This window comes from Marinomonas spartinae, from assembly GCF_900089775.1.
GTDB lineage: Bacteria > Pseudomonadota > Gammaproteobacteria > Pseudomonadales > Marinomonadaceae > Marinomonas > Marinomonas spartinae.
In genome coordinates this window covers 57672-173014 of sequence record NZ_FLOB01000003.1, presented here as the reverse complement: position 1 = coordinate 173014, position 115343 = coordinate 57672, and the positions used below count along the sequence as shown (strand labels likewise).

The window sequence follows — 115343 nt, the reverse complement described above, 5'->3', positions numbered from 1 at the left end:
CTGCCCATGAGAAAAGTCGTTAACTGTGTTTTTCTATTCTTTTAGGGAATCCAATGAATGAGTTTTATTCCTTTTACAAATATATGGTCAGGCTTCATGCTTGGACTTTCATTTTGCTTCTTAAGGAAAGAATTCCAGTATGTGGGTCTTCATCACACTTTTTGCCGCGGCTTGCCAATCTGTTCGTACCGCTTATCAAAACACCTTGGCTCGTGAGTCGGGTTTTTTGCATGCCACTATGTCTCGTTCACTTTACGGCCTACCTTTGGTGTCGGTTTATGTGTTGGTGTGTGGTTTATGGCTTGGCTGGGTGACACTACCAGCGGGGTCGATGTTTTGGGCTGCCGCGACACTATGTGCACTGGCACAAATTATGGCAACTTATCTTATGTTACGGGTGTTTCAGTCTGGTAGTTTTGCACTGGGAACCTTGCTAGCGAAAACAGAGGCGGTGTTGGCAGCGCTGATTGGGATACCAATACTGCACAATTCGTTGAGTGTATTGGCTTGGCTTGGTGTTGTGATTGGGGTGCTAGGAGCGTTGGTGATGAGCGTTAAATGGAAAAATATTAAATTGGTTCATAAAGATACTTCGCTGGTATTTGGTTTGGGAAGTGGGCTTTGTTTTGCGATTACTTCTGTGTCAGCCTCGATGGCAAGCCATGCATTGAATGGCTCCATTATTACTTGTGCAGGGGTGACCTTATGGTATGTTCTGTTGCTGCAGTCGATTATTTTATGTGGCATTCAAATAACCAAGAGACGAGACATATTCGCGCCTTTTCGTTCTAACTTTTCATTAAGTTTAAAGGTCGGGGCGTTGAGTTCTCTAGGGTCAATTGGCTGGTTTACTGGATTTGCGCTGGTAAATCCAGCGTTGGTGAAAACATTAGGCCAATTAGAAGTTATTGGTACCTTATATTATTCAAAGCGGCGCTTTGAGGAGCAAATTAGCAAGCAGCAATGGGTAGGAGGTGCCATGATTATGATCAGTGTGATATTGGTTGTGACCGCTAAATAGGCTCAAGGTGCCACTTTATTGGGTTATAGGAGCATTTATGCAAACGAATAAAATTAATTATGTTGAATTGCCTGCTCGTGATTTGGCATTGAATAAAGCCTTTTTTCGTCAAGTATTCGGTTGGGGGTTTAAGGACTACGGCCCTGACTATACGGCTTTTGAGAACGCAGGGTTAGACGGTGGATTCTTTCGGGCCGATTTTTGTTCTCGACCCCAAAATGGGGCTGCATTAGTTATACTCTTTAGTGATGCTTTAGAAGCGGCGCGAGATAAGGTCGCGTTTGCTGGTGGTATTATAGAGCAGGAGATTTTTGAGTTTCCAGGTGGTCGACGTTTTCACTTTTTAGATCCGTGCGGTAATGAATGGGCTGTGTGGGGACGTTAACTGGTAAAGATGACACGAGAAAAATAGACAGAAGGCCACTGTTCTTTTGTGGCCTACGTTTTGTCTATATGTATCAGGATTGCGATATGCTGAATTCCCCACAAAGGTTGTTGTGCCATTTTTCAATAATGGAGTAGTAATCTTCGCCCTTGGCAAGTAAAAAATGAAGTTTGCAAAAGGCGGCTTCTAAGGTCATATCGTAACTACTTAAAACTTTCATAGAAGACAGCATTGAGCCTGCAGCATAGGTGCCTTGTGATACGCCACCGTGAAGACATTGAGTCAAATTAACAATATTTTTCTTGCGTAGCATGGCCTCGGTTAAGAAATTCATAAATTGCTCGTTTCTATCGGGTACATTTCCGGCCCCGTAAGTCATCATTACGATGGCTTGACAGTTCTCATCATCTAATAAGCTTTGATACATCGAAATAGGCTGGCTTGGGTGCAGGGTTAATACGGCGACTGCACCTTCTCGAAAGCGGATGATGGCATTTTCTATTGGCTCAACCGTATTCTGTTTAACTGGCTTTATCATGCGTTTTGCATAGATTTGCATCTCAATGGCCAGTTCACCCAATAAATCATCGTTTGGTGTTTGAAAAGCTTCAAAGCGGCCACTACTGACTTTTTTTACTCTATTGCCACGCATTAATTTTCCGTCGAACACTAAGCAAACATCGGGGATCTTGTGATTGGCGGCTAGCGAGAGCGCCGCTTGAAGATTGGCCGTGGCATCGCTGCGGCTCATGCCGATGGGAATTTGCGAGCCAGTCAGCAGGACATTTTTTGTGCAAGCGCCTAGCATGAAAGACAAAGCGGATGTCGTATAGGCCATGGTATCCGTGCCGTGCAAAATAACAAAGCCTTGGTAATCTTGCCAATGGGTTGCCAATACGCGAACCAATTTGGTCCAGTTGGTTGGGGCAATATTAGCGCTGTCTATTAATGGGTTGAGTTCCAGTACTTCAAAGCTCGGTAGAGATTCAAGACTGGCTCCCATTGCTAATTCAATGCGCTCTTGCAAGCCAGAGGCAGGGGCTAAGCCCTGCTCTGATTGAACCATGCCAATGGTGCCGCCTGTATAAAGGATAAGAATATCTGAACTCATAACTTGTCCTTTTTGGCCGTCACTTTTTTATCAGAAGCGGCTTTCTTTTTTGCAGGGGCTTGAGTATCGGAAGAGGCTTTTTCTGCTGAAGAGAGTGTTATTTTGCTGGGAGAAAGCATGGATTCTGGGCTGAGCAACAAGTTAACTTGTTCTTCTGTAAGTAAGTTTTCTTCAATGACCAATGCTTTAACGGTGTTGCCAGTATGTAGGGCGGTATTGGCAATACGTGAGGCATTGGAGTAGCCAATGTGAGGAACAAGTGCGGTGATAATGCCGATACTGTTTTCAACATGATCAGCACATTTTGATTCATTGGCAGTAATGCCATTGATGCAGCGCTTTTCAAGCATCTGACAGGCTTCTTTAAGCATTTTGAGTGAGTTGAGTAGGTTGTAAATGATCATGGGTTCCATGGCATTAAGCTGTAGCTGACCCGCTTCGGCAGCCAAGGTAACCGCCAGATCCGATGCAATCACCTGATAGGCGGTTTGGTTCATGGCTTCTGGTATAACAGGGTTGACTTTGCCTGGCATGATGGAAGAGCCAGGTTGCATTGGTGGTAGGTTGATTTCACCAAGACCAGTGCGAGGACCACTAGAAAGTAGGCGCAAATCGTTGCTCATTTTGCTGAGTTTGATGGCAAGGCGCTTCAGAATGCCAGAGAAAAAGACAAATGCCCCCATATCGGAAGTGGCTTCTACGAGATTAGAAGCAGGCACTAAGGGTTTAGTCGAAATGGTCGCTAATTTTTCCACGACTGATTTGGCGTAGCCTTCTGACGTGTTGATGCCAGTACCAATGGCAGTCCCCCCTAGGTTGACTTCACATAATAAGGCGCAGGCTTCGCTAATACGGTCGATATCCTCACCTAATGTGACAGCAAACGCTTCGAATTCTTGGCCCAGTGTCATGGGAACCGCATCTTGTAGTTGAGTGCGGCCCATTTTGACAATGTGCGCAAATTCTTTGCCTTTCATTTCCAGTGATTTCTTAAGGGAAGCGAGGCTTGGTACGAAATTGTCCGCAGCAAATTGGATGCCGAGACAGGCAGCCGTTGGGTAGGCATCATTAGTCGATTGAGAGCGGTTTACATCGTCGTTTGGGTGTAAATATTTGTATTCACCTTTTTCATGCCCAAGTTTTTCCAGGGCGATGTTGGCGATTACTTCATTCGCGTTCATATTCGTAGAGGTGCCTGCCCCACCTTGAATGACGTCGACAATGAATTGATCATGATACTTGCCAAGGATCAAATCCTGACAAGCCAGAACAATGGCGTCTGCTTTCTCTTTACTAAGTAGATTCATGTCCTGATTCGTGCGAGCTGCGGCCGCTTTCACCATGGCCAAGGCCTTGATGAGCTCAGGAAAATGAGAAATGGGGACGCCAGTGATGGAAAAATTTTGCGCTGCGCGAAGGGTTTGAATGCCATAAAAAGCTTCAGAAGGAACGTCCATATTACCAAGCAAATCGTATTCAGAACGCGTATTCATGTTTGTTTATCCTGTCAATTAAAGAGAGCACGTTTTACCATTTGGCTTCCCAATTGAAGCGTTATAGGGAGTAAAACGTGCTTGGGGTTACTGGTTAATGATTTCTGCGGTTAAGTCAGCAGTGCTTGCCTGCTGATCTTGCTTTATTGGGGTTGGCCATGCTGCTTTATCCAAATCCAAATCTGGGAACTGAGTAACGTTAAAAACCGGTTGTGCTACGCCTGCTTGTATTTGATCGTCATAATCTTTGATGACCCGTCGGCTTATTTTGAACAAAAGGGCAAGGGCGAATAGATTTACCAGTGCTAGCAGTCCCATGGTTAAATCTGCAAACGCAAACACAGTGCCTAAATCCAACACGGCACCCAAGCAGCAAAGACAAACGATCGCGACACGAAAGCCGTTCATTAAGAATTCATTGTTACGACTTTTCGTTAGGTAGCTTAAGCTGTTTTCACCTAAATAATAGTTATACAAAATGGTACTAAAACCGAATAATAGTAAGGCTATGCTGACAAATATACGGCCAGATTCACCAATATGAGTGGCCAGAGAAGCCTGTGTTAATGCTACCCCATCGGCTACGCTGGCACTGTTTGGATCGTAAGCTGTTCCCAATAGAATGATTAAGGCAGTACAAGTGCATAACACTATCGTATCGATAAAGACTGAAAAAGCCTGTACCACACCTTGGTTTGCTGGGTGAGGAACGAATGCGACGGCGGCCACGTTGGGGGCGCTGCCTAAGCCTGCTTCATTTGAGAACAAGCCACGTTTTACGCCCATTAATATTGCGGCGCCAATTCCGCCTCCGATAGCAGGTCCAAGGCCGAAGGCACTTTTAACGATTAGCATCAAGGTGTCTGGTATGGCGCTAATGTGTAGGGCTAATACGACGATGGCAATGAGTAGGTATCCACCTGCCATAATAGGGACTAATACTTCTGCGACTTTGGCGATGCGTCGCACGCCACCAAATATGATCAAACCAACGATTAAAGCGAGAGCGATGCCACTGTAGGACAAGGGAATACCAAACGCGTCTTGTAGAGAGTTGGCAACGGCGTAGGACTGTAATGCCGTAAAGGCAATACCAAAGGTCGCTAATAATAACAGGGAGTAGAGCACAGAAAGCCATTTCCATTTTGAGCCAAGGCCTTTGGCTATATAGTAGGCAGGGCCGCCACGGTAAGTGCCATCTGGCTCTGCCGTTTTATACACTTGTGCGAGTGTGCATTCGATGAAGCTGGTTGCCATGCCCATCAAGCCAACCACCCACATCCAAAAAATCGCACCAGGGCCGCCAAGTGCAATGGCAACGGCGACACCAGCAATGTTGCCACCACCGACTCGTCCGGCAACTGATAGGATTAATGCTTGGAATGAGCTTAAATGGCCATCGCTTTCATGATGACGGGCGGTGAGAATGCCAAACATTTTGCCAAAATAACGAAATTGTACAAATCGCGATGACACAGTAAACCAGACACCCAGTCCAATTAAGACGGCAATCAGCACTTTACTCCAGAGTAGGTCGCTAAGAATAGATAACATTTAACAGAACTCCTTTTCGGTATTAACCGATTTTATATTTTTTGTAGGAAGGTAGAGTGGGTATTGAACAAGAGGAGGGGTAGGGCTTAGAAGTTTGTAACTTTGTCTTTTTTGATGTGAGTTGATGCTATAACAGCATCAACTCGCATCAATTTTAATTGTGGTTTTGTACATGAGTGATTTACCATAAGCAAAACAACAGTATTTGAGTGAGTGGTGTGTTGTTGTGTCATCGCTTTACTTATATCTTGAGAGTGATATCACTGTGCCTGATAATTTTAAAGAAAATTTACGGTTACTTTGTAGCTATTACAAATCCACCTCCGAGGTGTGTCGTCGCCTTGGTATTAATCGGCCTCAGTTTAACCGCTACTTAAATGGTACCAATCGACCATCAGCTAACACAATGCGACGTTTTTGTGAGTTCTTTGGGGTTGAGGAAGGTGAAATAACGTTACCGCATGCCCAGTTTCAGTGCTTGGTGCAAGTGCGTCCCGCTCATAAAGTCAATTCATCAACTGTCTCTTTAGAGCAGCGGCACTGTGATAATTTGCAGCACATCAGTTTGACTGGTCAGGATAAATATCTTGGCTATTATTTCGAATACTATATATCCATGGCATGTCCTGGAAAAATTTTAAGGACTTTGGTGTGTATTGAGTTACGCGACGGAAAAATGTACTTTCAGAGAACGGAGCGGTTGCGAGAAGAGGGGCGAGCTAAACCTTTTCATGGGATTTATAAAGGGATAGCGTATTTTTTAGCGGATCGAATCTTTCTGATGGACTACGAAACCCTAACGGGTCATGAGGTGACGCAAACGATTTTATTTCCGTCATTTAAGAATCGTATTGATCGATTGACTGGTTTGAAATTAGGGGTGTCGGGCAGTGGTGAGCGTATGCCCTGTTGTGCAAGAGTGGTTTACGAGCATTTGGGTAAGCAAGTTAATAAACGTGAAGCGCTTGCCCTGTGTGGCTTGTATGATGTGGATAGTGAGCAAATTGATATGAGCATTCGTCAGGCGATTACTAATGCAATGGAGTCGAGTGAGTGGCACTTTAGGGCACGCTTTTAAGTGCTAATTTTGTTGTCGATCTGTCGTTTGGGGGGCGCTTGCTTCGTCAATGGAAGGTGCTTGATTTGTGGTTGCTTCAGCTTCGAGGTGTGCTCGTTCTGCTTTGGATAGATATTTAGGTTTCGTTTTTGGTGGATTGGCTTTGCGATTTGCCTGTTTGCTGCGCTTGGTTAGAATGGCTTTGATTTTTTTACGACGGTTCATGCTGTGTCCGAGATAAGGCGGTAAAAAGTTTGGTTGGTAGTCTGCGATCTTAGATGTTTCTATTGATAAGGCCTTTTAAAAAGCAAAAAAAAGCCCTAATCAACGATTAGGGCTTTCTTACGTTGGTACCAGTAGGCGGACTCGAACCGCCACACCCGAAGGCAACGGATTTTGAATCCGTCGTGTCTACCAATTCCACCACACTGGCCTTGAAAAAGGTGTTGCGTATTCTATGGGTTTTGATTGCGTTGTCAATGCTCACGCTAAATTTTTTAACTTTTCTTTTCTGGTGTGGTGCTTTTCTCTTATCCGATACACATGGAGCGTACCTTTTTGGAGAAAAATTCGCTAAAATACTGGGTCATTTTTCTAGGTCGTTTTCTTCGTATGCGTGTTTCTGATTATCACTTTGATTTGCCCGACTCTCTTATTGCTACTTATCCTGCTCCAGATCGAACCTCAAGTCGTTTGTTAAAGCTTGATGGGCCCACTGGTGAGCTGACGCATTTGCAGTTTTCTAATGTATTGGACTTAGTTCAGCCTGGTGATCTGATGGTGTTTAACAATACGCGAGTAATTCCTGCTCGTGTGTTTGGTGAAAAAGAGTCTGGTGGTAAAATCGAAATTTTGATTGAGCGCATCACAAGTGAGACTGAGGCGTTGGCTCATATTCGTGCGAGTAAGTCGCCTAAGCCTGGTAGCAAACTTTTTCTAGGTCAGGATAAGAGCGAGTCGATTGAAGTGACGATGGTGGAGCGCTCAGGTGCTTTGTTCTGCTTAGCTTTTGGTGAGCCCGTTTTGCAAGTGCTCTCACGAGTGGGTCATATGCCATTGCCACCGTACATAGAGCGACCTGATGAAGACAGCGACCAAGAGCGTTATCAAACGGTCTATAATCAAAAACCAGGGGCGGTGGCAGCACCGACTGCAGGTTTGCATTTTGATGAAGGCTTGCTTGATAAGATCCAAGCGAAAGGGGTAGATCTTGCCTTTGTTACCCTCCATGTGGGAGCGGGAACGTTTCAGCCAGTTAAAGTAGATCATGTAAAAGATCACATCATGCATGCCGAGTATGTGGAAGTCGAAGAAACGGTGGTTGAGCAAGTAAAAGCAACGAAAGCCCGAGGAGGTCGAGTCATTGCTGTAGGTACAACCAGTGTACGTAGCCTAGAATCGGCCAGTCAAAGCGGCGAAATCGCGCCAATGAAAGACGATACCAGCATTTTTATTTATCCAGGCTATAAATTTAAAACCGTTGATTGTTTGGTGACAAATTTTCATTTGCCCGAATCGACACTGATTATGCTGATTAGTGCGTTTGCTGGGTATGATCAGGTGATGAGTGCCTATAAATCTGCAGTGGAAAATGACTATCGATTTTTTAGTTATGGCGATGCCATGTTTATAACACGTAATGCGCAGGCTAAAGGCCCGCAGAGTAAGGAATAAGACGTATGTCAGATAAGCGTCCAGAATGTTTTATGGACTTCGAGTTACACAACACGTCAGGTAAGGCGCGTCGTGCCACATTAACGTTTCCTCGTGGTAAAGTTGAAACGCCTGCTTTTATGCCTGTAGGTACTTATGGCTCTGTTAAGGGGATGCTAACCAAAGATATCGAAGAAATCGGTGCGGATATTATTCTTGGTAATACCTTCCATCTTTGGTTGCGACCTGGTACAGAAGTCATTAAAGCCCATGGTGATTTGCATGACTTCACGCAATGGAAGAAGCCAATTTTGACGGATTCTGGTGGTTTTCAAGTGTTTTCACTCGGTGAAATGCGTAAAATCACAGAAGAGGGGGTGAGTTTTCGTTCACCCATCAATGGTTCTAAAGTGTTTTTGAGTCCTGAGATCTCGATGCAGGTACAAAAAGATTTGGGCTCAGATATTGTGATGATTTTTGATGAATGTACACCATATCCGGCTACGCCAGAGCGCGCGGCGGCTTCCATGCGCATGAGTCTGCGTTGGGCGAAACGTTCAAAAGATGAGCATGGCGATAGTCCGTCAGCGCTATTTGGTATTATTCAGGGTAGCATGTATGAGCATCTTCGGGATGAGTCCCTTGAAGGCTTAACGGACATTGGCTTCGACGGCTATGCTATTGGTGGCTTGTCTGTCGGTGAGCCCAAAGAAGAAATGATGAAGGTGTTAGATTATGTGACACCCAAAATGCCTGAAAACAAGCCACGTTATCTAATGGGGGTGGGTAAGCCGGAAGATTTGGTGGAAGGGGTGCGTCGTGGTGTGGATATGTTCGATTGCGTGATGCCCACGCGTAATGCTCGTAACGGACATTTATTTACCTCTGACGGTGTCGTGCGTATTCGCAACGCAACGAACCGCCATGATACGTCCCCACTGGACAAAGAATGTGATTGCTACACTTGTAAAAACTTTTCTCGGTCTTATTTACATCACTTGGATAAGTGTCAAGAAATGGTAGGAGCGCAATTAAACACCATTCATAACTTAAGATACTATCAAACCTTGATGGCGGGATTGCGTCTAGCGCTCGATGAAGGTAGATTTGACGCCTTTGTTGATGAGTTTTACGCGAAACGTGGGTTAGAAACGCCCCCTTTGAGCGATTAGTAATCAATTAGCAAGATTTATGTCAGTTTTTAATTAAGTTGATAACAGTTTTTTAAACCATTGGAGAGTTAATAACATGATCTCATTGATCTCATCCGCATACGCAGCTGATGCTGCACCAGCTAGTGCAGGTATCTTTAACCTAGTACTGCTTGCTGGTTTTGTCGTTATCTTTTACTTCCTTATGTGGCGTCCACAGGCGAAGCGTACTAAAGAGCATAAAAATTTGCTTGCTTCTCTGGCGAAGGGCACTGAAGTGGTAACGGGTGGTGGCTTGTTGGGGAAAGTGACAAAAGTCGAAGACAATTACGTAACACTTGAAGTTTCTGAAAACATTGAGATGAAATTCCAAAAGTCTTCTGTAGCGGCTGTGCTACCGAAAGGAACACTGAAATCCATCTAACCTTTTTAGAAAAGCGCCTTGTTTAGGCGCTTTTCTTCTTTCATTCGTATTATTATTTTAGGTGTAAAGGATTTTTCATGCTCAACAAGTATCCCTTGTGGAAGTATCTCGCAATACTTTTCGTTTTGGCGGTGGGGATAGTCTATGCCTTGCCGAACTTGTATCCAGATGATCCCGCTTTGCAAATTTCCACTCAAAAAGCAACGACCGTCGTAAACGAAACTACATTGCAAAAAGTAGAGGCAGCCCTAGCTAAGGCGCATATTACTTTGAAAAAGGCAGAATTGACCTCTACTGGTGCTACCTTGCGTTTTAATAATGGCGAGGATCAATTAGCTGCCAAACCCATTGTAGCTGAAACCTTAGGGGACGGTTATGTCACGGCGTTAAACCTTGTGCCGACAACACCCACTTGGTTGAGAGATATTGGTGCCGGCCCGGCGAAACTGGGACTAGATTTACGTGGTGGTGTACATTTTTTATTGCAGGTTGACATGCCTGCTGCCTTGAAGCAGAAAATGGAAGTGGCTTCGAGCGAAATGAAAACAGATATGCGTCAAGAGCGTATTCGTTATCGCAGTGTGTCCATTAACAATAATGGTGTCTTGTCTATTCGATTCCTTAAGAAAGAAGACCGTACATTAGCTGAGTCTCTGCTGAAAGATAAGTTTAATCAGTATGTTTATACTGAGCGTGATAGTGGTAAAGATTTTTACCTAGATGCGAAATACACAGAAGCAGCGCGAAAAGAAATTGAGTCTTATGCGATTCAACAAAACTTAACGACTTTACGTAATCGTGTGAATGAGTTAGGTGTAGCGGAGCCATTGGTTCAGCGTCAAGGTAGTGATCGCATAGTGGTTGAATTACCAGGTGTACAAGACACGGCGGCAGCCAAGCGTATTATCGGCGCCACGGCGAACCTTGAGTTTCATTTGGAAGCAGGGTTAGATCAAGATGGTGCTGATGTTGAAACCTTGCCATTTAGAAATAACAGTAGCCGAACTGCTCGATTAGATCGCGATATTATTGTCACTGGCGACAATGTCTCTGATGCGTCTTCGTCTTTTGATCAAAATGGCCGTCCACAGGTTAATATTAGTTTGGACTCCATTGGTGGTAAGAAAATGGCGCGTGTGACACGTTCTGCCATTGGTCGTAATATGGCGGTGGTCTTCATTGAGCATAAAACACGTAATTTATACGTGAAGAAAGACGGTAAGTTGACTGAAGTACGTAAGTCGTATGATGAAAAGAGCATTATTTCTCTTGCGACGATTCAGACAACGTTGGGCAACTCGTTCCGTATTACGGGATTGGATAGTCCGCGTGAGGCGTCTGAGTTAGCGCTATTGCTTCGTGCAGGTGCGTTAGCGGCTCCTATTTATTTTGTGGGTGAGCGTACTATTGGGCCAAGCTTAGGGGCGCAAAATATCCATTTGGGCATGCAGTCAGCAAAAATTGGCTTGCTTGTTGTTATGCTATTTATGTTGGCTTATTACCGTTTGTTTGGTTTGTTTGCGAATATTTCGTTGGTTTTGAACGTGATATTGCTATTAGCTTGCATGTCTGTATTGGGTGCTACGTTAACTTTGCCAGGTATAGCCGGTATTGTATTGACGATGGGGATGGCGGTGGATGCCAATGTGCTTATTTTCTCGAGGATAAGGGAGGAATTTGCTAATGGTATGCCAAGCCATCAAGCCATTTATTCTGGCTTTAATCGTGCGTTTACCACCATTCTCGACTCGAACTTAACCACTTTGTTAGTGGCAGTTATCTTGTTTGCTGTCGGAACTGGCTCTGTAAAAGGTTTCGCGGTCACATTATCTCTCGGTATTCTTACCTCTATGTTTACAGCGATCGTTGTAACGCGTGCCCAAATTAATCTGGTGTACGGTGGTAGTAAGAACAAGAAATTGTATATTTAGGGGAATGCCATGAAAGTGACAAAAATTCCATTTATGGAGATGCGCAAGATCGTGGCTTGTTTTTCGCTTGCGTTGATCTTGATCTCCATTGTTTCTCTTGCAACAAAGGGAATTAAGTTCGGCTTGGATTTCACTGGGGGAACCTTGATTGAGGTGACCTATAAAGAGGCTCCTAAGTTAGATCAAGTTCGTCGGCTGCTGGATACGGGCGGCTATAAAGATGTTGTTGTGCAAAACTTTGGCTCACCAACGGATCTTGTTGTTCGTATGGCGAATAAGTATACCCCTGAATTGGGTGGCCAAGTGTTGAAGGCATTGCAGGATGATGGAAAGGTTTCCGTCTCTTTGGTTCGTTCGGAGTATGTAGGGGCTCAAGTAGGTCAGCAGCTGCGGGAGCAGGGTGGCTTAGGGATGCTACTGGCTTTGCTTGTCGTCATGGTCTACGTGGCGATTCGTTTCCAGTTTAAGTTCTCTGTAGCGTCTGTTGTGGCCTTGGTTCATGATGTGATTATTACCTTGGGTTTTTTCTCCGTTTTCGGCTACGAGTTTGATTTAACAGTATTGGCGGCTGTGTTGGCGCTGATTGGTTATTCCTTGAATGATACGATAGTAGTCTGTGACCGTATTCGTGAAAACTTTCGTATCATGCGGGATATAACGCCCCATGATTTGATTAACGTGTCCATTAACCAGACGTTGAGTCGTACTATCGTAACCTCTTTGACAACAGTGTTTACGGTTATTGTGTTGTTTATCTGGGGTGGCGAGTCGATTCATAACTTCTCTTTGGCTCTGATCGTAGGTATTACCATTGGTACTTACTCTTCTATTTTTGTGGCGGCAAACTTATTGTTGACCATGAAAGTCTCTCGTGAGGATTTGGTGCCAGCACCAAAACCTGAGTTTGAGGATGAGCTGCCATAAGGTGGTGCATTGTTAGAAAATGTTTAGCTTGTTTGCCAAGGCGATGAGTTGGTTTAACAAACTTGCTTAATGTTAATTAGAAAGGCCTGTAACGATCGTTACAGGCCTTTTTTATAGCTTGATGATGGTCTCTTCTGTAAAAGAGGGGCGGATGAAAGGAGGTATTAGATTATTTGTTAACAGTGCCGAACTTCATGCCCATTTTAGTTTTGCTGTCAGCCTGAATGCTTTCTTCCCATTTAACGGCGTCTTTACCGAATAAGACAATAGCTGTTGATCCTAGTTTAAAGCGGCCCATTTCCTCTCCTTTTTGGATTTCAATGTTGCTAAGCTCTTGGTAATCCCAAGTTGCCACGTTTTTGTTAAATGGCGTAACTTGGCCTGCCCAGATGGTTTCAATGCTTGCTACAATCATTGCACCAACCAGTATCACAGCCATTGGGCCTGCTTCAGTATCAAATAGACAAACGGTGCGCTCGTTGCGTGCGAATACGCTTGGAATTTGCTCGGCTGTTACTTTATTAACGGAGAAGAGTTTGCCAGGAATGTGAATCATCTTAGTGAGTTTGCCTGTTAATGGCATATGCACTCTGTGGTAATCCCGAGGTGATAGATAGACGGTGGCAAAAGAGCCGCCTAAGAACCTGTCTGATAATGAGGCATCTCCACCCAGTAGGCTGGTAAGGCTATAAGTGTGACCTTTTGCTTGATAAAGTGTACCGTATTCGATGTTTCCAATTTGGCTGACAGCGCCGTCTGCAGGGCAAGCAATGCTATTGTCGTCGTCGCAGATTGGGCGTAATTCTGGACGAATAGCGCGAGTGAAAAAGTCATTAAAATTGCGATAGGATAAAGCGTCGCTGTTGATGGCCTCAGACATGTCGACTTGATATTTTTTAATGAACTGGCTGATGAACGTATTTTTTACCCAGCTTGTTTCGCATTCAGCGATTTTCCCGATCAGTCTGGATAGGGTTTTTTGTGGGGTGATGTGCTGCGCAAAGGCAAACATTTGATCTTTTGTCACGGTGTATATGTCCTAGTATTGGTGTTTATTTTGCGAGGTGGCTTATTAATTGTACTACCTGCTTTAAGTGGTTGTAGTCGTTTTCAGTGAACGGTGAGATAGATGCCAGCCATAGAATGTGAACTTCGCCTTCTGTGACGGTAGTAGAGGCAAGCATTAAATGTTCATTCTTGCTTAAAAGCTTGTTGGCATTGATGGGGAATTCGCTAACAAAGCGTGCCAGTTTGTCGCCATTAAGTTGAATGGCGGATCGTTTTTGCGATAGCTTGCTAAATACACTAGAAGGGCTGTTCCATGTTACTGCTTTTATTTTATCTGTCTCATAGCCTTGTTGAAAAAGTGGGCTTATTTTTCCTTTGCTGTATTTTAGTATGATGGTGCGCTGATCTTTTTTAATGACTTCGTTTAACGCTTTTAGGGCGGCTATAGCCTTGTGCTTGGCCTGTATGTCATTATTCTGACAAAGTACCTTCAGGGCGTTTAGGGCGGATGGTTTCTTTTTGCCTGTTTTTAGTTGGGTGCCGAATGTTTCATCTTTGGTGTACAGAGTAGGTGATAGTAATTGACATGCTAGGGGGATTTTTCCTCTGTTAGGATGAAGGTTGGCGGCCTCTACACTGGCATAATGAGTGAGTTGAATAGTGCGCCCTAGGTGGCAATGAATAACCGTCGAGATAACTCGATAGTAAAAAGGTAATGTTTTTGCCTGCCAGCCGTAAGTGGCCGCTTCATGGGCGACTTTGCTCGCACAATAGGAAAAAATAAGCGGATTGTTGGCAAGTAGTGTTAAGCGTTTGTCTTCCGTATACTTGGGAAGCTCTTCAGGGTTGTGAGTGAGCTGAGCAAGTTCTTGAAGTTCTTTGGTTGTGGGGATGAATTTGGTAATAAAAGAATGGATAATGTTGATTGGTGTGCCCCAATATTTGCTAATATGTACCGTGATTTCATCCATTCGACATCCTAAAACATCACTCTCGGCTTGGTTAGCTTTTTCGCCTTCAAGAATTCTTTTTTGCAATGTGCGCATGGTCGGGTAGCAGTAGAACCACATTAGCCAGCGTGGCGTATCGCGAAAAAAAGTTGTCCAAAAAATATCTTCTTCATGACTCGCACGTTTTTCAATTGCCCAGTGTTTTGCTATGGTTGCAGCCTCGTAGCTGGATTGAACCTCTCTTACCATAGCGGCATGGGCTGGATCCTTTGCTAAATGCTCATAAGGTATCAAATTCTTTAGCACGGCGGTGATGCCATTCATGCCAATCATTGCGGCGGCGTGATGAGGTGTTTTTATATCGCTTCGCTTGTTTGGTACTACTTTATTGGCTTCATTTAAAAGAGCGAAAGCAATAAATGGCTCAGATGCTATATTTGTTTGTAGGCGATCAAGAGCCTCATCCGGTGTCTTGGTCTGGTTTTTTAGGCGCGCTAAATTGCCTTTCCTAACAGGGAATTTTTGTTTTTTGAGAAAGTCTAGCCATTCATTGAGGCCAAAAGGGGGCTTTTTATCCATAGTTGTTTATTTTAAAGACTCTTAAATGCTTTATATTATTAATCATACTGTATATTTAGAAATGAGCATACTTTGACTGTACTAAGGAAAAAAATATGTTTGCGCTAGCGGGCATTCTAATTGTCATTATTAGTGTTGTGACAGGTTATCTTGCATCCCATGGTAATCTTTTAGTTTTATGGCAGCCCTATGAGGTGCTGATTATTTGTGGTGCTGCGCTTGGGGCTTTCATGATGGCGAACCCGTTTTCGCTGCAAAAGAAAGTTCTCTTTATGTTGCCTCAAATTATAAAAGGTAGTCGCCATAATAAAGTGTTTTATTTGCAGCTACTAGGCTTGGTTTATTCTCTGTTACAAAAAAGTCGTCAGAATGGTTTTTTATCCATAGAGGAGGATATTGAATCGCCCTTTACGAGTGAGCTGTTTAACCGATTTCCTGATGTAATGATGGATCATGAGGTGGTGAATTTTTTAACGGATAATTATCGGGTATATACATTAACCGGTTTGCCAGCGTATGAGCTTGAAGCCATTATGGACTCAGAAATTGAACAGATTGCAGAAGAGTTGTTGGCACCAAGTCATGCGCTAAATCGTGTGGCAGAAGCTTTGCCTGGGTTTGGTATTGTGGCGGCAGTGTTGGGGATTGTGATAACAATGGGCTCCATCGGTGGTCCGATGGAAACCATTGGTACTCATGTAGCTGCGGCGTTGGTTGGAACTTTTTTAGGTATTTTCTTTGCTTACGGTTTTATTGGGCCTGCCTCGGCTCATCTGGAGAGTTTGGGGGCTCATGAGCTTAAAGCTTACTTATGTATTAAATCATGTTTGATTTCCGTTGTGTCGGGTTATGCGCCTCCTGTTGCCGCAGAAACGGGGCGTAAGTTATTGCCTCCTAATATGCGTCCCAGCTTCATTGAGCTGTCTGACGAGTTGAAACAGTACAGATGATAGACGTATGGTTGGGTTGATGAGGAGCGTATATGGAGCGTGATGGTCTTGTCATTCGTCGTGTCAAGAAGGTAAAAAAAGGGGGGCATCATGGCGGCGCTTGGAAGATTGCCTTAGCTGATTTTGCCTTGGCAATGATGGCCTTTTTCTTGGTGCTTTGGGTGATTAATGTGTCTTCTCCGCAACAATTAGCGGCCATCCAAGGTTATTTTAATGATCCAATGGGGCCTTCAACGGCAGGGTACAGTGCAAGCCCTATTGACCTTGGTGGAAGTCCTGCTAAGAGCAATCAGAAAAAGCTTGATCTTCAGTTGCCTGAGCCTGGAAGTACCGCCAAGCCTACTAAAGAGTTAAAGCGAGATATTGGCGGTGGTGTGAAGAGTGAGGATCAAAGTGAGCAACAGAAAGAGGAGCTTGCTAAGAAACTGGAGAGCATGGATATTATCCAGGCGAATAAGGACAATATTAAGATTGATATCACCCCAATGGGGGTGCGTATAACCCTATTGGATGACCCTAGAGACCCCATGTTTGAACGGGGTAGCGCACGTATGATGCCGGATATGGTAAATACGCTGCTGTCTATGTCGCGCTTTTTCAATAAGGTGAGTAATCCGCTTGTTATTACAGGGCATACGGACGCAACACGTTATAATGATAAGAGTAGGCTGGATAATTGGGATTTATCCTCCATGCGAGCCAATGCGGCGCGCCGGATATTGGAGGAAGGAGGTGTGAAAGATGGTCGCATTGCCCAAGTGATTGGTTTATCGGATACGGTACCTTACAATCGTTTTAACCCAGACAGTCCGCAAAATCGGCGCATCAGTATAACCTTGTTAACAGATAAGGCTTATAAGGCTTTATTAGAGCGTAATCGTCTCAATTATGGCCCTTCTGCTAAGCAATCCGAATACGATTTAAAACCACAAAATGTTTTTTAAGCAAATTCGCTATATTTAGGGAAGTGCAAAAAAACCATTAAGACGTGTTCTTAATGGTTTTTGCTTTTAAAGGGCAGAGATATCTAAAAAGTAGCGTTGTTATCTCGAATGGATTGTTTGATGCGGATATAGCTTTCGAAGCGCTGCGTGGAGATTTTGCCTGCTTCTAATGCTGCCAAAATTGCACAGCCTGGCTCTTTTTCGTGGGCGCAATCGCGAAAGCGGCAGTAGCCAATGTGCGGTCGAAACTCGATAAAGCCATTCAATAGCTCTTCTTCTGATATATGCCACAGTCCGAACTCTCGAATACCTGGTGAGTCGATCAAATCTCCGCCTTTAGGCATATGAAATAAGCGAGCGGTTGTGGTGGTATGTGTACCTTTTTTGCGTTTCTGAGACAGTTCGCCCACGCTGATATCGATATCAGGCAATAAAGTGCCAATGAGTGAAGATTTGCCTACGCCAGACTGTCCGACAAAAACGCTGGTCTTATCACTTAGAAAATCATAGAGAGATTCCATACCAGCTTGATGGGCAATGGATGTGCGAATGATGGGATAGCCGAGAGATTCATAGGTGCTCATCAGTGCATCTAGTTCTGCTTTGTTGGACTCATTAATCAGATCGCTTTTATTGAGCAAAATGACAGGAGGAATGCCGACTGTTTCTGCTGCCACTAAGTAGCGGTCAATCAAGTTGGCATGTGCGACGGGTTCTACGGCAATAACGATAACGATATGGTCGATATTGGCGGCAACGGGTTTGAGTCGTCCGTGCATATCGGGGCGCGATAGGGATGTTGTGCGTGGGGTAGTGGCGACCACAACACCGCCTTCATTCTGTTTTGGTCGCCATACGACTCTATCACCAGTGACGAGTTGTCCTAAGTTTGCGCGCATATTGCAACGTGTTGCGACGCCTAGAAAAGGCGCTTGAGTGCCTTCAACTTCGACTTGAGTGCCAAAGTGGGACAGGATTACTCCCTCCGTTTCGGGGCCAAGGTCGGAGGATTGTAGTGTTTCTTGGGCTCGCTCATCGCGTTTTTTAGTACGTTCAACACGTTCTTTTTGGATGCGTTCGATGCGCCAAGTTTGCTGTTTTGTAAGTTTTCTCTTCGACATTCTATTCAGCTGGTCATAAAGTAAGGCGCATAGAGTATAATGCTTAGCATTGATAATAAAGGATTTGGCAGCAGATGAGCTTTAGTAATGAAAATTTAGTGTGGATTGATCTGGAAATGACTGGATTGGATCCTGAAAAAGAGACAATTATTGAGATTGCTACCGTCGTAACCGATAAGCATTTAAATATCTTGGCGAAGGGGCCTAACTTGGCCATTCATCAAGAAAGGGCAGTGATGGATGCAATGGATGAGTGGTGCACCAAGCATCATGGTGACTCAGGATTGACGGCGCGAGTGCTGTCATCCGACATCAGTATGCAACAGGCCGAAGCGGAAACAATTGCGTTTTTAGAACAATATCTGCCAGCTGGCGCGTCGCCCATTTGTGGTAATAGTGTAGGGCAGGATCGTCGCTTTTTGTATCGCTATATGCCTAAGTTAGAAGCCTTTTTTCATTATCGTTATATTGATGTGAGTACCATTAAAGAATTGGCGAAGCGTTGGAAGCCCGAGGCATTAGAAGGCTTTAGCAAACAGGGGGCTCATTTGGCCTTAGATGATATTTTAGAGTCGATTGGCGAGTTGGCTCATTACCGAAAAACAGTATTTGGTTTGGGGGAATAGGGGGCATATCCCGTTGATACTTTAACGATGTGTTTGTCTGCTTCGTTGATTGTTTAGAGTTACTTTTTGAGTGATGATTTTCCGTCGAATGTTAAAAGGAGAAGGGTATGGGTGAGAGTGTTGGAGGCTATCCTGTTCGTGCTTTATTCGATGTGAAGACCATACGAACGATTGAGCAGCAGCTTTTTGGGATATTTGACAGTTTTGAGGTGATGGCACAGGCCGCGAATGCTTTGTATAAGCGGATTTTTCAGCGTTGGCCGCAAGTGCAGCGTTTTATCGTTGTGGTCGGTGGTGGTAATAATGGTGGTGATGGTCTGTTGTTTGCTGGCTTATTGCAAGAAGCTGGATACAGCGTTCGTGTATTGGATTGTGCCTTAAAAGCTAGACAAGGCGATGCCCAAAAAGCGTATGAGTTGGCTTTAAGTAAAGGGGTTGTATGTCAGCGCTTTGCCGATGGCGTGGTTCAGTATGCTGATAACGAGTTTGATAACATCGTTGTCGTTGATGCGTTATTAGGGATTGGGGCGAGGTTGCCGCTGAGTGAAGAGGTAGTTAAATCGGTTCAATGGATGAACGATGCACATGCGTGCGGCGCTCATCTGGTTGCGGTTGATATAGCGACAGGTGTTGATTCTGATACGGGGTATGCTGAACAGAATGTAGTGATGGCGGACCTTACTGTTTCTATGCTTCAACTTAAGTTGGGGAATGTACTGGGTAAAGGAGGGATTGCCTCTGGAGAATTAGTGCTTGAATCCCTTGGTTCATCGTCTATGCTTCCTGAGCCAACCGCTTACTGGCTTGAGGTTGAGCGTTTAGATTATAGGTCGCCTTGCCCTCGGCAAAAAGACAGCCACAAAGGGATGTTTGGTCATGTGACGGTGATTGGCGGGGATTATGGTTTTGGTGGTGCGGCTATTATGGCTAGTGAGGCGGCTGCTAAGGCGGGAGCTGGGACGGTTGGACTGCTAACGCGAGGTGAGCATTTATCGGCTTCCCTTTCAAGAAACCCGAATGTGATGGCGCTGGCCTCAGGGACGGAATCTTGTGAGCAGCGCCTGTTACGTAATCACTCCACTTTGGTTATTGGTCCTGGATTAGGTCGAGCGTCATGGGGTAAGGCATTGTTCGAGAATTGGTTGGCTCTCGCTGTGACAAATGAGTGTCCGGTTGTTCTCGATGCCGATGGTTTGTTTTGGCTAGCTCAAACGGAAGAGGTTGTGCTGCCGAGTGGCTCTGTCCTAACACCGCATCTTGGTGAAGCTGGGCGCTTATTAGGGTGCCCCGTTGATGATATTCTAAAAGATCCCGTTGTTGCCAGTTTGACGCTGGCGAAACGATACAGCTGCACCGTCGTGCTGAAAGGAACGACGACCATTGTGTCAGATGAGTTTGGTTCTGTATATGTGGCGGGTAGGCCTGAGCCTATGTTAGCAAAAGGCGGCTCTGGAGATGTGTTGAGTGGTATGTTGGGAGCTTGTTTAGCCTATTATTCAAGCTCGCTAACGGCTTCCGTTTTAGCTGTCGCTTGGCATAATCATGCAGCTGGATTATCGGCAAGGGCGCTAGGTGAACATAGAGCGCAGCCGTGCGATTTGTTGGATTATATTGACAGATAAGATTTGTGTCTATTTGGTTAGTGAATTTTAGATTTATGATGTAATAAAAAATACTGGAGAAGGTGGCTGTATAATGCAGGTTGAGCGAGAGGTATTTGGTGAAGAGGCAATGGTGGCTCTTGGTCAGAGTTTGGCTGCGTCCTTCAAAAAAGGTGCTGTTGTTTACTTGGAAGGGGATTTAGGGATGGGTAAGACCACTTTGGTGAGGGGGCTGTTGCAAGGTCTTGGGTATGTTGGTCCTGTGAAAAGTCCCACCTATACCCTTGTTGAGCCCTATGAAGTAGCGGGATTAGAAGTCTTTCACTTTGATTTATATCGATTGGGTGATCCTGAAGAGTTGGAATATATGGGGATTCGCGACTATTTTGCTACCGATAGCTTGAGCTTAATTGAGTGGGCCGAATTAGGGGTTGGTGTGTTGCCTAAGGCCGACATAGTTGTTCGCTTGGGGTTGATAAGGCAAGGTCGCTCTGTGGAAATTAAAGCCAATTCGGCTCATGGGGAAGCTTTGTTGGTTGGTTTGCAGGAGTGAGTCGCTTGATGGGGATGAGAAAATATTTTCTTATTGCTATCAATTGTTTTAGGAAATAGCGGGGGAAGTAAGTTATTTATACATTATCTGGCGAAGTCTTTGTTCTTGCTGAGATTGAGATCCCGCCTATCACCAGTTATAGTGTAACAATATACTGGCTAGCTGTCTGATATGCATAATAAATTTCGTAATCTTCTATTTGTTGTTAGTTGTTTTGTTTTATTGTTTGTTTCAATGCGAGCTTCAGCTGGCGAAATACGAGATATTCGTGTCGCTCAGCAAAAAGGCGTCACTCGTATTGTGTTTGAGTTGTCCAAACCCGCTGAGCATCGTTTGTTTCCTCTTTCTAACCCAGATCGCGTTGTGCTCGATATGAGTAACGTAACGTTGAGCCAAGATGTGGTGAATAGCTTGTCAGCGTTGTCTTCAGATGTTCTGATGCGTGTTCGCTATGCTCGACGTCAGGATGGTGTGCGCTTTGTGCTGGACCTCTCTAAAAAAGTGAGGGCAAAAAGTACCGTGCTCCCTGCTTCTGGGAAGTATGGTCCAAGAATTTTAGTGGAATTAGAGTCTGGCTCTACTAAAACCATTTCCTCTGTCAAAAATTTAGCCAAGTTGTCTGGTGGTAAGCGCGATATTGTGATTGCTATCGATCCTGGTCATGGTGGTAAAGATCCTGGGGCGTTGGGTAAGTACCGCGTCAGGGAAAAAGACGTGGTGCTATCGATCGGCAAGGAGTTGGCACGCCGAATTAATCGAGTAGAGGGATATAAGGCGGTATTAACCCGCTCTACTGATAAGTTTATTAAGTTGCGGGAGCGTTCACGCATTGCGCGTGAGGCCAACGCCGATTTATTGATCTCCATTCACGCAGACTCGTTTACTAAATCCAGCGCCCGTGGTGCATCGGTTTGGGCGCTGTCACTAAGTGGCAAAAGCTCTGAAATGGGGCGTTGGTTGGCTCAGCAGGAAAATGCAGCGGATTTGGTTGGCGGTATTTCTTTGGATGATAAAGATCAAGTCTTGGCAGAAGTATTGCTTGATATGTCTATGAACTCGACGATTCAGATGAGTCTGAATGTTGGGGAGAGCGTGCTGGATGATTTAGATAACGTGGCTAAATTACATAAAAGCTCGGTTCAGCAAGCGGGTTTTGTTGTGTTAAAATCGCCAGATATTCCCTCTATTTTGGTGGAGACAGGGTTTGTATCTAACAGTACTGAAGCCAAAAATCTTGCTAGCAAGACTTATCGCTACCAATTGGCAAGAGCGATCGCTTCTGGTGTTATTTCTTATTTTACACAGAATGCGCCTAAGGGGACGTTGATCGCGTGGCAGCAAACCCATCGTAATGGTGAAACCTATACGGTCACTAAAGGCGATACCTTATCGGATATTGCACGCCGTAATCGAGTGTCGGTGAAGTCTCTTAGAGAGGCGAATACGTTGAAAAATGATGTGATTTGGGTTGGGCAAAAGTTGCTTATTCCCGCAAGTTGATTTCTAAAAAAAGCGCATCTTTTTATGGGTGCTTCTTTCTGACTAAAGGCAATTCATGCAAAGAATTAATCTTTTATCCCCTCGCTTAGCAAACCAGATCGCTGCGGGTGAAGTGGTTGAGCGTCCTGCTTCTGTTGTTAAAGAGTTGCTTGAGAATAGTTTGGATGCAGGGGCAACACAACTGGATATAGAGGTTGAGCAGGGTGGGGTTCGTCGTATTAAAATTCGTGACAATGGAACTGGGATTGTTAAAGAGGATTTATCATTAGCGTTAAGTCGTCATGCAACCAGTAAAATTGTCACCTTGGATGACCTTGAAGCTGTTCGAACCTTAGGCTTTCGTGGTGAGGCTCTGGCCAGTATTAGCTCTGTCTCGCGGATGCATTTAACATCGTTGGCGCAAGATGAGGCGGAGGCTTGGCGAGTCGAGGCAGAAGGTAAAGAAATGAATACGGCGATTCGGCCGGCTTCTCATCCGCAAGGTACTACCATTGATGTGCGAGATTTGTTTTTTAATACCCCTGCTCGCCGTAAATTCTTGCGCACAGAAAAAACAGAGTTTAGTCACCTTGAGGAGGTGGTTAAGCGCTTGGCGTTAAGCCGTTATGATGTGGGTTTTCGTTTAAGTCATAATAGTAAGCAGGTATATGACTTGCGTCCTGTGACGGATCAGCTCCATGCTGAGCATCGTTTGGCAAGCCTCTTAGGTAAAAAGTTCATTGAAAACTCCCTGACGATTGATGTTGAAGCTGCAGGTCTTCGTTTGTGGGGCTGGATCGGTTTACCAACGTTTTCCCGTTCTCAGGCGGATCTGCAGTACTTTTTTGTTAATGGCAGAGTGGTAAAGGATAAGTTGGTCGGCCATGCTGTACGACAAGCCTATCGAGATGTTTTGTACAATGGGCGTCATCCTACTTTTGTGTTGTATCTTGAGCTTGATCCAGCCACAGTGGATGTGAACGTGCATCCTACGAAGCATGAAGTACGCTTCCGAGATGGGAGGTTGGTGCATGACTTTCTATTTAGTCGTATTCATAAGGCTATTGCCGATGTTCGTCCTGAAGCAGAAGGCGAGCGTTCTAATGCAAGTGCATGGCTTCCCTCTGATGCAGAGTCTCAAGAGCCTGTTATTGCTGAACAAGAGGCGTTGCCTTTGATGAGTCAACGGCCGTCTGCAGGCTCTGATTGGATGAAACCCTCGCGAGCGGTTGATTCCGCACAAATTACCAGTCAACTCAATGGTATGCGCCAGTTATCGGATTATGCGCAACATTATACTGAGAATCAGTATGAAGAAGTCGATCCAGAAACGGGTGAAGTACGTATTGTAGAAGGTGATGTGTCATTTGAGAATGACGCCTCTTTTGGTGTGAAGACTCGTTCGGATACATCGTTTGAAGTGAGAGAAGGGGGTTATCAAGCTATTCCGCCGTTGGGATTTGCTGTCGCTCAGTTACACGGTGTTTATATTTTGTCGGAAAGTGAAAGTGGCATGATATTGGTTGATATGCATGCAGCCCATGAGCGCATAGTCTATGAGCGCATGAAGCAGTCCTTCTACGATAAGACGATAGCCTCTCAACCTTTATTGGTGCCGATTAATGTGTCTGTGTCCCAAAGTGAGGCCGATTTAGTTGAAGAAAATGGCGATGTGTTTTTGGCATTTGGTTTTAAGGTTGAGCGTACTGGATTAGAAAGTGTGATGGTGCGAGAAGTGCCGATTATCTTGATTAAAGCCGATGTGGAAAATCTTGTGCGCGATGTGGTGAGTGACCTTGCAGCCAACGGTGTATCGGATTTGATTGAGGCTCGCGCCAATGAGTTAATGGCTACTATGTCGTGTCATGGTGCTGTTCGAGCAAACCGAAAGCTGACTATTGCAGAAATGAATAGTCTTTTGAGAGACATGGAAATTACTGAGAGAAGCGGACAATGTAATCATGGGCGACCAACTTGGACGCAGATGACAATGTCGGACTTGGATAAGCTCTTTTTGAGGGGACGTTAAGATGCTCAAACCTAGTGTGGTGTGTTTAATGGGGCCAACCGCTTCTGGTAAGACGGGGCTAGCTGTTGAACTGGCTCAGAATCATGGTTACGAGATTATTAGTGTGGATTCTGCGCTTGTCTACAAAGGCATGGATATCGGTACAGCGAAACCGGATGCAGCCATGTTAAAAAAAGCGCCGCACCGCTTGATAGATATTATTGATCCCTTGGAGTCTTATTCTGCTGCAGACTTTGTTGAAGATGCCGTTGAGCATGCAAAAGATATTTCTTCCAAAGGTAAAATCCCTCTTATGGTAGGAGGGACGATGATGTATTTTAACGCATTGCAAAAAGGTTTAGCGCCTTTGCCGCAAGCAGATGAGGCGGTGCGTAAAGAAATTGAGCATGAAGCAAGTGTTAAGGGTTGGGCGGCCTTGCATGAAGAATTGTCTCGTGTTGATCCTGAATCTGCTCAACGTATTCATCCAAATGACCCTCAGCGTTTGCAGAGAGCCTTGGAGGTTTTTCGAGTGACGGGTGTCTCCATGACGCAGTGGTGGGCGGAACAAGAACCAGTATCTTTGCCATTTGAGATGGTGAATTTGGCTGTAATGCCTAAAGAACGTAGTGTCTTGCATCAGCGTATAGAGCAACGCTTTTATGAAATGATGGATCAGGGTTTTTTGGCCGAAGTTGAGGGGTTGTACCAGCGCGGTGACTTATCTATTGAGCTACCATCTATCCGTTGCGTGGGCTATCGTCAATTATGGAGTTATTTAAATGGTGACGATTTGCTCGAAGATGCTATCTTTAAAGGGGTGGTTGCCACTCGTCAGCTGGCGAAGCGGCAGTTAACTTGGCTGCGAGGTTGGGAAGATCTGATGATTTTCGATAGTTTGTCAAAAGAACTTGTGCCAGAGGCCTTGAAATACATAGAAAGCAGGATTATATAGGGGAAATACAAAAAGATTTGGTGTATTATCTAGCGTATTGTTTTAACAAGATTAATTTTTATTTTTACCCTAATTAAGGAGATTCCAATGTCAAAAGGGCAATCATTACAAGACCCTTACTTAAACGTCCTTCGCAAAGAAAGGATTCCTGTTTCTATCTTTCTTGTGAATGGCATCAAGCTACAAGGCCAAATCGAGTCATTTGATCAGTTTGTGATTCTTTTGAAAAATACAGTCAGCCAAATGGTGTACAAACACGCTATTTCAACTGTTGTGCCTTCTCGAACTATACGCATCCCGACGACTGATCAGTCGGAAGATGTCGCTGAATAGTTTGCCGTTATAGGGCAAACTGAGGAATATTAATTTGTTTTTTGAACGCCCCGATAGTGGTGAAATTGCGGTATTGGTTCATATTGATTTTCATGATCAAGGTGAATCTTATGGACCTGAAGAGTTTGTTGAGCTGGCGATTTCCGCTGGTGCGGATCCTGTTGCTGTGGTAACAGGGTCACGTCAGCGACCTGATTCCAAATATTTTGTCGGTTCCGGCAAACTTGATGAAATAAAAAATATTGTTGATCAAGAGGGCGCTCAAGTCGTTCTTTTTGATCATGCATTATCTCCTTCCCAAGAGCGTAACCTTGAAGCGGTTCTAATGTGTCGTGTGCTTGATCGCACGGGGCTTATTTTGGATATCTTTGCTCAGCGTGCACGTACCCATGAGGGTAAGTTGCAAGTTGAATTAGCTCAGCTCCAACATATGTCAACACGGTTGATTCGCGGCTGGACTCACTTAGAGCGCCAAAAGGGCGGAATCGGTATGCGTGGGCCAGGTGAAACCCAGCTCGAGACTGACCGACGTTTGCTGCGTGAACGTATTAAGTCCATTCAGAAGCGATTGGCTAAAGTGGATTCCCAGCGAGATCAAAGTCGTCGTTCAAGGGCTCGGTCATCAGTGCCGACGGTTTCTTTGGTAGGGTATACGAACGCGGGTAAGTCGACTTTATTTAATCGTGCGACAGGGGCTGAGGTATATGCAGCTGACCAGTTATTTGCCACTTTGGATCCAACGTTAAGGCGTTTGGATTTGGAGCAAATCGGCACGATTGTTCTTGCTGACACAGTAGGGTTTATTCGCCAGCTTCCTCACCGCTTAGTAAAAGCCTTTCAGGCGACGCTTAAAGAGTCTTCTGAAGCGGATTTGCTTTTACATGTGGTGGACGCTGCTGATCATTCTCGAGAAGAGAATATGGTAGAAGTAGATAGTGTGTTAGAAGAAATTGGTGCTAATGAAGTTCCTACATTAAAAGTGTTTAATAAAATAGATGCTTTGCCGGCGGCCGAGCCACGAATTGATCGCGATGAGAATGGAATGCCTGTTAGAGTCTGGCTTTCAGCGCGTGATGGTGTTGGTATTGATTTGTTGCAACAAGCGATTGCAGAAATCTTGGCGGTAGATGTCTTGGATGAGACACTTATTTTACCAAGTGAATTAGGTCGATTAAGGGCTATGCTATTTGAGCAGGGGGCGGTTCGCTCTGAGTGCTATGATGATTTTGGGCGATCGGTGTTGGAAGTACGGTTGCCTAGAAAGGATTACTTACAGATTTTATCGCGCGCAGGTATGTCTGAAGATCAGATTGAAGTCGAAGCGGCATAAGACACGACAGAATTATCATTAGAAAAGTGGAGATGTAGTATGGCCTGGAATGAACCGGGTAATAACGACAAGGACCCGTGGAATCCTGATAAGAGCCGTAACAGTGGTGATCGCCCTGACGGTAAAGATAAGGAGACCGGAAACAGTGACCCATGGGGTCGTCCAACGGGTGGGAAAGAGCAAGGGCCTCCAGATTTGGATGAAGCGTTTCGCAAACTTATGGATATGCTTGGCGTGAAAAAATCGCGTAAGGGTGGATCCGGTGGCGGTAATGGTTCGGGATTTTCTGGCAAATTTAATCGTAGTCTGATTGCTATCTTGGTGGTTGGCTTGTTTGTGCTCTGGGCGTCGACAGGTATTTATCAAATTGACCAGCAAGAACGTGGTGTCGTTCTTCGCTTGGGTAAATACTATGAGACGGTTAAGCCTGGTTTGCATTGGAATCCACCATTGATCGACAATGTTACTAAGGTGAACGTGACAAAAGTACGTTCCCTTGACCATAAAGCGTTAATGCTTACGGTAGATGATAACATTGTTGAGGTGAGTGTATCTGTGCAATATTCGATACAAAACCCTAAAGATTTCCTACTAAATGTGAAAAATCCAGAAGAGTCTCTTGCTCAGGCAACCGAGAGTGCTTTGCGCCATGTTGTTGGTAGTTCTGAAATGGATCAGATTTTGACGGAGGGTCGTGAGTTACTTGCGACAGAGGTGAAAGCGCGTTTGCAAGATTATATGAATTCTTACGGAACGGGTTTGTTGATTTCTAAAGTTAACGTTGAAAATACTCAGGCACCTAATCAAGTGCAGGCTGCCTTTGATGATGTTATCAAGGCGAAAGAAGATGAATTGCGTGTACGTAATGAGGCGGAGTCTTACGCTAACGGTATTATTCCTCAGGCTCGAGGTAATGCTCAGCGTATTCGTGAAGAGGCAGAAGCGTATCGCTCTGAAATTGTTGCTCGTGCCAGTGGTCAAGCGGATCGTTTCGAACGTCTGTATCGTGAATACGTGAAAGCGCCAGAAGTGACTCGTCGCCGTCTCTATCTTGAAACAATGGAAAATCTGTATAAAAACACTAATAAAGTGGTTATTGATACGGAAGGTGGTAACAACATGATGTATTTGCCGCTTGATCAGCTGATGAAAAATCAAGCATCATCGAAAAAGCTTGATGTGAATAAGCTTGATCCTGATGGTGTGAGTTCGCTAACAGATCAGGTGATTAATGAGATCCGTAAGCGTCAGGGAGCATCGGCAACTAGGCAGGGGAGAAACTAATGAAAGGAACTTCTTTTGCAATTTTATTTGCTGCTTTGGTTGCGATTCTAATTGCGTCTCAGTCGATGTATGTGGTTAACGAAACGCAGCGTGCTGTCGTCTTACGATTTGGTGAGATTGTTGATGCTGATGTTAAGCCGGGTCTTCACTTTAAAATTCCGATTGTGAATGAAGTGAAGAAGTTTGATGCGCGTATTCAGACAATGGACTCACGTCCTCAGCGCTACTTAACGTTAGAGAAAAAAGCGGTAATCGTGGACTCTTATGTTAAATGGCGGATTGAGTCTGTTGCTAAGTTCTATCAAGCAACGTCTGGTGATGTGTTCGTCGCGAACCGAGTGTTGTCTTCTCGTGTTGATACGGGGCTTCGTAATCAGTTCGGTGAGCGTACCATGCATGAGGTTGTGTCTGGTCAGCGTGATCAATTGATGACAGAGCTTCGTGACAAATTAGATAAAGTGGCTCAATCTGAGTTGGGTATCAAAATTATTGATATCCGTGTGAAGCGTATTGATCTTCCGCCAGACGTGAGTGAGTCTGTTTATCAGCGTATGCGAACAGAGCGTGAGCGCGAGGCTCGTGAGCACAGATCGAAAGGTTTAGAGCTTGCGGAAGGCATTCGAGCCGATGCTGATCGTCAGCGTGTTGTTATTGAGGCGGATGCACAGCGTGATGCTGAAATGATTCGTGGTGATGGCGATGCTAAAGCAGCAGCGATATACTCTAAAGTGTATAAGCAGGATCCGAAGTTCTATGACTTTTATCGGAGTCTTCAGGCTTATCGTGATAGCTTTGAAGGAAATAAAGATCTGTTTGTTATTCAGCCTGATGGGGAGTTCTTTAAATACTTGAATAACTCCAATGGCAAGAAAGAAACAGTCAAATAGAATGGTAATATTCAAAAATATTGGGCTATGAGACCTATTTGTTAAAATAGGAAACATGGTATTATTCTACAAACCGGGTTATGCCCGGTTTTTTAATGGTCAAAATAAAGAGAGTCTATGCAGGAATTGTTGCAGTCGCTGCTTATTGGCGTCAGCCTGTTATTGATCGCCGAGGGGATTTTGCCTTTTTTAGCGCCTAACTTGTGGCGAGAAATCATGGTGAGAGCGCTCGCAGGTTCGGATCTGAATTTACGCATTCTGGGCGCGGTTAGTATGTTTCTTGGATTAACGCTCCTTTTACTGACCCGAAGCTAAGAGGAAATAGATTAATGACATTAGCAGATCGTTGGTTACTTCCTGAAGGGGTTGATGAAGCGTTGCCTAAAAAGGCGGCGCAAATTGAACACCTTCGAAGGGCCCTGCTGAATCTCCATGAAAGCTGGGGATATCGCTTAGTAATTCCGCCTCTTTTAGAGTATCTAGACTCTCTTCTCACAGGGGCTGGTTCTGATCTAGAAATCGAAACCTTTAAGGTTATTGATCAATTATCCGGTCGTTTGCTTGGTATTCGTGCAGATTTTACTTCCCAAGTGTCCCGTATAGATGCGCATTGTCTAAAAGGTGAAGGTGTTCAGCGCCTAAGCTATTGTGGCAGTGTGTTGCGTACTATGCCTGCTGGGCTAGATGGTACACGAAGTCCTATTCAACTAGGGGCTGAACTTTACGGCCACGGCGGGGTGGAAAGTGACATTGAAGTCTTGTCTTTGATGCTGGAAACTCTCAATGTTGCAGGTTTAAATAATCTAGTGTTGGACTTGGGGCATGTGGATGTCGTTCGTGGTGTGCTTGGCGCCTGTCGTCTATCTAAAGACCAAGAAGCAAGATTGACCGAATTTTATAAGGCCAAAGACTTGCCTGAGTTGGACGCTTATGTTTCAGAACTGGATGTGACTGAAGAGCAGGCCGGTTGGCTTGTTTTGTTACCTCGGTTGTGCGGTGGTGCGGATGTACTGGATCGTGCTGCAGCAGGTTTATCTGGTGTAGGAGGTTCTGTTTTGGATGCGATTGCCTTACTTGGTGAAGTAAGCGCGCTTATTTCTCGTCGTTATCCTGATGTAGGGCTGCATTTTGATTTAAGTGACTTGGTATCGTACAGCTATCACACTGGTCTGCTTTTCGCGGCTTATGTTCCTGGGCATGGTAATGCTATCGCTCGGGGTGGTCGTTATAACAATATTGGCGAAGTGTTTGGTCGCTCACGACCTGCGACAGGTTTTAGTACCGATGTTAAGGCTTTGGTTGCTTTGGTGGATTTTGAGGTGGTGACGCCCAAAACGGTGCTTGCACCTATTTGTGCCAATGATGGAGTGTGGAAGGCTGTAAAAGCTTTGCGATTAGAAGGTTATCGTGTTGTTGAGGCGCTGGACGATGCTTGGGCGGGTCATGTTGATTTTGTGCTGAAGCTTGTTGATGATATTTGGCAGTTAGTGCCCGCAGAGAAATAGATCATCCTAAGAATTATTTTGAATGAGACCTGATATTATGGGTAAAAATGTCGTTATTTTGGGCACCCAATGGGGTGACGAAGGTAAAGGTAAAGTTGTTGATTTGCTGACGGAAGATGTTGCAGCGGTTGTTCGATTTCAAGGTGGCCATAATGCAGGCCATACGCTGGTAATCGATGGTAAAAAAACAGTTTTGCATTTGATTCCTTCTGGTATCCTGCGTGAAGGTGTGCAATGTGTTATTGGTAATGGCGTGGTTTTGTCGCCTGCCGCGCTAAAGCATGAAGTGCTTGAGCTTCAGGAGCAAGGGGTGCCTGCCATTGACCGTTTGAAGATTAGTGCAGCCTGTCCTTTGATTCTTCCTTATCACATTGCAATGGATCAAGCTCGAGAGCTTGCCAAGGGTGAGAAGAAGATTGGTACAACGGGCCGTGGTATTGGACCTGCTTACGAAGATAAAGTGGCGCGGCGTGCTATTCGTGTTGGTGATCTGTTGGATCCTGAGCGCTTTGCAAGTAAGTTAAAAGAGGTGCTTGAGTACTACAACTTTATTTTAACTAACTATCATAAAGTTGAGCCGATTTCCTACTCTGAGGTATACGCAGAAGGTTTGGAAATGGCTGAGTTCCTGCGCCCAATGGTAACCGATACAATTTCTTTATTGCATAACTTGAGAAAGTCGGGTGCCAATATTATGTTTGAAGGGGCTCAAGGGTCTCTATTGGATGTGGATCATGGTACCTATCCTTATGTTACCTCTTCTAATACCACGGCTGGTGGTGCGCCGGCGGGAACGGGGTTTGGGCCTTTATATCTTGATTACGTTCTGGGTATTACAAAAGCCTATACGACCCGTGTAGGGTCAGGCCCTTTCCCTACCGAGTTGTTTGATGAAGATGGTGAACGCTTAGGTACTCGTGGTCACGAATTTGGTGCAACAACAGGGCGTTCACGTCGCTGTGGTTGGTTTGATGCTGTGGCGCTGCGTCATGCTGTACAGATTAACTCAGTTTCAGGTATGTGTCTGACTAAGCTGGATGTACTGGATGGGTCTTCTGTTATTAAAGTGTGTGTCTCCTACACTGATGATAAGGGTAATCCTGTTGCTGGCTGTTTGGTTGACAGTGAAGGTTATGAGCAAGCTTGTCCGGTTTATGTTGAGTTGCCGGGTTGGGAAGAATCGACCGTTGGTGCAGAAAGTTTTGAGGCGTTGCCTAAAAATGCACAGGACTATATTCGCTTTTTGGAAGAGCATGTGGGTGTGCCCGTTGATATTATCTCTACAGGCCCTGATCGCTTAGAAACTATTGTTTTGCGCGACCCTTTTAAGCGATAATTTGAATATACTTTTGTTACAAAAAAGCCGCAATTGCGGCTTTTTTGTTCTGTTTTGACCGCAAGGTTCATTTTATTAGCATTAATTGTAAATAGAGTGAAAAAGGGGGGCGGTCTTTTTTGAACTCTAGGGTAGTATTTACAATTGACATTACAGCGCAAGAATAAAGCTGTAAAATAATAAACTTACTGGAAGAGAGATCCTGAATATGATGAAGATATTGCTTGCAGATGATGATGCGCGTTTATCGGACTTGATCAAAGAGTATTTTGATGGAGAAGGTTATGACGTTGCACATGCTTGGAACGGTCGTGAGGCTCTTGAATTAATGGCAGAGGAAATGCCTGACATCGTTATTCTAGATGTCATGATGCCGGAGTTGGACGGATTTGAAACACTAAAACAAATTCGAAATAAAAGCTCTGTGCCTGTCATTATGCTGACGGCAAAAGGCGATGATATTGACCGTATTCTTGGTTTGGAAATGGGGGCGGATGATTACTTATCTAAGCCGTTTAATCCTCGTGAGTTATTGGCTCGTATTAAGGCTATTTTGCGTCGTGCTAGTCAAGAGAAGGAAGATGATCCTACCGCAGACATCGAATTGTCAGGTGTTTTGTTGCGTCGTAAAGATCGCAGCGTATTTTTGGAAGGTGAACTAGTTGAGTTGACGACCTCTGAATATACGTTGTTAGAGTGTATGTTGATGGCGCCAGGTCAGGTTTTGACTAAGCAAGAGCTTTCAGAAAAAGCCCTTGGTCGTAAGTTAACTATGTACGATCGTAGTTTGGATATGCATATTAGTAATCTTCGTAAGAAGATTGGTAATTTAGAAACGGGAGATCCTCGTATTAAAACTGTTCGTGGTGTGGGTTATATTTTTGTTGCCAATGAGCAGGGTGCTTAATACGTTATGAAAAATACCTTTTTGCGAGTGTTTCTGGTGGTTTTGTTGTCCAATACAGTTGTGGTGAGTATTGGTTTAACAATTGTTCAATTTGTCCAGAAACATAACCAAGTGTCAGCTGACTTATTGGGTGATATTGGTGTGCAATTGGTTGCTGGGTATGAGAAATTTGGACTTGAGTCTCTCAAGGAAGAGGCTAGAAAGGCTGAAAAACGCCTTTCAGGTAGTATTTATTTATACCAAGAGAATGGGCGTCCTTTACTAAAACCATTGCCTAAAAACTTCCGAGATAGTAATACTGCAACGACGGATTCTCCCTCCGATTCTAGTGGGGATTTGGCAAGGGTTGATGGACGCCCATCCGCCGATTTTTTACATAGTCAATTTATTCAAGTTATTGGGGCGAATAATGTCCAGTACTTGTTGATATTTAAACCCAACCCTGAAATTAATTCTTTAGCACCAGAGCTTGTTATCGGTTTTTCTTTATTAGGGTTGCTTGTTTCAAGTGGTGTGTTGGCTTATTGGTTATTAGGTCCATTGCTAAAACTTCAGCGCGTTGCTCGTTTGTTTGGTCAGGGTGATATGACGGCTCGAGTAGAAGATAAGCTGGTGAGGCGAAGTGATGCGATCGGTAAGTTGTCTCGAGAATTTAACCAAATGGCTGTGCGCATCGATACTTTACTCTCTTCTAAGGAGCGTCTAATGCGAGATGTTTCCCATGAATTGCGCACCCCTCTTGCTAGAATTGAAGTAGCTTTAACCATAGCTGAAGATAAATATGGCATGGAGTTGCAAAAAAGTTATTTGGCACGCATTCGAACCGAGTTGCATGAGTTAGACGAGTTAATTGGTCAAGTGTTAACTTTAAGTCGTCTTGAAGCGGCGGCGCTAAGTAAGCAAACGATGGATCTACAGCGTTGGCTTGAAGAGATTGTCGAAGATGTTAGTTTTGAGAGTCAGTTAAAAGGAATTTCAGTGACTAAGTCGGGGACGAATCCCAAAACTTTGTTAGGAGATCCGCTTCAATTGCGTCATGCGATAGAAAATGTGCTGCGTAATGCTTGTTTTTATGCGGGTAAAGGTGGGCTGATTGAGGTTTCCACGGAAGAGAAGGATGGTCATGCGTTTATTTATATTCGTGATAACGGGCCAGGTGTGCCGGATGAAAAGTTAGAAAAGATATTTCATGCTTTTTATCGCTCTTCTGAGGCTCGCGAAGCAAACAGTGGTGGATTTGGCGTAGGCTTGACCATCTCTAAGCGCATTATTCGTGCTCATAAGGGGCAGATAGAGGCCAAAAATAGACCAGAAGGCGGTCTGGAAGTGTGCTTTAAGATTCCACTGGTATGATGTTTAATTTTTCTTGATGTCGAGTATTTTGCTCGGCGTCGAGAAAGTCCTTGTCATTTTTCTCTTTGGTAAGTAAGATGCGCGTCGCAAGTTGGCTAGGCAGTCGCCGCTCAATTTATTGGGGGGAGGAAAGTCCGGGCTTCGCAGGGTAAAGTGCCAGGTAACGCCTGGGGGGCGTGAGCCTACGGAAAGTGCAGCAGAAAATATACCGCCTAAGCAGTTTACTGCCGGTAAGGTTGAAATGGTGCGGTAAGAGCGCACCGCGCGACTGGCAACAGTTCGTGGCAAGGTAAACCCCACTTGAAGCAAGACCAAATAGGAACTCTTTGGCGTGACCCGCGCTGAGTTCGGGTAGGTTGCTAAAGACGTGCAGTGATGTACGTATTAGATGAATGACTGTCCACGACAGAACCCGGCTTATCGGCCAACTTGTGTTTTTTCTCCTCGTTTATTCTGTTTGATGGGTGCCGTTTTAGGTTTCTTGGCACTTCTTTTTCATTTTTTGTTTCTCTAATTATCTTGTTCCCACTTTTTACCGTGGGTGGGCTTCTTTTTGCTCATAAAGTGTCGTTTTGTGGGTTTTTTCTGTTTTTTCTCTGTCTTCCTCTCCTGATTGCTCGTCTTTACAAAATCATTTCGTCTATTTTTGCCTATTTGGTTGGTTTTTTTTTACTCTTTTGAAGAAATAGTGTTAAATTGTGGGATAAAGTGTCGATAAGTGGGATATGGCAATGTTTCGTGGGATTCATCATGTGAGTGTTGATGCGAAAGGACGTATGTCCTTGCCTACGCGCTTGCGCGATGAACTTGCCCAATATGAAGACGAAGGCGTTGTTGTCACTATTGATCCGGCTTCTAAGTGTTTGCTGCTTTATCCGTTAATTGAATGGGAGCAGATCCAGGAGAAGTTAGATAAATTACCAAGCTTTCAGCCGCAAGCGCGTCGTTTACAGCGTTTGCTTGTAGGTCATGCAACGGATTTAGATGTAGATAAAGCGGGCCGTATTTTGTTACCTGCTCCGTTGCGAGACTTCGCTAACCTTGACCGAAAAGTGACTCTCTTGGGGCAAGGTAAAAAAATTGAAATATGGAGTCAGGAAGAGTGGGATGCGCAGCGAGACGATTACTTATCTCAGGATTCCATAGATAACTTACAACTTGAAACCATGATGGATATCTCTTTATGACAGACACCGTGCCAGAACATATCAGTGTCATGCTGAACGAATCCGTTGATATGTTGGTCACCAATGTGGATGGGCTTTATGTTGACGGCACTTTTGGTCGTGGAGGTCACACGCGTTTGGTGCTGGACCGTTTAAAGCAAGGTCGTTTATTAGGATTTGATAAAGATCCAGTGGCGATTGATTTTGGTAAAGCTTTGCAAGAGGAAGATGAGCGCTTTTCTATTGTCCAAGATAGCTTCGCTAATATGACCGACCATATCGTAACCTTCTTTGGTGGCGATAAAGTGGACGGTGTGATGATGGATTTGGGTGTTTCTTCGCCACAGTTAGACGATGCGGAGCGAGGCTTTAGTTTTATGAATGACGGCCCTTTGGACATGCGCATGAACCCAAATAAAGGAGAAAGCGCTGCACAATGGATTGCCCATGCTCCAGAAAAGGATATTGCCGATGTGATGTATCAGTTTGGTGAGGAGCGTTTTTCACGACGCATTGCAAAAGCCATTTGTGAGTACCGTGCTCATACGCCAATTGTGAGTACTCTACAGTTAGCCAAAATAGTGGCAGAGGCAAACCCTGCCTGGGAAAAAGGTAAAAATCCGGCAACTCGAGCTTTTCAAGGTATTCGTATTTTTATTAATAACGAACTAGGTGATTTGGAAGTAGGGCTTGAGGCTGCGTCTGAGGCATTGAAAGTAGGTGGGCGTTTGGTGGTCATCAGCTTTCACTCTTTAGAAGATCGAATCGTAAAACGCTTTATGAAATTGAAGTCTAAAGGGCCAGAGCTGCCTCGACATTTACCCATTCAGAATGCTCATTTAGATATCAAGTTTAAAACCATTGGTAAAGCAATTAAGCCATCTAAAACGGAAGTGAGCGATAATGTCCGTTCTAGAAGTGCTGTATTGCGTGTTTTGGAGCGAGTCAGTGACTAGATTTCAATTTTCCCCATGGCCTTATTCGGTTGGTGTTGTGCTGTTGTCCATTGTTTCGATTTTGGTGGTAGAACAGGTTTACAGTTTCAGAATGGATTACTCACATCTTCAATCATTGAAACAAAATGAAGCCAACTACGAGGTGACATGGGGACAATTGTTATTAGAACAAAGCGCATTGACTCAGCCAAGTCGTTTAGAGCAAGCGGCGGTGAACCGCTTGCATATGCATGCACCCACTAAAGATGAAATAGTAATCGTCAAACCATGAGTATTGAAAACGGTAATCACCGTCCCGACAAATGGCGTTTTAGGTTTGTATACGGCATCGCATTTATCTTGTTTGCTGTCGTTGCTGGACGCCTATTTTATTTGACTGTCATTGATAAGGATTTTTTGCAGAATCAGGGCGAAATGCGTGCCGTTAGGACGGAAACAATTCCTGCCACGCGAGGAATGATTTTAGATCGTCGCGGAGAGCCGTTGGCAGTGAGTGCGCCGACGTGGACCTTGGTTGCAAACCCTAAAAAGCTGTGGAATATGGATCAAAATCCTCAAAAGGGCGAGACGCCTGAGCAGGAGATTAATCGCTTAGCGGACGTGATGGGCGTTGGTCACTCGTGGTTAACAAACAGGTTTGAAGCGAATAAAACACGCTCTTTTATGTACTTAAAGCGTCAGATATCTCCTCATGAGGCAGATGAGATAATGGCAGCCCATGTCATAGGTGTCACAAAGCGCAAAGAGTATAAGCGCTTTTATCCGGCTGGTGAAATGGCAGCACAAGTGGTTGGCTTTACCAGTATTGATGATAAAGGCCAAGAAGGGTTAGAGCTGGAATATAACTCTGAATTAAAAGGTTCGCCCGGAAAACGTAGTTATATTAAGGATCTTTCAGGAAATGCCATTCGTCCAATTGGGCAAGAGGTTCCAGCACGTCCAGGGGAAAATATCCAGCTTAGTATTGATATGCGTTTGCAGTATTTGGCTTATCGAGAGCTTAAGGCGGCAGTAACGGAGAACCGGGCTACATCAGCTTCTGCGGTTATTTTAAACGTCAAAACAGGCGAGATCTTGGCCATGGTGAATCAACCATCTTACAATCCTAATGACCGTTCGACATTAGATTATGATGAGTTGCGTAACCGTGCGGTAATTGATTTGTTTGAGCCTGGTTCTACGATGAAGCCTTTTACTGTGTCAGCGGCCTTGATGTCTGGTCAGTATAATACGGAATCCATTATTAATACGTCACCAGGTTATTTACGAGTTGGGCGATTTACCATCCGTGATGATGGTAACTATGGTAAAATCAACCTAGAGAAACTATTGGAAAAGTCCAGTAACGTTGGGGCGTCAAAAATTGCTTTTTCTTTGCCTCCGGACAGTATTTGGAATGTGGACCATTCACTAGGCTTTGGTTCTCCAGTTGGGATTGGTTTTCCTGGTGAAGTATCTGGGATTCTGCCAACACATGCTAGATGGCGTCCTGCAGAGCTTGCGACCCTATCTTATGGTTATGGCTTATCTGTTTCGACATTGCAGCTTGCCCAAGCCTATATGACACTAGCTAATGGCGGTTATCGTGTTCCAGTGACTATTTTTAAACAAGATGCTCCACCAAAAGGTAAGCAAGTCATTCCGCGAAAGGTGGCAAAAAGTGTTGTTAAAATGCTAGAGGGGGTGGTGCTGCATGGTTCGGGTAAGCGGGCACAGGTGCCTGGTTATCAAATCGCTGGTAAAACGGGGACGGTTCACGTCGTGGGTAACGATGGTTACCAGTATGATGAATACAACTCCATTTTTGCGGGCATTGCTCCTGCCTCGGATCCTCGTTTAGTTATGGTAGTGATGATTCATAACCCGAAAGGTCGTAATTATTATGGTGGAGAGGTGGCTGCACCAGTTTTTTCTCGGGTCATGCGTGGGGCGCTGCGAACATTAAATATTCCACCTGATATGCCTGATGGGTTACGAGAAGTGAAACTTGATAGCAAAAAAATTCCCTTTAGAGTGGCGCAGGGTAATTAAATGGAAAATTTAACGCATGCCCAATTGCTCAGTTTTTCAGCTGTTAAGCAAGTAGGCAGTAGGACTGATTGTTTCTATACCCATTTAGAAACAGATAGTCGCAAAATAGACGCTTCGGGCGTCTTTTTTGCCCTTCCGGGGGTGACAAGTCATGGTTGGGATTATTTGGATAAAGTGGCTTCACTGGGCGGCCGTGTGGCGGTTGTGCCTCGTCATCTCAATTTGTCTCATCCGGTTTTAGAACTTATCCATGTTGAAGAGCCAGCTAGTGTTTTAATTAAGTGTTTATACTACATGGTTGGTCTTCCTCCTAAGCACCTAGTGGCGGTGACTGGGACAAATGGGAAGTCGTCGATCTGCTTTTATCTTACCCAAATGGCGCAAGCCACCGGATTTGTTAGTGGGCTGATTGGTACATTTGGCGTGGGACCGTTGGACCAACTTCAAGAGGCGAAACAAACGACTCCTGACTTGTTGTCTATGCATCAATTATTGAGCAAAATGGCAGGGCAAGGGGTTGATTTTGTTGCCTTTGAGGCGTCATCACACGCTCTTGATCAAGGGCGTTTATACGGTGTTCCTTTCCAAACAGCCGTATTTTCAAATTTGTCCCGAGATCATTTGGATTATCACGGAACAATGGAAGCTTATGCGTTGGCAAAACGTCGTCTTTTTTCTTTTCCAACCGTTGAACAAGCGGTTTTGTGTTTAGATGATCCTCAGGCTTTCTTTATGGCGGAGGTTGTGAGAGATAAAGCAAATACCCTTTACTACAGTGAGTCTAATGAAAAAGCGGATTTCTATGTGACGGATTTGCAGTTTCACTCGGCAGGCTGTGAGTTTACCCTGTGTCATCCTCAGGGTAAAACGTCGGTAATTTTACCTTTACTGGGGCGTTTCAATGTCCAAAATGCCCTTGCTGCCTTGGCGAGTCTATGGTCATTTTCTACAAATAAAGCATTGCTTATTTCTGCGCTAAAAGAGTTAAAAGGCGCGCCTGGTCGGATGGAGAAAGTATCGGCAGAGAGTCTTTCAAGTGCCAGTAATAGACCAACGGTTGTGGTGGATTATGCGCATACTCCTGACGCATTAAAAGTGGCTCTTGAAGCGTTGAAAGAGCATTCTTCAGGACGTGTGATTTGTGTATTTGGGTGTGGAGGAGATAGAGACCGTGGTAAGCGTCCCATCATGCTTAGTACGGCTTTACAGTACGCTGATGATGTTTGGTTAACCTCTGATAATCCGAGAACAGAAGACCCTGAGCGGATTATTCGCGATGCAGTTGAGGGGGTATCAGAGCATGCTTTCTTTCAGGTTGAAGTGGATCGCCGAGTTGCGATAGTAAGGGCGATTACCAGCGCTTCTGACCAGGACATTGTGTTGATCGCTGGTAAGGGGCATGAAACTTATCAGGATATTCAAGGTGTTAAACATCACTTTGATGATAAAGAAGAAGCGTTAAGGGGGTTGGCACTATGTTAATCGATATGACTCTTTCTCTCCTTGCTAAAATATGTGACGGACAGTTGATGGCAGATGATCTGCTTTTTACGGATGTTGTAACCGACACGAGAAAAGTCGCAAAGGGGGCTTTATTTGTGGCGATCAAAGGAGAGCGTTTTGATGGGCATGATTTTGCTCAGGATGCGATTAATCAAGGTGCTGTTGCTGTTTTGTCTGATCGTGATCTGCCCAATCTTCCTTATGTGAAAGTGGCCAATACAGTGGATGCCTATGGGAGAGTCGCTCGACATATTCGGGACACATTTCATGGCAGCATTATTTCAATAACGGGAAGTAATGGTAAAACAACTGTAAAAGATTGGTTGGCTCAATCTTTTACAGGAAAAAGTGTGCTAAAAACTCGCGCCAACTTAAATAACCAAATTGGTGTCCCTCAGACTTTATTAGAATTAATGCCTCAGCACGATGTTGCTGTTATTGAGGCTGGAACAAGTTTTCCCGGTGAAATCAAAAAGTTATCCTACAGTATTTATGCTGATGTGGTGATTTTGACCAATGCAAGCGGTAGTCATTTTGAGGGGTTTGGTAGCTTAGAGGGAATCGCGATAGAAAAGGGCGAACTGATTACCGGAGCGAAAGAGACGGCAACAGTGATTTTGAATGCAGATGATGGCTTTTTTGATTATTGGTATGGTTTGGCGGCAGGTCGGCAGGTTATGTCTTTTGGGTTTTCACCTAAAGCCCAGCTATATGCCAAAGATATTCAGTTAAATGCGCAATCCAGTCGGGCTGTATTTTGTTATCAAGGTCAAGAGGTTAACGTTGAAATAGGTTGTGCAGGTAAGCATCAGATTGCTAATGGTATGGCGGTGGTGTTGGCATTGATGGCGACGGGGGTGGTATTTGTTGATGCGGTTAAGGTGCTACGAGTGCCCGTTCAAGTAAAAGGCCGATTAGAGCGGTTAGCAACAAAAAATAACGCCTTGTTAATTAATGATTGTTACAATGCCAGCCCAAAATCAGTAGAGGCGGCAATTGATGTGTTAACGATGCAACCAGTTGAGAAAACATGGCTAGTGTTAGGTGCTTTGGGAGAGTTAGGTAGTCAAAGAGATGAAATACATGCCTCGCTAGGGCGGTATGCAAATGCAAAAAATGTATCGTGTTTAGTGAGTGTTGGGCCCATTGCTGCGATTGCTGCTGAGGCGTTTAAAGCCGCAGGTGGTGAGGTCGTTATGTGCCAAGACCATAGTGAAGCGGCGGCTGTGATTCAGCCGCTTAATGAAGCACATGCCATTTTGATTAAGGGGTCGCGCTCTTCTCAGATGGAAAATGTGATTGATATTATAATGAATTAGGAATAAATCCTCTCATGCTACTCTTGTTAACTGACTACTTGAGCAAATACCATACTTTTTTCTCTGTATTTAACTACTTGTCTCTACGCGCTATTTTGGGAGTATTAACTGCCTTAGCGATTTCTTTGTTAATCGGTAATCGAGTTATTTCACTATTGCAGCGCTTACAAATTGGTCAAGCGGTGCGTAGTGATGGTCCTCAATCTCACTTAAGTAAGGCCGGCACACCAACAATGGGTGGGGCTTTAATTATTTTTTCAATCAGTGTCAGTACCTTATTGTGGGGTGACTTACGTAACCATTATGTTTGGTTGGTGTTGATAGTGATGCTGGCATTTGGTGTTGTCGGTTGGGTGGATGATTATCGTAAGGTAGTGGAGAAAAACTCGAAAGGTCTACCTGCGCGCTGGAAATATTTTTGGCAGAGCTTGATTGCCATTGGTGCAGCTTGTTATTTATATTCCATTGCGACAACGCCTGCCGAAACTTCGCTCTTAATTCCTATCTTTAAAAACTTAGCCTTACCCTTAGGCATATTCTTTATTGTTTTGACGTATTTTGTGATTGTGGGAACCAGTAATGCTGTTAATTTGACGGATGGTTTGGATGGTTTGGCAATTGTTCCAACGATCTTGGTTGGAGCGGCTTTAGGTGTGTTTGCGTATCTTACGGGTAACGTGAAGTTTGCCGATTATCTACTGATCCCATACGTGCATGGTTCTGGAGAGTTGCTTGTTTTCTGTTCTGCTATGGTTGGGGCGGGTCTTGGTTTCTTATGGTTCAACACTTATCCCGCTCAAGTTTTTATGGGGGATGTTGGCTCTTTGGCTTTGGGAGCGGCTCTGGGGACGATTGCTGTCGTGGTTCGCCAAGAACTGGTGCTGTTTGTTATGGGGGGGGTGTTTGTTATGGAAACCGTGTCGGTTATTTTGCAAGTGGCTTCTTATAAATTGACCAAACGTCGTATTTTTAGAATGGCCCCAATACATCACCATTTTGAATTAAAAGGATGGGCAGAACCAAAAGTCATTGTACGCTTTTGGATTATTACGGTTTGCCTTGTCTTAATTGGTTTGGCCACACTAAAAGTTCGCTGATTAGGAGCTGATATGTCGTTAATTGGATCGGATCGAATTAGAGCGGTCGTTGGTTTAGGGGCGACAGGGCTGTCTTGTGTACGTTTTTTAGCGAGCCAAAACATCGATTTTTACATAGTGGATTCGCGAGAGAATCCACCAGGGTTAGAGCAAGCTAAGTTATTATGTCCTGCTGAACGAATTTTTACTGGTGGTTTGTCTGTGCTTGAGACATTGCCTGTGACGGAGCTGTATGTAAGCCCAGGTATATCATTAAAGACCACTGAATTGGCTGCGCTGGCGAAAAAAGGGGTGGCTATGCGTGGTGATATTGATCTGTTTTGTGATTACGCCAATGCGCCTTATATAGCTATTACTGGGTCAAATGCAAAAAGCACGGTGACGACACTGGTTGCTTTTCTGTTGGAGGCCTGTGGCAAAAAGGCCATTGCAGGTGGCAATCTTGGTGTACCTGCTTTGGATTTGCTAAGTGCAGGTGTCGATTTTTATGTACTTGAGTTGTCGAGTTTTCAGCTTGAAACCACGGTAGCATTAAAGGCCGATTTAGCTTGTATTCTGAATGTGTCAGAAGATCATATGGATCGCTATGAGGATTTGTATGAATATCAAAGAGCTAAGCAACGAGTTTATCGCGGATGCAAGTCGGCGGTTTGTAATAAGCAGGATATTCTGACAGCGCCATTGTTGCCTGAAGGGGTACCTGTGCGTGCATTCACCACTAAAAGCCCAGATTTAAATGAGTATGGCATGTTGGCCGACGATGATAATGGGGCTTGGCTTTGCCGAGGGGTTCAGCGTCTATATCACACTTCCAATATTGCTCTACAAGGCTCTCATAATCATGCCAATGTTTTAGCCGCTCTCGCCATGATTGAGCTATTAGGGCTTGATGTTCAGGATGAAAGAATCGCAGAGGCATTAAGAACCTTTCGAGGCCTAACTCATCGCTGTGAAAATGTCAGAGTGCATCAAGGTGTTACTTATATTAATGATTCTAAAGGGACAAATGTCGGGGCGACGTTAGCGGCGCTACAAGGTTTGGGACAAGCCTCACAAAAAAATATTTTGCTGATTGCTGGAGGAGAAGGCAAAGGGGCTGACTTTTCCCCTTTGGCGAGACCAGTCGCTGAGTTTGTTCGTAAAACATATTTATTCGGTAAGGATGCGCATATTATTGCCAATGCCTTACCAGACACGTCTGAATATGCTTTTTTTAACACGTTGGATGAGATTATTGAGATGGTTCAGCAGGAAGCGCAAGAGGGCGATATTGTGTTGCTTTCACCTGCCTGTGCGAGTTTGGATATGTACAAAAACTATGAAGTTCGTGGTGAGCATTTTGCTCGCTTGGTTACCGCGTTATGAATTGGCTGCGCTTTTTTGACCGCGTCTCTTGGCGTGAGTTTAGCCAAGTAGATTCTATTTTTATTGCTTCTGTTGTGTCTTTGTTGGCGCTGGGAATTGTGATGGTATCCAGTGCCTCTATTTCTATATCAGTGGATCAGCATAACGATTATACCTTTTTCATGTGGCGCCAGATTTTGTATTTAGGAATGGGAGTCGCTCTGGGGTGGGTGATGTTGTCGCTTCCAACTGAACAGTTGCAAAAGTGGGGCATACTGCTCATGGCTATCTCTCTGGCGTTGCTAATTATGGTGTTGCTGCCAGGGATAGGTAAAACAGTAAACGGTAGTCGTCGCTGGATTAATTTGGTGGTGTTTAATTTACAGGCCTCTGAAGTCGCAAAGGTTTGTATGGTTGTGTATGTGTCCGGTTATCTTGTGCGTCGGGCTGAGCGAGTGCGAAGCGGTTGGGTAGGCTTTTTCCTGCCTTTATGCCTATGTAGTATTTTCCTGCTTTTCCTATTGTTTGAACCCGACTTTGGCGCTTCTGTGGTGCTTTTGGGTACCGTAATGGCTTTGCTGTTTCTTGGAGGGGCGCCGCTTTATCAGTTTCTTCTGTTGTTGGCGGGTGCTGTTTTGATGCTTGGGGTGGTGGCCATATCAGAAAGCTATCGTATGAAGCGTTTAATGAATTTTATTGACCCGTGGGCTGATCCATTTAATGAAGGTTACCAATTAAGCCAAGCATTAATTGCTTATGGTCGAGGTGAGTGGTTTGGTCTTGGTTTGGGGAATAGCGTGCAGAAACTGTCCTATTTACCTGAGGCACATACTGACTTTGTTTTTTCTATTTGGGTAGAAGAGACGGGACTACTTGGTGGCATTGTTTTGATTTTGCTATTTGGCGTAATGGTAAGTCGTGCCTTCAAAATAGGTAATAAAGCGATGGCTCTATCGCGTCCATTTGCTGGTTATGTCTGTTTTGGTTTTTCTATCCTGATTTTGGCTCAAGTGATTATTAATATTGGGGTGAATACCGGCTTTTTACCAACGAAAGGTTTAACACTGCCTTTAATAAGTTATGGTGGCAGTAGTTTAATTATTACCTTGGCCAGTTTGTTTGTTATTGCGCGGGTGGATATTGAAAATAAACGTATAGAGTCTGCTCAGGTAGAAAAAGATAAACCAACCCCAAAACAAAACAAATTAACCAATATTGAGACGAGTAATGACTGATATTAAGCGCGTTGTCATTATGGCTGGTGGTACCGGTGGGCATATATATCCTGCACTGGCTTGTGCGCAACAATTTAAAGAAAAAGGCTTTGAGGTTTTTTGGTTAGGCTCTAAAGGCGGCATGGAAGAAAGCCTAGTTCCTCAGCATGATATTACGATTTATACCGTTTCCATTAAAGGTGTGAGGGGGAAAGGAATATTTGGGCTATTGGCGGCGCCTTTTCGGGTTTTGCATGCAATTGGCCAAGCATTTGCTTTTTTACAAAAAGAGAAACCCTCCGTTGTTTTAGGGATGGGCGGTTTTGTCGCTGGACCTGGTGGGGTGGCCGCAAAATTATTGGGAATCCCTTTGGTAATTCATGAACAGAATGCCATAGCGGGAACCACGAATAAGTTGCTTGCTAAAGTTGCTAATGTTAGTTTGCAGGCGTTTGATAGGGCGTTGCCAAAGGGGATTCTCGTCGGTAATCCTGTGCGCGCTGATATTTTGAAGCAAGATATTCGTGCCCCACGTGATACAAAGGTTCGTCCATTAAAGCTTTTGGTTGTTGGGGGGAGTTTAGGGGCAAAAGCCATTAACGATATTATGCCTGAGGTGTTATCAAAATGGCCCTTTTCTCAGCGCCTAGATGTGTGGCATCAGACTGGAAAACGAAACTTTGATGATGTTCTAGGGCTGTATAAAAAGGCGAATGTTTCAGCGCGTGTAGAAGCTTATCTGGATAACATGAATCAAGCCTATTATTGGGCCGACATTGTACTATGTCGTGCGGGGGCCATGACGGTAAGTGAGCTAGCGGTAGCTGGACTGCCTTCTATTTTAGTGCCGTATCCTTATGCCATTGACGATCATCAGACAGAAAATGCGCGCCATTTAGAGCGTGTGGGGGCGGCGTTTTTGTTGCCGCAACCTGAGTTAACAAGTGACAAGGTGATTGAGCTATTGGCTCCTTTGCTAGAGAACGAATCCATATTAGTAGAAATGGGAGAGCAGGCACAACAAGTTGCCCATCCTAATGCGACTCATGATGTAGTTGCAAATTGTTTAAGGTTAATAAAATGATAGGAAACAAGTTTCAGTACGATATCCCCACAATGCGACGCATTCAAAATATTCATTTTGTCGGTATTGGTGGTGTCGGGATGTGTGGCATTGCAGAAGTGTTACATAATCAAGGGTATCAGGTGTCAGGATCTGACTTAAAGTCGTCTGCGGTTACCGATCGTTTAGCTGAGTTAGGTATTACCATTTATCTTGGTCATCAAGAGAGTAATGTCCATGATGCGCATGTGATTGTCGTATCGACCGCTATTAATCTTCAAAACCCTGAAATTCAGTGGGGGAAAGAGCATCGTATTCCTATCGTTCGTCGGGCCGAGATGTTGGCGGAATTAATGCGTTACCGTCATGGTATTGCCATTGCCGGAACTCATGGAAAAACAACCACGACCAGTTTAATGGCGTCTGTTCTGGCGGCGACAGGTGAGGCCCCCACATTTGTCATTGGTGGCCGTTTAACGAGCGCGGGCGCAAATGCCCAGTTAGGTAGCAGTGCCTACTTAGTAGCGGAAGCGGATGAAAGCGATGCATCGTTTCTGCATTTGCAGCCTCAAACGGTGATTATTACTAATATCGACGAAGACCACATGGATACTTACCAAGGTGATTTTGAAAAGGTAAAACAAACCTTTGTCGAGTTTGTACACAATTTGCCTTTCTATGGTTTGGCTGTGGTATGTGTTGACGATGTGAATGTTAGGGAAATATTGCCCTCGCTGAGTCGTCCAGTTTTGACTTATGGTATCGATGTTGAGGCCGATTTCTATGCGACCGATATCATGCAAACAGGTCGCTATTGTGAGTTTTTGGCGCATTGTCCTGATCAAGAGCAACCACTCAAAATACGTTTGCCAATGCCAGGGCGTCATAATGTTCTTAATGCGTTGGCAACCATTGCGGTAGCTTCTGATCTTGGTGTAGATCCTGCGGCTATTCAATCTGGATTGATGGGCTTTGAGGGAGTAGGTCGCCGTTTCCAAGAGCAGACACCGTTGGAACTAGAAGATGGCTCGCAGGTGATGTTTGTAGATGATTATGGTCACCATCCAAGTGAGGTGGAAGCGACAATTAAGGCAATTCGAGCAGGTTGGCCTGAGAAGCGATTGGTGATGGTGTACCAGCCACACCGTTTTTCAAGGACCCGTGATCTGTACGAAGATTTTGTGAGAGTTTTGTCACAAGTGGATGTCCTTCTGTTGTTGGATGTGTACCCAGCAGGTGAGACGCCTATTAATGGGGCTGATAGTCGCTCTTTGTGTGGCAGTATTCGTCAGCGAGGTACCGTCGATCCTATTCATGTGGCTAATGCATCTGATCTACGCTCGATATTGTCTAATGTACTTAAGAATGGGGACTTGATGATTACCCAAGGGGCGGGAGATATCGGTTTGATCTCAAAAGCATTAGCGAATAGTGGAATTTAGCTCTATGTCTATATTACTGGAAGAAGCGACCATCGCTGTCATTTATGGCGGACGTTCTGCAGAGCGTGAGGTGTCTTTACAAAGTGGACCGCTTGTGGCGAATGGATTGCAAGAAAAAGGCTATCGGGTAGTAACACTCGATCTTTACGGCCCAGAAGGATTACTTGATCCTATAAAGCAGTTACAAGAAACACATTTCGATATGGCATTTATTGCATTGCATGGTGGTGAAGGCGAAGATGGCCATATACAGGCTTTACTAGATATGCTCGGTAAACCTTACACGGGAAGTTCGCCTTTGGCATGCGGGTTGGCGATGGATAAAGTCATGACGAAACGCTTTTGGCAGGGAATTGGGCTAGCGACGCCGATGTATCTATCGTTCGAGTATGAAGCCGATGTTGCTGTCATAGAGAGCGAGTTATCCTACCCTATGATTATTAAACCATCGAGAGAAGGTTCGACTTTCGGTATTAATAAAGCCAATAATCGCCAGCAACTGGAAGTGGCTTTGCAGAACGCGCTCGAATTCGATTCTGATATTTTAATTGAAGAGTTTGTTGAGGGCCCTGAGTTTACGGTAAGTGTTATTGATGACGTAGCCTATCCCGCTATTGGGCTCAAAGCCTCAGCAAGCCATGAGTTGTATGATTATGAAGCTAAGTATATTGCTGATGATACAGAGTATTTATTGCCATGTGGCTTAAGTGAAGACGATGAACATGAATTGCAAAACCTAGCGTTAGAAGCTTATCAGTCTCTTGGTTGTCGAGGTTGGGGGCGTGTTGATGTGATGCGTGATAAAGCGGGAAAATTTTGGGTGTTGGAAGTAAATACTTCGCCAGGTATGACTTCCCATAGTTTAGTGCCTATGGCAGCAGCGTATGTTGGTTTGGATTATGCCTCATTGGTTGAAAAAATTGCACAAAATGCTTGGTTGCAACATGGGTGTGATTAAAGGATGAGAATAGCTGCGCTTATTGGTGCTATTTTATTGATTGTGATAGCCGTTTTTCAGGGTAAAGAATCGCCGGAAAGTTGGTTTGCTATTCATGCTATTGAGATTAAAGGGCAGCTCAAATATAGCTCTCGTGATCAATTACAAAAAGATTACACTAGTTTGCTGGGTAAAAGCTTGCTAACCACTTCTATTTCGCAGATAAAAGCGGTGGCTTTGTCACCGCAATGGGTGCAAAGCGTAGAGGTTCGTAAAGTTTGGCCAAATACCTTGCAGGTGGTTGTGCACGAACATGAGCCGCTAGCATACTGGAACGATGGGCAAGTCATTACCACAGGGGCGGTGATTATATCGCCTAAAAGCATCCCTAATTTGCCGCTTCCTAAATTATTAGGGCCGGAAGATTCGAGTGATGTGGTATTAAAACAGTTTGGTTTGATTAGTCAGGTATTATCTTTAACCTCATTGCGTATTGATAGTTTGCAATTAAAGCCGCGAGGAGCGTGGGTAATCGTTTTTAAAAATGGAATTAAGGTAAAATTGGGCCGTGAGGATATTTTAGAGAGATTACAACGTTTTATAGCGGTGTATAAAACCGATTTATCGGGTAGAATAGATCAGATTAGTTCTGTGGATGCAAGATATCCTCATGGTGTAGCGGTTGCTTGGAAAAAACAATGAAAACTTGGCCTATTTGTTGCTATTTTGAGCAATGGATGGAGATGGTTATAACAGCGTTAAGTGCTGGGAAGGTTAAATGATAGTCGGTTTAGATGTAGGCACATCAAAAGTTATTTGTTTAGTCGGGGAAGTTCTGGCTGACGGTAGTTTGGAAATTGTCGGTATTGGCTCTCACAGCGCGAAGGGGATGAAGCGCGGTGTAGTTATAAACATAGAATCGACTGTTCAATCTATCCAGCGTGCCGTTGAAGAAGCAGAGTTAATGGCAGGATGTAACATTCACTCAGTGTATGTGAGTGTTGCGGGTAGTCATGTTCGTAGTTTGAACTCCCATGGTATTGTGGCAGTAAAAAATGGCGAAGTTCAGCAGGAAGATATCGATCGAGTAATCGATGCAGCACAGGCTGTGCCAATTTCCTCTGATCAGCGTGTGTTGCACATTCTGCCCCAAGAATATCACATCGACTCTCAGGAAGGGATTAAAGATCCTTTGGGGATGTCTGGTGTTCGCTTAGAAGCCAATGTGCATATGATTTCTGGTGCAGCGAATGCGGTGATGAACGTTGAAAAATGCATTAAACGTTGTGGTCTTGGTGTGGATGGTGTGATTCTGTCGCAATTGGCTTCTAGCGATTCTTCATTAAGTGAAGATGAAAAGGAGCTTGGTGTTTGCTTGGTCGACATCGGAGCGGGTACATCAGATATTGCTGTCTGGTTAGATGGTGCATTACACCATACGGCGGTTGTGCCTGTTGCTGGAGATCAGGTGACCAATGATATTTCCATGGCATTAAGAACGCCAACGCAACATGCTGAAGAAATTAAGATAAAATATGCTTGCGCTATGTCGTCTATGGCAAGTGGTGATCAGGCTATTCAGGTTCCAAGTGTGGGAGATCGTCAACCTAGAACGATTTCTCGCGATGCGCTTGCCGAAGTAGTTGAAGCAAGATATGAAGAAATTTATAGCTTGGTTCAAGATGAGCTAAGACGCAGTGGTTATGCAGAGAGAATTCCTGCAGGCATTGTAATTACTGGTGGTACGTCTCTTATGGAAGGGGCTGCTGAATTGGCTGAGAAGGTATTTGACATGCCAGTTCGTCTTTCCGTGCCAGATTGTATTAAAGGAATGTCAGACATTGTCGATAACCCTATATATTCAACGAGTGTTGGATTATTGGCTTATGGAAGCAAAGAGGCCGAAATGACTGAGCCATCTGCGCAGACTATGTCTAAGACGCAAAATAAACGTGATTTATCAGTATTGACAGCAAAAAAAGAAGCTAGGTCTTCCTTCAGTCCAACGAAGGTATGGCACAATTTAAAGCACTGGTTTCAGAGTTATATGTAGTCAATAAGGGTATTGAATTAATAAAGGAGCGATAAGCCCATGAACGTCTTTGATTTAGCCGATGATAATTTATCCGATAACGCTGTTATTAAGGTTGTCGGTGTTGGCGGCGGCGGCGGTAACGCTGTTCGTCACATGCTTGAGAGTCAATTGGAAGGGGTAGAGTTTATCTGTGCCAATACCGACTCTAAGGCTTTGATTGGTTTTGATACCGGAGTGTCTCTGCAATTAGGCTCAACGATAACAAAAGGGTTAGGAGCAGGTGCGAATCCTTCTGTTGGTAGAGACTCTGCGTTAGAAGATCAAGAAAAAATTACACAATTGCTAACAGGTGCCGATATGGTATTTATCACCGCAGGAATGGGTGGTGGTACTGGGACTGGAGCCGCGCCTGTTATCGCTAAGGTTGCACGTGAATTAGGCATATTAACTGTGGCAGTGGTGACTAAGCCATTTCCATTTGAAGGTAAGCGTCGTGCAAAAGTAGCGGAAGAAGGTGTTAAAGAATTACGAGATAATGTCGATTCATTAATTACAGTGCCAAATGAGAGATTGTTGCCAGTATTAGGTAAAAACATTTCTCTACTTAAGGCCTTTGGTGAAGCGAACAATGTTTTGTTTAACGCTGTGCAAGGTATTACTGACCTTATTATGCGCCCAGGTTTGATCAACGTCGACTTTGCTGATGTTAGGACGGTGATGTCTGAAATGGGTATGGCTATGATGGGGACAGGATCTGCGTCAGGCGATGATAGAGCGAGAGTGGCGGCGGAAGCGGCTATTCACAACCCGCTTTTAGAAGATATTAACTTGCGTGGTGCGCGTGGTGTACTAGTTAACATTACGGCCAACGAGGAAGTTGGTTTATCAGAGTTCACCGAGGTTGGTGGCATTATTGAAGAATATGCATCTGAGGATGCAACGGTTGTTATTGGCTGTGCAATTGATCCAAGTGTTGGTGATGAAATGCGAGTAACAGTTGTTGCGACTGGCTTAGAGGGTCGGATTAGCGCTGAAGAAGTACAAAGCGCAGTAGGTGATTCGGTTGTTTCTCAGCCAGAAACGGTAAAGGTTGAATCGGTGGTTGAAGAGAAAATTTCTGCTCAACCAGCCGCTGCACCTAAGCCAGTATTAACGCCTTCTGCTGTTAAGAAGGATGATGGGGTTGAGAAAAGCTCGGAAGTGGATAAGGGAGAATTGAATGGCTCTTCGTCTTCTTCGAGTAGCGATAAATTATCGTATTTGGACATTCCCGCTTTTTTGCGTCGACAAGCTGATTAATTAATTTGTTTAATTTGCGAAAAAAAGAAGCAATATTGAAGCGGTGAATTGTATAAAAATTACGATATTGATATTATTTCTCAATTGAAATATATCTTGTCATTAAAGTGTAGGAATCTAATGGTACGTCAACACACATTAAAAAACATTATTCGAGCTACAGGGGTGGGACTCCACTCTGGTGAGAAGGTGTATTTGACATTAAAACCTGCTCCTGTGAATACAGGCATCGTTTTTGTTCGCACAGACTTAGAGCCTGCGGTCGAAATTCATGGCGATGCACGAGCAGTCGGCTCAACAAACTTCGCTACTGCTCTATGTAAGGGTGATGTGACGATTAGTACCGTAGAACATCTACTTTCTGCAATGGCAGGGTTAGGTGTAGATAATGCCTACGTTGAAGTCAGTGCGAGTGAAATTCCATTGATGGACGGTAGTGCGAGCCCTTTTGTGTTTTTGTTGCAATCTGCCGGATTGGAAGCGCAGAGTGCTCCGAAGAAGTTTATTCGCATTAAGAAACCTATCCGTGTTGAAGAGGGTGATAAATACGCCACTTTGGAGCCGTATTCAGGTTTTCGTTTGTCATTTACTATTGACTTTCAGCACCCAGCGATTGGTGAGGATGTTCAGCATACTTCTTTTGATTTCTCAGCAACGACGTTTGTTAAGGAAATCAGCCGTGCGCGCACCTTTGGTTTCATGAAGGATCTTGAATACTTCAAAAACAATAACCTTGCTCGTGGTGCTAACATGGAGAATGCCATCGTATTAGATGACTACCGTGTATTGAACGATGAGGGTTTACGTTATCGTGACGAGTTGGTTCGTCACAAGGTGCTTGATGCGATTGGCGACTTGTATTTGCTAGGTCATAGCTTGATTGGTGAGTATAAGGCCTTTAAATCTGGTCATGCACTAAATAATAAATTATTGATTGCTCTTCTTGAGAATCAAGAGGCATGGGAATACGTTGTCTTTGAAAATGAAACACAAGAGAATCCTATCTCTTTTGTTGATCCCGCTTTGGTGGGTGCTTAAAATTTAAGCAAATTCTCCTCCTACACAAAAAAGCCAGACACTTTGTCTGGCTTTTTTGTGCTTAGGTCATTGATAATTCATGTTTTGTCCCACATTAAAGTGATAGAATCTTTTCATTACTAATTGGCTGCGATGTATTCAAGATGTTAGGAAGCGTAATTAAGAAAGTCATCGGTACAAAGAATGACCGAGAAGTTAAGCGATTTAAAAAAATAGTTACACAAATTAATAAATTTGAAGAATCTTTTACTAACCTGTCAGACAGTGATTTATCAAGTAAGACGAATGAATTTAGAGAGCGGGTTAGCAGTGGGAAATCTTTAGATTCCATATTGCCTGAAGCATTTGCAGTGGTAAGGGAAGCCAGTAAGCGAATTATGGGGATGAGGCACTTTGATGTGCAGCTTATTGGCGGTATGGTGTTGCATGAAGGGAAGATAGCGGAGATGCGTACAGGGGAAGGTAAAACCCTCGTTGCGACATTAGCAGTCTATCTAAATGCGATTTCCTCTAAAGGGGTTCATGTCGTCACAGTCAACGATTACTTGGCGAAGCGTGATGCCAATTGGATGCGACCTCTTTATGAATACCTAGATATGAGTGTGGGCGTAGTTTTCTCAGGACAAGATAAAGAAGAAAAACGCGCGGCTTACTTGTGTGATATCACCTATGGTACCAATAACGAGTTCGGTTTTGATTATCTTCGCGACAATATGGTATTCCGCTTCGAAGATCGCGTGCAGCGAGATTTAAATTTTGCGGTGGTGGATGAAGTTGACTCCATCTTGATTGATGAGGCGCGTACGCCGTTGATCATTTCTGGGTCTGTTGAAGACAGTTCTGAGCAGTACCGTAAAATTAATTACTTGCCGCCTTTATTGTCTCGTCATGAAGTGACTGAAGGTGAGTCCCCTGAGGATATTGTGGGTCATTATATTTTTGATGAGTCCCAGAAAAGTATTGAGTTGACAGAAGAAGGTCACCACTTTGTGGAGACTTGGTTGGTAGAACAAGGGATGCTGAATGAAGGGGAGAGTCTGTATTCTGCCAGTAACCTTTCGTTATTGCATCATGTTCACGCTTGTCTAAAAGCGCATGTTATTTTCCATAAGAATATTGACTACGTCGTTCAAGGCGATGAAGTAGTGATCGTTGATGAGCATACTGGTCGTACTATGCAGGGACGACGTTGGTCAGAAGGTATCCATCAGGCTGTTGAAGCAAAAGAAGGGGTGACCATTCAAGCAGAAAGTCAAACCTTGGCATCCACAACCTTTCAGAACTACTTTCGCTTATATGAAAAACTGTCTGGTATGACTGGAACGGCAGATACAGAAGCCTTTGAATTTCAACAGATTTATGAATTACCAGTTGTTGTTATTCCGACTAATCGTCCAGTGCAGCGTAAAGATTTTAATGATTTGATCTATATGTCAACTCAAGACAAGTTTGAAGCTATTGTGACTGATATTGTTGATAATGTAGAGCGTGGAAGGCCTGTTCTAGTAGGTACTGCTTCTATCGAATATTCTGAACTGTTATCTGACTACCTTAATAAACAAAAGATTCAACATAATGTATTGAATGCCAAACAGCACGAGCGTGAAGCCCAAATTATTGCTGAGGCTGGCCGTCCTGGTGCTGTGACCATTGCGACTAATATGGCGGGTCGTGGTACGGATATTGTGCTCGGCGGGAATGTTCAGGTTGAAATTGAGCAACTTGGAGAGAAGGCTTCTCAAGAAGAAATCGATGCGCTCAAAGAGCAATGGAAAGAGCGTCATGAGGCTGTATTGGCAGCGGGCGGTTTGCACATTATAGGGACAGAACGTCACGAATCACGTCGTATTGATAACCAGCTGCGTGGTCGTGCTGGTCGTCAGGGAGATGTAGGGTCATCACGCTTCTATTTGTCGCTTGAAGACAGTCTAATGCGTATTTTTATGTCTGATCGCATCAAGAAAATGATGGTCGCGCTGGGGATGGAGAAAGGTGAAGCAATCGAGCATAAGATGGTCTCGAATGCCATTGAAAAAGCACAGCGCAAAGTAGAAGGTCGCAACTTCGACATTCGTAAGCAGTTGCTAGAGTATGATGATGTGGCTAACGATCAGCGTCAGGTTATTTACCGTCAGCGTTTTGATATGATGGTTTCGGAGGATCTCTCCGAAGCAATTACTGCGATGCGTGAAGACGTTGTTGCCAGCCTGATTGATGAATTTATTCCGCCTCAAAGTGTCTATGATCAATGGGATCTAACAGGGCTTGAAGAGAAAATTCGTAATGAATTTGGTTTGGAGATACCTGTTGTTAAATGGGTGGAAGAGGATAGTAAGCTTTTCGAAGAGCCTCTACGTCAGAAAATTCTGGATGCCTTTGTTGTCGATTATGAGAGTAAAGAAAGCATTGTTGGTGGTGAGCCACTAAGATCCTTTGAAAAGCAAGTGTTGTTGCAAGTTCTTGATACTTTGTGGAAAGAGCATTTGCAGACAATGGATATGTTGCGTCAGGGGATTCATTTGCGGGGTTATGCTCAGAAGAACCCTAAACAAGAGTATAAGCGTGAAGCGTTTGAGTTGTTCCAAGGGTTGATGGAGCAGATTAAGTATGAAGTCATTCAGATCGTTTCTCGTGTTCAGGTTCAGACTCCTGAAGAGGTAGAGAAAATAGAAGAAGAGCGTCGAGCTTTAGAGGCAAAAACGCATTTAAGTATGAATCACGAAGAGATGTCGTCTCTAGATGATGGCCGTTCTAGTGCTCAGGACTACCCTAAAGTAGGTCGTAATGAGCCTTGTCCATGTGGTTCTGGTAAAAAATATAAACAGTGTCACGGTCGTCTGGTTTAAATAAGGAAAAGCTAAATGGCAGTTGGATTGAAAGCGTTCCCGAATATTCCTGAAATTGATGGGGTAAAAATTGGTGTTGCCGAAGCAGGTATAAAAAGACCAAATAAAAAAGATGTTGTGGTTTTTGAGCTGTGTGAGGGGGCCTCTGTTGTGGGCGTTTTCACCCAAAACGTGTTTTGCGCTGCACCAGTTCGTTTGTGTCAGAAACATTTGGCTCTAACGGATGCGCGTTATTTGTTAATCAATACAGGTAATGCTAATGCGGGAACGGGTAAATCTGGTGTGATGAATGCTTTAGAAACGTGTCGAGTTCTTGCTGATCAAGCGGGTGTTCCTGTTGAGGCTATATTGCCGTTTTCAACGGGAGTCATTGGTGAGCCTCTGCCAGTTGATAAAATTGTTGCAGCCATTCCGTCGGCATTGGATGATCTTTCGGCTGACGACTGGCAATCTGCTGGTGTGGGTATTATGACGACAGATACCTTGCCAAAAGGCTCTTTTCGTACTTTCGAGTTTGAAGGCCAGACTTTTACGGTTGGTGGTATCTCGAAAGGGGCGGGTATGATTCGTCCCAATATGGCGACCATGCTGGGTTACGTTTTTAGTGATATTGCTATTGAAAAATCTGTCCTTCACGCTGTTTTAAAAGAAGTGGTTAACAAGAGCTTTAATCGAATTACCATTGATGGTGATACGTCTACTAATGATTCTTGTATTGCTGTGGCGACCGGTAAGGCAGGAAACGAGTTGATTACATCTGTGGATTCTCCACTTGCTAAAGCTTTTGTGTCGGCCTTCACTGAGGTCATGCAAGAGTTGGCGCACGCCATTGTGCGTGATGGAGAAGGGGCAACGAAGTTTGTAACTGTAGAGGTGGTTGGTGCTGCTAAGCTGTCTGATGCGACGAAAACGGCGTTTGAAGTGGCGCATTCTCCTCTGGTAAAAACGGCTTTATTTGCTTCTGATCCTAACTGGGGGCGCATTTTGGCTGTGGTTGGTCGTTCGGGTGTTGAAGAGTTGGATGTTGATAAAGTTCAACTGCACATCAATGGGTTTGAAATTGTTCGCGATGGTGGTCGTTCGCCTGGCTATATAGAAGAACATGGTCAAGAGGCGATGTCCCCTGAAGAGATCCATATCGTGATTGATCTAGGGGCTGGAGAGGCATCCGATACGGTTTGGACAACGGATTTTTCCCATGAATACGTGACCATTAATGCGGAGTATCGTACCTAATGTTGGTTCGGGTGGCGGCAGGCATTATTTTGCGTGAGGGTCAGGTATTCATTGCCTTGCGCTCTTCTGATAAACATCAAGGTGGTTTGTGGGAGTTTCCGGGTGGTAAATGTGAAGAAGGTGAAGTTTCCCTTTCTGCTCTTGCTAGAGAATTGAATGAAGAGTGTGGTGTTGAAGTGCTTGAGGCTTCACACTTTCAAACTGTTGCGCACGATTATGGTGATAAGCAGGTTGAATTGGTATTTTTCACTGTGACGAAGTTTAGCGGTGAGCCACATGGGCGAGAAGGACAAGAGGTGTGCTGGGTTCCTTTGGGGGATTTGGTGAATTATGCTTTCCCTGAAGCGAATCGGGTTATTGTCGAGAGCTTGCTTAAATAACAAGTGGTACATCACATGTTTAAAAAGGCATCATAAATTCTTATGGTGCCTTTTTATTTGTCTGATGACAGGCTTGGTCAGATTGGTGTTGCAAAAAAAAGCGACCTTTAGTTCGAAATGAAAAAAAGTCGCTTTTTATGATGAGGTTTATTTTAGCCTTTTAGCATCTTGGCCAGAATTGGGTTAACAATTCCTGGGTTGGCCTTGCCTTGAGAGGCTTTCATGACTTGCCCAACAAAAAAACCAATCATTTTTTTCTGTTTGTCTGGATCGGCGGAACGGTACTGCTCAACTTGAGTGGCATTAGCGTCCAGAATTTCCTGAATCATGGCTTCAATGGCGCCGGTATCTGTGACTTGTTTCAGGCCTTTGGCCTCAATGATCTCATCCGCAGAGCCTTCATCATTCCACATGGCTTGCAAAACGTCTTTGGCGGTTTTGCCATTGATAGTGTTGTCTTGTACCCGGCTGAGTAGCTCACCAAATGCTTTGGCATTAACTGGAGATTGTGTTATTTCAAGTTGCTCTTGGTTAAGTAGCTTGCTTAGTTCACCCATTACCCAGTTGGCAGTCAGTTTAGCATCCTTTACTGACTCATTGGCTTGCTCAAAGTAATCTGCCATCGCGCGTGAAGCGGATAAGACGCCAGCATCGTATTCGCTCAGTTTGTATTCTTCCTGAAAGCGAGCTGCTTTTTGATTCGGTAGCTCTGGAAGATTGGCTTTGATTTGATCCACGTATTCCTGAGTCAGTTCAATTGGTAGAAGGTCTGGGCAGGGGAAATAGCGGTAATCATTTGCGTCTTCTTTGGAGCGCATGCTGCGTGTTTCGTTTTTATCTGGATCATACAGGCGCGTTTCTTGAATGATTCGGCCGCCGTCTTCAAGAATGTCGGCTTGACGCTCAATCTCTGTATAGATAGCTTTTTCGATAAAGCGGAACGAGTTGACGTTTTTGATTTCAGTTCGGGTGCCGTACTCTTCTTGGCCTTTTGGTCGTAATGACAAGTTGATGTCACAACGCATGGAGCCTTCTGCCATGTTACCGTCACAAATGCCTAAGTAGGTCACGATAGAGTGAATCATTTTAACATAGGCAACGGCTTCTTTGGCAGAGCGAATGTCGGGTTCTGAGACGATTTCTAGTAGAGGGGTGCTGGAGCGGTTTAGGTCGATACCAGTCATGCCTTGGAAGTCTTCGTGCAGTGATTTGCCCGCATCTTCTTCAAGGTGCGCTCGGGTGATGCCAATGCGTGACGTAGAGCCATCATCAAGCATTACATCAAGATAACCTTTTCCTACGATAGGGTGGTCCATCTGGCTGGTTTGGTAGCCTTTTGGTAGGTCAGGATAGAAATAGTTTTTACGGGCAAAAACTGAGTGCATGCCAATTTCTGCATTAATGGCGTGACCAAACATAACCGCCATGCGTAGCGCTTCTTTGTTTAGCACGGGTAATGCGCCGGGCATGCCTAAATCTACTAATGTAGTTTGCGTGTTTGGCTCTGCGCCAAAACCAACGGCGGCACCAGAAAATAATTTTGATTTGGTAGAGAGCTGGGTATGAATCTCTAGGCCGATAACAACTTCCCAATTCATGCTTATGCTCCTTTTGCCATTGTTGGAGTTTGTAGGTGCCAATCTGTGTGTTGCTGGAATTGATGGGCAACATTTAATAGTTTGGCTTCGGCAAAGTAGTTGCCCATGATTTGCAGGCCAACAGGCATGTCGCCGACAAAGCCTGCTGGAATAGACATTGCTGGAATGCCAGCAAGGTTAACCGATAAGGTGTAGATGTCTTCTAGGTACATGGCCACAGGATCATCTGTTTTGCTGCCAATGGCAAAGGCAGTGGTTGGTGCAACTGGTCCCATAATAACGTCGACTTCAGACAGGGCAGCAACAAAGTCGTTTTTGATAAGGCGGCGAATTTTTTGTGCTTTCAAGTAGTAGGCGTCGTAGTAGCCTTCTGATAGGGCATAAGTGCCTACCATAATACGTTTTTGGACTTCGCCTCCAAACCCTTCTGCGCGAGTGCGCATATACATATCAAGCAAGTCTTTTGGGTCTTCGCAGCGATGCCCAAAGCGTACGCCGTCAAAACGCGACAAATTAGAAGAGGCCTCAGATGGTGCAATGACGTAGTAAGATGGAATGCTTAGTTGCAGGTTTGGAAGTGAGATCTCTTTCACTGTTGCGCCCAGCTTTTCGAATTCCTTTACTGCCGTCATGATGGTCTCAGCCACTTGCGAGTCCAAGCCATCTCCAAAGTATTCTTTTGGAAGGCCTATTTTTAAGCCCGTTAATGGTGTGTTTAGGTTGGTTAAGTAATCTTCCGTCTCTGTTTCCGAGGAGGTAGAATCCTTTTCATCGAAGCCAGCCATGGTTTGTAGTAAATGGGCACAATCTTCGGCGCTTTTTGCCATTGGGCCGCCTTGGTCTAGGCTGGAGGCGAAAGCAATCATGCCAAAGCGAGAAACACGGCCATAAGTTGGCTTAAGGCCTGTAATACCACAAAAAGAAGCGGGTTGGCGGATAGAGCCGCCTGTGTCTGTACCTGTGGCTGCAACAGCAAGGCCAGCGGCAACAACGGCAGCAGAGCCGCCAGATGAACCACCTGGAACCGTGTCTAGATTCCAAGGATTTTTAACGGCTCCGTAAAAGCTGTTTTCGTTAGAAGAGCCCATGGCGAATTCGTCCATGTTTGTCTTGCCTAACATGACGGCACCCGCTTCTTTGATGCGTTGCGTCACGGTGGACTCATAGGGTGGAACGAAGTTGTGGAGCATTTTTGAACCGCAAGTCGTTAGTGTGCCTTGGGTACAAAATAAGTCTTTATGAGCCACTGGGATGCCAGTTAGGCTAGAACCTTGACCGTTTGCAAGTAGCTCATCGGCGGCTTTTGCTTGTTTTAATGCAAGGTCTTCGCTGATGCTAATATAACTATTAAGTTGTGGGTCAAGCTTTGCAATACGATCTAAAAATGTGCGTGTTAACTCAACGCTGGAAAAATCTTTATTGCGCAGTTTTTGCGCTAAAATGGAAATGCTTTGTTCGAACATGGTTTGCTCTCGTTAGTCGATCACTTTCGGTACAAGGAAAAGACCCGCTTCGGTTTGCGGCGCGTTGGCAAGAAACTCTTCTCTGCGGTTGCTTTCTGTCACCACGTCTTCTCTTAATCGTTGTGTCATTTCAAGCGGATTGGAAAGCGGTTCTACACCATCGGTATTAACCGATTGCATTTGTTCTACAAGCGATAAAACACTGGACAATGAATGTTGGTACTGGACGGCATCTTCCTCATTGAGGGCGAGGCGAGCCAAGTGTGCAATTTTTAGCACGTCTTGTTTGTCTATGGACATGTTCCACCTGATATTTAATTGTCGAAAATAGTTACCATTGTATCGCTTAGAGCCTACGCTAGAAAGTAACTGGAGTGAAAAAGCGGATTCTTTTCGTCGAAATCAAAATTTTTTGTACAAACAATGAAATACCTAAAGACTTTTTACTATTTTGCGCTGAATCGGCTTGCCCAATTTGCAAGCGATTGTTACATTTTGACGTTATTCGTATCGTATTCATCAGGGTGTGGAAATTCATGTTTAAAAAAATTAGGGGAATGTTCTCAAGCGACTTGTCAATTGACTTAGGAACAGCTAATACCCTTATCTATGTACGCGAGCAGGGGATCGTTCTTGATGAGCCATCTGTTGTTGCCATTCGTCACAATGGAAATCAAAAAACAGTAGCGTCAGTGGGTACCGATGCCAAGCGAATGTTAGGTCGTACGCCTGGTAATATTACGGCAATTCGACCAATGAAAGATGGTGTGATTGCCGACTTTCATGTCACCGAAAAAATGCTTCAATATTTTATCTCTAAAGTCCATGAAAATAGCTTTCTAAAACCAAGTCCACGAGTGTTGGTCTGTGTACCGTGTAAATCCACACAAGTTGAGCGTCGTGCGATTAAAGAATCCGCCTTGGGGGCAGGGGCCCGTGAGGTTTATATCATTGAGGAACCTATGGCAGCGGCAATTGGGGCGGGCTTGCCTGTTGCAGAAGCCTCTGGCTCTATGGTGATTGATATCGGTGGCGGTACGACTGAAATTGCCATTATCTCATTGAATGGTATTGTAACATCAGAGTCCATTCGGGTGGGCGGTGACCGCTTTGATGAAGCGATTACGACTTATGTTCGTCGTCAATATGGTAGCTTGATTGGTGATGCCACTGCTGAGCGCATCAAAACAGAAATCGGTATGGCTTACCACACTGGCGAAGAGTTGCAGATAGATGTACGTGGCCGTAACTTGGCAGAAGGTATTCCCCGCTCATTTACATTGAGCAGTACAGAAATTCTTGATGCGCTTCAAGAACCCCTCGCGCAAATCGTGCAAGCGATCAAAGGTGTTCTTGAGCAATCCCCTCCAGAATTGGCGGCGGATATTGGTGAAACGGGTCTTGTATTGACTGGTGGTGGAGCGTTGTTGCGTGAAATTGACCGCTTAATCAGTGAAGAAACAGGCCTTCCAGTTATCATCGCTGACGACCCTCTAACCTGCGTTGCCAGAGGCGGTGGTATGGCTCTGGAAATGATGGATAAGCACGCTGCCGAGCTTTTTACTGCTGAAAACGAGTAAAAGGTAGGAGCTCACCATTAATAATTCGATTTATTTTAATGGCAAGATATCCAGCGCACGTTTTATTGTGCTGGTTATCTTATCTGTTGCTATGATAGTGGGCGATGTCCGCTATTCTATTTTTGCCCCCATTCGACCCTACCTTACTTGGCTTGTTGCCCCTATTCAAGTTGTGGTAAATACACCTCAGCAAATACTCTTTTGGGCTAATGATCACTTGCAAAGTCGTGAAGATTTAGTGAAAGAGAATCAAAAGCTTAACCAAGAATTGTTATTGTTGCGTAGTCGTTTACAGCAGTTTGCCTCCTTACAGGCAGAAAATGTGAGGTTGCGCGAGTTGCTGGATGCTTCCCAACGGGTAGATGAAAAAGTTGTCTTGGCTGAAGTGATTGGATTTGATCAAAATGCATATAGTCAAAAAGTTTTGATTAACAAGGGGTTTTCGTCCGGTGCTTATGTAGGTGAGCCTGTTTTGGACGCAACTGGAGTCTTCGGCCAAATCGTCGAAACCTCTGCTTACACCAGTCGTGTCTTGTTGATTGCTGATGCGAGTCACTTTTTACCGGTGCAGCTTGCTCGAACTGGGTTCAGAGGGGTGTTGCGAGGTATTGGGGATTTGAAGCATATGAAATTGATGAGTGTGCCGCAGTCTGCTGATATTAGAAAAGGTGATATATTGACGACATCGGGTTTAGGCAAACGCTTTCCAGCAGGATACCCTGTCGGTGTTGTGCGTGAGGTTAAGCATATTCCAGGGCAGCCTTATGCTGATGTGGATGTGGTGCCATTGGCCCAGCTTGGGCGTAGTCGCCATGTCATGTTAATTGATAGACCCAAATCGGAGCGTGATAAATGAGAGCTTTCTTTGTTTTCATGGTGACGTTAATTGCGGCCTTAATGTTGGAGGCTATGCCTCTGCCTGAGTCTTTGATTTGGTATCGACCTGAATGGGTTTTGTTGGTGATCTTATATTGGGTAATAGCTTTGCCATTTCGTGTTGGTGTGGGACTGGCTTGGTTTTTAGGTTTATTGGTCGACTTGCTTCAGGGCGGCATTATTGGTCAGCACTCGTTAACCTATGTCATCATCGCCTATACTTGTGGAGTGTTTTATAAGCGTCTACGGATGTATCACCGTTGGCAGCAAGGTTTGTTTGTGTGCTTGCTGGTGAGTGTGAATCAGCTGGTTGATTTTTGGATTGATCATTATTTTGGCGACGCTAAACCGACATTGATGATCTTCATGCCTGCTATTGTGACAGGACTGCTGTGGCCTTGGTCATTTATAGTTTTGCGCAGCATACGTCGTATTTACGCAATTCGTTAGATCAATAACATAAGGTGTTGTTGGGCAATTTTTGATTGGGAAAGGTTTATGCTTGTTTTGGCCTCTGCATCGCCAAGAAGGAAAGAACTATTAGGGACATTGGTGAAGGAGTTTGCTGTTTGTCCTGCAGACATTGATGAAACCCCTCATGAGGCGGAAGCTGCCCATGATTATGTGACTCGAATGGCGCTCGAAAAAGCGCAAGCAGTTGCTGAACAGTATCGTCAGAAAACTGGTGCTCACTCTGATCAAAATCTCACTTTTAAACGTGAGCGCTGTGTTATTTTGGCGTCTGATACAAGTGTGGTTGTTGATGAAGAGGTGTTAGGTAAGCCAGTCTCTTTTGATGACGCTAAACGTATGCTCAGGCTATTATCTGGCCGATCTCATCAGGTGATGACGTCTTTGTGTTTATGCGATGTGGACGGTGAGCATGTGCAGCTAACGAACGTGGTAACGGACGTGTCATTTAGGTCTATTTCTGATGTTGAAATTGCCCAATATTGGCGTACTGGTGAGCCCCAAGATAAGGCTGGAGCCTATGCTATTCAAGGGTTGGGTGCAGTATTTGTTTCTCATCTTTCTGGTTCCTATTCTGCAGTGGTGGGTCTGCCTCTCTACGAAACGTCGCAGCTTTTAGCATTGTATGGGATTCATTCCCTTGAGGAGATATCTCATGAGTGAAGATGTATTAATTAACGTCACTCCGATGGAGGTTCGAGTGGCCTTGGTGGAGAATGGCGTCCTTCAAGAAGTCTATATAGAGCGCTCTAGCCGTAAGGGAATTGTCGGCAACATATACCAAGGTAAAGTGGTTCGTGTGTTACCAGGGATGCAGGCTGCCTTCGTTGATATAGGTTTAGAGCGCGCGGCTTTTATCCATGTTTCTGAGGTGGTAGATCGAGACGCTGTTAACCCAAGTGATCAAATTGGTGATTATTTGCGTGAAGGGCAATCTCTGGTGGTTCAAGTAACCAAAGACCCTATTAGTACCAAAGGTGCTCGTTTGACCACGCATTTATCTATCCCGTCTCGCTATCTTGTTTATATGCCGGATCAGTCTCATGTAGGTGTCAGTCAACGTATTGAAGATGAAGCTGAGCGCGAGCGTCTAAAGTCTCTGGTGTCAACAGCCTTAACAGAAGCGGATGAGTCCAATGGCTATATTCTTCGCACTGCAGCCGAACGAGCAGGTGAAGAAGAAATTTTATCGGATATCAAGTTTTTAACACGCTTATGGCAATCTGTTAAAAAGCGTATCAAAAGTGCTAGATCCCCTTCTGTCATCTATGAGGATTTGCCTTTGCATTTGCGAACCATGAGAGATTTGGTGAGTTTGACGACAGAGAAAATCCGAATTGACTCACGTGAAAACTACAATAAGTTGCGCTCTTTTGCGGAAGATTTTATTCCGGAACTCAGGGATCGTATTGAGTATTATCCCGGTGAGCGTCCCATTTTTGATCTTTACAGTGTGGAAGATGAGATTCAAAAGGCACTAGATCGTAAGGTGCAATTGAAGTCTGGCGGTTACCTTTTGGTAGAGCAAACTGAATCGATGACAACCATCGATGTCAATACGGGGGCATTTGTTGGAAGTCGAAATTTAGAAGAGACGATATATAAAACCAACCTTGAAGCAGCCACAGCGATCGGTCGTCAATTGCGTCTGCGTAATCTGGGTGGCATCATCATTATTGACTTTATCGATATGGAAGATGATGAGCACAAGCGGCAAGTGCTGCGAATGCTGGATAAAACACTAGATCTTGATCACGCTAAAACCAAAATTACGGGTGTATCAGATTTGGGGTTAGTGGAAATGACACGCAAGCGCACGCGTGAAAGCCTTGGTCAAACATTATGTGAGCCATGTCGGTCTTGTCGAGGTAGTGGTTTGGTCAAAACGCCTGAAACTGTCTGTTATGAAGTGTTTAGAGAGATTTTAAGAGCCGATAGGGCATATGATTCTCAAACTTATACTGTATTGGCTGCCAGTTCTGTGGTAGATCGTTTTCTTGACGAAGAAAGTGCAGGTGTTGCGGAATTAGAGGCATTTATTGGTAAAACCATTCGTTTTCAGGTTGATCCTGTGTATACACAAGATCAGTATGATGTCGTCCTAAGATAAACGGAGAAGCATTGGATGGCTAAACCGCTGCAGCGCGCGATTAGTATTATTTGGTGGATTTTAGTCTTCATTGCTGCTTTTTTAGCGCTTGCTGTGGTTGCTGCAAAGCTGCTGTTACCGCTTTTGAATGAGTATCGTCCGCAGATAGAACGAAATTTGAGTCAAATCTCGGGCTATCATATTTCTCTGGGAAAAATAGGAGGAGGGTTAGAAGGAATTGATCCAACTATCTATGCGTCTAATGTGAATCTGGATATTGATGGTCAGTCTGCTGTTTCAGTGTCAGAAGTTCGCATACGTCTCAATACCATTAAATCTCTTTTAACTTTTAGCCCCCAATTTACTTACCTTCGATTTACCAAACCTTCTGTGGCGCTTCAAGAGCGACAAGGTAAGTGGCTGCTAAAAGGGGCCAAGGCAAGCCATGATGTTCAGAATGATGTGGGAATCGAGAGAATTCTCGGTTACTTGATGGCGCAAAAGCGTTTCTCAATGCTAGATGCCAAGATTATTCTGGATAGCGATCAATTGGGGGCTCACGAGTTATTGATTCCAAAAGCGTATGTATTTCAAAGTGACTTGAGCTCTTGGATTAAGGTAAATGCATATTTGGACGGTAAATCTGACCCATTTACTATCAATGCCAAAGTATCACAATTATTGGGGGTGATAGGCGACTATCATGTTCAAGCTAATATCAATGTGCCCAATATTAAACTGTCTTTGGCTGACAGTGCGTTTTCGTGGGCTAAACCTTTTAAAAGTGTTCAGTTTGGCGGTAAATTTTGGCTGAATTATCGAGTGGGTCATTCTATTGATTTGCAGGGGCAAAGTACCACTTTTGCTGTTGCGCTAAAGAATGGCCAAGCCTATCAAACTCATCCTAATTTCAAACTTCGTTTTAGTCAGCGTTTTCCTAGTTTATCCCTGAGTGTGAATGATCTTTCCATTGAGGATGAGACAGGTCATATTGCCGATACCACTAATTTGGTTTATGACTGGTCTGGTGCTAGTGATCGTTCTTTTGTTAAATTTGATCAGATAGATTTAGGCATAGTTAATAGGATTGCTACTAACTTTTTGCAGCCTAAATGGCATATTGCATCATTGCTGAAAGGCCTTAATCCCAAGGGAGTCGCAAGTAATGGATCGCTATTACTTGATTTGCATAGCAAGGATCCTTCTTATCATTACTTAAGTAATTTTCAGGATGCTTCCATCGACGGATTTAATGGTATTCCTAAGGCAACCCATCTAAACGGTACTTTTAACTTAACGGATGAAGGAGGGGTGGTTCAGTTTAAGGGTAAGAACGGCTACCTTGAATTTCCAACTGTTTATGACAACGGTTGGAATGTTAATCAAATGTCTGGGCAGGTGACATGGCGGGAAAACCAAGGCACTTTTATTGTGTCTGGCAAGAATTTGTATCTAGTTCGCCATAATGCTCAAGTTGTTGGTGGCTTTAGGTTGGAGTCACGTCCAAATGAGTCAGATTGGTTGTCGCTTAGCTTGGGAATTGACCATGTTCCTGTCAAAGATCGCAATGATTACATTCCTAAAGGAGTGCTAGATCCATCAACGCTAAATTGGTTGAACCAAGCCTTCAAATCAGGCAAAGGAACGATTAATAACATGAGCCTTGTTGTCCAGGCAGGACTCAGAAAAGGTGATGATGCCGATGTTCGCATGAAAATGAATGTGAAGGGGGCGGACGTTGATTTTGCTAAGGGCTGGCCGGTGGCAAAACAGGTAGATGGTGATGTTGATCTGGATAAGTCGGGTTTGCATGTAGCGGTGAAGTCTGGTTCTTTGTCGGGTCTTACTGTTAAAAATGTTTTTATTGATTTGCCAATTGAGAAAAATAAGGTTGACTGGGTAAATGTCCATGGTGCTTTAGATCAGGATTCAGCGTCTGTTTTAGCCATGCTTCGTACAACGCCATTGAAAGATTCTGTTTTGTCTGCTTTTGACCAATGGCGTATCTCAGGGCCAGTGAAAGGGGACTTTTCTGTCGATATTCCTTTAACCAACAAGAACCCTGATCCAAAAATTGGCCTTAATTTGCGGTTTCAAAATAACCCTTTGTATATTGGTGATGCTGACTTAAATACAAGGGTGAAGCAAGGTCAATTACACTTTGATTCGAGCAAAGGTTTTTACAATACTCGTTTCGATGTTCAGGCATTGTCTGGTGATACTACTATTTCCCTGTCCTCTAAGAATAAAGCCGACGGTGGTATGGTTATTCAGGCGGATATGACGGGCACGGCTCAGGTGGAGGATATTGCGAAATGGCAAAAAGCGCCGCAATTATTGCTACCTCACCTATCTGGAGAAATGACGTATTCCGCACTTCTTAGTGTCAATCAGTCTCAAGCTGGGCAGGTTGATTTAACTGTTAATAGTAATCTTTTAGGTGTACGTATTGATCTACCTAAGCCCTTCAATAAGCAAGCAAATGTATCTGAGCCGCTTTCTCTGAAGATTATGTCCCATCAACATGACCTTGTTCTTCAGGGGCAATATGGGGAAAAAATTCGTTCTAAACTATTGTTTAAGTCGGCTAAGTTTGTTGGTGGACAAGTTCTGGTAAACAGTAAAAAACCACTGGATCAGACTCTTTATAAAGGATTATCTGTTGATGGGCAGATGAAAAAAGTGGATGTGGATACGTGGAAGAAGGCACTCTTTTCTCCTGACGTTAGCTCTTTTTCTGCTAACGATAGCAAGCCGGGTGGTGGCAAGAATCTGGCGGATTTATCCACTTCTTTGGTTGTGCCTAAATGGCTTCGCCAAGTGAACTTTATTATTGATCAAGTAGTGGTTAATCCTCAGAACACCTTTCATAACATGAAAATAACTTATGGTGATGGAGATAAGGCTCTAAAGGTTGCCTCAGATGAGGTGAACTTCATGTTTGATACTTATAAGAATAAACCCAGATTGCGCATTGGTTATTTGAATTGGACAACAGCGCCCAGCGCTGCGGATAAAAAAGGTGTTGGGGATAAGAAAGACCAAGTAGTCAGTCAGAAAAGTGCGATAAGTGAACCGCCGATACATGCCAATGAGATTCCTAGTATGTATTTATCCATTAATAAGTTGTTTATTAACCAGAGGCCCTATGGGGACTGGAATCTTACAATTGAGAGTGACGGTAATGAGTTGCGAATTGATCCTTTGTCCTCTGCTTTAAAGAAAGGGAGTTTTGATGGGCGCTTGTTATGGGTTGATGATGGCTCACGTTCTAAAGTTGAATTGGCAATGGCTATTAAGGGGAAGGATTTAGCAGAATTGACCAAGAAATTCGCTAAAACTGCGTTTGTCACATCGAAAAAATACGATATTAATGTTTCGTTGGTTTGGAAGGGGAATCCGTTTGAATTTGATAGAAAGACGCTCTCTGGACGTATCTCTTTTTCCGCGTTTGATGGTAACGCATCAAAAGTCGATGATATGCCTGTTTTCCTTAAAGTCTTTGGCATATTTAATGTTGAATCATTGACACGCCGATTGTCGCTGGACTTTTCTGATCTCTTCCAGCCTGGCTTGACTTACGATAGTACTAAAGGAGATTTTGTTGTTAAGAACGGTATTATAAAAACGACAACACCCTTATCAATTATTTCTCCATCGGCGGACTTATCCATTGAGGGTAAGGCTGATATCGTAAATGAGACTTTAGATGAGGTGTTAACTGCAACTTTGCCGATTAGTGGCACATTGCCATTGGCTGGCTTGATTTGGGCAACACCTCAGATTGCTGGGTTACTATATTTAACCGATAAATTAATAGGTGATCAGATCTCCAAAGTGACCAGTGTTCAGTATAAGGTTCAGGGGTCGTTTAGTAATCCTACCCTTACACCGATTGTCCACAAACTTAAAAAAAGGTCGAATAGATGACGAACACTCTTCGTATTGCTGCGATTCAGTTGACCAGTGGCGCAAATTTTAAAGAAAATTTGCAAGAAGTAAAAACATGGGTTGCCAAAGCGGCTGCTGATGGCGCACAGGTTATCGTGCTGCCTGAGAACGTTTTTTTGTTTAATGGTAAAGGTATGCGTGCACTTGCAGAATCCGATGATCAAGGCTTGCTGTTGAGAGAGGTGGCCGATTTGGCTTGCCACTATAAGGTCTATTTAGTGGTTGGCTCTCATCCTAGTCTTGTGAATGAAGGAGGTGAGCTTGTTGCTAATCAGCGTGTACGTCAGTCTTGTATGGTCTTCGACCCCAATGGTGAATTGGTGCAGCGCTACGATAAGATTCATCTTTTTGATGTGTCTGTGGACGATAAAGCAGGGTCTTACCGTGAGTCCAATTATATTGAGCCTGGAGATTTGGAAGTCAAAATATTTGAAGTTGATGGTTTTAAAGTGGGGCTGACTATCTGTTATGACGTGCGCTTCCCTGAGCTTTTTAGACGGCTATCTAAAGAAGGGGCAGAGCTTATACTTGTTCCAGCTGCTTTTACCTATGTGACTGGTAAAGCGCATTGGAATACTTTGTTAGCGGCTAGAGCTATAGAAAATCAATGTTTCGTTATGGGTGTGAATCAATGTGGTTGGCACACGCAGACACGTCAAACCTATGGGCACAGTGTTTTATATTCTCCAAATGGGGAGATGTTGAAACAATTGCAAGAAGAGCCTGGGTATTTTGTGGGGGAGATAAGCAAAACTAGTCTACAGACGTGTCGTACTAAAATGCCCTGTTTAGAGCATCGGCGTTTTATAAACTAAGGAATGATACTTTGGTTTTGCTTGTTTGTTAATGAGAATGAGTAAAGGCTTAAGAGTTACCTCTTGAGCCTTTACTTTGTTGTGGTAAGGCTTGCTTAGAGTATGATCAGACCAATAAAGTAAGTTTAGAGGAGGTTAGTCTTTCAATCCGAGTTTCTTTTCCTCAATATCACGAATAAAGCGGAATAGTTTTTTTCGGTTGGTGGTGTTGCCACCTTCGGAAACTTCTTTTTGAGATTGGCGAATTAGTTGTCTCAGTAGTTGAATGTCTTCTAATCCTGGGTGATCTTCTAGGTATTGTGATAGCACTTCTTTGCTATTCTCACCGATCAACTCGTCACGTTTTATTTCTAGTTGGTGGAATAATTTATTATAGGCTGCTGAAGTTGTGTCAAACATGGCGACTTGTTTGGCAATTGCTTCGTGATCTTCCGTACGCATTACCTTGCCTATGTATTGTAGGTGCCTTCTCATCGCTTCGCGTTGCTTGATACGGTCGGCTTCGGCAAGGGCATCCCTGAGCGTTTCTGACATCACAACTTTTTTTTGCTGACTTTTGCTCAGTGCCAACAGCTTCTTACCGACTTCTTGCAAGGCTTCCATTTCGCGTTTGATCTGCGTTTTACTCTTAGGGATGTCGTCTTCATTAAATTGATCAAAATCAGTCATGGGAACCTATACTAAAAAAATGGTGGCGAGACCAAGGAAGGCTAAAAAGCCAACCACATCGGTCACGGTAGTCAAAATAACACTGGCCGCTAAGGCGGGATCGATACCAAGCTTTTTTAAGAAAATTGGTAAAAGAGTTCCAGTGAGCGCAGCAATCAAAAGGTTAATGATTGTCGCCCCCGCAATGATATAGGCAATCTTGATGTTGTCAAACCAAACTGCTGTCAGTATGGCAATAACAGTTGACCAAAGGAGGCCATTGAGTAAGCCGACAATCAGTTCCCTGTTTAGTAGCCAACGCATATTGGCAGATCCAATCTGATCCAAGGCAATCCCGCGTATGACCAAGGTGAGAACTTGAGAACCGGCAATGCCTCCCATACTGGCAACAATGGGCATCAAAACGGCCAGTGCAACGACTTGGTTAAGTGTGTGTTGAAAAAGGCCAATGACATAAGAGGCAATAAAGGCAGTAATTAAGTTAATGCCTAGCCAAACAGCACGACGGCGTGTGGTTTTCATGATTGGGGAGAAAGTGTCTTCGTCATCATCCAAACCGGCCATGCTGAGCATGGAGTGCTCGGCTTCATCTCGAATGACATCGACCACGTCATCAATAGTAATGCGCCCAAGTAGCTTCCCTGTACTGCGATCAATAACGGGAGCGGAGACCAAGTCCATTTTTTCAAATACTTGGGCGACTTCGCTCACGGATGTGTCCGAATGGATGGCGGTGTGGTCCGTCTCCATTATGTCTCGTACAGTTGTTTTTGTGTCACAGATGAGGAGTTTTGCTAAGGGGAGTGTTCCCAATAGGCGGTTTGAGCGGCTGACAACTAATAGGTTGTCTGTCATGTCAGGAATTTTTTTATATTGTCTAAGGTAGCGAAATACTCTGTCTAGGGTGATGTTGGGGCGAATGGTAATGGTGTCCGTGTTCATTAAGCCGCCGGCGGAGTCTTCCGAGTAGCTTAATAAGGCTTCAACTCTTAGCCTGTCCTGAGGAGGCATGGATAAGAGAACTTCGCTTACCACTTTGTCTGGCAGGTGTTGCAGTAAGTCGGCTAAATCATCGCTTTCAAAGTGTTCAGATACCGCAACCACCCGCTGGGTGCTCATATTCTCTAGAAACTGTAGGCGTATATCTTCGTTTAAGTACTGAAGAACTTCGCCTTGGTTTTTGTCTTCAATGAGTTCCCAAAGTAGCTTGCGTTCTTTTGGAGGGGAGGATTCTAAAAGGCTAGCAACATCTTGTGCGGGTAAAGCGCCATTTAATAAATAGCGCGTTTGTAATGTGGCGCCAGACTCTAAAGACTCTGTGACCGTTTGTAGGTGGGCGAGTGTATTTTTATCTGGCATTGTTGTCCTTATTCATCTTCCCCAAAGCGTTCATTGATTAATGCAATAATGGCTTTGATAGCATCTTCTTCATCCTCTCCATTGGTTTTAATGGTAATGTCTGTGCCCTTGCCAGCCGCCAGCATCATCATGGCCATAATGCTTTTACCGTCAACGTTACGCCCGTCTTTCTCGATGGTAACATCGCAAGAAAAGCGAGAAGTGGTTTCGACCAATTTTCCTGCGGCTCGAGCATGAAGGCCAAGTTTGTTAATAATGGTGACAGACTCTTCCAACATACCTTTTTCCTTAATTAAGATTAAATCTAATTTAATAGTGATTCTAACTCAGCAAGCAGGGCTTGATTGGTCTCAGCCGCTCTTAATTTGTTGAGTGTTTTGGTAGACTGCGCTAACTCAGCAATTTCAGATAAAGTTGATAAGTGGTTGTCGCACTCACTGGGCGGTACAATTAAAGCAAAAATTAAATCCACATTTTTCTTATCCACGGAATCGAAATTAATGGCGGATTGCAGAGACATCACGACTAGGGCTGTGTGGTTAGCGCTTTCCAAGCGGCAATGGGGGATGGCAATGCCATTACCAATACCTGTACTGCCAAGCTTTTCACGTCCTAGTAATGCTTCATAAACTGCTTCGTTGTCGCAATGTAACCGGTTTGACGCGACTTCTGCAATGCTTTCGAGTACACGTTTCTTGCTGATAATATCTTGTTTGGCGATAACGAGTTCAGCTTTTAATATAGATTTCAAAGGCATAAAGAAATGTATCCGTATTAGATGAGTCGTTTACGTTCATTTGAAGGCGGAATATTCATCGCCTCACGATATTTTGCTACTGTTCGTCTAGCAACCTGAATGCCTTGTTCCGCTAAAATACTGGCTAGCTTATTGTCACTAAGCGGTTTTTTGGCTGGTTCTTCGCTAACGAGCTTCTTAATCATAGCTCGAATAGCGGTTGAAGAACATTCCCCTCCGGAAGCGGTATTGACATGGCTTGAGAAAAAGTATTTCAACTCAAAAATACCTTTGGGAGTGTGCATGTATTTCTGTGTTGTCACTCGAGAAATAGTGGACTCATGCATGCCGACCTCTTCAGCAACATCATGAAGCACCATAGGTTTCATGGCTTCTTCACCGAGTTCGAAGAAATCGATCTGTCGATTTACAATACAGCTAGTGACTTTTAGCAAGGTTTCATTACGGCTTTGCAAGCTTTTCATAAACCACTTTGCTTCTTGCAATGAGTTTTTGATGTAAGTGACATCTTCGGATGTGGAAGCTGTTGATGCCATGGCTGAATAGGTTTCGTTTATCTTAACTGGCGGTAGTGCATCGTTGTTTAGTTCAACCTGCCAGACGTTATTGCGCTTTCTAACAGACACATCGGGGATGACATAATCCGTATCATCTGCGTCAATGATGGAGCCTGGACGAGGGTTAAGTTGTTGGATGAGTTCAATCACTTCTTTGAGTGATTCTTCCTTCAGTTTTGTCTTTCGACTTAATTGGCTGAAGTCACGATTACCAAGCAAAGGCAGATAATTATCTACTAAATTGTAGGTGCTTTTATATAAAGGGTGCTCCCGGAACGGTTCTAATTGAACTAATAAACAATCGCGTAGGTCAATCGAGCATACACCAACGGGATCAAAGCGCTGCAAACGGTGTTGAACTGCAATGACTTCATCAAGCTCAAGATCTTCAAGCTCTGTGGTCAATGATTCCCAAATTTCATCAGGGGAAATACTCAAGTATCCGTCGGACTGAACGCATTCAATGATGGCGTAAGCAATCTCAATATCTCGATCAGACATGTGTGTGAGATTGAGCTGCCAAATTAAATGATCTTGAATGCTTTCTTCTGGTGCGTTGCGGCTTTCAAAATCTCCATCATTTTCGTAGTTGTTGGAATGGCTGACGGACGCTGAATTTTGGTAGGTGTCGTCCCAATCACTGTCAATGGATAGCTCTTCTGGAATGCTATCCGTCCACTCTGATTCTACTTTCGCTTCTTCACTGCTATTTGACTCAACCTTTTTCTCAGCCGAGTGTGTGTCATCGCTATCGCGTTCTCGCAATGTTAATGGGGTATCACTGGAGGTGTATTCCTCATCATCAATTTCCAGTAGCGGATTAGACTCTAAAAATTCATGGATCTCCTGTTTAAGATCCAACGTTGAAAGCTGCAGTAAACGAATGGCTTGCTGCAGCTGTGGTGTCATGGTCAGTTGTTGACCGAGTTTTAATTGCAAAGACTGCTTCATAGAGCAACTCTTTTATTGTTAAGTTGAAAGTAAGAAATATGGAACAAGTTATGCATGTTACTCCCTTTGAGTTGCAAAAATAAGAGGTTATAAGCGGAAGTCGTCACCTAAATAGACTTTTTTCACTTGTTCGTTGTTGATAACGGTATCTGCATCCCCAGATGCTATGATGTGCCCATTACCCACAATGTAGGCTTTATCACAAATGTCTAGGGTTTCTCTGACGTTGTGGTCGGTGATTAACACACCAATACCACTTTCTTGTAAATGCCTAATAATGAGCTTTATATCGCCCACTGAAATAGGATCCACACCAGCGAATGGCTCGTCAAGTAATATGAACTTGGGGTTCATTGCAAGCGCCCGGGCAATTTCCACTCGGCGACGTTCGCCTCCAGATAACGCCATACCCAAGTTAGAGCGAATGTGAGTGACATGAAATTCTTTTAATAAACTTTCTAATCGTTCTTTTCTTTGGGCTTTATTAAGCTCTTTTCTTGTTTCAAGAATGGCGTAAATATTGTCTTCTACTGACATTTTTCTAAAAATGGACGCTTCTTGGGGCAGATAACCTATGCCTTTTTGGGCCCGAGTATGCATGGCATACTTGGTGATGTCTTGACCGTCGATAAAGATGCCACCAGCATCGTTGGTGACCATACCTACGATCATATAGAAACAGGTTGTTTTACCCGCACCATTAGGCCCTAGCAAGCCAACCGCTTGGCCTGACTCGACAGAGAGGGAAACATCTTTAACCACTTGGCGTTTTTTGTAACTTTTTGCGAGATTTTTTGCTTCTAAAACGGCCATTTAGTTCTCTTTTTTCTGTGAGGTTGCTTGTTTCTTTTCAGTTTGCGGTTGTAGCGTCATAGAGACTCGTCCAGCCCCTTTTTTCTCAGCGCTGAAGGTACCATTGTTGATGTAGTAGACAATGTGGTCAGCGGTGATTTTGTCATCCATTCTGTTTAGGTAACCGTCCCCAAAAATTTCCACTTTGGACTGAGCGGTTTTGTAGACGACTTTGTTGCCTCGGCTAATCATCATATTGCCTTGCCAATCGATTTGCTGGCTGAATTTAGCAGGATGGCCTGTCGCTATAAGTTCAGTGAATTTACGTGTCTTGGGGTTGGTGATGACTTTAAGATACTGCGCTTGGATTTCAATTGTACCTTGCTTTACAAATACGTCGCCAGTGTAAATCGCTTCACCTGTTTTTTGATCAAAATGGGCTTGATTGGACTGTATATGCAATGGTTTGCTTGTGTCGTCTGGGAGCGCTAGTACCCATTGGCTTACGAATAAGCTGGCCAAGAAAGTACAGACCTTAATGTGTTGCTTCATACTGTCCTCTTACAGATCCTGTCATTTTAACTTCTTCTGTGTTGATATAAGTGACAATGACATCGGCAGTTGTTTCGCCTTGTGTCGAGTATATTCTTGCATTTCCTGTACTCGTAAGTGACTGTTTTTTATCTAAATAGCGAATATTGTCCGCTTTTAGTGTTATGTCAGGTGAGTCTACATAATGTTTTATGGCTGATGCATCATCTGTTAGTAGGATATCACTACTGCCGTCTTCAATTATCCCTTTTTTTCCTTGTGCTTCCCAGTTCCCCGTTTTTTCTACTCTTTTTACCTTTGGGTTTTCGAGAAGTGTCCTTGCGCCTTTGTTGTAATGTAGACCTTTATCGGCAGTTAAGGTTTCTATCAGTTTGCCATCTTGACCAAATTCTGTAGCGTGTATTTTTGTAATAAAATAATCTGGAGTGCTACTCAGGTTGTCAGTTTGCAGTAGATTTTTGTTATCAGATGAGCCTGCCCAGAAACAAAGAGCGACAACAATAATGCCGCCAGCTCCCAGTAGTAGTTTTTTATGGCTTGTTTTTATCATTAGACAGAATCCCCTGTGCTAACGAAGAAAATATAGACAGCGTATGAGACTAGAAGAGGGATTGCTATCCAGCGCGGAATGCTTTGATTTTTGGTTTTGGCAAAACCGTAGATGAGCAAGGATAATGCAACAGTTAATCCTAGAACCCAATAGAAATCTCTTCCCGATGTAGTTTGATCAATCACGCCTGGTGCGATTAACGCTGGTAGTGGTAAAACTGTTGCCAAGTTGAACATATTGGAACCTAATATGTTACCAATAGCGATATCGTGGTGACCTTTGCGCACGCTGCTGATGGAGGCGGCTAGCTCTGGTAGGCTGGTACCGACGGCTACAATGGTCAAACCAATTACCATGTCGCTGACACCAAGAGCTGAAGCAATGCCAATGGCTCCCCAAACAAGCAGTTTAGAGCTGCCTATCAGGATAACTAAGCTGACAAGTGAAATGCATAGGGATTTGCCGACAGGGCTGCCATCATCCTCTGGTAGCTCACTGGAAAGTTGTTCTTCAAGGTTTTTGCTGCCTTTTAGCATGACGATCATCATGATAATAAACATGCAAACCAATACGATCCCATCTGAAAAGCTTAATGTGCCATCATGAAGTAGCCAGCCAGTAACCAAAGTGATGATTAAAACAAGGGGGACTTCCTTGCGCATCAAATCTTTCGTAACTGGAACCGCGGAGAACAACAGAGTAGCACCGAAAACCAGTGCGATATTGGCAATATTGGAGCCTAATACGTTACCGATAGCAATGCCAGGCGCATGATCAAATGATGCAATTGCAGACACGACCATCTCGGGCGCAGAGGTTCCTAGTCCCACCAATATTACTCCAATAACAATGGGGCTTACCTCTAGTTTTTCGGCAACGAGTGCCGCATGTTCAATGAATTTATCAGAACTAATAACCAGCAAGACTAAGCCTGCAATTAGAGCAGCGGAAAACAGCAGCATAACCTTTTATTTACTCTCAGATCAAAAAGATGTCCCATTTAATGAGGTTTGCTGTGTAAATTCAAGACTTGATCTTTGAAACAATTTCGATTCCGTTTATTGCGCGATTCTATTTTCTAAGGGCGGGTGTTAGTATCAGCAATTATTATATTAGAAAAGGATAGGTGAGTCCGTGCTGGATAGGTATATAAAAGTACAGAATCTTCGCTTTTCAAGAGGGGAGAGAGTGATATATGAAGATGTGTCACTGGACATTCCTCGCGGTAAAATCACTGCTGTGATGGGGCCAAGTGGAACGGGAAAAACGACTCTCTTAAAGCTAATTGCTGCGCAGCTTTATCCAGATAGTGGTCATATTTTTGTTGATGGGCAGGATATTCATTCCTTGTCACGTTCAGATTTATATAAAGTAAGAGAGAAGATAGGCATGCTTTTTCAAAGTGGTGCTTTATTCAGTGATATGTCTGTTTTTGAAAATGTGGCTTTTCCTTTGCAAGAACACACCAAATTTGATGCCAGTAAAATCGAGCGTATTGTGCTTGAAAAATTACACAGCGTTGGGTTGCGTGGTGCCGCAAAGTTACTTCCCTCTGAATTGTCTGGGGGGATGGCTAGACGTGTAGCACTGGCAAGGGCAATTGCGTTAGATCCCGAGTTGGTTATGTTTGACGAGCCTTTTACGGGTCAAGATCCCATTTCTAAAGGGGTTCTAGTTGAACTCATTCGTCAATTAAATGATGGGTCCGGTATCACTTCAATCGTGGTATCTCATGATGTTGAAGAGTCGTTATCCATCGCGGATCATGTCTGTATTTTGTCAGGTGGCCACGTCATTGCTCAAGGGGCACCCAGTGATATCCGTGCCTCTGACGATGCTCAAGTAAAACAGTTCTTAAATGGGGAACCTGATGGTCCAGTTCCATTTCATTATCCGGAAAGTGTTGTTGATGAACAGAGGAGTCAAAGATGATGAATAGTTTGATTTCTTTGGGGGCTGGTTTTCTAGATTGGCTGGAGGCGGTTGGAAGAGCGGGAATATTTATTGTTCAAAGTCTCGTTCGTTTACCCGTTAGGTTAGGGGAATCCATTAACCTTTTGATTCGCCAGTTGTATTCCGTGGGTGTGTTATCTCTGGTTATTATCATCGTGTCCGGTACTTTCATTGGAATGGTGTTATCCCTGCAGGGTTATAGCATATTGGCAAAATTTGGCTCATCAGGATCTGTTGGTCAATTGTTAGCCTTGTCTTTGTTGCGTGAATTGGGGCCAGTGGTGACGGCGTTGTTGTTCGCTGGTCGAGCTGGGTCATCACTTACAGCCGAAATAGGTTTGATGAAGGCAACAGAGCAGCTCTCCAGTTATGAAATGATGGGGGTGGATCCTTTACGTCGTGTGATTGCTCCGCGCTTTATTGCTGGTGTGATTTCCTTGCCTCTGCTTAGTTTTGTGTTTTCAGCTGCGGGAATCATCGGCGGTATGCTTGTCTCTGTTGGTTGGCTTGGTGTGAGTGATGGCTCTTTTTGGTCTCTCATGCAGCAATCCGTTAACTTTGATACGGATGTTATCAATGGATTAATCAAAGCTGTTGTATTTGCTGTTGTGGTGACTTGGATTGCTGTCTATCAAGGTTATGAATGTGTTCCAACATCAGAAGGAATTGGGAAAGCGACTACTCGAACCGTCGTTTTGGGGTCATTGGCTATTTTGGCATTAGATTTTATTTTAACCGCTGCGATGTTTGGAGATTTTTAGGATGAGAAGTAAGCGCGTTGAGTTATTAGTGGGTTGTTTTATTGTTCTGGGGGTAGTGGCTTTTGTTTATCTTGCTATACAGGTAAGCGGGCTAGCATTTACTGGTAAAAAAGATACATATCAGGTTGTTGCAGAGTTCGATGATATCGGCGGTTTAACGGATCGCTCCAAAGTAACGATTGCTGGTGTGACGGTGGGTCATGTTGTTTCTATTAGCTATGATAAAAAGCTTTACATGGCCAAAGTGACGATGGCAATTGATTCGGATGTCAATAATATTCCAGTAGATAGTTCTATTGCTATCCTGACAAGTGGCTTGCTGGGTGAGAAATACCTCGGTATTACGATCGGTGCTGATGAAAAAGTGCTGAAAAACGGCAGTCAGATATATGATACGCAATCTGCTTTAGTGTTAGAGAATTTGATTAGTCAGTTCTTGTTTAATAAAACCAGTCAATCTGACTCGAAAAAGTAATGAATTGGAGTAGACCATGTCAAAGGTAATAAACGCGATGTTTTTAGTAGGGGCGCTATTTTCGTCCCTGGTTTGGGCGGATAATCAGGAAGGCGCTCGTGATACCGTCGTTAAGGTTGTTAACGAGTTTCGCACTCAGATTGTGGCGGATAAAGCTGAGCTTAAAAATAACCCTGCATTATTGTCCAAAAAAGTAGATAAAATTCTCACGCCAGTGGTGAATTTTGATGATTTTGCGAAGAAAGTGATGGGTAAGTACTATCGTCGGGCGACTCCTGAGCAGCGAATTCGTTTTGCTACCGTGACTAAGGAAACTCTGTTGAAAACCTATGGCGGCTCCTTGTTGGATTTAGATCCTAACAAGATTAAAGTGTTGCCATTGGGGCCCCAAAATCGTAGTGATGAAGTTCGAGTGGATGTTACCTTTCAGCGAGAAACGGGTAAGTTGATTGATATTAACTTCTTTATGGAAGACTATGGTAATAATAACTGGAAATTAAGTAATGTGGTGGTTAGCAACATCAATTTTGGACTGACTTTCCGCAAACAGTTTGGCGTAATGATGCAGCAAAATAGAAATAATATTGATGATGCCATCACTGCTTGGAAGGATTCGTTGTCTAAAAAACAGTCCTAGTTTGGGTGGAAACCAGCAAGATCCAGAATGTTCTTGCTCACTGATTTCAAATAAAAAATCCGAATTCACTAGCTGAATTCGGATTTTTTTGTTTTTGACTGCTTGATCAAAGATTACTTGCGAAAACAGACGGCTTTTTTACGCTGAGTTGTAAGGATGGGTGTTAAGAAGTTGGCAAGACTAAGGTAGAATGTCTTTATCTGTAAATATTTAAAAACTGGAGTGATTGTGAACGCAAGTGAAGTTAAAGCACTGTTAGAATCCACTATCAACGATTGCAAGGTCATTGCCGAAGGTGAAGGTTGTAATTTTAGTATTGTTGTTATCTCTTCGGAGTTTGAAGGTATGTCTACCGTAAAAAGGCAGCAGCTTGTTTATTCTCATCTTCAAGATGCCATCTCTAGCGGCGCGATTCATGCCGTCACCATGAAAACACTGACGCCACAGCAATACAGTGCACAATAAATTATAAAGAGAGTGGAATATATGGATAAACTACTGATTTCCGGTGGTGTTAAACTTAATGGTGTTGTACGTGCGTCAGGTGCTAAAAATGCAGCTTTACCTATTTTGGCTGCCACTTTACTAACAAAAGAATTAATCACAATTAAAAACTTACCCCATCTACATGATATTACAACCATGTTAGAGCTTCTAGGCTCCATGGGTTGTGGTGTGGTAGTCGATGAGAAAATGAGCGTTCAATTGGATGTCTCGACATTAGACAATTCAGAAGCACCTTATGAACTGGTAAAAACAATGCGTGCCTCTATCTTGGTTTTGGGGCCATTGGTCAGTCACTTTGGTAAAGCAACCGTTTCTTTACCTGGTGGGTGTGCTATAGGCAGCCGACCTGTAGATTTGCACCTTCGCGGTTTGGAAGCGATGGGAGCAAAGATCGAAGTTGAAGGGGGAGATATTGTTGCTAGCGTTGATGGTCGTCTAAAAGGGGCGCGAATATTCTTTGATAAAGTTACTGTCACCGGAACAGAGAACTTGTTAATGGCTGCGACGTTAGCAGAAGGCAAAACCATTTTAGAGAATGCGGCCAAAGAACCAGAAGTGGTGGACCTCGCTGAATGTCTAATTGCGATGGGGGCTAAAATAACAGGGCATGGGACAGATACTATTACCATTGAAGGGGTAGAGACTCTCCATGGCACTACCTATCCCGTTATGCCAGACCGTATTGAAACGGGCACATTTTTGGTGGCGGCTGCCATCACTGGTGGCAAGGTGCGTGTCATTGATACCGATGTGCAGTCATTGGAAGCCGTATTGGCAAAATTGGAAGAGTCTGGCGCGAAGGTGACTTGTGGCGATGATTGGATTGAGTTGGATATGGAGGGTAAGCGTCCCAAAGCGGTTAATATTAGCACCGCGCCTTACCCAGCTTTTCCTACGGATATGCAGGCTCAGTTTGTCGCACTTAACTCTGTTGCGACAGGGGTTGGCAGTGTTGTAGAAAATATTTTCGAAAATCGCTTTATGCATGTGAACGAGATGGTTCGTATGGGAGCCGATATCGAGATTAATGGTAATACCGCCATCGTTCGCGGTTGCGAAAAACTAAAAGGAGCCCCGGTTATGGCGACGGACTTGCGTGCGTCAGCCAGCTTGGTGCTATCAGCCTTAGTGGCAGAGGGAGATACAAAGATTGATCGTATTTATCACATTGATCGCGGTTATGAATGTATCGAAGAAAAATTTGGCTCTTTGGGCGCGAAAATTTCACGAGTAGTAGATTGATATGAGTAATACTTTGACGATTGCCCTGTCTAAAGGGCGAATTTTTGATGAAACTTTACCGCTATTAGAAAAAGCCAATATTATTCCTGCGGAAGATATTCATAAAAGCCGTAAATTAATTTTTGATACTAACCATGACAATATTAAGTTAGTGGTTTTGCGAGCCACGGATGTGGCAACATACGTGGAGCATGGTGTAGCGGACTTCGGTGTCGCGGGTAAAGATGTATTAATGGAAGCTTCAACCAAAAACTTGTATGAGTTGGTGGATTTAAAAATTGCAAAGTGCCGTCTGATGACCGCTGGTGTGGTGGGGGAGGCTCTGCCAGCTCGCCGTTTGAAAGTTGCCTCTAAGTTTACTAAGACTGCTAAAGCTTATTTCGCTGAGCAGGGTATTCAGGCTGATGTGATTAAGCTTTATGGTGCGATGGAATTGGCTCCTATCATGGGGTTAGCTGATTTGATCGTGGATATTGTCGATACTGGCAATACCTTAAAAGCGAACGGTCTGGAGCCTCGGGATTTCATTGCCGACATTAGTTCGCGTTTGGTGGTTAACAAGGCGGCTTATAAAACAAAATATGCCCAGATTGAGCCAATTATTGAGATGCTTCGTCGTGCAGTTGACAATAATGAGGATAAGTAGTGAATTTAAATATTAGAGAATTCTCCACTGGTTCTGATGGTTTTTTAACAGAATTAGAGAGCCTATTAGCATGGGATTCTGTATCTGATTTATCAGTTCAGGATGCGGTAACCAATATTGTGAATCAGGTACGCCAACATGGTGATGCCTCGGTTATTGAATTTACCAATAAGTTTGATCGTCGTCAGGTGACGTCTGCTGCTGAGCTTGAGATCTCCCGTGAAGAAATGGCTGCTGCCAAATTGCGAGTGAGTGATGAGCTAACTGCCAGTTTAGAAGCGGCTGCTAAGCGTGTTCATGATTATCATGAACGTCAAAAACAGCCTTCTTGGCAGTATCAAGAAGCGGATGGAACGATCCTTGGTCAAAAGGTAACGCCTTTGGATCGTGTCGGGGTATATGTGCCTGGCGGTAAGGCCGCTTACCCTTCTTCTGTATTAATGAACGTAATGCCTGCAAAAGTGGCCGGTGTTGGTGAAATTATCATGGTGGTACCGACACCTGATGGTTTTGTGAATGACATCGTTTTAGCGGCTGCATACATTGCTGGCGTAGATCGTGTATTTACGATCGGCGGTGCACAGGCAGTGGCAGCCTTGGCATACGGTACAGACTCCATTCCTAAGGTAGATAAGATCGTTGGTCCTGGTAATATCTTTGTTGCAACAGCTAAGCGTATGGTATTTGGTGCGGTTGGTATTGATATGATTGCTGGCCCATCTGAAATACTTGTGGTTTGCGATGGCAAAACAAATCCAGACTGGATTGCCATGGATCTATTTTCTCAAGCAGAACATGATGAAGATGCTCAAGCCATTTTAATTTCACCTGACAAGCAATTCATCCATGATGTTAAAGCGTCTATGGAGCGTTTAATCGAAACGCAGAGTCGCCGTGATATTATTAAAGTGTCCTTGGAAAATCGTGGTGCGTTTGTGCATGTTAAAGACATGGATGAAGCCATGGATATTGCGAATATTGTGGCGGCAGAACACTTGGAGTTATCGGTCGATGAGCCTGAAAAGTGGGCTGAGAAGATTCGTCACGCTGGTGCCATTTTTATGGGCCGACATACACCTGAAGCATTGGGTGATTATTGTGCGGGGCCGAACCATGTGTTGCCGACATCTGGTACAGCGCGTTTTTCTTCTCCGCTTGGCGTTTATGACTTTCAAAAGCGTAGCTCTTTGATTAACTGTTCATCAGAAGGGGCAAGTGCGCTGGCTAAAATAGCTTCTCCGCTGGCTCGTGGCGAATCTTTAGAGGCGCATGCTATGTCTGCTGAATATCGTATTATCGATGAACAAACAGCAGGGCAACATGGCGAGTAAGAAGTCAAAGGCGTCTGAGCACCCAAAAGCGCTTTATAAATTGCGCACTGTTACGCGTATTTCTGCTTTTGTCATTTTGGCGGTGGTAATCGTGGGATTGTTGCTGCCAACGAATTATAAAGTAGAGCGGTCTGTAACAATAGACTCATCCAAGCAAACCGTAATGACTGTGTTGTTGGATGGGAATGCCTTGCCAAACTGGATGTATATTAGTGATGGTCGAGTGGAAGCCTTTAATGGTGTTTATACCAAAGGGCGCTCTGCTACGATTCATTATAATAAAACCGATAAGGTCGGCAGTCTTACGATTACTAGCATCGGAAACAATCAACTTACTTTTGATGTCAAGCCTAAGCCTGAGGTCGATGTAGTTCGTAATGTGATTCGTTTGCAGTCTATTGGTGGCAAAACCAAGGTTGATTGGTTGATTCAAGGTAAGCTTCGAGCTGGTTTGCTTAGCCCCTATGTGGCTTTACTTGCTAATCGCATTGCTGGTAGTAACTTTGAAAGAAGTCTGGATCGTTTGAAAGACATTGTTGAAACAAAAGTAGGTCAGTAAGGCCTACTTTAGTGTTGTGCAGGTTTGTTTTTTTCTATAAGCCATTTTTATGGCGCTTTTTATTTCTCTTCGCTTTTATTTCAATCAATCAGGGCTAATTGATTGAATGTTGCATTATCGGTTGTTTTTCTAGTTTGATATTAGCTTGATAGGATTGTTGTCCTCTGACACCAAGTAGAGAAATGACTGATCCTGGTTTCATATTGGCGATTCTTTGTCTGGTTTCAAAGGGGTTGGTGCTTGGGATGTTGTCGATTTTAACGATAATATCGCCCACTTCGATACCTGCTTTGTCTGCGGGGCTTTGTTGGATAACGTTGCTGACAAGCAAACCATGATCAACAGGTAAGTCTAGGCTCTTGGCTAACTGTTGATTGATCTTTCTAGTGTCCATACCAAGGTATGAGCGTGTTACCTTGCCGTATTTAATTAACTGAGTCATGATTTTAAGGGCATCATTCACGGGTGTGGCAAAGCCTATCCCCTGAGAGCCCCCCGTGCTGGAGTAAATGGCAGAGCTTATTCCAATTAGTTGGCCTTTTAAATTAACCAGTGCACCGCCAGAGTTGCCTGGGTTGATCGCCGCATCGGTTTGTAAAAAATTCTCATGGGAATGGAGGCCAATACTATTTCTGGCTTTGGCGCTGATGATGCCAGCTGTCACCGTTTGTCCAATGCCGAAAGGATTGCCGATGGCAAGGATTTTGTCTCCCACTTGAATTGTCTGGCTATTTCCCAGCTCTATTGGAGTGAGGTTGGGCAAATCTATTTTCAGCACCGCTAAATCCGTCGCTGGATCAGAACCTATTAACCTAGCTTCTGCTTGTCTGTCATCATGGAGACCAATCACAATGTGGCTGGCATTTTGCACAACATGATAATTGGTTAAGATATAGCCTTTTTTAGACATGATGACACCGGAGCCAAGGTTGATTGTGCGAGGGTCATTGTTATGTTCTAAGATACGCTTGGGAGATTCTGTTTGAGTATATATATTGACAACGGAAGGGGCGGCTTTTTTGACGGAAGAGGCGTAGCTCGTTTCTGCTAATTTGTTTTTTTCTTGAATAAGAAGGGTGCCTAATCCTATACAAGTGCCAAGTAGAATGGCGATAATGAGAGGCATCCACTGTTTTTTATGTGTCATAAATGTCGAGGTTGTTTTGCTACGTAGTGAATTTGAATGGTTATTAGACCGAACATTGAGCCCAAACTTGTTTAAGGATTATGCCCCTAATGGCTTGCAGGTGGAAGGAAAAGCCGAGATTAAGCGTGTTGTTACCGGTGTAACAGCCTGTCAGGCGTTAATTGAGGCGGCGATTGATTACCAAGCCGACGCCATTTTTGTGCATCATGGGTATTTTTGGAAAAATGAGGCGCCACAAATTGTGGGAATGAAGTATCGACGAGTTTCCGCTTTGATCAAAAATGACATCAATTTATATGGTTACCATTTGCCGTTAGATGCCCATCCTGTATTTGGTAACAATGCAGGTTTGGCGGATGCCATAGGTTTAACGGATCGTTCGCCTTTGCAGCCTTCTCTTCCTTTAGAGCAATCGATTGGTTTAGTAGGTCGTTTAGGTAAGCCTATTGAAGCGGATGCGTTTAAGGTCTTGGTTGAACAAGCGGTTCAGCGAGACATTCTGTTTGAAGTAGTCAATGATAAGGCTATTCAAAAGGTGGCCCTATGTACAGGGGGCGCACAAGGTTATATTGAGCAGGCAGCCAAGCTTGGGGCGGATGTCTATATTACTGGCGAAGTCTCTGAGCAAACAATCCATATTGCCCGAGAAATGGGGATTCACTTTGTTGCTGCAGGGCACCATGCGACGGAACGTTTTGGCGCGAAAGCTATAGCGGAGTTCTTGTCTAACGAGCATGGTCTTGATGCGGTGTTTGTTGACATAGATAGTCCCGCATAATCACTGGTTTTAATAACAAAAAAGCGGCTTGTGTGCCGCTTTGGATTAGGTGCTGGTGACTGTCATTGTATGACGCGAGTTTGCTTTTAAATGGTACGCTTTGGTTCGGTAAATTCGGCTTGCTTTTTGAGTCCAAATTTCTCACTTAACATGCCTTGTCCATCATCACTTTTCGGTGCATAGTCTCTTGGAGGCTCAGCTAAACTGTCCTCATTTGCCAGCTCTTGCTGTAGTGTTGAGGGAGAAGCTGGCTCTATTTGAATGTGGCTTAACTGGTTTGCGCCATTTGACAGGCTGCTTCTTAACTCGGCAAGACGTTTTTCTAAGGCTAATAAGTGATCGCTGTTGTCTGAGAAAAAATTATCGATAATGACTTGTTTTTTGTCTAGTTCTTCCTGTAATGACTTAATGGTAATGGCATTAGTGTTTGAAACCGTGTTTTTCTTTGTGTTTTTGGTAGTGATGCTCTTTAAAATAAGGGCGACCGCGACCCCTGCGACTACGCCAGTAATAAAAACAATAATGTTGAATTCTTCTAAGATCATGGCTTACTCCTAAAAATCAATAAAGCATTATAGCCTGAAATCCTCAAACGATGACACCATGGTAGGTGTTGTTTAAGTATCTATTTGTTAGAATGTCTTCACTAATTTAATCGAATGAATGAGCAACAATGACACCTATTACTCGGTATAAGCAAGATTTAGAAAGAGAAGATTTTCATTATGACCCAGCGCAAGAAGAAGCAGTACTGGCTCTTCAAGATTTATTCGATCGTCTGGTAGCGCGCCAAAATGAACCTGAGTCTAATGGCTTGTTCGGGATTTTTCGTAAAAAGAAAGGTGTCGATGTAGAGAAAGGCCTGTATTTCTGGGGGGGCGTAGGTCGCGGAAAAACCTATTTGATGGATACGTTTTACGAATGTCTACCAACCGATAAAAAAATGCGTCTGCACTTTCATCGCTTTATGCAGATGGTTCATAAAGAAATGCGCAAGCATGAACATGTTAAAAATCCACTAGAGATTGTTGGTAAGGACATTGCTGAAAAGGCTCAAGTGCTTTGCTTTGATGAATTTTTTGTGACAGACATAACCGATGCCATGATATTAGCTGGCTTGTTGGACGTGCTATTCAAGAATGGCACCACGCTGGTGGCGACATCGAACATTGAGCCGGATGGTTTATACAAAAATGGTTTGCAGCGAGCACGTTTCTTGCCTGCGATTGACCTTGTAAATAAGCATACTAGAGTGATGAATGTTGATGGTGGTATTGATTATCGCTTGCGTACCTTGAAGCAGGCAAAGTTATATCATTTTCCTCTTACGGAGAAGTCAGACCAGATACTGGAAGATCGTTTTATGAGTTTGATTTCTGATGCATCACACATTCAAGCGGGTGGGGCGGTCGAGATAGAGGGTCGTCAAATACCATTGGTGAAAAGCTGTGATGACATGGCTTGGTTTGATATTTATGCTTTATGTGATGGACCTCGTAGTCAGGTGGATTACATTGAGATTGCGAAACTCTACTCAACGATACTGATCTCCAATCTGCCGCAAATGGATGCGACCCGAGATGATCTAGCGCGGCGTTTTATTAACCTGATTGATGAGTTTTATGATCGCCATGTAAAGGTCATCATCACAGCAGATGTTGATATTCCTGACATTTATAAGGGTGACCGCTTAGCTTTTGAGTATGATCGTACGGTGAGTCGTTTGCTGGAGATGCAGTCTGAGGAATACCTTTCTCTGGAGCACCGTCCATAACCGTAATTCGGCTTTATTATTTATATAGACTCATGTATACTTCGCTCGCCTTTTTAGAGGTATGTGTACGTTGCTCAAACATGTAAGTGTTTGGTCAACCAATAATAATAGGTATAGCGTGCGTTAAGCACGCGTATTGAAAGGGTTTTTTGATGAAAACTTTTACAGCTAAGCCTGCTGAAGTACGCCGCGACTGGTTCGTGGTTGATGCTGAAGGCAAAACTCTAGGCCGTTTGGCTACTGAAATCGCTCGCCGTTTACGCGGTAAGCATAAAGCGGAATACACTCCACACGTTGATACTGGTGATTACATCGTTGTTATCAACGCTGAGAAAATTCACGTTACTGGTAACAAAGCAGCTGCGAAACAATACTACCGCCACACTGGTTACCCAGGCGGCTTGCGTTCTATGAATTTCGAGAAGTTGATTGATCACGCTCCTGAGCGCGTTCTTGAAATCGCCGTTAAAGGTATGTTGCCAAAAGGTCCTTTGGGCCGTGCAATGCACAAGAAAATGAAAGTGTATGCTGGTGCAGAGCATCCACATGCTGCGCAACAGCCTCAAGAACTTAACATTTAATACGGAAGATCATTATGTCAGCTACTCAATACTACGGTACAGGTCGTCGTAAAACGTCTACCGCTCGTGTGTTCCTTAAAGCCGGTTCTGGTAACTTAGTTATCAATAACCGTTCAATTGACCAGTACTTCGGTCGCGAAACGGCTCGCATGGTTGTTCGTCAGCCTCTTGAGCTAGTAGAAGCAACTGAAAAATTTGATGTATACATCACTGTTAAAGGTGGTGGTATCTCTGGTCAAGCCGGTGCAATCCGTCATGGTATCACTCGTGCGTTGATGCAATACGATGAGACTCTACGTCGTACTTTACGTTCTGCTGGTTACGTTACTCGTGACTCTCGTGAAGTTGAGCGTAAAAAAGTGGGTCTACGCAAAGCTCGTCGTCGTCCTCAGTTCTCAAAACGTTAATTTTCGTTTTCGGATTACTATCAAAGCGCTTGGTGTTTTTCACCAGGCGTTTTTTTTGTTTTGCGATTTGTTGAATTGTATTTTTTAGGCAGAACATAGAGTTAATTGTGTTTATTCAATAGAATATTGTTTTGTTATTGTTCAATGGAGTGCGAGCTGCTTGGAAGAAAAAATCAATAAAAGTCGTCGTCGATTTTTGGTTGGCTCGACCACCGCTTTGGGAGTGGTCGGGGGTGTCGGTGTCGCCGTGCCTTTTTTGTGTTCTTGGCAGCCTAGTGATGCGGCAAGAGCATCTGGTGCCCCTGTTCAAGTTGATGTAAGTAAGCTTGAGGAAGGTCAGCAAATGACGATTGCTTGGCAAGGAAAGCCCGTTTGGATAGTGCGACGTACGGCTCAAACCATTAACGATTTGCCAAAGCTAAACGAGCAGTTGGTGGATCCTTTGTCTTCTGTTGATCAACAGCCTGCCTATGCCGATAACCTTTATCGTTCCATTAAACCAGAATATTTAGTCTTAGTGGGTATCTGTACCCACCTCGGTTGTTCTCCAACCTATCAACCAACTTCAGCGTCTGATGGCGATGCGCAGTGGTATGGGGGATATGTTTGTCCTTGTCATGGTTCGCGTTTCGATTTGGCAGGACGAGTCTATAAACATTACCCGGCGCCAACCAACCTTGTTGTTCCGCCTTATCACTTTAAAAACAATCGAGTTATCGTCATCGGTATTGGCCAAAATGCTGAAGGAGATGCGTAGTGGTTTTTTTCTCTAGGGTGATTAATTGGTTGGATGAGCGTTTCCCAATTAAGGCATTTTATAAAAAACAGTTCTCTGAGTACTACGTTCCCAAAAATTTGAATGCCATGTATGTATTTGGTGTTCTGGCGATGTTGCTGTTATTTAATCAGCTGATCACAGGCATTTGGTTGGCAATGAGCTATACGCCTACCGCAGCTAATGCTTTTGCTTCTATTCAATATATTATGCGAGATGTGCCCTACGGTTGGTTGATTCGTTATATGCATACAACCGGTGCTTCGGCTTTGTTTATCGTACTGTATATTCATTTGTTACGAGGTTTGATGTACGGTTCCTATCAGCGTCCTAGGGAGTTGGTATGGTTATTGGGAATGACTCTATATTTTATCATTATGATCGAAGCCTTTATGGGGTATTTGCTGCCATGGGGGCAAATGTCTTATTGGGGCGCTCAGGTTATTACCTCACTATTTGGAAGTATTCCCGTGATTGGCAAAGGCTTAGAGCAGTGGGTTCGAGGCGATTACCTTGTGTCTGGTGTCACGTTGGGGCGATTCTATGCATTGCATATTATTGCGTTCCCTATATTGATGGTGTTCTTGGTGTATTTACACTTGTCGACACTGCGCCATGTTGGTTCAAACAATCCTCAAGGCGTTGATATTAAAAAGCACGTGAATAAAAAAGGCGTGCCTTTGGATAGCATTCCTTTTTCTCCTTATTTTATTACTAAAGACATTTTAGCCATTGCTGTTTTTCTTTTTCTTTTTTGTGTGGTGATTTTCTTCTTCCCTGATGGTTTTGGGTTTATTTTAGAAAAATCGAATTTTGAGCCTGCTAATCCTTTAATCACGCCTGAGCATATAGAGGCGGCTTGGTATTTTTCGCCTTTTTATGCCATGTTACGTGCCATTACTTTTTCGCTGTTCGGGCTTGATGCGAAATTCTTGGGTATGGTCGTCATGATGTCGTCGGTGCTTATCGTGTTTTTTGTGCCTTGGCTGGATAAAAGCCCTGTTCGATCCATTCGCTATAAAGGGTATTTAAGTAAATGCTTTTTAGGCCTCTTTGTGGTGAGTTTTCTGGTGCTGGCAGTGATGGGAAGCTTGCCTGTTAGTAAGGCGACGACTTGGATTTCACAGTTCGCTACCTTGGGGTATTTTTCTTATTTTTTATTGATGCCTTGGTATTCTCGTTTTGAAACGACTAAGCCTGTGCCGGAAAGGGTATCCCTGTGATGAATAGAGCTATCTTTATTGCGCTGCTTTCCTGCTTTTTCAGCCTTTCTGCTGTCGCGGCTGTGAGTGATCAGGGGATAATGACACCTGATTTTAATGACCGAGCCTCTTTGCAGCGGGGGTTAAAGATTTATTCAAATTATTGCTCTGGCTGTCATCAGCTTAGTTATATGCGTTATAAGGAAATTTCTATTGATTTAGGTATTCCTAATGCATTATTTGAGGAAAATTTATTACCAAAATATGCTAGAATAGGCGATCAAATTACAGCGGCTATGACGCCAGCTGATGCAAAACGTTGGTTTGGTGCAAAAGCGCCTGATTTAACGCTTGAGGCAAAACGGCGAAGTCCTAATTGGATATATCATTATTTGCAAAGCTTTTATCAAGATAAATCACGTCCTCTAGGGGTGAATAACCTGTTGCTTAAGAATGTGGCAATGCCCAACGTGCTTGAGCATTTGCAAGGTCAAAGGTTGCTGCAATGTAAGCAAGGAGAGACAGCATTTAAGGCTGGTCACGGTTGCCGTACGGTGGCCGGGGAGATAAAAGGAAGGATTTCGGAACAAGATTTTAAGCAAATCGCATACGATACCGCGAACTTTTTAGCTTATACAGCGGATCCCTCGCGTTTTGAACGAGAATCTTTAGGGCTAAAAGTTTTGCTGTTTGTTGCTTTGTTTAGTGTGTTTGCTTATTTGTTGAAAAAAGAATTTTGGCGTGATGTTAGATAAGTTATCGTCCAGTCCTATCCCTCAATAATGGATTTAGCTGGTCAATTTTAAGTTTGCCCATCATGGGTGTGTGTTGTTTTTAAGAAAGGGGTTATACATGGGTGTTATTGCTAAGCGCTCTTCAATGACGTTCTTCTCCGATGGTGAAGATCATTACAGCCATCGAGTTCGTATTGTATTGGCAGAAAAAGCTGTTACTGTGGACATCATTGATGTGGACCCATTCAATAAGCCAGAAGAGTTGGCTGATGTGAATCCATACAATGAGTTGCCTGCGCTAGTAGATCGTGACCTGGTTCTGTATGAGCCTAATGTCATGATGGAATATCTTGATGAGCGTTTTCCTCATCCGCCTTTGTTGCCTGTTTATCCGGTTGCTCGTGCAGAAAGTCGTTTGTACATGTACCGTATTCAGCGTGACTGGGCGAAACTGGTTGATTTGATTCTTTCTAGCAAGGACAAAGAGGCTGTCGCTCAAGCGCAAAAAGAGTTACGCGAAGGTTTGATTAGTGTTTCTCCCATTTTCTCAGAGAAGCCTTATTTTATGAGCGATGAGTTCACCATCGTTGATTGCTGTTTGGCACCTATCCTATGGCGTTTACCTTCTTTGGGAATCGATATTCCTAAAGAGCAGGCGAGTGCTTTATATAAATATATGGATCTGGTGTTTGAGCGCGACTCTTTCAAAGAAAGCCTGTCTGAGGCAGAGCAAGAGATGCGTTTAGATTAACTGATCAACGCATTTATTGTTATCTATAGGTCATAGCCAGTATAAAAAAGAGAGTCACTTCACAATGGCTCTTTTTTTATACCTTAAATGAGCGATTTTACACTTTGATGACTTTTATTGGTGCAATTTTCCATTTGTCGTCTTTGTGCTGAGTAACATGAGTCAATGCCATGTGTTACCATCAGTTATCAATTTTCTTAAGTTTTCCATCATGAAGGCTGTGCTGATGTGAAAGGGGCTACTTGATTGGGGAAGACGTGAATAACATAAACCATTTTCATTCGATCAAGCGTTAAGCTAGATGGTTGTAGGAGTAAAAATGTTACCAAAAAGATCATATTTATTGAACGCGGCTTATAGCTGGATTGCCGATAATGACATGACACCCTATCTTTTGGTGGATGCGGATCAGGCTGGTACGATTATTCCGCGAGAATTTGTAAAAGATGGTCAGATTGTGCTGGATATTAGCATGTCGGCAGTTCGTAACTTGATAATGGATAAAAGTGGTGTGTCTTTTGGTGCACGTTTTGGTGGTAAGCCCATGGAAGTGTATGTACCTATTCAGGCTGCATTAGCATTATATGCGCAGGAAAATGGCGATGGCTTTGTTTTTCCTGATGAAGAGTTTCCAGAAGAAGCGCCAGAGCCAACTCCACCAACACCGCCTAAGAAGGGTTTTACCTTAAAAGTGGTTAAATAATGCCTTTTTTGATGAGTGCAAACGGCAAATAGCCAATGGTTTTAGATACAGAAAAAGGCTTCCTCGGAAGCCTTTTTCTGTATCTACGGCAGTGCCATTATTTTTAGCAAGGGTTAAAAGTAATATGTGAGGTCTTTTGGTTATGGAAGAAAAAATAGATTCTCAAAAAGTCATTGGGCCTTTTTTTCAAATTATTCGTAAATTTGTCAAGGCCTCCCGCTTATTTCTATTAATTGTCTCTTTGGTGATTTTAGTTTCCGCTGCTACCTCTGTATTAGCTCCATATGTTTTCTCAAAGATGATTGATAGCATGACAGGAAATCAATGGCAGGAGAGGGCGACTGTTTTAATACTGTTCTATGCCTTATTGATAGGTTTATCGCTGACGCTTCATAGTGCTGTAAATTATTTATCCTCGATGCTCGCAGAAAGCCTTAATTTTATTGCAGCGACGAGTTTCTTTGAATGACTAGTTAAAAAGCCCCCCCACTTCTTTATTGAGCATAATCCAGCTGAAATTCATGCGGTGCAACGACAAGGTGCACAAGCGGTTAATATTCTTATTCAGCTAATGTTCATGGTCATCCTACCTGGCCTAGCTCAACTTGTGTTCACTCTGCTAGTTTTAGGATTAACAATTGATATGAGAGTTGTATTGATTGTTATAGCTTATGGCGTAATTTATATGTCACTTACCTATTTCTCTAATAAAATCACAAGAAAGTATCTTCAAGAAGCAACTCAAAAAGGACAAAGCAACGCTCAATTGGTTGGTAATGCAGTAACACTGATGGAAACCCTGCGCTATTTTGATGCAACAGATTGGATGAGTCGACGTTTTCATCATGGCGCTAAAGAAATATTGCATAACTGGCGACGTTATTCTCTGAGAAAAGTTCAGTTTTCAGTGGTTTATGGTGTCGTGCTCTGCCTCCAATTTATCATTACTTTTACCATCTTTTTGCCTCGTTATCATAATGGTGAGCTTTCTGTCGGTGATATCGTGTTGTTTAATATGTTGTTGCTGCAGCTAAACCGTCCGTTTGAAATGGCTGGCCTTGCGATTGAAGGGGCTATGCGGGCTTTGACTGAGTTCAAACCTTTTGCAAAGATGTGGGCTATTCCTGAAGAAATAGAATTAAGCGTCCAGACATCGTACTTAGATAAAGAAATGGTAAAAGGTATTTTGACATTTAACAATGTGAGCTTTTTTTATAAAAATGGTCGGGGAGTATCGGGAATTAGTTTTACTGCTAAAAGGGGAGGCATTACCTTTATTACGGGTGAGACTGGCAAAGGGAAATCAACGCTTCTTAAGCTTGCTTTGAAGTATGCTGAGCCCTCTAGTGGATCTATTTATGTTGATGACCAAGCCTTACATCAAATTAATCGAAAAGATTGGTATAGCTGTATCGGCGTGGTGCCCCAGGAAATTATTTTATTGAACGATACGTTAGAAGCAAACATTACCCTAGGAAGGCCGATTGATAAAAACTGGTTAGAAAGTGTTGCAGCAAAGGCTGCGATTCTTACAAAAATAGCATCGCTTCCAGATGGTTTCTCAACACAGGTTGGTGAGCGTGGGCTCAACTTATCTGGAGGGGAGCGTCAACGTATTGCTATTGCTCGTGCGCTTTATAGTAGGCCACAATTTTTATTTTTGGATGAAGCAAGCTCTAGTCTTGATGAGGCAACACAAAACGATGTTATGCAATATATTAGAAATATTGCTAAAGAAGTGTCAGTCATTGCCATAACTCATCGTACAGACATCATTAACCATACAGATAATATAGTTCACTTAAACTAATAAATGACTTGGCTGTCTTTATTTGAAGCCTAAATAATATGTATAGATAATTATTCCCTGGACAGTGGTGTTTTAAACCAAAAATGCGATTACTCAGGGACGATTAAATATCTCGTTAATCGTCTGTCAGATTTGCGGCTTGCCTTGAACCGCAAACTGTTATCTATATTTTCAGACAAGCGTCCTTATTCGTCGTAACCAAAAAGTTGGCGTTCAATCAGGTCAATGAGAGTATGAACAACCGTGATTTGGCATTCATGGACGCGAGCGGTACCTAACAGGTTGACTTTGATTTCTGTATCGTCTCTGGAGGTTAAGGAGGAAATATTTTTCGCCTCAGGGCTAGTGAGTGCAACAATGCTCATCTTGCGCTCATGGGCGGCTTGAATGGCTTGGATAATAGGGGAGGTGTTACCCTTATTAGCGACGACAAATAGCACATCACCAGGGTTGCCAATAGCAGTAATCGGCTTAGAGTACACATCATGATAGCTGTCGTTATGAGAGATCGACATTAAGGCGGCGGCATCACCACTTAGATTGATTGCGGGTAGGCCCGGACGTTCTCTATCCATTCTGTCTAGCATGAGAGTGCTAAAGTATTGGGCAAGGTGGGCACCAGTGCTGTTGCCCACACACACGACTTTACCACCGCCAGCAATGCTAGCAAAAATAACGCGAGCAGCGTGCTCAATATAAGGAGGCAAGCTTTCTAGTGCTTGCTGCTGAGCTTCGAAACTTTGGGCAAATTGAGTATAAATTGCTTCTTGAAAATCCATAGTAATTAAAATGCTGCTCTTAGCCAGGTTAAATGTTGATAGTCAATTGTTTCATCAAATAGTACCGCATCAAAGCGACAACTGCTGGTATCTTGATGGTGTTTATGTAGCCAATAGGACGCGGCCAATCTTACTTTTCTGAGTTTGGCTTCGCTCAGGCTTTCTGCTGCCGTACCGTGGGCTGAGTTTGCCCGATAGCGTACTTCAACAAACACATAAGTTGCTTTGTCTAAAAAGATCAGATCAATTTCGCCACCACGGCAATGGTAGTTACGAGCGATAAATTTGAGGCCTTTTTTGCTTAGAAAGGCCTCAGCACATTGTTCTGCTTTTTCGCCGTTATTGTTCGGTTTCTTCTTTTTTCGGAAAAAACTGCGTGCTAACTGCATGTACCAAATGTCCATTTCGGTAAGTCATGATTTCTGGGCGTCTATGGAATGTACCATATTGATCCATCGTAATTATGCCCGTGTTTGCCGATAAGTGCGTGGTTGGTAGCTGTACAAATAAAGGATAGCGATTTGCTAACAAGTAAGCGTCTGCACCTAGCGCTTGTAACCGTCGTAAAATATTGGAATCACGTCCAGATGATACATCTTTGAGTGCACTGTCTTTATTGACAATTGCCGGTATTTCAGCAAATAAAATGCGCTCAATATCGTTATAGTTAATGCCTTGTTCTGGTGGTGAATCATTCAGCGTGCTACTGGCTAACATAGGGACATCGCTTGCAAAATAAAAATCCAAAAGAGGACGAATTTGCTTCGCATCGCTTAACTTGCCTGCATAATAAATATAGTTTAGGTCCTGACGAGGGCGTACTTCTGTGTCGACCTTCTCGCCAATCCACTTTTGGATAGTGTAAATACGAGATTTACTTTCGTTCACTAGTAAAAGCTTTTGAACCGCTTGCTGACGACCTCTGGAGGTGTCTTTATAAGACAAGTCGCCAGTGATGGTCACATTGGCTTTCTTTGCAGCTTGACGAAACTCGTCACTTTGTCTTAATGCCCATGTATCTTGAGAGCTTAAAATAGCGGCTCTGGTGGCACCTGCTTGTTTAGCGAAAGAGATCAGTTCATTAATATCGTCTTCTGCATTTAAAGAAAAGTGATAAATATTAGGTATCCGCTGATTGTCAGTTACCTGATTCAAGGCTATTACGGGGTGCTGAGGAGACAAACGATTAATTTCGGTCACGTTCGACTTTTTAAGTGGTCCAATAATGACATCCGGATTCTGCGCATCAGCCGCTTTAAGGGCGTCTTCAATGCTTTTATAATTGTCCGTATTAACCACAGCGATTTGTGCTCTGGGAAGCTTCTGGTGGTAATAGGCGCTAAAGAAGCCATTTACAATCGCCTGAGAAGCACTTTCAAGCTTGCCAGTCATGGGGAGCATTAAGACAATTTTCTTGGGCGCCATATCCTTTAGATTGGCAATAACCCTAAAATCTTGCGGCACATCAATGGCTGCTGGGTGATCCGGATGGGCTTGCTGCCATGTTTTAAAGGCTTTTAACTGTTGTTCTATAGACAGTGTCTGATTTCTTAGAATACGACTAATGGTTAAGAAGCCCTTGAGAACGGGTGAGTCAGTTTGACTCATTTCAGTCATTTCAGCTTCGGTTAGGTTTTGTACGGCGCGCCATAATTTGGCTTCGTTTTCCTGCCCTTCACCTTTTGGCAGGTGCTCAAGTAGATCTAAGCGTACTTTTACAACCTCTGGCCAATTGTTTGTGTGCTCTAGAATAGTGGCTTTGGTTTTATTCAATAGGTTTTGGTTGTCTGGTGAGTCCGCCGCAGGTAGGTTCGATGCCTGCTGCAACATGTCCATTGCTTTGCTTGGATCATCTAATTCTGAGGCAATCGCCGCTGCTAATAAATGTGCCTTAAAGCGAATAATAGACTGAGTATTAAGTAGTTTGTCAGTCAGAGCGTCTCTTGCCAGCAAGAATTGTCCATCACGATAGAGTTGTAGGGCTTTGTTGTAGGAATCGGCTAATTCCTTGGGGGCTTTAGTGGGTAATGGGTGATAAATGCTAGGAGGCAACTCATCACCTTTTGTCTCCCCTTTTTGTGAGTAGCCATCAGGTGAGTAGTAGCCCGGTTGCGTATTTAAATTGACTGAACTACAAGCACTTAGCAGAAAAGTACAAACAGTTAATGATATGATGCGGTAATTAATCAGGCTCATAAGCTTATAAATGACAGATAAAAGAGGCAACATGGTATCACATAGTTCCGACGATGCGAGAGGGTCACTGTACATAGTTGCGACTCCAATAGGCAATCTAGACGATTTTAGCAAAAGAGCAGAGCAAACTCTGCGAGATGTAGATTATATAGCAGCGGAAGATACGCGACATACTCGCCGTTTGTTGAACCATTTTGGCATCGAGGCAAAACTCTTTTCCATTCATGATCATAATGAAAAAGATAAGGCTAATTACGTTGCCAGTTTACTGGATGAAGGTAAGAGTGTTGCGTTGGTTTCAGATGCAGGCACACCACTCATTTCAGACCCCGGCTACCATGTTGTTCATGCTCTTCGTGAACAGGGTCATAAAGTGGTGCCTATCCCTGGTTCATGTGCTTTGGTGGCGGCTTTATGTGCCTCTGGATTACCAACGGATCAGTTCTTTTTCGCAGGTTTTGTACCAGCAAAATCCAAAGGTCGTTGTGATCTTTTTGAGTCATGGAAAAAGCAGACGGGTACGGTGGTATTTTATGAGTCCACGCACCGTATTTATGACTCAATCGGTGATGTGCATAAAGTTTATGGTGACGATGCGCAATTGGTATTGGCTCGGGAAGTGACCAAAACCTTCGAAACCTTTTTATCAGGAACAGCCTCGGAGGTTCTTGCTGTGTTCGATACCGATGCAAACCAAATGCGGGGCGAATTTGTGGTCATGTTGAGTTTTACACAAGAGAGTGGTAATGAAGCAGAGCTAGAAGCAAAACGCATTTTGAGCATACTATTGGAAGATTTACCGGTTAAACAAGCAGCTGCGATGGCGGCTAAGTTAACTGGTGAAAAGAAAAACACCTTATATAAAATGGCACTGGACATGCAAAGTGCATGAGCCATTTCCTCTTGAAAGAACGAAGGTTAAAATATGCTTAAGAACAACAATAAAGACAGGTTAAAACTTGTATCGTTTGCTATGTTCGCGTTAGTTGCGTTAAATACACAACAGGTACAGGCTAGAACATGGCAGGAAATTCAACAAAGTGGTGTTTTAAAGGTTGGCCTGACAGAGGATTATGCCCCTATGTCTTTCCGCACTCAATCGGGAAAACTAGTAGGGTTTGCTGTGGATATGACCTCTGCGCTAGCGAAATCCTTGCACCTAAAAGTTCAATATGTCAAAACCACTTGGCCTAGCCTGTCTCAGGACCTCGCGGATGATAAATTTGATCTTGCAGCTGGTGGTGTTACCCGCACCAAAAAACGTGCTGAGCAGTTTTTGTTATCGGATTCTGTGGCAAAAAATGGCAAAATTATTCTAAGTAACTGTCATAACAAGAAGCCATTGAGTATCTTGACAGACATTGATAAGCCTAGTGTGAAAGTGATCGTTAACCCAGGTGGAACCAACCAAGCCTATGTGAATAAGCATATAAAGCATGCCGATATCATTCTGACAAAAAATAACTTTGCTAATTTACAGGGGATTCGTGATCGCTCAGCTGATGCAATGATTACGGATCTAATTGAAGGGCATTATTATCAAGTACATGAAAAAGGCGTCTTTTGTGTATCTTCTAAGAAAGTCCTAGCAGGTACCTCTAGTGTTAAAGTCTATATGATGAAAAAAGACAATAACCACTTACTTAAAAAGGTTAATAATTGGCTTCATGGGAGTGAAGCCTCTACTTTAGCTCAACGTTGGGGGATTGCCCAATAAAGTATTTATTGGGTATGCCGCTTTTAAAAAATGATATTATTGCTAGGGAAGGTCAATGCTGGCAAGAGGGCTTGCTCGTACCTTCCCTAAAAACTATTAGGCAATAATATCATTGCTTCTGTTATACAAATTGCATTATGTTGCTTTGATTGTTCTCTAGCTATATTAGCTTGATAGGTTCACTATCAATCTAAAAGAAAGTGAAAATATAGCAATAAGACCAATAATACCTATTATTTTATGATAAGTTTTATTCACTAGCTCTCCCATAATATCCTTGCGTGAAGACAGTATGAAAATGATCACTCCTAAAAATGGGGCTACTAATACAGTCAGAGCCTGAGCGATAATAATTATCCTTATTGGAGAGCCGCTGTTAAATATAGCTACAGAGGCGCCAAAAATTAAAATAGCGTATGTGAAAAATTTCACTTTCATCGAGGATAATTTGTTTCCCCAGCCAAGCGCATCGCATAAGAGTGTGCCGCCAGCAGAAGCATTGGCGGCCATTGATGAGAATGCAGCTGCAAAAAAACCAATACTGAAAATAATGGAACTCATTTTTCCAGATACGGGCTCAAGAACTTTGGTTAACTGAGTAAAGTTTTTAACGCTTTCTCCCGTGGCGCTAAATACCCCAGCGGCAACAATAATGACAAGCATCGTCATAGCGGCGGTGGCAATATTTCCTGGGATCGTATCGATTAGTGTCAAACGTTTATATTGTTCAGGCTTTAATCCTCTTTCGTGAATGGAATAACCACTATAAAGAGCAGAGTTAATAGAAAAGTTTGTTCCAATTAAAGCGATCAGCAAAAAGCCGGCGGAGTCTGGGATACTTGGTATGAAGCCACGGGAGACATCTACCCATGACGGATCACTAATAACTGCCGATCCTAAAAAGCCAATTGACATAATTGCGATCAATGCGATAAGGAGCTTTTCGAGGGCTCTATACGCATTTCTTAAGGCAATCAAGATAGCTACTGCCACGGTGGATGCTAACACCCAAGCTATTACAGATCCTCCGAAGAGTAGTTGCAGAGCTATTCCTGAACCAATTGCATTCCCGACAGAGAAGCATAAGGTGATAAAAAAAACGCCAAAGCCTGCCAAAATACCGACAGTATGACCAATTTTGCTTTTTATTGTATCAACTAACGAGATGCCTTTTGTTGATAGACCTATTCGAACGGCCATGTCGTTAAAAAAGAACATTAGAATGCCCGATAAAACGATGACCTAAAGTAGTTGATAGCCATACAGGCTACCTGCCTGAACGGCTGATGTAAGTGCTCCAGGACCAAAGCGCCATGCTCCTGCGACAAACGCAGGTCCCATAAGTAAGAGTATTTTGTACTTATTGGCTGTATTTTTGCTATTATGATAGGGTTCCAAAACGTCTTTTGGGGTACGGTTTTCAATTTTCATGGGATACCACACTATTATTTTTATTGAGTAGTAGAATAGCGATGTAAGTTTGCCCGCTCAGCATCGCTATTTTGGTGATCGTACGAAAACTGTTTGCTTATTAAATTAAGCCAGCAGATTGAAGTGCTTTTTTGATTTCCTCGCTTGCGCCTTCTTGAAGAGGTAATAGTGGACTTCTTACTGTTGCGTGCTCCAAGATACCACGTGCAACGAGGCCTTCTTTTAAAGCAACCGTGCCTTCCATATGGGAGCCGCGGTGGTAAACGTTTTGGGTGACAGGGAACAGACGATCGTGAATGGCTCGTGCTGCTTTGTAATCCTGACGTTTACCCGCCGCAATCAATTCAATTAGTGGTTCAGGAGTGAGACCACCGTAACCCACTAGTGCGCCATCCACATCAAACATAGTGTGTAGTAGATATTCGTCATGGCATGTTAGTACTTGTAGGTCTGGATTTTCACGACGAATGATTGGGATTTCTGTATCCCAACGACGCATATTACGAACGCCATTTTTCATAGCAAAAACACCAGGCTGAGCAGCGATTTCCAATAAGGTATCTAGGTTGTAGCTCGCTTTGGTCACATCTGGGTATTGAAAAAGGATTAAGGGTAGTCCGGTTTCTTCGTGGAGCGTTTTGTATCTATCCTGAGGAGCACCGTCCTGAAACCCAAAGCGCAACCAGCCGTGAGATGGATAAACAAGACCCGCTGATGCACCCGCTGATATAGCGCGTTTGGTTTCCTCTACAGCCACTTTGGTTCCTTCACCTGTGATACCAGCAATAACAGGAAGGCGTCCATCAGTAGATTCAACAAAACTTCTAATAACAGACATTTGTTCTTCAGAAGTCATAAATGTGCCTTCACCTGCGTGACCAAGCACTACTAGCCCTTTCACGCCATCAAAGCTCCCCAGCCAAGCGCCTAGTTTATGTATTGCTTTATGATCAACCTATCCATCGCGAGTGAAAGGTGTGACTGGAGCAGGTACTAAACCTCTTAAATCAATATTATTCATGATAATTTTCCTTATTATTTTTGGTTTTTAGTTAAATAGCAGATGTTGCACTGCCGCTAACATTAATTGCCCTTGATAATTTTTCAGACGTTTCAGTCATGCTATCAAAGGCTTTAATGAAGAGTTCATCTTCAGATATTCTAATACTCGGGACGACAACACTAATTGCCCCAATTGGATAACGGTCTCGGTCAAAGACAGGTAGTGCCAATACGGTTAAGGAGGAGTTGAAACTGGAGCGTTTTAAAATATAACCTTTTGCTTTAATAGATTTTAATTGCTCCATGACTGGTATTTCGTCTTTATCCATCGGAACAACTTCACGAAAATCTGGCTCAAGGTTTAACACATGTTCTAGTTCTTCCTCAGGCAGAAAAGCTAAAAGTGCTTGTCCAATCGCGCTGCAGTATGCGGGGATCACTGATCCGACACGAATATCAACTCCCAAGCGAGCTAAGCCAACACGTACCCGTTCTAGATAGACCATGTTTGCCCCTTCAAGAGTGGCAAAACTGACGGTTTCTCCAATGCGTTTAGCTAATGAACGTAAAATAGGTAATGCTAAGTCACGAATATCGCTGCGCCCGATCGCATTAAAACCGAGATTGGCGACTTTAAGTGTTAGATGAAATTGCTTTGTTTCTTCTAACTTTTCTATATATCCCAGATCGACCAATGTATTAAGAATGCGGAAAACCGTTCCTGAATCCAGTCCGGAGCGCGAGCAAACTTCGCTTAACGTTAGGGCTTCAAAAGCATGTGTAAAAGATTCCAGTACTTTGAAACCTTTTGCGAGGGAGCCCACTTTATTTTTAGAATCGACAGTCATAAAACTCACTTTTTTTCGGAATGCGAAAATTTTTTTCATTACAATCTTTGGCTATATAAGGACATTAAATTTTTATTGTCAATAGGAAATCATCGAAAGATTGAAGAAAAAACGCTTATCTCATTGGGTTTTGCTCTGAAAAACGAAGTTCGGGTGGATATTGCCTTTGCGTTTACAAGATCCATTGTCTAGGGGTATACTGAAAATCACTTGTCGGAGTGCCATTTGGCTGAGATCGCATAATTAAGTGCGGGATCCGCAGAACCTGATCGGGCTAATACCCGCGTAGGAAACAAGAAAGTCACCATTTTTCTTTTCTGCATCGAATGAACTCCTGATTTTTATGGAATCGATGCGGTCATATCACCTAAAGTATCCTTTTTTAATAAAACTCAGGATTCATGTTTTGCAATTAACGCCCGTAGTGCGTTTGCCTGTAAAACAGCACCCCAGACAAGCAATTCTCCATTTTTTGAAATAAGGGAAGTGCTCATGTCGACGACTAATGAATCACACAAGAAGCCAACGAATCTGTCTAAAAAGCAGTCTCGTGAAGAATCTCGTCAAGCGGCGAAGTCTTTTATCGAGTCATTGCAAGCAAAGCCTTTTCCAGCCTCAGAGCGAATCTATCTTACGGGATCAGACGCTTCGATCCGTGTTCCAATGCGCAAGATCAATCTAACCGATACGCCGATTGGCTCTGATCCAAATAATCTAACGTTTGAACCCAATGAGGCGATTTACGTCTACGACTGCTCCGGTCCATACGCTGACCCGCAAGAAAATATCGATGTGTATAAAGGTTTAACGCCTATGCGTGCGTCTTGGATTGAAAAACGTAATGACACAGAGTTTTTGCCCAGTGTGTCATCTGAGTTTGCTCAATCGCGTTTAGAAAATGCTGCGCTGGATGAACTGCGTTTTAAAAAATTGCCTAAAGTACGCAAAGCTCGCCAAGGTAAATGTGTGACGCAAATGCATTACGCTCGACAAGGCATCATCACGTCAGAGATGGAATACATTGCCTTGCGTGAAAATCAAAATATTGATGCCATCAAAAGCGAGTTGTTATTAAAGCAGCATCCAGGGCAAAGCTTTGGTGCTAATTTACAAAAACGGATCACACCAGAATTTGTCCGTGACGAGGTGGCAAGAGGTCACGCGATTATTCCTAATAACATTAATCACCCTGAATCCGAGCCGATGATTATTGGTCGTAACTTCTTAGTAAAAGTGAACGCCAATATTGGCAATTCGGCGGTGACGTCTTCGATTGAAGAAGAAGTAGAAAAGCTGGTCTGGTCGACACGTTGGGGGTCGGATACCGTGATGGATTTGTCGACGGGCAAAAACATTCATGAAACACGTGAATGGATTTTGCGTAACTCCCCTGTGCCAATCGGTACTGTCCCTATTTATCAAGCCCTAGAAAAAGTCGACGGTGTAGCAGAAGATCTGAACTGGAATGTGTTTCGCGATACTTTGATCGAGCAAGCGGAGCAGGGGGTGGATTACTTTACGATTCATGCAGGTGTTTTATTACGCTATGTGCCCATGACCGCGAAACGTCTGACAGGCATCGTGTCTCGTGGAGGTTCCATCATGGCGAAATGGTGCTTGGCGCACCATAAAGAGAGCTTCTTGTACGAACGCTTCCGTGAGATTTGTGAGTTGTGTGCCGCCTATGATGTGGCGTTGTCACTGGGGGATGGCTTGCGTCCTGGGTCGATCATGGACGCCAATGATGAGGCGCAAATGTCGGAGCTGCGCACCTTAGGAGAACTGACGAAAATAGCTTGGGAATACGATGTACAAGTAATGATCGAAGGGCCAGGGCACGTTCCAATGCAACTTATTAAAGAGAATATGACTGAGCAATTAGAACATTGTCATGAAGCACCGTTTTACACCTTAGGACCATTAACCCAAGACATTGCACCTGGCTATGATCACTTCACTTCTGGGATAGGGGCTGCGCAAATTGGTTGGTACGGCTGTGCCATGCTGTGCTACGTCACACCAAAAGAACACCTTGGTTTACCAAATAAAGAAGATGTGAAAGAAGGGTTAATCACTTACAAAATTGCTGCCCATGCGGCGGATTTGGCGAAGGGGCATCCAGGGGCGCAAATTCGCGATAACGCTTTGTCAAAAGCGCGTTTTGAATTTCGTTGGGAAGATCAGTTCAATCTGTCATTAGATCCTGAAACCGCTCGTTCATACCATGATGAAACGTTGCCGCAAGCTTCTGGCAAGGTGGCGCACTTCTGCTCTATGTGTGGCCCGAAATTTTGCTCCATGAAAATCACCCAAGAAGTTCGTGACTATGCAAAAGGGTTAGAGAGCGAAAAAGCTTTAGAAGATTCACAGACGATAGATGTCAGTGCTTTAGAAGTCAGTGATGCTGAAGCGGGTATGCAAAAAATGTCGGAACAATTCCGTGAGCTGGGCAGTGATGTCTATTTAACCACGGATAAGTTAACCACAGACAAGCTAATAGATAATAAATCAAAAGAAAAATCACTGTAAGTGAAAGGGGGATTTATGTCGATAAAACCTCCTGTAGTCTGGTGTGTAGGCGGGTCGGATTCGTCCGCCCACGCTGGACTTCAAGCGGATTTGCGTACAGGGCAAGATCTAGGCTGCCACGTGCAAACCATTGTCACTTGCATTACGGCGCAAAACTCCAAAGAGGTGCGTGCTGTTGAGCCAGTTCCGCTAGCAATGTTTGATGAGCAGTGGCAAACCTTACTCGACGATGTGCTGCCAGATGCCATTAAAGTGAGTTTGTTACCTTCCATTGATATTGTGAAAGCGTGCTCCACATGGCTAAAACGCATAAAAACGGACTTTCCTAGCATTCAGGTCGTCTTTGACCCTGTGATGGCCGCGAGCAGTGAGTCGGGGAATCAACTACAACAAACGGATGCGGGGGCTAGTTTACTGGATCATATCCTACCTTATGCGGATGTGATAACGCCAAATCGGATGGAATTCTCGGCACTGACAGGTTTGTCTGCTGAGCTTGCCCCTAAGGATTTGCAAGCTGACATGGCAGTGTATTTTGCTGCTTCTAAAAGTCGTTGGTTGTTGAAAGGGGGGCATGTCGGTGAACTTAACAAGCAGAAAGAAGACCAAGCAACCGACTGGCTGGTGGGTCGCGATACTATCGTCGGTTTTGGGTGCGAAAGGCTCTCTGCACACAATACGCGTGGCACGGGTTGTACCTTATCGACGGCGCTGGCGAGTTTTATCGCCCATGGTTATGACTTTCTGGATGCCATGACGATGGCAAAAGCCTACATAACGGGGGCGTTAAAAAACGGTGTGCAAATTGGCGAAGGCGCTGGACCACTCGGTCGCCCTGGTTGGCCATTACAAATTGACTATTTGCCGAGGCTTGTCACGCCGCATAAACCAGTGATGCCTATCAGTCTGCCTTTTGCCGCGATGGATCTTAAAAAAATGGGTTTATACCCAGTGGTAGATTCGATTGCTTGGTTAGCATTAGTTCTTAAGCAAGGGGTGAAAATCGCTCAGCTGCGTATCAAAAACCCTGATGATGCTGACCTAGAACATAAAATCCAACAGGCGGTTGCCTTAGGAAAAGAATACGACGCTCAAGTCTTTATCAATGATTATTGGCAACAGGCGATTACTTATGGCGCCTATGGAGTTCATCTTGGTCAAGAAGACCTAGAGCAGGCGGATTTGGCGCAAATCCAAGTGGCAGGTATGCGACTTGGTATCAGCACCCATGGCTACTATGAAATAGCACGAGCACAATCTATTCAGCCAAGCTACATCGCTTTGGGCCATATTTTTCCCACACAAACCAAAGACATGCCCTCCCAGCCGCAAGGCTTAACCCGATTAGGTCATTACGCGAGCTTATTAAAAGGCGTGTTTCCTACTGTGGCGATTGGTGGCATTAATGCAGAGCGTTTGCCTGCGGTTGCCCAAACAGGAGTGAACAGTGTCGCCTTAGTGACGGCCATTACCCAAGCTGCGGAACCGGAAGTCGCCGCTCAGTCACTCATAACCTTGTTTGAGCAAAGTACTAGAGGTGAGCAATGAAGATTATGTTGAACGACGCACCTTATGAGTTTACTGGGAAAACTCTCGAAGACTTAGTCATTGAGTTGGATAAGAGTCAACAAGGCATTGCCATTGCACTTAATCAGCAAGTGATACCAAAAAGCTTGTGGTGCAGCACAGGGCTTGATGAACAGAGCCTTGTGTTTATTTTTGAATCCATTGCAGGGGGTTAATATGCCGTCTTTACTGATTGCCGGACACGAATTTCAATCTCGACTTTTTACTGGCACAGGCAAGTACGCCAGTGCCAATGCTATGATGGACTCGATTACCGCCAGTGAGAGTGAGCTGGTGACCTTGTCCTTGCGCCGTATGGATTTAAAACATCAAACGGACAATATTCTCCAACCCTTGCAAAAGAAGGGAATCAAACTGTTACCCAATACCTCTGGTGCACGCACCGCAAAAGAAGCGATTTTTGCGGCCGAATTGGCCAGAGAGGCATTAGAAACTAACTGGGTAAAGTTAGAAATTCATCCTGATCCACGTTATTTAATGCCAGATGGTATGGAGACATTATTGGCGGCAGAAGCGTTGATCAAAAAAGGCTTTGTAGTAATGCCTTATGTTCATGCTGACCCCGTATTGTGTAAACGGTTAGAAGAAATAGGCTGCCAGTGTGTGATGCCATTGGGTTCGCCCATTGGTTCTAATATGGGCTTAGCAAGCCGTCCATTTTTGGAAATCATTATTGAGCAAAGTAGAGTGCCAGTGATTGTCGATGCCGGCATTGGCGCGCCATCGGATGCGGCGTTGGCTATGGAAATCGGAGCGGATGCGGTGTTGGTTAATACCGCCATGGCCGCTGCTAATCAGCCTAGCAAAATGGCTAACGCCTTTCGTCTCGCCGTGGAAGCAGGACGTATGGCCTATGAATCGGGGTTAGGTGAGCGACGGATACAAGCGCAAGCGACTAGCCCATTGACGGATTTTATCGGAGCCTTGTCATGATAGATGTCGCCAGTCATAAAATTCGCTTATTAGAACAAAGTCCCGCAGTAGAAGGTCAGTTTAGTCATTTTGTGGAAAGTACAGACTGGCATGCCATGACGCAATCCCATCAAGAGAAAACCGAGCAAGATGTGTTGCGAGCCTTGAGCAAGAGCAAACTGAATGTGGAGGATTTTGCGGCTTTAATTTCTCCAGCAGCAGAGCCTTATTTACTGGAAATGGCGGCAAAAAGCGAACAGCTTACTTTGCAGCGTTTTGGCAAAACCTTAAGCTTATTCGCGCCTTTGTATTTGTCTAATACGTGTGCGAACGAATGCACTTACTGTGGTTTTTCTATGAGTAATGCCATTAAGCGCCTGACGTTGAATGAATCTCAAGTAGAAAAAGAAATCGCGGCGATTAAGGACAAAGGCTTTGATCATATCCTTTTGGTGACTGGGGAAACCAATAAGGTGTCTATGCCGTATTTTGAGCGCATGCTTCCTCTTATTAAATCGCATTTTAGCCAGCTTTCCATGGAAGTGCAGCCACTTAACTCAGAGGAGTACAAGCGACTACAAACTATTGGTCTGGATGGTGTGTTGGTGTATCAAGAAACCTATCGTCGCAAGACGTATCTTGAACACCATTTGCGTGGTAATAAATCCAATTTCAATTACCGATTGGACGCGCCAGATCGTATTGGTCAAGCGGGTATTCATAAAATCGGTTTGGGTGTCTTGCTTGGGTTAGAAGACTGGCGTACGGATTCGGTGATGATGGCGCACCATCTACGACACTTGCAAAAACGTTATTGGCGCAGTCGTTTTAGTGTGGCGTTTCCGCGTATTCGTCCTTGTGAAGGGGGTATTGTTCCTAAGTCAATTATTACTGATCGACAATTAGTGCAATTGATTGCTGCATGGCGTTTGTTTGATTGGGATGTGGAGATGAGTTTGTCAACGCGTGAGTCGCCAGAATTTCGTCACCATGCGGTGAGAATGGGGTTTACCACCATGAGCGCAGAGTCCAAAACCCAACCAGGTGGTTATGCTGATGACGCTCAAGCAGCCCTTGAGCAATTTGAAATCAGTGACGAGCGGCCAGTGGCTGAGATCATCGCTATGATACGCAGTCAGGGGCGGGAAGTGGTCTGGAAAAATTGGGATCCAGCCCTTTCTCATGTGTAAAAAGAGGACAGAGCGTCAAGCCACTCCTTTCCAATTCTAAGAATATGTCTAAGTGTGCTTGGTTATTAGGAAAAATCCGAGAATGCGCATTTTTCCTTACATTCTCATGACAAGTTGTGCATCTCGTTCCACTCTCTTTGATGCTGTCTGACGCAAATTTAGACATAATGGATTCCAACAAAACAGGAAAGAGATAGCTTAAGGAGCCATTATGATGAAACGTAGAAAAGCGGGAATGCTAACAGTCATTGGGTTGAGTGCAGCTCTTATGACAGGTATAGCAACAAACGCCGTTGCTAGCCCTAAAGAGCCAGCAACTCAAGGTCAAGTCAGTGCGGCCCCAACCAGCGATCAAATTGCTGAAACAATGGCAAAACAGCTCGGTTTGAGTGATGCCACTAGAGATAAACTATCTAAGCTATTTAGTACGGATGGTAAACAGATTCAGAGTCTTCAAATGAAGCTGAACGAAAAACGTCGAGAATTAAATTCATTAAACCCAACTAAAAAGGGTTATATGAAAAAAGTGGACGCTTTGGCAGATCAAAGTGCAGATCTTACCAAGCAGTTGACCATCAAATACGCGAAGAGTCGTGCTGAGTTATATTCTCTGCTAACACCTAAGCAGATAGAAAAGTTAGAGCACGGCGGTATGTCAAAATCCGCAGCAAAATAAAGGAGTGATCGTCCTTAAACGATTGTCGTTGAGAGTGTTGCCCCAGCCGTCAAAAAGCTGGGGCTTTTTTATGCTCCGGAAAAGCGAATGCCTTACCTAGCGTTTTCCTCTAAAATTGACTCATACTTTGCTAGTTGTTTTGTGGCTTGTTTACAATCACGTTTCTATTTTATGGTGGAATTTTGTAATGCTCAGGAAACGCTTTTATCCTCAGAAACGCTGGTCTGTGCCTAAAAAAGCGATATTGTCAGTCTGTATTTTTCTGCTTATCAATGCTCCATTCTCGCAAGGAACAGAAATAACAAAACACTGTGACTTGTACTTTTCTAATGGCGTCAGATTGGAAGCCGTTCCTACTGCCGAAACTAATGCACAACGACGGAAAGGTCTTTCTAATAGAAAAAATGCAGGGGCTGGGATGTTATTTGTCTACCCAGAAGCGGCGCCTCGCGAATTTTGGATGCATAACACACTGATCCCATTAACAGCTGGCTTTTTAGATGCCAATGGCGTGATTATTAACCTTGCTCATATGAAGCCTAATACCGATACGCTTCACAAATCCGTGCAACCGGCTAAAACCGTACTGGAACTCGGCGAAGGAGGCTTTAAAAAATACGGTCTGAAAAAAGGCGTACGGCTGGAAATGACAGTCTGTCTGCAAAAAGGATAATCTTTAACGCCTTCTATTGTCTCTTCTCATTAATGGCGCCTTTCTCTGATGTGAAAGAGAAAGACGCCAGTTTATCTTTAGCTTGCTATCGAGTTAAATAATTCAAAATACGTCGGGAAGGTTTTCGACGTACAACCTGGGTCGTTGATGGTGACGGGAGTATCTGAAAAGGCCACCAAAGAGAAACACATCGCAATGCGGTGGTCGTTGTAGGTGTCGATGGCGGCATGTTGTAGTTGCTTAACTGGTGTAACCGTGATGAAGTCTTCCCCTTCGACGACATCGGCACCAAGTTTTTTCAGTTCAGTCGCCATGGCGTATAGACGGTCAGTTTCTTTGACACGCCAGTTATAGATGTTGCGAATGGTGGTTGGGCCTTTCGCGAACAGAGCGGTGGTGGCGATGGTCATGGCTGCATCCGGAATGTGGTTCATGTCCATATCAATGCCATTTAGCTCGTTACGTTCTGCTTCAATCCAGGTTGGACCGTAGGTAATGTTGGCCCCCATTTTCGCCAGTACATCAGCGAATTTAACGTCGCCTTGTACACTGTCTGACCCGACACCGTGAACTTTGATTTTTCCACCCGCTATCGCTGCGGCAGCTAAGAAGTAAGATGCAGATGACGCATCACCTTCGACCATGATTTCGCCAGGGCTTTGGTAAACTTGTTGACCTTTTACAGCGAAAGCTTGGTAGTTTTGGTTTTCCACTTCCACGCCAAATTGTTTCATGGCATCTAAGGTGATGTCGATGTAAGGTTTGGAAACGAGCTCCCCGTCCACTTTTATGGTGAGGTCGTCTTTCGCCATCGGTGCGCTCATTAGAATAGCGGTTAGGAACTGGCTAGAGATATTGCCCTTGATGGATACTTCACCGCCAGATAAACCGTTTGCTTTAATGCAAAGTGGTGGGTAGTTTTTCTCGCCTTCATAAGTAATATCAACACCTAATGCTTGTAAAGCATCGACAAGATCGCCAATAGGGCGTTCATGCATGCGAGGTTCGCCATGCAGGTGGAATTCGCCTTTACCTAGGCACAATGCCGCTGTTAGTGGGCGCATAGCGGTGCCAGCATTGCCTAGGAATAAGTCGCCAAACTCGGCTTGGATTGGACCGCCAAGACCTTCCAGAACACAAGTGGTGCCATTATCTTCTAGAGAATAGATGACGCCAAGTTTTGCTAGGCTTTCTAGCATGCGACGGATATCGTCACTGTCGAGCAAATTCGTAATGCGTGTGGTGCCTTTTGCTAAAGTCGCCAACAGTAGAATACGGTTAGAAAGGCTTTTTGAGCCAGGGATCTGGATGTCGCCGTTGGCTTTGGAAAGGGGGCCAAGTGTGATTGAGTTCATTTTTATGTCCGTTATATAGTCAGTATTGTTCGTTGGTTACGACTTGTTTAAGAGGATTAAGCGTCGTCATCAAAGTCGTCAATAATGGCACCGTTATTTAAAGCCGCCATGTCTAATTCATTGAGTGCTTGATAGGTATTTTCGATGTCTTCAATACGCTCGTTGGCTTGATCGTAGTTTTCTTGATAGACGCTACTGGCGATCATGCTGATTAAGTTCATCACGCTGGCATAAGAGTCGAAGGCAGACACACCTCGAACCACACAAGAGAAATGCAGGTCGCTAACTTGTTGTGGGTTAACGTCCGCATGATCAGTAATGTAAATCAGTCGACAACCATTTTGGCGTAAAGTAATCATGTGATTTTTTAACCAAGCAGGCCTTCTCCTTACCCCCATAATGATAACGATATCCTCTTTGGAAAAGCCGACAATCTCTTCACCAAGGGTTTGTCCAGGTAAGGGTAGGAGTTGCACATCGGGGCGGCATTGAATCAGTTGCTGACGCAAGTGTAAGGCAAGGGCATGGTTATTTCGATAACCAATGATGTAGACCTTGCTGGCCCGTGATATCCAACGAATGGCGGTTTGGTAATGTGTCGTATTAATGGATTCCAAGGTTCGGCGGATATTGTTCTGATCACAACTAACATAATCCTGAAACAGGTTCGATAACAGTTGATTATCAGGTTGTTTATCGGCAATCGGTGCGCCCCAGCGACGTGCAGCGCGCACTTGCTTTTTGACTTCCGTGAAATCCTTATAGCCAAGACGCTGCAATAGACGAGTGACAGCTGACTTGGACACATCTGCCAATTTTGCGAGCTCTGTTGCAGAGTAGGTCGCAATGTCACCTTGATGGTTCAAAATGCAGGCGGCTAGCTTTTGCTGAGTCGGTGAAAGTTGGTCGTATATTTGCTTGATTCTGTGTTCTATCGATTTATCAGACATTATTTAGATCGTGTTAGTTCGCGAGTAAGCAAATAATGAAGGAAAACAGGGCGTCAGGGAAGCCTTTCTAGCGTTTCTGTTCATAATAGACGAATGAAAAGGGGGCGTTTATTGAAATAGGAAAGAAATTAAATAGGTTCATTAATTTTATTTTTGTATATACTGAAACAAATGTATTATATTGGTTTACGCTGCATGATAAAACTGACCGCTAAAAGTCGTGAACTCTAGAAAACCGATGCTCGCATATACCCTGTTCGCTTGTCCTACCTTGTTCAGGGGGGCATGGTGCATTGATCATGCTGGAGCCGTTTTTCATTTTAAAATTTTGAATTTGCTTTGTTTATGGAATCGGCAAAGCCATAAGGAGTTGTTATGTCTCTCAGTCAAAAGCCATGGTATGGCGTTAACCTTGCTTCTGAACGTTTAGGAGCAAAAGCGTTGTTTGCTAATGATGATTTTTTTGCCCCTAAGGAGCGCATGTTACAAGACAGTGATCCTGTTTTTATACCGGGAAAATACGATGACAACGGAAAGTGGATGGATGGCTGGGAAACACGACGCAAGCGTGGTGAAGGTTATGATTATTGTATTGTGAAGTTAGCCGTACCTGGACGTTTGAATAAAATTGAATTAGATACGCGCCATTTTACGGGAAATTATGCCCCTGCTGCTTTGGTGGAGGCGTGCTTTAGTACCACAGAACCGAGTGTTGACACTGTTTGGTGGCCAATTACAGACACAATAGCATTAGCTGGTAATGACCAAAAATTGGTGGATATCGAGCATGATGAGGTATTTAGTCATATTCGTTTAAACATTTATCCCGATGGTGGAATTGCACGTTTACGCGTGTTTGGTCAACCTGAGGTCGACTGGAGCACATTGGCAAATCGTTCAGTAGACCTATTGGCTCTAGAAGTGGGTGGCCGTGCCATTGCTACTAATGATGAACACTTTGGCACAATGCATAATCTGAATTTGCCTGGTAAAGGCATTAATATGGGAGATGGCTGGGAAACCCGCCGCCGTCGAGAGCCAGGCAATGATTGGGTGATTTTAGCCCTTGGTCATCGTGGTGAAATTGATCAAGTCGTCATTGATACTGCCTTTTTTAAAGGCAATTACGCCGCCGCTTGCTCTATTCAGGTTGCCGATATTCATGATCTACCAGACAGTACTTTACCTGCGCAAAGTCTATACTGGAAAGAGTTATTGCCAAAATCTGAATTGAGTGCAGACCAAGAGCATTTGTTTGCAGATATATTGAAAGAGGTCGGCCCTGTGACGCACTTAAGAGTGAATATTTATCCAGATGGTGGGATCAGTCGTATTCGAGTGATCGGTAAACCTGTTATCTGATTGGTCATCGTTTTGGGTCGTATAAAAAACATTGTGTACATCTATTTAGAGAAGGATTCGCTATGCCTTTTGTGTTAGAGCCATTAACGACCGAGGCGTTTGCCCCCTTTGGGGAGGTGATCGCTGCGACGGAGTCTGCCCATTCCTTTGAGATTAACGGTGGAACCACAGAGCGTTTTCACGATCTTGCTGCAGTTGAGGTGGATGGTGACGCTCGTGGGGGCATTAGTATTTTTCGTGGGCAAGCCCGTGAGTTTCCCATTGTGATTCGCATGTTGGAGCGACATCCAAAAGGGTCTCAGGCGTTTATGCCTTTACAAGGTCGTCCCTATTTAGTGGTGGTAGCACCAAACGGCGAGAATGATGCGCCCAATCTCTCTCAAATTCGACTCTTTTATGCAACCGCCGAGCAAGGCGTGAATTATCGATCAGGAACTTGGCATCATCCGTTATTGGCTTTGCAGGCGACGTCAGACTTTTTAGTCGTGGATCGCATTGGTGAAGGACACAATTGTGATGAGTTTTTCTTTTCCGATGAGCAAGTCATGACCATTGAACAAAACTTGTTAGTTGAGTGTGATGGTTTAGAATGAGGGGATACTCAAACAAATAAGGGCACTTTTATGCGTCATCAATATCATCCTCTTGGGTTTGAAGGGTCTCGAATTGCTCAGGGTTTTTGGCGTTGTCATGAATGGGATATGTCTGTTTCGGAACGTTTGGACTTTATTCTGTCCTGTTTGGATTTAGGGGTAACCACGTTTGATCATGCAGACATTTATGGTGATTATCGTTGTGAAGGTTTATTTGGCGAGGCCTTAGCGAAAAAACCAGCGATGCGCGATAAGATGGAAATCGTCACTAAATGCGGGATTTTGCTACCGTCTGAGAGCCGCCCCGATATATCAGTACATCGTTATGATTACCGTGCTAAACACATACACGAAAGTGTGGATCGTTCTTTGGCTAATCTTCAGTGTGACTATATCGATACTCTATTATTGCATCGTCCTA

General features: G+C 43.9%; 113 protein-coding genes, 1 tRNA gene, 1 other RNA gene and 1 riboswitch (1 of these 116 only partly in view). Of the genes, 84 read left to right on the top strand and 31 right to left on the bottom strand.

What is annotated here, in order from left to right:
* Window positions 1–139: 139 nt before the first annotated feature.
* Both MSP8886_RS08560 and MSP8886_RS08555 read left to right on the top strand, forming a co-directional pair.
* A complete protein-coding gene (locus MSP8886_RS08560; protein WP_067015019.1) occupies window positions 140–1021 on the top strand; it encodes an EamA family transporter in 882 nt (293 codons plus the stop codon).
* 37 nt (window positions 1022–1058) lie between these two features.
* Window positions 1059–1406 (top strand): VOC family protein, encoded by a 348-nt coding sequence (locus MSP8886_RS08555; protein ID WP_067015017.1) that lies wholly within the window; start codon window positions 1059–1061, stop codon window positions 1404–1406.
* Window positions 1407–1479: 73 nt separating this feature from the next.
* Here MSP8886_RS08555 and MSP8886_RS08550 read toward each other — a convergent pair whose 3' ends face one another.
* From MSP8886_RS08550 to MSP8886_RS08540, 3 genes are all read right to left on the bottom strand, one after another.
* Window positions 1480–2517, bottom strand: coding sequence for an asparaginase (locus tag MSP8886_RS08550; RefSeq protein WP_067015015.1), 1038 nt, complete (start codon window positions 2515–2517; stop codon window positions 1480–1482).
* Entirely contained in the window at window positions 2514–4010 is a 1497-nt protein-coding gene (locus MSP8886_RS08545; protein WP_245659065.1) for an aspartate ammonia-lyase, read from the bottom strand. Before MSP8886_RS08545 ends, MSP8886_RS08550 begins: the two co-directional genes overlap by 4 nt.
* An 87-nt stretch (window positions 4011–4097) precedes the next feature.
* A complete protein-coding gene (locus MSP8886_RS08540; RefSeq protein WP_067015012.1) occupies window positions 4098–5564 on the bottom strand; it encodes an alanine/glycine:cation symporter family protein in 1467 nt (488 codons plus the stop codon).
* 226 nt (window positions 5565–5790) lie between these two features.
* Here MSP8886_RS08540 and MSP8886_RS08535 point away from each other — a divergent pair, with 226 nt between their 5' ends.
* A complete protein-coding gene (locus MSP8886_RS08535; RefSeq protein WP_306455645.1) occupies window positions 5791–6642 on the top strand; it encodes a helix-turn-helix domain-containing protein in 852 nt (283 codons plus the stop codon).
* 3 nt (window positions 6643–6645) lie between these two features.
* Here MSP8886_RS08535 and MSP8886_RS08530 read toward each other — a convergent pair whose 3' ends face one another.
* Window positions 6646–6846 carry a DUF2986 domain-containing protein gene (locus tag MSP8886_RS08530; protein WP_067015010.1) on the bottom strand — a complete coding sequence of 67 codons (201 nt, stop codon included), beginning with the start codon at window positions 6844–6846 and terminating at the stop codon, window positions 6646–6648.
* 123 nt (window positions 6847–6969) lie between these two features.
* Window positions 6970–7054, bottom strand: a tRNA-Leu gene (locus MSP8886_RS08525).
* Between the two features lie 179 nt (window positions 7055–7233).
* On the opposite strand from MSP8886_RS08525, the gene queA reads away from it, so the two are divergent.
* The 5 genes from queA (at window position 7234) to secF (ending at window position 12704) form a co-directional block, all read left to right on the top strand.
* Entirely contained in the window at window positions 7234–8295 is a 1062-nt protein-coding gene (gene queA, locus MSP8886_RS08520) for a tRNA preQ1(34) S-adenosylmethionine ribosyltransferase-isomerase QueA (protein WP_067015817.1), read from the top strand.
* Window positions 8296–8327: 32 nt separating this feature from the next.
* Window positions 8328–9446 (top strand): tRNA guanosine(34) transglycosylase Tgt, encoded by a 1119-nt coding sequence (gene tgt, locus MSP8886_RS08515; protein WP_217491171.1) that lies wholly within the window; start codon window positions 8328–8330, stop codon window positions 9444–9446.
* 76 nt (window positions 9447–9522) lie between these two features.
* Complete coding sequence (gene yajC, locus MSP8886_RS08510; protein ID WP_067015003.1) at window positions 9523–9849, top strand: preprotein translocase subunit YajC; 327 nt, start codon at window positions 9523–9525, stop codon at window positions 9847–9849.
* Between the two features lie 77 nt (window positions 9850–9926).
* Window positions 9927–11780 (top strand): protein translocase subunit SecD, encoded by a 1854-nt coding sequence (gene secD / locus MSP8886_RS08505; protein ID WP_067014999.1) that lies wholly within the window; start codon window positions 9927–9929, stop codon window positions 11778–11780.
* A 9-nt stretch (window positions 11781–11789) separates the two neighbouring features.
* A complete protein-coding gene (secF, locus tag MSP8886_RS08500; protein WP_067014997.1) occupies window positions 11790–12704 on the top strand; it encodes a protein translocase subunit SecF in 915 nt (304 codons plus the stop codon).
* A gap of 169 nt (window positions 12705–12873) precedes the next feature.
* Here the strand turns inward: secF and asd are convergent, their stop codons facing one another.
* Window positions 12874–13731 (bottom strand): archaetidylserine decarboxylase, encoded by an 858-nt coding sequence (asd, locus tag MSP8886_RS08495; RefSeq protein WP_083200879.1) that lies wholly within the window; start codon window positions 13729–13731, stop codon window positions 12874–12876.
* Between the two features lie 25 nt (window positions 13732–13756).
* On the bottom strand, window positions 13757–15241 hold the full coding sequence (locus MSP8886_RS08490) for an HDOD domain-containing protein (RefSeq protein WP_067014995.1): 1485 nt from the start codon (window positions 15239–15241) through the stop codon (window positions 13757–13759).
* Between the two features lie 95 nt (window positions 15242–15336).
* Between MSP8886_RS08490 and motA the strand changes: the two genes are divergently transcribed.
* The gene (motA, locus tag MSP8886_RS08485) at window positions 15337–16191 is read left to right on the top strand and encodes a flagellar motor stator protein MotA (protein ID WP_067014992.1); all 855 of its coding nucleotides are present in this window, start codon (window positions 15337–15339) and stop codon (window positions 16189–16191) included.
* 32 nt (window positions 16192–16223) lie between these two features.
* Window positions 16224–17135, top strand: a complete 912-nt coding sequence (locus MSP8886_RS08480) for a flagellar motor protein MotB (protein ID WP_067014990.1) — start codon at window positions 16224–16226, stop codon at window positions 17133–17135.
* A gap of 83 nt (window positions 17136–17218) precedes the next feature.
* On the opposite strand, the gene rsgA is transcribed toward MSP8886_RS08480, so the two are convergent.
* Window positions 17219–18256, bottom strand: a complete 1038-nt coding sequence (gene rsgA, locus MSP8886_RS08475; protein ID WP_067014989.1) for a small ribosomal subunit biogenesis GTPase RsgA — start codon at window positions 18254–18256, stop codon at window positions 17219–17221.
* A gap of 74 nt (window positions 18257–18330) precedes the next feature.
* On the opposite strand from rsgA, the gene orn reads away from it, so the two are divergent.
* From orn to mutT, 35 genes are all read left to right on the top strand, one after another.
* On the top strand, window positions 18331–18882 hold the full coding sequence (orn, locus tag MSP8886_RS08470) for an oligoribonuclease (protein WP_067014988.1): 552 nt from the start codon (window positions 18331–18333) through the stop codon (window positions 18880–18882).
* 107 nt (window positions 18883–18989) lie between these two features.
* Window positions 18990–20504: a bifunctional ADP-dependent NAD(P)H-hydrate dehydratase/NAD(P)H-hydrate epimerase gene (locus MSP8886_RS08465; RefSeq protein WP_067014985.1), complete on the top strand. Its 1515-nt coding sequence runs from the start codon at window positions 18990–18992 to the stop codon at window positions 20502–20504.
* Window positions 20505–20577: 73 nt separating this feature from the next.
* Window positions 20578–21036, top strand: a complete 459-nt coding sequence (gene tsaE / locus MSP8886_RS08460) for a tRNA (adenosine(37)-N6)-threonylcarbamoyltransferase complex ATPase subunit type 1 TsaE (RefSeq protein WP_067014982.1) — start codon at window positions 20578–20580, stop codon at window positions 21034–21036.
* Between the two features lie 171 nt (window positions 21037–21207).
* On the top strand, window positions 21208–22536 hold the full coding sequence (locus MSP8886_RS08455) for an N-acetylmuramoyl-L-alanine amidase (RefSeq protein WP_067014980.1): 1329 nt from the start codon (window positions 21208–21210) through the stop codon (window positions 22534–22536).
* A 55-nt stretch (window positions 22537–22591) separates the two neighbouring features.
* Window positions 22592–24544, top strand: coding sequence for a DNA mismatch repair endonuclease MutL (mutL, locus tag MSP8886_RS08450; RefSeq protein ID WP_067014972.1), 1953 nt, complete (start codon window positions 22592–22594; stop codon window positions 24542–24544).
* Between the two features lies 1 nt (window position 24545).
* Entirely contained in the window at window positions 24546–25478 is a 933-nt protein-coding gene (gene miaA, locus MSP8886_RS08445; RefSeq protein ID WP_067014969.1) for a tRNA (adenosine(37)-N6)-dimethylallyltransferase MiaA, read from the top strand.
* Window positions 25479–25565: 87 nt separating this feature from the next.
* Complete coding sequence (gene hfq, locus MSP8886_RS08440) at window positions 25566–25811, top strand: RNA chaperone Hfq (protein ID WP_067014966.1); 246 nt, start codon at window positions 25566–25568, stop codon at window positions 25809–25811.
* Window positions 25812–25845: 34 nt separating this feature from the next.
* Complete coding sequence (gene hflX / locus MSP8886_RS08435; RefSeq protein WP_067014960.1) at window positions 25846–27141, top strand: ribosome rescue GTPase HflX; 1296 nt, start codon at window positions 25846–25848, stop codon at window positions 27139–27141.
* A gap of 39 nt (window positions 27142–27180) precedes the next feature.
* Window positions 27181–28425: an FtsH protease activity modulator HflK gene (gene hflK, locus MSP8886_RS08430; RefSeq protein WP_067014953.1), complete on the top strand. Its 1245-nt coding sequence runs from the start codon at window positions 27181–27183 to the stop codon at window positions 28423–28425.
* The gene (hflC, locus tag MSP8886_RS08425) at window positions 28425–29312 is read left to right on the top strand and encodes a protease modulator HflC (protein WP_067014949.1); all 888 of its coding nucleotides are present in this window, start codon (window positions 28425–28427) and stop codon (window positions 29310–29312) included. Before hflK ends, hflC begins: the two co-directional genes overlap by 1 nt.
* 117 nt (window positions 29313–29429) lie before the next feature.
* Window positions 29430–29627: a DUF2065 domain-containing protein gene (locus tag MSP8886_RS08420; protein WP_067014946.1), complete on the top strand. Its 198-nt coding sequence runs from the start codon at window positions 29430–29432 to the stop codon at window positions 29625–29627.
* Window positions 29628–29641: 14 nt separating this feature from the next.
* A complete protein-coding gene (locus MSP8886_RS08415) occupies window positions 29642–30817 on the top strand; it encodes an ATP phosphoribosyltransferase regulatory subunit (RefSeq protein WP_067014942.1) in 1176 nt (391 codons plus the stop codon).
* A 37-nt stretch (window positions 30818–30854) separates the two neighbouring features.
* Window positions 30855–32153, top strand: a complete 1299-nt coding sequence (locus MSP8886_RS08410) for an adenylosuccinate synthase (protein ID WP_067015811.1) — start codon at window positions 30855–30857, stop codon at window positions 32151–32153.
* A gap of 208 nt (window positions 32154–32361) precedes the next feature.
* Complete coding sequence (locus MSP8886_RS08405; RefSeq protein WP_067014940.1) at window positions 32362–33060, top strand: response regulator transcription factor; 699 nt, start codon at window positions 32362–32364, stop codon at window positions 33058–33060.
* Window positions 33061–33066: 6 nt separating this feature from the next.
* Window positions 33067–34413 (top strand): sensor histidine kinase, encoded by a 1347-nt coding sequence (locus MSP8886_RS08400; RefSeq protein WP_067014938.1) that lies wholly within the window; start codon window positions 33067–33069, stop codon window positions 34411–34413.
* 87 nt (window positions 34414–34500) lie between these two features.
* Window positions 34501–34849: RNase P RNA component class A (rnpB, locus tag MSP8886_RS08395), an RNA gene on the top strand.
* Window positions 34850–35144: 295 nt separating this feature from the next.
* Window positions 35145–35600 (top strand): division/cell wall cluster transcriptional repressor MraZ, encoded by a 456-nt coding sequence (mraZ, locus tag MSP8886_RS08390; RefSeq protein WP_067015808.1) that lies wholly within the window; start codon window positions 35145–35147, stop codon window positions 35598–35600.
* Window positions 35597–36535, top strand: a complete 939-nt coding sequence (gene rsmH / locus MSP8886_RS08385; RefSeq protein ID WP_067014936.1) for a 16S rRNA (cytosine(1402)-N(4))-methyltransferase RsmH — start codon at window positions 35597–35599, stop codon at window positions 36533–36535. The genes mraZ and rsmH overlap by 4 nt, the downstream gene beginning before the upstream one ends.
* Window positions 36528–36806 carry a cell division protein FtsL gene (gene ftsL / locus MSP8886_RS08380; RefSeq protein WP_067014932.1) on the top strand — a complete coding sequence of 93 codons (279 nt, stop codon included), beginning with the start codon at window positions 36528–36530 and terminating at the stop codon, window positions 36804–36806. Before rsmH ends, ftsL begins: the two co-directional genes overlap by 8 nt.
* Window positions 36803–38566: a peptidoglycan D,D-transpeptidase FtsI family protein gene (locus MSP8886_RS08375; protein WP_067014928.1), complete on the top strand. Its 1764-nt coding sequence runs from the start codon at window positions 36803–36805 to the stop codon at window positions 38564–38566. The genes ftsL and MSP8886_RS08375 overlap by 4 nt, the downstream gene beginning before the upstream one ends.
* Window positions 38567–40048, top strand: coding sequence for a UDP-N-acetylmuramoyl-L-alanyl-D-glutamate--2,6-diaminopimelate ligase (locus MSP8886_RS08370; RefSeq protein WP_067014925.1), 1482 nt, complete (start codon window positions 38567–38569; stop codon window positions 40046–40048).
* Window positions 40042–41388, top strand: a complete 1347-nt coding sequence (locus MSP8886_RS08365) for a UDP-N-acetylmuramoyl-tripeptide--D-alanyl-D-alanine ligase (RefSeq protein ID WP_067014922.1) — start codon at window positions 40042–40044, stop codon at window positions 41386–41388. The genes MSP8886_RS08370 and MSP8886_RS08365 overlap by 7 nt, the downstream gene beginning before the upstream one ends.
* A gap of 14 nt (window positions 41389–41402) precedes the next feature.
* Window positions 41403–42485 (top strand): phospho-N-acetylmuramoyl-pentapeptide-transferase, encoded by a 1083-nt coding sequence (gene mraY, locus MSP8886_RS08360; RefSeq protein WP_067014920.1) that lies wholly within the window; start codon window positions 41403–41405, stop codon window positions 42483–42485.
* Window positions 42486–42497: 12 nt separating this feature from the next.
* On the top strand, window positions 42498–43850 hold the full coding sequence (gene murD / locus MSP8886_RS08355; protein WP_067014914.1) for a UDP-N-acetylmuramoyl-L-alanine--D-glutamate ligase: 1353 nt from the start codon (window positions 42498–42500) through the stop codon (window positions 43848–43850).
* Window positions 43847–45064, top strand: a complete 1218-nt coding sequence (gene ftsW / locus MSP8886_RS08350) for a putative lipid II flippase FtsW (protein WP_067014912.1) — start codon at window positions 43847–43849, stop codon at window positions 45062–45064. The genes murD and ftsW overlap by 4 nt, the downstream gene beginning before the upstream one ends.
* Window positions 45057–46127 (top strand): undecaprenyldiphospho-muramoylpentapeptide beta-N-acetylglucosaminyltransferase, encoded by a 1071-nt coding sequence (gene murG / locus MSP8886_RS08345; protein WP_067014910.1) that lies wholly within the window; start codon window positions 45057–45059, stop codon window positions 46125–46127. The genes ftsW and murG overlap by 8 nt, the downstream gene beginning before the upstream one ends.
* Window positions 46124–47548 (top strand): UDP-N-acetylmuramate--L-alanine ligase, encoded by a 1425-nt coding sequence (gene murC, locus MSP8886_RS08340; protein ID WP_067014906.1) that lies wholly within the window; start codon window positions 46124–46126, stop codon window positions 47546–47548. Before murG ends, murC begins: the two co-directional genes overlap by 4 nt.
* A gap of 4 nt (window positions 47549–47552) precedes the next feature.
* Complete coding sequence (locus tag MSP8886_RS08335) at window positions 47553–48506, top strand: D-alanine--D-alanine ligase (RefSeq protein ID WP_067014904.1); 954 nt, start codon at window positions 47553–47555, stop codon at window positions 48504–48506.
* Window positions 48507–48509: 3 nt separating this feature from the next.
* Window positions 48510–49187 carry a cell division protein FtsQ/DivIB gene (locus MSP8886_RS08330; protein WP_067014901.1) on the top strand — a complete coding sequence of 226 codons (678 nt, stop codon included), beginning with the start codon at window positions 48510–48512 and terminating at the stop codon, window positions 49185–49187.
* Window positions 49188–49263: 76 nt separating this feature from the next.
* Window positions 49264–50538 (top strand): cell division protein FtsA, encoded by a 1275-nt coding sequence (gene ftsA / locus MSP8886_RS08325; RefSeq protein ID WP_067014899.1) that lies wholly within the window; start codon window positions 49264–49266, stop codon window positions 50536–50538.
* A gap of 39 nt (window positions 50539–50577) precedes the next feature.
* On the top strand, window positions 50578–51819 hold the full coding sequence (gene ftsZ / locus MSP8886_RS08320; RefSeq protein ID WP_067014897.1) for a cell division protein FtsZ: 1242 nt from the start codon (window positions 50578–50580) through the stop codon (window positions 51817–51819).
* A gap of 120 nt (window positions 51820–51939) precedes the next feature.
* Window positions 51940–52857: a UDP-3-O-acyl-N-acetylglucosamine deacetylase gene (gene lpxC, locus MSP8886_RS08315; RefSeq protein ID WP_067014895.1), complete on the top strand. Its 918-nt coding sequence runs from the start codon at window positions 51940–51942 to the stop codon at window positions 52855–52857.
* A 143-nt stretch (window positions 52858–53000) separates the two neighbouring features.
* Entirely contained in the window at window positions 53001–55703 is a 2703-nt protein-coding gene (gene secA / locus MSP8886_RS08310; RefSeq protein WP_067014893.1) for a preprotein translocase subunit SecA, read from the top strand.
* A gap of 15 nt (window positions 55704–55718) precedes the next feature.
* Window positions 55719–56939 carry a bifunctional glutamate N-acetyltransferase/amino-acid acetyltransferase ArgJ gene (gene argJ / locus MSP8886_RS08305; RefSeq protein WP_067014891.1) on the top strand — a complete coding sequence of 407 codons (1221 nt, stop codon included), beginning with the start codon at window positions 55719–55721 and terminating at the stop codon, window positions 56937–56939.
* Window positions 56939–57319 carry an 8-oxo-dGTP diphosphatase MutT gene (gene mutT / locus MSP8886_RS08300; RefSeq protein WP_067014889.1) on the top strand — a complete coding sequence of 127 codons (381 nt, stop codon included), beginning with the start codon at window positions 56939–56941 and terminating at the stop codon, window positions 57317–57319. The genes argJ and mutT overlap by 1 nt, the downstream gene beginning before the upstream one ends.
* A 152-nt stretch (window positions 57320–57471) precedes the next feature.
* Here the strand turns inward: mutT and gatB are convergent, their stop codons facing one another.
* The 3 genes from gatB to gatC are packed head-to-tail and all read right to left on the bottom strand — an operon-like array spanning window position 57472 to window position 60680.
* Window positions 57472–58917 carry an Asp-tRNA(Asn)/Glu-tRNA(Gln) amidotransferase subunit GatB gene (gatB, locus tag MSP8886_RS08295; RefSeq protein WP_067014886.1) on the bottom strand — a complete coding sequence of 482 codons (1446 nt, stop codon included), beginning with the start codon at window positions 58915–58917 and terminating at the stop codon, window positions 57472–57474.
* 2 nt (window positions 58918–58919) lie between these two features.
* Window positions 58920–60380, bottom strand: coding sequence for an Asp-tRNA(Asn)/Glu-tRNA(Gln) amidotransferase subunit GatA (gene gatA, locus MSP8886_RS08290; protein WP_067014883.1), 1461 nt, complete (start codon window positions 60378–60380; stop codon window positions 58920–58922).
* A gap of 12 nt (window positions 60381–60392) precedes the next feature.
* Entirely contained in the window at window positions 60393–60680 is a 288-nt protein-coding gene (gene gatC, locus MSP8886_RS08285; RefSeq protein WP_067014881.1) for an Asp-tRNA(Asn)/Glu-tRNA(Gln) amidotransferase subunit GatC, read from the bottom strand.
* A gap of 236 nt (window positions 60681–60916) precedes the next feature.
* Between gatC and MSP8886_RS08280 the strand changes: the two genes are divergently transcribed.
* The 7 genes from MSP8886_RS08280 to MSP8886_RS08250 all read left to right on the top strand — a co-directional run bounded on the left by MSP8886_RS08280 (window position 60917) and on the right by MSP8886_RS08250 (window position 70162).
* Window positions 60917–61960, top strand: coding sequence for a rod shape-determining protein (locus MSP8886_RS08280; protein ID WP_067014879.1), 1044 nt, complete (start codon window positions 60917–60919; stop codon window positions 61958–61960).
* A 67-nt stretch (window positions 61961–62027) separates the two neighbouring features.
* Window positions 62028–62816: a rod shape-determining protein MreC gene (gene mreC, locus MSP8886_RS08275; protein WP_245659064.1), complete on the top strand. Its 789-nt coding sequence runs from the start codon at window positions 62028–62030 to the stop codon at window positions 62814–62816.
* The gene (gene mreD / locus MSP8886_RS08270; protein WP_067014876.1) at window positions 62813–63286 is read left to right on the top strand and encodes a rod shape-determining protein MreD; all 474 of its coding nucleotides are present in this window, start codon (window positions 62813–62815) and stop codon (window positions 63284–63286) included. Before mreC ends, mreD begins: the two co-directional genes overlap by 4 nt.
* A gap of 48 nt (window positions 63287–63334) precedes the next feature.
* Window positions 63335–63970: a Maf family protein gene (locus MSP8886_RS08265; protein WP_067014873.1), complete on the top strand. Its 636-nt coding sequence runs from the start codon at window positions 63335–63337 to the stop codon at window positions 63968–63970.
* Window positions 63963–65417 (top strand): ribonuclease G, encoded by a 1455-nt coding sequence (gene rng / locus MSP8886_RS08260; protein ID WP_067014870.1) that lies wholly within the window; start codon window positions 63963–63965, stop codon window positions 65415–65417. The genes MSP8886_RS08265 and rng overlap by 8 nt, the downstream gene beginning before the upstream one ends.
* 15 nt (window positions 65418–65432) lie before the next feature.
* The gene (locus tag MSP8886_RS08255; RefSeq protein ID WP_067014867.1) at window positions 65433–69326 is read left to right on the top strand and encodes a YhdP family protein; all 3894 of its coding nucleotides are present in this window, start codon (window positions 65433–65435) and stop codon (window positions 69324–69326) included.
* On the top strand, window positions 69323–70162 hold the full coding sequence (locus MSP8886_RS08250; protein WP_067014865.1) for a carbon-nitrogen hydrolase family protein: 840 nt from the start codon (window positions 69323–69325) through the stop codon (window positions 70160–70162). Before MSP8886_RS08255 ends, MSP8886_RS08250 begins: the two co-directional genes overlap by 4 nt.
* Window positions 70163–70297: 135 nt before the next feature.
* Here the strand turns inward: MSP8886_RS08250 and yjgA are convergent, their stop codons facing one another.
* From yjgA to MSP8886_RS08205, 9 genes are all read right to left on the bottom strand, one after another.
* The gene (gene yjgA, locus MSP8886_RS08245; protein WP_067014862.1) at window positions 70298–70831 is read right to left on the bottom strand and encodes a ribosome biogenesis factor YjgA; all 534 of its coding nucleotides are present in this window, start codon (window positions 70829–70831) and stop codon (window positions 70298–70300) included.
* Window positions 70832–70837: 6 nt separating this feature from the next.
* Window positions 70838–72190, bottom strand: coding sequence for a magnesium transporter (gene mgtE, locus MSP8886_RS08240; protein WP_067014859.1), 1353 nt, complete (start codon window positions 72188–72190; stop codon window positions 70838–70840).
* A gap of 8 nt (window positions 72191–72198) precedes the next feature.
* Window positions 72199–72468 carry an HPr family phosphocarrier protein gene (locus MSP8886_RS08235; RefSeq protein WP_067014856.1) on the bottom strand — a complete coding sequence of 90 codons (270 nt, stop codon included), beginning with the start codon at window positions 72466–72468 and terminating at the stop codon, window positions 72199–72201.
* 26 nt (window positions 72469–72494) lie between these two features.
* Window positions 72495–72947 carry a PTS sugar transporter subunit IIA gene (locus MSP8886_RS08230; protein ID WP_067014853.1) on the bottom strand — a complete coding sequence of 151 codons (453 nt, stop codon included), beginning with the start codon at window positions 72945–72947 and terminating at the stop codon, window positions 72495–72497.
* A 17-nt stretch (window positions 72948–72964) separates the two neighbouring features.
* Window positions 72965–74455 carry an RNA polymerase factor sigma-54 gene (locus MSP8886_RS08225; RefSeq protein ID WP_067014849.1) on the bottom strand — a complete coding sequence of 497 codons (1491 nt, stop codon included), beginning with the start codon at window positions 74453–74455 and terminating at the stop codon, window positions 72965–72967.
* A gap of 87 nt (window positions 74456–74542) precedes the next feature.
* Window positions 74543–75268, bottom strand: coding sequence for an LPS export ABC transporter ATP-binding protein (gene lptB / locus MSP8886_RS08220; RefSeq protein WP_067014846.1), 726 nt, complete (start codon window positions 75266–75268; stop codon window positions 74543–74545).
* Window positions 75269–75799, bottom strand: a complete 531-nt coding sequence (lptA, locus tag MSP8886_RS08215) for a lipopolysaccharide transport periplasmic protein LptA (protein WP_067014843.1) — start codon at window positions 75797–75799, stop codon at window positions 75269–75271.
* Window positions 75783–76349 carry an LPS export ABC transporter periplasmic protein LptC gene (gene lptC / locus MSP8886_RS08210; protein ID WP_067014840.1) on the bottom strand — a complete coding sequence of 189 codons (567 nt, stop codon included), beginning with the start codon at window positions 76347–76349 and terminating at the stop codon, window positions 75783–75785. Before lptC ends, lptA begins: the two co-directional genes overlap by 17 nt.
* Window positions 76349–77311 carry a calcium/sodium antiporter gene (locus MSP8886_RS08205; protein WP_067014837.1) on the bottom strand — a complete coding sequence of 321 codons (963 nt, stop codon included), beginning with the start codon at window positions 77309–77311 and terminating at the stop codon, window positions 76349–76351. The genes lptC and MSP8886_RS08205 overlap by 1 nt, the downstream gene beginning before the upstream one ends.
* Window positions 77312–77537: 226 nt before the next feature.
* Here MSP8886_RS08205 and MSP8886_RS08200 point away from each other — a divergent pair, with 226 nt between their 5' ends.
* From MSP8886_RS08200 to MSP8886_RS08160, 9 genes are all read left to right on the top strand, one after another.
* A complete protein-coding gene (locus MSP8886_RS08200) occupies window positions 77538–78281 on the top strand; it encodes an ABC transporter ATP-binding protein (protein ID WP_370737023.1) in 744 nt (247 codons plus the stop codon).
* Window positions 78281–79063, top strand: a complete 783-nt coding sequence (gene mlaE / locus MSP8886_RS08195; RefSeq protein ID WP_067015803.1) for a lipid asymmetry maintenance ABC transporter permease subunit MlaE — start codon at window positions 78281–78283, stop codon at window positions 79061–79063. The genes MSP8886_RS08200 and mlaE overlap by 1 nt, the downstream gene beginning before the upstream one ends.
* 1 nt (window position 79064) lies before the next feature.
* Window positions 79065–79538, top strand: coding sequence for an outer membrane lipid asymmetry maintenance protein MlaD (mlaD, locus tag MSP8886_RS08190; protein WP_067014831.1), 474 nt, complete (start codon window positions 79065–79067; stop codon window positions 79536–79538).
* Between the two features lie 16 nt (window positions 79539–79554).
* Window positions 79555–80175, top strand: coding sequence for an MlaC/ttg2D family ABC transporter substrate-binding protein (locus tag MSP8886_RS08185; RefSeq protein ID WP_067014828.1), 621 nt, complete (start codon window positions 79555–79557; stop codon window positions 80173–80175).
* A 228-nt stretch (window positions 80176–80403) separates the two neighbouring features.
* On the top strand, window positions 80404–80640 hold the full coding sequence (locus MSP8886_RS08180) for a BolA family protein (protein ID WP_067014825.1): 237 nt from the start codon (window positions 80404–80406) through the stop codon (window positions 80638–80640).
* Between the two features lie 21 nt (window positions 80641–80661).
* A complete protein-coding gene (murA, locus tag MSP8886_RS08175) occupies window positions 80662–81924 on the top strand; it encodes a UDP-N-acetylglucosamine 1-carboxyvinyltransferase (RefSeq protein WP_067014822.1) in 1263 nt (420 codons plus the stop codon).
* 1 nt (window position 81925) lies between these two features.
* A complete protein-coding gene (hisG, locus tag MSP8886_RS08170; RefSeq protein ID WP_067014819.1) occupies window positions 81926–82570 on the top strand; it encodes an ATP phosphoribosyltransferase in 645 nt (214 codons plus the stop codon).
* Complete coding sequence (gene hisD / locus MSP8886_RS08165; RefSeq protein WP_067014816.1) at window positions 82570–83901, top strand: histidinol dehydrogenase; 1332 nt, start codon at window positions 82570–82572, stop codon at window positions 83899–83901. Before hisG ends, hisD begins: the two co-directional genes overlap by 1 nt.
* Window positions 83870–84460, top strand: coding sequence for an SRPBCC family protein (locus MSP8886_RS08160; protein ID WP_245659063.1), 591 nt, complete (start codon window positions 83870–83872; stop codon window positions 84458–84460). The genes hisD and MSP8886_RS08160 overlap by 32 nt, the downstream gene beginning before the upstream one ends.
* Before the next feature lie 94 nt (window positions 84461–84554).
* Here the strand turns inward: MSP8886_RS08160 and MSP8886_RS08155 are convergent, their stop codons facing one another.
* Window positions 84555–85607 carry a S1C family serine protease gene (locus MSP8886_RS08155; protein WP_067014812.1) on the bottom strand — a complete coding sequence of 351 codons (1053 nt, stop codon included), beginning with the start codon at window positions 85605–85607 and terminating at the stop codon, window positions 84555–84557.
* Between the two features lie 16 nt (window positions 85608–85623).
* Here MSP8886_RS08155 and MSP8886_RS08150 point away from each other — a divergent pair, with 16 nt between their 5' ends.
* Complete coding sequence (locus MSP8886_RS08150) at window positions 85624–86385, top strand: Nif3-like dinuclear metal center hexameric protein (RefSeq protein WP_139063117.1); 762 nt, start codon at window positions 85624–85626, stop codon at window positions 86383–86385.
* An 86-nt stretch (window positions 86386–86471) separates the two neighbouring features.
* On the opposite strand, the gene MSP8886_RS08145 is transcribed toward MSP8886_RS08150, so the two are convergent.
* Window positions 86472–86930 carry a ZapG family protein gene (locus MSP8886_RS08145; protein ID WP_067014806.1) on the bottom strand — a complete coding sequence of 153 codons (459 nt, stop codon included), beginning with the start codon at window positions 86928–86930 and terminating at the stop codon, window positions 86472–86474.
* 128 nt (window positions 86931–87058) lie between these two features.
* On the opposite strand from MSP8886_RS08145, the gene zapE reads away from it, so the two are divergent.
* From zapE to MSP8886_RS08100, 10 genes are all read left to right on the top strand, one after another.
* Entirely contained in the window at window positions 87059–88159 is a 1101-nt protein-coding gene (gene zapE, locus MSP8886_RS08140; RefSeq protein ID WP_067014803.1) for a cell division protein ZapE, read from the top strand.
* Window positions 88160–88311: 152 nt separating this feature from the next.
* Entirely contained in the window at window positions 88312–88740 is a 429-nt protein-coding gene (gene rplM, locus MSP8886_RS08135) for a 50S ribosomal protein L13 (protein WP_067014800.1), read from the top strand.
* Window positions 88741–88754: 14 nt separating this feature from the next.
* Window positions 88755–89147: a 30S ribosomal protein S9 gene (gene rpsI, locus MSP8886_RS08130; protein WP_067014797.1), complete on the top strand. Its 393-nt coding sequence runs from the start codon at window positions 88755–88757 to the stop codon at window positions 89145–89147.
* 160 nt (window positions 89148–89307) lie between these two features.
* Window positions 89308–89904: a ubiquinol-cytochrome c reductase iron-sulfur subunit gene (gene petA / locus MSP8886_RS08125; protein ID WP_067014794.1), complete on the top strand. Its 597-nt coding sequence runs from the start codon at window positions 89308–89310 to the stop codon at window positions 89902–89904.
* Entirely contained in the window at window positions 89904–91145 is a 1242-nt protein-coding gene (locus tag MSP8886_RS08120; RefSeq protein ID WP_067014792.1) for a cytochrome b, read from the top strand. Before petA ends, MSP8886_RS08120 begins: the two co-directional genes overlap by 1 nt.
* Window positions 91145–91879: a cytochrome c1 gene (locus MSP8886_RS08115; protein ID WP_067014788.1), complete on the top strand. Its 735-nt coding sequence runs from the start codon at window positions 91145–91147 to the stop codon at window positions 91877–91879. Before MSP8886_RS08120 ends, MSP8886_RS08115 begins: the two co-directional genes overlap by 1 nt.
* A 97-nt stretch (window positions 91880–91976) precedes the next feature.
* Window positions 91977–92609, top strand: a complete 633-nt coding sequence (locus MSP8886_RS08110; protein ID WP_067014785.1) for a glutathione S-transferase N-terminal domain-containing protein — start codon at window positions 91977–91979, stop codon at window positions 92607–92609.
* A gap of 319 nt (window positions 92610–92928) precedes the next feature.
* Entirely contained in the window at window positions 92929–93312 is a 384-nt protein-coding gene (locus MSP8886_RS08105) for a stringent starvation protein B (RefSeq protein ID WP_067014782.1), read from the top strand.
* 142 nt (window positions 93313–93454) lie between these two features.
* A complete protein-coding gene (locus tag MSP8886_RS21890; RefSeq protein WP_083200877.1) occupies window positions 93455–93781 on the top strand; it encodes a hypothetical protein in 327 nt (108 codons plus the stop codon).
* A 102-nt stretch (window positions 93782–93883) separates the two neighbouring features.
* Window positions 93884–95122 (top strand): ATP-binding cassette domain-containing protein, encoded by a 1239-nt coding sequence (locus MSP8886_RS08100; protein ID WP_306455646.1) that lies wholly within the window; start codon window positions 93884–93886, stop codon window positions 95120–95122.
* 185 nt (window positions 95123–95307) lie between these two features.
* Here the strand turns inward: MSP8886_RS08100 and MSP8886_RS08095 are convergent, their stop codons facing one another.
* Genes MSP8886_RS08095 through MSP8886_RS08085 form a run of 3 tightly spaced genes read right to left on the bottom strand, consistent with a single transcriptional unit; the run spans window position 95308 to window position 98172 of the window.
* Window positions 95308–95901 carry an SIS domain-containing protein gene (locus MSP8886_RS08095; protein WP_067014779.1) on the bottom strand — a complete coding sequence of 198 codons (594 nt, stop codon included), beginning with the start codon at window positions 95899–95901 and terminating at the stop codon, window positions 95308–95310.
* A gap of 5 nt (window positions 95902–95906) precedes the next feature.
* Window positions 95907–96290 carry a YraN family protein gene (locus MSP8886_RS08090; RefSeq protein ID WP_067014776.1) on the bottom strand — a complete coding sequence of 128 codons (384 nt, stop codon included), beginning with the start codon at window positions 96288–96290 and terminating at the stop codon, window positions 95907–95909.
* On the bottom strand, window positions 96241–98172 hold the full coding sequence (locus MSP8886_RS08085; RefSeq protein ID WP_245659062.1) for a penicillin-binding protein activator: 1932 nt from the start codon (window positions 98170–98172) through the stop codon (window positions 96241–96243). The genes MSP8886_RS08090 and MSP8886_RS08085 overlap by 50 nt, the downstream gene beginning before the upstream one ends.
* Here MSP8886_RS08085 and rsmI point away from each other — a divergent pair.
* On the top strand, window positions 98129–98989 hold the full coding sequence (gene rsmI / locus MSP8886_RS08080; RefSeq protein ID WP_067014773.1) for a 16S rRNA (cytidine(1402)-2'-O)-methyltransferase: 861 nt from the start codon (window positions 98129–98131) through the stop codon (window positions 98987–98989). The two genes, MSP8886_RS08085 and rsmI, sit on opposite strands and share 44 nt — an antisense overlap.
* Before the next feature lie 33 nt (window positions 98990–99022).
* Window positions 99023–99814: a transporter substrate-binding domain-containing protein gene (locus tag MSP8886_RS08075; RefSeq protein WP_067014769.1), complete on the top strand. Its 792-nt coding sequence runs from the start codon at window positions 99023–99025 to the stop codon at window positions 99812–99814.
* Between the two features lie 165 nt (window positions 99815–99979).
* Here the strand turns inward: MSP8886_RS08075 and MSP8886_RS08070 are convergent, their stop codons facing one another.
* From MSP8886_RS08070 to MSP8886_RS08060, 4 genes are all read right to left on the bottom strand, one after another.
* A complete protein-coding gene (locus MSP8886_RS08070; protein WP_281197795.1) occupies window positions 99980–101053 on the bottom strand; it encodes an NRAMP family divalent metal transporter in 1074 nt (357 codons plus the stop codon).
* Window positions 101054–101056: 3 nt separating this feature from the next.
* Entirely contained in the window at window positions 101057–101245 is a 189-nt protein-coding gene (locus tag MSP8886_RS22450) for a hypothetical protein (protein WP_217491163.1), read from the bottom strand.
* Window positions 101246–101345: 100 nt separating this feature from the next.
* Window positions 101346–102146, bottom strand: coding sequence for a dihydrodipicolinate synthase family protein (locus MSP8886_RS08065; RefSeq protein ID WP_245659061.1), 801 nt, complete (start codon window positions 102144–102146; stop codon window positions 101346–101348).
* A 151-nt stretch (window positions 102147–102297) separates the two neighbouring features.
* Window positions 102298–103095: an IclR family transcriptional regulator gene (locus tag MSP8886_RS08060; protein ID WP_067015798.1), complete on the bottom strand. Its 798-nt coding sequence runs from the start codon at window positions 103093–103095 to the stop codon at window positions 102298–102300.
* 204 nt (window positions 103096–103299) lie between these two features.
* Window positions 103300–103404: riboswitch (TPP riboswitch) on the top strand.
* A 183-nt stretch (window positions 103405–103587) separates the two neighbouring features.
* Here MSP8886_RS08060 and thiC point away from each other — a divergent pair.
* The 7 genes from thiC (at window position 103588) to MSP8886_RS08025 (ending at window position 110662) form a co-directional block, all read left to right on the top strand.
* The gene (thiC, locus tag MSP8886_RS08055; RefSeq protein WP_067014766.1) at window positions 103588–105624 is read left to right on the top strand and encodes a phosphomethylpyrimidine synthase ThiC; all 2037 of its coding nucleotides are present in this window, start codon (window positions 103588–103590) and stop codon (window positions 105622–105624) included.
* A 15-nt stretch (window positions 105625–105639) separates the two neighbouring features.
* Window positions 105640–107172, top strand: coding sequence for a thiamine phosphate synthase (thiE, locus tag MSP8886_RS08050; RefSeq protein ID WP_067014763.1), 1533 nt, complete (start codon window positions 105640–105642; stop codon window positions 107170–107172).
* Window positions 107169–107366, top strand: coding sequence for a sulfur carrier protein ThiS (gene thiS, locus MSP8886_RS08045; protein WP_067014759.1), 198 nt, complete (start codon window positions 107169–107171; stop codon window positions 107364–107366). The genes thiE and thiS overlap by 4 nt, the downstream gene beginning before the upstream one ends.
* 1 nt (window position 107367) lies before the next feature.
* Window positions 107368–108144 carry a thiazole synthase gene (locus tag MSP8886_RS08040; RefSeq protein ID WP_067014757.1) on the top strand — a complete coding sequence of 259 codons (777 nt, stop codon included), beginning with the start codon at window positions 107368–107370 and terminating at the stop codon, window positions 108142–108144.
* Window positions 108141–109313 (top strand): 2-iminoacetate synthase ThiH, encoded by a 1173-nt coding sequence (gene thiH / locus MSP8886_RS08035; protein WP_083200874.1) that lies wholly within the window; start codon window positions 108141–108143, stop codon window positions 109311–109313. Before MSP8886_RS08040 ends, thiH begins: the two co-directional genes overlap by 4 nt.
* A 211-nt stretch (window positions 109314–109524) precedes the next feature.
* Complete coding sequence (locus MSP8886_RS08030; RefSeq protein ID WP_067014754.1) at window positions 109525–109989, top strand: Spy/CpxP family protein refolding chaperone; 465 nt, start codon at window positions 109525–109527, stop codon at window positions 109987–109989.
* Window positions 109990–110176: 187 nt separating this feature from the next.
* Window positions 110177–110662: a DUF192 domain-containing protein gene (locus MSP8886_RS08025; protein WP_067014751.1), complete on the top strand. Its 486-nt coding sequence runs from the start codon at window positions 110177–110179 to the stop codon at window positions 110660–110662.
* A 77-nt stretch (window positions 110663–110739) separates the two neighbouring features.
* On the opposite strand, the gene aroA is transcribed toward MSP8886_RS08025, so the two are convergent.
* Together aroA and MSP8886_RS08015 are read right to left on the bottom strand one after the other, a co-directional pair.
* Window positions 110740–112017, bottom strand: a complete 1278-nt coding sequence (gene aroA, locus MSP8886_RS08020) for a 3-phosphoshikimate 1-carboxyvinyltransferase (protein ID WP_067014749.1) — start codon at window positions 112015–112017, stop codon at window positions 110740–110742.
* A 56-nt stretch (window positions 112018–112073) separates the two neighbouring features.
* A complete protein-coding gene (locus tag MSP8886_RS08015; RefSeq protein ID WP_067014746.1) occupies window positions 112074–112967 on the bottom strand; it encodes a MurR/RpiR family transcriptional regulator in 894 nt (297 codons plus the stop codon).
* A 375-nt stretch (window positions 112968–113342) separates the two neighbouring features.
* Between MSP8886_RS08015 and alc the strand changes: the two genes are divergently transcribed.
* The 3 genes from alc to MSP8886_RS08000 all read left to right on the top strand — a co-directional run.
* The gene (gene alc / locus MSP8886_RS08010; RefSeq protein ID WP_067014743.1) at window positions 113343–114329 is read left to right on the top strand and encodes an allantoicase; all 987 of its coding nucleotides are present in this window, start codon (window positions 113343–113345) and stop codon (window positions 114327–114329) included.
* A 62-nt stretch (window positions 114330–114391) separates the two neighbouring features.
* On the top strand, window positions 114392–114922 hold the full coding sequence (locus MSP8886_RS08005; RefSeq protein WP_067014741.1) for an ureidoglycolate lyase: 531 nt from the start codon (window positions 114392–114394) through the stop codon (window positions 114920–114922).
* 30 nt (window positions 114923–114952) lie between these two features.
* Window positions 114953–115343, top strand: the 5' portion of a protein-coding gene (locus MSP8886_RS08000; protein WP_067014738.1) for an aldo/keto reductase. Its footprint extends 509 nt past the window's final position; 391 of the gene's 900 nt are visible here — the first part of the coding sequence; the start codon lies at window positions 114953–114955; the stop codon falls past the right edge of the window.

Bases quoted from the DNA above. Each gene is read 5' to 3' on its own strand.
- MSP8886_RS08560 (WP_067015019.1), top strand. From the start codon at position 140: ATGTGGGTCTTCATCACACTTTTTGCCGCGGCTTGCCAATCTGTTCGT.
- MSP8886_RS08555 (WP_067015017.1), top strand. From the start codon at position 1,059: ATGCAAACGAATAAAATTAATTATGTTGAATTGCCTGCTCGTGATTTG.
- MSP8886_RS08550 (WP_067015015.1), bottom strand. From the start codon at position 2,517: ATGAGTTCAGATATTCTTATCCTTTATACAGGCGGCACCATTGGCATG.
- MSP8886_RS08545 (WP_245659065.1), bottom strand. From the start codon at position 4,010: ATGAATACGCGTTCTGAATACGATTTGCTTGGTAATATGGACGTTCCT.
- MSP8886_RS08540 (WP_067015012.1), bottom strand. From the start codon at position 5,564: ATGTTATCTATTCTTAGCGACCTACTCTGGAGTAAAGTGCTGATTGCC.
- MSP8886_RS08530 (WP_067015010.1), bottom strand. From the start codon at position 6,846: ATGAACCGTCGTAAAAAAATCAAAGCCATTCTAACCAAGCGCAGCAAA.
- queA (WP_067015817.1), top strand. From the start codon at position 7,234: ATGCGTGTTTCTGATTATCACTTTGATTTGCCCGACTCTCTTATTGCT.
- tgt (WP_217491171.1), top strand. From the start codon at position 8,328: ATGGACTTCGAGTTACACAACACGTCAGGTAAGGCGCGTCGTGCCACA.
- yajC (WP_067015003.1), top strand. From the start codon at position 9,523: ATGATCTCATTGATCTCATCCGCATACGCAGCTGATGCTGCACCAGCT.
- secD (WP_067014999.1), top strand. From the start codon at position 9,927: ATGCTCAACAAGTATCCCTTGTGGAAGTATCTCGCAATACTTTTCGTT.
- secF (WP_067014997.1), top strand. From the start codon at position 11,790: ATGAAAGTGACAAAAATTCCATTTATGGAGATGCGCAAGATCGTGGCT.
- MSP8886_RS08490 (WP_067014995.1), bottom strand. From the start codon at position 15,241: ATGGATAAAAAGCCCCCTTTTGGCCTCAATGAATGGCTAGACTTTCTC.
- motA (WP_067014992.1), top strand. From the start codon at position 15,337: ATGTTTGCGCTAGCGGGCATTCTAATTGTCATTATTAGTGTTGTGACA.
- MSP8886_RS08480 (WP_067014990.1), top strand. From the start codon at position 16,224: ATGGAGCGTGATGGTCTTGTCATTCGTCGTGTCAAGAAGGTAAAAAAA.
- rsgA (WP_067014989.1), bottom strand. From the start codon at position 18,256: ATGTCGAAGAGAAAACTTACAAAACAGCAAACTTGGCGCATCGAACGC.
- orn (WP_067014988.1), top strand. From the start codon at position 18,331: ATGAGCTTTAGTAATGAAAATTTAGTGTGGATTGATCTGGAAATGACT.
- MSP8886_RS08465 (WP_067014985.1), top strand. From the start codon at position 18,990: ATGGGTGAGAGTGTTGGAGGCTATCCTGTTCGTGCTTTATTCGATGTG.
- tsaE (WP_067014982.1), top strand. From the start codon at position 20,578: ATGCAGGTTGAGCGAGAGGTATTTGGTGAAGAGGCAATGGTGGCTCTT.
- MSP8886_RS08455 (WP_067014980.1), top strand. From the start codon at position 21,208: ATGCATAATAAATTTCGTAATCTTCTATTTGTTGTTAGTTGTTTTGTT.
- mutL (WP_067014972.1), top strand. From the start codon at position 22,592: ATGCAAAGAATTAATCTTTTATCCCCTCGCTTAGCAAACCAGATCGCT.
- miaA (WP_067014969.1), top strand. From the start codon at position 24,546: ATGCTCAAACCTAGTGTGGTGTGTTTAATGGGGCCAACCGCTTCTGGT.
- hfq (WP_067014966.1), top strand. From the start codon at position 25,566: ATGTCAAAAGGGCAATCATTACAAGACCCTTACTTAAACGTCCTTCGC.
- hflK (WP_067014953.1), top strand. From the start codon at position 27,181: ATGGCCTGGAATGAACCGGGTAATAACGACAAGGACCCGTGGAATCCT.
- hflC (WP_067014949.1), top strand. From the start codon at position 28,425: ATGAAAGGAACTTCTTTTGCAATTTTATTTGCTGCTTTGGTTGCGATT.
- MSP8886_RS08420 (WP_067014946.1), top strand. From the start codon at position 29,430: ATGCAGGAATTGTTGCAGTCGCTGCTTATTGGCGTCAGCCTGTTATTG.
- MSP8886_RS08415 (WP_067014942.1), top strand. From the start codon at position 29,642: ATGACATTAGCAGATCGTTGGTTACTTCCTGAAGGGGTTGATGAAGCG.
- MSP8886_RS08410 (WP_067015811.1), top strand. From the start codon at position 30,855: ATGGGTAAAAATGTCGTTATTTTGGGCACCCAATGGGGTGACGAAGGT.
- MSP8886_RS08405 (WP_067014940.1), top strand. From the start codon at position 32,362: ATGATGAAGATATTGCTTGCAGATGATGATGCGCGTTTATCGGACTTG.
- MSP8886_RS08400 (WP_067014938.1), top strand. From the start codon at position 33,067: ATGAAAAATACCTTTTTGCGAGTGTTTCTGGTGGTTTTGTTGTCCAAT.
- mraZ (WP_067015808.1), top strand. From the start codon at position 35,145: ATGTTTCGTGGGATTCATCATGTGAGTGTTGATGCGAAAGGACGTATG.
- rsmH (WP_067014936.1), top strand. From the start codon at position 35,597: ATGACAGACACCGTGCCAGAACATATCAGTGTCATGCTGAACGAATCC.
- MSP8886_RS08375 (WP_067014928.1), top strand. From the start codon at position 36,803: ATGAGTATTGAAAACGGTAATCACCGTCCCGACAAATGGCGTTTTAGG.
- MSP8886_RS08370 (WP_067014925.1), top strand. From the start codon at position 38,567: ATGGAAAATTTAACGCATGCCCAATTGCTCAGTTTTTCAGCTGTTAAG.
- MSP8886_RS08365 (WP_067014922.1), top strand. From the start codon at position 40,042: ATGTTAATCGATATGACTCTTTCTCTCCTTGCTAAAATATGTGACGGA.
- mraY (WP_067014920.1), top strand. From the start codon at position 41,403: ATGCTACTCTTGTTAACTGACTACTTGAGCAAATACCATACTTTTTTC.
- murD (WP_067014914.1), top strand. From the start codon at position 42,498: ATGTCGTTAATTGGATCGGATCGAATTAGAGCGGTCGTTGGTTTAGGG.
- ftsW (WP_067014912.1), top strand. From the start codon at position 43,847: ATGAATTGGCTGCGCTTTTTTGACCGCGTCTCTTGGCGTGAGTTTAGC.
- murG (WP_067014910.1), top strand. From the start codon at position 45,057: ATGACTGATATTAAGCGCGTTGTCATTATGGCTGGTGGTACCGGTGGG.
- murC (WP_067014906.1), top strand. From the start codon at position 46,124: ATGATAGGAAACAAGTTTCAGTACGATATCCCCACAATGCGACGCATT.
- MSP8886_RS08335 (WP_067014904.1), top strand. From the start codon at position 47,553: ATGTCTATATTACTGGAAGAAGCGACCATCGCTGTCATTTATGGCGGA.
- MSP8886_RS08330 (WP_067014901.1), top strand. From the start codon at position 48,510: ATGAGAATAGCTGCGCTTATTGGTGCTATTTTATTGATTGTGATAGCC.
- ftsA (WP_067014899.1), top strand. From the start codon at position 49,264: ATGATAGTCGGTTTAGATGTAGGCACATCAAAAGTTATTTGTTTAGTC.
- ftsZ (WP_067014897.1), top strand. From the start codon at position 50,578: ATGAACGTCTTTGATTTAGCCGATGATAATTTATCCGATAACGCTGTT.
- lpxC (WP_067014895.1), top strand. From the start codon at position 51,940: ATGGTACGTCAACACACATTAAAAAACATTATTCGAGCTACAGGGGTG.
- secA (WP_067014893.1), top strand. From the start codon at position 53,001: ATGTTAGGAAGCGTAATTAAGAAAGTCATCGGTACAAAGAATGACCGA.
- argJ (WP_067014891.1), top strand. From the start codon at position 55,719: ATGGCAGTTGGATTGAAAGCGTTCCCGAATATTCCTGAAATTGATGGG.
- mutT (WP_067014889.1), top strand. From the start codon at position 56,939: ATGTTGGTTCGGGTGGCGGCAGGCATTATTTTGCGTGAGGGTCAGGTA.
- gatB (WP_067014886.1), bottom strand. From the start codon at position 58,917: ATGAATTGGGAAGTTGTTATCGGCCTAGAGATTCATACCCAGCTCTCT.
- gatA (WP_067014883.1), bottom strand. From the start codon at position 60,380: ATGTTCGAACAAAGCATTTCCATTTTAGCGCAAAAACTGCGCAATAAA.
- gatC (WP_067014881.1), bottom strand. From the start codon at position 60,680: ATGTCCATAGACAAACAAGACGTGCTAAAAATTGCACACTTGGCTCGC.
- MSP8886_RS08280 (WP_067014879.1), top strand. From the start codon at position 60,917: ATGTTTAAAAAAATTAGGGGAATGTTCTCAAGCGACTTGTCAATTGAC.
- mreD (WP_067014876.1), top strand. From the start codon at position 62,813: ATGAGAGCTTTCTTTGTTTTCATGGTGACGTTAATTGCGGCCTTAATG.
- MSP8886_RS08265 (WP_067014873.1), top strand. From the start codon at position 63,335: ATGCTTGTTTTGGCCTCTGCATCGCCAAGAAGGAAAGAACTATTAGGG.
- rng (WP_067014870.1), top strand. From the start codon at position 63,963: ATGAGTGAAGATGTATTAATTAACGTCACTCCGATGGAGGTTCGAGTG.
- MSP8886_RS08255 (WP_067014867.1), top strand. From the start codon at position 65,433: ATGGCTAAACCGCTGCAGCGCGCGATTAGTATTATTTGGTGGATTTTA.
- MSP8886_RS08250 (WP_067014865.1), top strand. From the start codon at position 69,323: ATGACGAACACTCTTCGTATTGCTGCGATTCAGTTGACCAGTGGCGCA.
- yjgA (WP_067014862.1), bottom strand. From the start codon at position 70,831: ATGACTGATTTTGATCAATTTAATGAAGACGACATCCCTAAGAGTAAA.
- mgtE (WP_067014859.1), bottom strand. From the start codon at position 72,190: ATGCCAGATAAAAATACACTCGCCCACCTACAAACGGTCACAGAGTCT.
- MSP8886_RS08235 (WP_067014856.1), bottom strand. From the start codon at position 72,468: ATGTTGGAAGAGTCTGTCACCATTATTAACAAACTTGGCCTTCATGCT.
- MSP8886_RS08230 (WP_067014853.1), bottom strand. From the start codon at position 72,947: ATGCCTTTGAAATCTATATTAAAAGCTGAACTCGTTATCGCCAAACAA.
- MSP8886_RS08225 (WP_067014849.1), bottom strand. From the start codon at position 74,455: ATGAAGCAGTCTTTGCAATTAAAACTCGGTCAACAACTGACCATGACA.
- lptB (WP_067014846.1), bottom strand. From the start codon at position 75,268: ATGGCCGTTTTAGAAGCAAAAAATCTCGCAAAAAGTTACAAAAAACGC.
- lptA (WP_067014843.1), bottom strand. From the start codon at position 75,799: ATGAAGCAACACATTAAGGTCTGTACTTTCTTGGCCAGCTTATTCGTA.
- lptC (WP_067014840.1), bottom strand. From the start codon at position 76,349: ATGATAAAAACAAGCCATAAAAAACTACTACTGGGAGCTGGCGGCATT.
- MSP8886_RS08205 (WP_067014837.1), bottom strand. From the start codon at position 77,311: ATGCTGCTGTTTTCCGCTGCTCTAATTGCAGGCTTAGTCTTGCTGGTT.
- mlaE (WP_067015803.1), top strand. From the start codon at position 78,281: ATGAATAGTTTGATTTCTTTGGGGGCTGGTTTTCTAGATTGGCTGGAG.
- mlaD (WP_067014831.1), top strand. From the start codon at position 79,065: ATGAGAAGTAAGCGCGTTGAGTTATTAGTGGGTTGTTTTATTGTTCTG.
- MSP8886_RS08185 (WP_067014828.1), top strand. From the start codon at position 79,555: ATGTCAAAGGTAATAAACGCGATGTTTTTAGTAGGGGCGCTATTTTCG.
- murA (WP_067014822.1), top strand. From the start codon at position 80,662: ATGGATAAACTACTGATTTCCGGTGGTGTTAAACTTAATGGTGTTGTA.
- hisG (WP_067014819.1), top strand. From the start codon at position 81,926: ATGAGTAATACTTTGACGATTGCCCTGTCTAAAGGGCGAATTTTTGAT.
- MSP8886_RS08160 (WP_245659063.1), top strand. From the start codon at position 83,870: ATGAACAAACAGCAGGGCAACATGGCGAGTAAGAAGTCAAAGGCGTCT.
- MSP8886_RS08155 (WP_067014812.1), bottom strand. From the start codon at position 85,607: ATGACACATAAAAAACAGTGGATGCCTCTCATTATCGCCATTCTACTT.
- MSP8886_RS08145 (WP_067014806.1), bottom strand. From the start codon at position 86,930: ATGATCTTAGAAGAATTCAACATTATTGTTTTTATTACTGGCGTAGTC.
- zapE (WP_067014803.1), top strand. From the start codon at position 87,059: ATGACACCTATTACTCGGTATAAGCAAGATTTAGAAAGAGAAGATTTT.
- rplM (WP_067014800.1), top strand. From the start codon at position 88,312: ATGAAAACTTTTACAGCTAAGCCTGCTGAAGTACGCCGCGACTGGTTC.
- rpsI (WP_067014797.1), top strand. From the start codon at position 88,755: ATGTCAGCTACTCAATACTACGGTACAGGTCGTCGTAAAACGTCTACC.
- MSP8886_RS08115 (WP_067014788.1), top strand. From the start codon at position 91,145: ATGAATAGAGCTATCTTTATTGCGCTGCTTTCCTGCTTTTTCAGCCTT.
- MSP8886_RS08110 (WP_067014785.1), top strand. From the start codon at position 91,977: ATGGGTGTTATTGCTAAGCGCTCTTCAATGACGTTCTTCTCCGATGGT.
- MSP8886_RS08105 (WP_067014782.1), top strand. From the start codon at position 92,929: ATGTTACCAAAAAGATCATATTTATTGAACGCGGCTTATAGCTGGATT.
- MSP8886_RS21890 (WP_083200877.1), top strand. From the start codon at position 93,455: ATGGAAGAAAAAATAGATTCTCAAAAAGTCATTGGGCCTTTTTTTCAA.
- MSP8886_RS08100 (WP_306455646.1), top strand. From the start codon at position 93,884: ATGTTCATGGTCATCCTACCTGGCCTAGCTCAACTTGTGTTCACTCTG.
- MSP8886_RS08095 (WP_067014779.1), bottom strand. From the start codon at position 95,901: ATGGATTTTCAAGAAGCAATTTATACTCAATTTGCCCAAAGTTTCGAA.
- MSP8886_RS08090 (WP_067014776.1), bottom strand. From the start codon at position 96,290: ATGCAGTTAGCACGCAGTTTTTTCCGAAAAAAGAAGAAACCGAACAAT.
- rsmI (WP_067014773.1), top strand. From the start codon at position 98,129: ATGGTATCACATAGTTCCGACGATGCGAGAGGGTCACTGTACATAGTT.
- MSP8886_RS08085 (WP_245659062.1), bottom strand. From the start codon at position 98,172: ATGTACAGTGACCCTCTCGCATCGTCGGAACTATGTGATACCATGTTG.
- MSP8886_RS08075 (WP_067014769.1), top strand. From the start codon at position 99,023: ATGCTTAAGAACAACAATAAAGACAGGTTAAAACTTGTATCGTTTGCT.
- MSP8886_RS22450 (WP_217491163.1), bottom strand. From the start codon at position 101,245: ATGAAAATTGAAAACCGTACCCCAAAAGACGTTTTGGAACCCTATCAT.
- MSP8886_RS08060 (WP_067015798.1), bottom strand. From the start codon at position 103,095: ATGACTGTCGATTCTAAAAATAAAGTGGGCTCCCTCGCAAAAGGTTTC.
- thiC (WP_067014766.1), top strand. From the start codon at position 103,588: ATGTCGACGACTAATGAATCACACAAGAAGCCAACGAATCTGTCTAAA.
- thiE (WP_067014763.1), top strand. From the start codon at position 105,640: ATGTCGATAAAACCTCCTGTAGTCTGGTGTGTAGGCGGGTCGGATTCG.
- thiS (WP_067014759.1), top strand. From the start codon at position 107,169: ATGAAGATTATGTTGAACGACGCACCTTATGAGTTTACTGGGAAAACT.
- MSP8886_RS08040 (WP_067014757.1), top strand. From the start codon at position 107,368: ATGCCGTCTTTACTGATTGCCGGACACGAATTTCAATCTCGACTTTTT.
- thiH (WP_083200874.1), top strand. From the start codon at position 108,141: ATGATAGATGTCGCCAGTCATAAAATTCGCTTATTAGAACAAAGTCCC.
- MSP8886_RS08030 (WP_067014754.1), top strand. From the start codon at position 109,525: ATGATGAAACGTAGAAAAGCGGGAATGCTAACAGTCATTGGGTTGAGT.
- MSP8886_RS08025 (WP_067014751.1), top strand. From the start codon at position 110,177: ATGCTCAGGAAACGCTTTTATCCTCAGAAACGCTGGTCTGTGCCTAAA.
- aroA (WP_067014749.1), bottom strand. From the start codon at position 112,017: ATGAACTCAATCACACTTGGCCCCCTTTCCAAAGCCAACGGCGACATC.
- MSP8886_RS08015 (WP_067014746.1), bottom strand. From the start codon at position 112,967: ATGTCTGATAAATCGATAGAACACAGAATCAAGCAAATATACGACCAA.
- alc (WP_067014743.1), top strand. From the start codon at position 113,343: ATGTCTCTCAGTCAAAAGCCATGGTATGGCGTTAACCTTGCTTCTGAA.
- MSP8886_RS08005 (WP_067014741.1), top strand. From the start codon at position 114,392: ATGCCTTTTGTGTTAGAGCCATTAACGACCGAGGCGTTTGCCCCCTTT.